The sequence below is a fragment of the Rhizobium sp. BK418 genome (assembly GCF_004341105.1).
Taxonomy (GTDB): Bacteria; Pseudomonadota; Alphaproteobacteria; order Rhizobiales; family Rhizobiaceae; genus Rhizobium.
On the sequence record NZ_SLZK01000001.1, the window covers coordinates 1,011,029 to 1,119,330 of the forward strand.

Sequence of the window (108,302 nt, forward strand, 5' to 3'; positions counted from 1 at the left end):
GCGTCAATGCCGCCCATGCCCGCAATCTGCAGATCCGCCGCCTGCTTCTGATAGGCCATCTCGATGCGGCCGAAAAGCTGCTTGCCGATCTCGACCCTTCGCCGCTGCCGCCGGCCGCCCGCGCCGGCCATGAGCTCGCCGTTGCCGGCGTCGCAATCCGCCGGCTGCGCACCGGACAGGCCCGCGAGGCTCTCGCAAGGGCGGCCGAAGCGGCGTCGAAGGCCGGTATACCCGCGCTTGCCATCGAAGTGCGCGATGCGGCAAAGGTTCTGGACGCGCCGGCCGCCCGGCTGATTGCCGACGGCGCCGAACGTCTGCTGCAGCTCGAAGAGGTCGAGGCGCTGCTCGCGTCCAGCGTGCTCGTCGTCGATGCCTGCCGCAACGTGGTGCGAGCCGGCGCCGAGATCGTGCCGCTCGCCAGCCGCCCGGTTCTCTTCGCATTGGCGCGCACGCTTGCCGAGGCCGCACCAGAAGATGTCTCCCGCTCCCAGCTCCTTGCCCGCGCCTTTCGCGCCCGCCACGCCGATGAATCTCATCGCGCGCGGCTGCGCGTCGAGATCGGCCGGCTGCGTACCGCCCTTGCAAGCCTTGCCGAGGTCAAGGCGACGAGCCTCGGCTTCGCGCTCACCCCGCTCGACGGTCGCAAGGTCGTCGTGCTCGCCCCGCCGGTCGAGGAGGAACATGCGTCGCTGCTCGCTCTTCTTGCCGACGGCGAATCCTGGTCCAGCACGGCGCTTTCGATCGCGCTTTCCACCAGCCCGCGCACGGTGCAGCGGGCGCTGGACGCCCTTGGCGAAGCCGGCAAGGTGCAGTTCTTCGGCAATGGTCGCGCGCGGCGCTGGATGATGCCGCCGGTCGTCGGCTTCCCGACAACATTGTTACTCCCCGGCCCGCTGCCGAGCGACTAACATCGGTCCGAAAGAGAGGATGAACCCATGAAGACGGCAAAGGCAGAGATCATCCGCGAATACGGCCCCTTTGAGGACACACCGCGTGTCAACGGCGTCAGCTATGATGGCCGGCATGTCTGGTTCGCCTCGGGCGACAAGCTGCATGCGCTCGACCCCGAGAGCGGGACAGAAACCCGCGCCATCGATGTCGCCGCCCATGCCGGTACCGCCTTCGACGGGCGCTATCTCTTTCAGATCGGTGAGGACAAGATCCGCAAGATCGACCCCGAAACCGGCACCGTCGTCGCCACCATCCCCGCCCCCGGCAATGGCGGCGATTCCGGCCTTGCCTGGTGCGAGGGCAGCCTCTGGGTCGGCCAGTACCGCGACCGCTGCATCCACGAGATCGACCCGGAGACGGGCAAGATCCTGCGCACGATCGAATCCAAACGGCACGTAACGGGTGTCACCTGGGTTGATGGCGAACTGTGGCACGCGACATGGGAGGACGACGCGAGCGACGTGCGCCGCATCGACCCTAAGACCGGCGAAGTGCTGGAGCGGCTGGACATGCCTGAAGGAGACGGTGTTTCGGGGCTGGAATCCGACGGCGGCGATCTGTTTTATGCCGGCACCGGGGGAGCCGCCACGGTGCGGGCGATCAGGCGGCCTCGGTGAGACAGGCGCTTCACCCGAGGCGCCTGCCGCACGGAGAGGTTTACTTGCCCTGCCTGCGCAGTGCGTCGATCAGAACGCGCGCTGCGGGGCCTGACGATGCGGGATTCTGGCCGGTGATCAGCTGGCCGTCAGTCACTGTGTGAACGCCCCAATCCTTGACCTTGGAGAAGATCGCGCCAAGGCTCAGCAACTCATCCTCGACGAGGAACGGAACGACCTTCGTCAGGCCGACGCCTTCCTCTTCGCCATTGGTAAAGCCGGTCACATGCCGGCCGGCGACAAATGGCGTGCCATCGGCATTCTTGACACGATGCAGCACACCCGGCGCATGGCAGACGAGAGCAATGGCCTTGCCGGCTGCAATGAAGGATTCGATCAATCTGATGGAATGCGGGTCTTCGGCCAGATCCCACATCGGGCCGTGGCCACCGGGATAGAAGATGGTGTCGTAGTCAGCCTGATTGACGCTGTCGAGCCGCACCGTATTGGCAAGCCGTGCCTTGGCCGCCTCGTCCGCATTGAAACGCCGGGTCAGCTCGGTTTGAAAGTCAGGCTCGTCGCTCTTGGGATCGAGCGGCGGCTGGCCGCCTTTCGGCGAAGCAAGCGTCATTTTGGCGCCGGCGTCCTGGAATGCATAGTAGGGAGCGGCGAGTTCCTCGAGCCAGAAGCCCGTCTTTTTGCCGGTATTGCCGAGCTGATCATGCGAGGTCAATACGATCAGAACTTTCATGATACTCTCCTTCCCTTGGGATTGGCTGAGTCTTGGGGATTGGCCGGGGCCGCATTGATGAGCACTGAAACCGATGATCCGCCGTCACGCACATGACGGCATCAATGATGCGCAATTGCCAGAAGTTTTAGGTCTGGAGCGGAAGTAGCGGAGAAGAGTGACAAGGGAATACCGCTATCGGGCGAAAGAGGGAGCCGCGCCCAGGGCGCCAAAGCCTGGGAAATCCGCACCGCCACCGACCTTGCCCTGCTTTGGGCCGGGCAGGATCGCAAGGCGGACACCGAGGCGCTGCTGCGGCCGGTCTTCGAGCGCTTCACGGAAGGGCGCGACACGCCGGATCTGAGAGCGGCGGCGAATGTGCTGGCGACGCTGGGATAAACGGCGGCGGGTCGGCCCCAATTTCCATTCATGAAGCACTAACCGTATCTGGATCCCGCTGAAACCGCTGCACGTGGTCGAGCGTTCCCTTCATTCAGCCAATCGGGTGACCGTCATGATCCAGTGGTTTGAGGAACGCTACATTTCACGCGAGGAGCATCAGCGCATCGTCGATTATTATCGCAAGCTGGTGGCGCAGCTCTATGGCACCGTGCGGGATCTGCGAACGGCTGGCGAGATGCAAAAGGCGCCAATTCCAGCGGCCGCCAAGGAGCCGGGAGACATTCCGCCGGCCGGTCAGGACCCCGCCGGCCTCAATGTCATTACCGTCGATTTCCGCCGCAAATCCGCGCACCGCCGCTAACCTGCGAAACAAGAGCTTTTGTCATGGAACCTTCGGGAATCGTGGCTGTTCTCACCTTATGAGCAGCCGGGCCCTCTCTCGACATGAGCCGGCCCTCGCGCGCATTCAGTGAAGCGAAGCCAAGGGAGTCATTCACATGGCCAATCTCCGCAACGAGAACATCCCGACCTCTGCCGCAGGCACGCAAGTGAGCACGCTTACTGCCCTTTTCGACCGCCGCGACGACGCCGAACAGGCCGTCGCACGGCTTGAGGATGCAGGTATCCCGGCGGATTCGATCCGTTTTCTGCCCGGCTATGAGGCCGATGCGAACGGCGCCGATGTCGCGAGCGACGACCGTCCCGGCTTCTGGTGGAAGCTGGAGGACTGGCTCTTTCCCGATGAAGACCGCGCCGCCTATGCCGAAGGCCTGCGCCGTGGCGGTTTCCTTGTCTCCGTGCAGGTTGACGATGCCAGCTACGAGACCGCACACGACATTCTGGACGATGAAGGCTCTATCGACATGGATGAGCGCGCCGACCATTGGCGGCGCGAAGGCTGGGAGGCAAGGTCCTCGCGGCAGACCGCTGCCAGTCCCACGCATGATCGCCGCCGCGCCGCCGCCGAGGACGATCTGACGGTAACGGAAGACGCCTTCGCCCCGGACAGGAGCGCTACGGAGCGCGCAATGGAATCCTCCACCGTATCGGACGAGACAGCCCCATCCGAGCCGCAGAAGCTCCGTGTCGGCAAGCGCGACCTCAACACCGGCTCGCCACGCGTACGCGCCTATACGACAGGACAGCCTGCGACCACCGATGAGCCCGAGGTCGGCGTCCCGAAAACGGCACCACACGGCAGCGAGACGATCGAAGGCAGCGCCCGCAGGATGATGGCGGAGCGTGACGGCGGCCAGTCGCAGTCGCAGAGCGGCGACGGCCAGAACCAGTCGCAGGGTTCTCGCCGGACTTGAGAGCCTCCAACCGGTGACGGCAGCCGGCTGCTGTCACCCTGCCAGATGCCGTCCCCAACCTCAGTCGGGCGCCCTGCCCCGGCAGGCCCAGGCGACCGAGGCGAAGGAGCGCGGACCGTCCGGCTCTCCCGCCTCATAGGCATCCCGCACCGCCGTATCGACCCTCGTGCGCGTATAGGCATCCAGCCCCGTCACATATTTGCCGAGCGGGCCTTCGCCGGCGGCGATCGGCGCCCAGTAATCGTCGAAGGAATCGTAATCCATGCGGATTGTCAGCGACGTCTCCTCGACATCGACAAGGCCGTTGCCGAGGAAGCTTGCCTTCATTTCCCCTGGCCGCATCATCGGCTGGAATGAATAGCGGTGGCGCATCGCCCGCGCATTGCTGTCGATCATGGCGACCGTATCCCACATCATGCGCATGCCGGACATGCCGCCATAATGATCCCAGGCGGCAGCGGCCACGGTGCCGCCCCGCCGCACGACGCGCCGCATCTCGGCCACCGCCCTGCCGGCCTCCGGCACGAAATGCAGGACGAGCAGCGAGAATGCCCGGTCGAAGCTCTCATCCTCGAATGGCAGCGCGCAGGCATCGGCCTCCTGAATCGTGATGCGCGGATCGGTGTTGCGCTGACTCGCCGCCTCCACGAAGACGGGCGAAAAATCGATGGCCGTGATCGATTTGAGACCAGGCCTTTCCGCGAGCGTGAAGGTGAGGCTTCCCGTGCCGCAGCCGACATCGAGTACGCTCTCGCCATCGGCAAGCCCGGCGAAATCGATGAAGCCAGGCGCGAGCCTCTTGCTCCAGCGCCCCATCAGCCGCTCGTAACCATCCGCATTTTCGACATTGAAACTCGACGCCATCGCAGCCTCCCCCAAAGAAGCGACATAAACAGGACAATGCCCCTTTATTTTTAGGGCTCGCGGACACTGCGGCAAGCCGTACGAGCCCCTAATTCATCGCGACAACAGCGGCGTTGAGCGCGGTGGCATAGGCGACCCAGAAGCCGTAGGGAATAAACAGCACCGATGCCAGCCGATCCCGCCGCCACGACAACCCGATAAAGACGAAGATCAGCACCAGCAGGGCGATGATGATGACGAGGCCGAGTGCGGGAAGCTGCAGGCCGAAGAAGGCCGGCGACCAGGCAAAGTTCAAGGCGAGCTGGACAATCCAGACCATCATGACAGGTGAATTCCTGCTGTGCTCGAAGGTCCGCGCGCCGGCAATGCCGATCAGGAAGTAGAGGATCGTCCAGGCCGGACCGAAGAGCCAGTTCGGCGGCGTGAACCAGGGTTTGGCGAGCGTGTCATACCATTCGCCCGACGGGCTCATAATGCCGATCAGAAGCCCGCCGCCGAGCGCCAGCAGGATGAAAACCAGATAATGATCGAACCGGTGCACCGGGACCCCCGCTTTCAGTGACGGTTGAAGTGGTGCTCGCCCGGCTGCCGTCAAGAGCGTCGCAGATCAGCCCGATGATGACGGACTGCGGCGGTCAGCACCGCAGCCCGTGAAACCTCATTCCTTGTCGAGAATGCTCCAGTCAACGCCCTTCGCCCAGTCGGCATAACTATGCCAGGCGACCTCGGGAAAATCCCGGCGCAGGGCCGCGATATCGGCGGAATACCCGACCTTGTCGAACCACTCATACATCAGCGCCATATCCTCGCTCTGCTGGCGCAACGCCGAGACCGGCAGCTCCTGGAAACGGATCGGTCGGCCGATGGCGTCCGAAAGGATCTTCGCCTGCTGCTCACCCGACAGCTCGTCGCCGGCAATATTGAAGCGCTTGCCGAAAACCTGCTCGCGACGCTCCGCAAGGGCGGCGACGAAATGGCCGATATCGTCTGTCGCGATCTGCTGCAATATGCGGGCGGGCGGCAGCGCTGCGGCATAGACGCCCTGTTTCAGGCCGCCGATTGCCCAAGGCGCTACCGTGTTCTCCATGAAGGCGACCGGGGCCGAGATCGTGTAGGGTATGCCGAGCCCGGCCACATGCTGTTCGACGAGATATTTGCTGTCGAAATGCGGGATTCCGGTCTTCCTGTCGGCATCCGATACCGAGGAATAGATCAGGTGGCCCACTCCGGCCTCCTTGGCCGCATCGGCAGCCGCAATGCCCTGGCGCGTTTCCGCTTCGACGCCCGCCTCATAGCTGTTGCCCATCAAAAACATGGTATCGACGCCACGAGCTGCCGCAACGACAGAGGCCTTGTCGTTGAGATCGCCCGCGACAATCTCGATGCCGGATGCGGCAAGCTGCCGCGCGGTGTCACTATCCGGCTTGCGGGTAAGCCCCTTGACGCGGTGGCCGCGCGAGGCGAGCGCCCGGGCGACGGCGCCGCCCTGATGGCCGGTTGCCCCGGTGACGAGAATGGTTCTGCTATTGCTCATCTCAAGCTCCTTGATCGCTTGGTGATCCCCTAAGGAAAACTGATCTCGGGGGATCGTTGCTAACGAAGCTGAATTGGGCATTGTTGCATTGAGCCATAATTGGCTACAAATGCAAAACATCGTCCCATTTGGAGCATCAATGATCGATCTGAACGACATCGCGATCTTCGCCCGTGTCATCGAAGCCGGCAGCTTCACGGCTGCAGCGCGACTCATGGCCATGCCGAAGACGACGGTCAGCCGCCGCGTTGCCGCTCTGGAGCGCGAACTCGGCGTGCGCCTCCTGCAGCGCACGACCCGCAGCCTCGGCCTGACCGATGCCGGGCGTCTCTATTACGAAGAGGCGAGCCAGGCACTGCGCCGCATCGAAGAAGCCAATATCCGCCTGGCCGAAGCCCGCGCCGAGCCTGCCGGCACGATCCGCATTTCCGCCCCGGTCGGCTTCGTCAGCCATTTCCTGGCCGATACGATCTTCGATTTCATGGCGACCTATGAGAAATCCAGGGTCGAACTGCGCCTGACCGACGAGAAACTGAACCTGATCGACAATGGCATCGACCTTGCCTTCCGCACCGGGACGCTCGAGGATTCCACCCTGATCGCCCGCAGGCTCGGCCCCACCTATCGCCTGCTCTGCGCCAGCCCGGCCTATCTCGCGCGTGCAGGCACACCCGCAACACCAACCGATCTCGCTACTCATCAATGCGTCATCGCCGGACCGTCCGCCGCCCAGGCGCTATGGGTGCTGCAGGGAGAAAAGGGCGGAGAGTCCGTCACCGTCTCGGGTCGCTTCGCCGCCAACGAAATGCAGGCCGTCATGGCCGCCACCCTTGCCGGCTATGGTATTGCCCAACTGCCCTATGGCATCGCCTTCGCCGGCATCGCCGATGGCAGGCTGCAACGCGTGCTGGAAAACTATACGACGCCGGCGGGCGGGCTGCATGTCGTCTATCCCAGCAGCAAACATCTCTCGCCGCTGGTGCGCGCCTTCATCGCGCTCGCCGAACAGCGCCTGCATGAGGCCGGTGCGCGCAACGTCCTGCCTACCGTCGCTTGAGCGGACGCATTCCCTGTTGCCAAATACGCCGGACTGGCGGAAGCTGCCATGTCAAGGGAATTGCGGCCATGACGACCACGACAGCGATCAGGCATCCGGCAAGACTAGGCACCGCAGGCATCTGCCGCGGCTGCTGGGACCAGATGCACATGCCGATCCCAATCGGGGGCCCGCTCTCCCTGCCGCTGCGCGCTTTCGGCATCACCAGAAGCAAAATGAACCCCGATATCTGCACGATCTGCGAACGCTCCTTCCAATACGTGAAGAAACAGCGCCACATTACTTCAGGCGCTACCATCCTCTTTGCCGACATCCGCAACTATACCGGACTGTCGGAACGCATCGGCGCCGTCGAACTGAGCCATATCGTCAGCCTGTTCCAGGACCGTTCGGCCGGCGCGATCTGGGCCAATGACGGTATCGTCAACAAGCAGATGGGCGACGGGCTGATGGCGATCTTTAATTTCCCGATCATCCGTAGGGACCATGCCGCAGCCGCCATCATGGCGGCCCGCGAAATCCAGCGCGCCTGCGCCGAAGCGCTCGCCGAGGTCGACGTAGGCGAGCCGCTCGGCGTCGGCGTCGGCATCCATACCGGCGATGTCCAGATCGGCGAATTCTCCAGCTTCCACAGCGATTTCACCGCGATCGGCGGCGTGGTGAACCAGGCCGCCAGACTGGAATCGCAGGCAGCACCGGGCGAAATCATGATTTCGGCCGAAACCGCGCTTCAGGCACCGGGGCTTGTGGGCGATGGCGAGGTGCGGATGCTGTCACTGAAGGGCATCGGGCAGCCGGTGGAAGCGCGGGTTTTGCGGGTGGGGTGAGCGCCTATTTGCAGGAAACGCACTGCCCATGTCTCGATGCATGTTCTAGGCCGGATAGGCGGACACGGGTAAATCGGATTTCCATTCCTCTGGCGTCCTCAGGGCGTTCTTGACCAAGCCCTCGTCGGACACATCGAGCCCCTGCTCCTTGATCCATTCGATAAACGGCTTTGCACGGCCCGGTTCACCAGACACCGCAGCCCGCGCGGCATCGGCGACAAAGCTGCTGACAGCGTCCAGATCATTGCTCAGGCGCACCGTCAGTGCTTCGAGTTCCACGGGCCAGCCCAGAACTTTGCAGGCACGATTGAACTCGTCGGCAAGGTAGAGAAAAACCCGGTGCCTCAATTCTATATACTCGACTGATCCGACATAGTTGGCGTCGCTCTGAGCCCTGCGGATCGCAACGAGACCCACGGTCAGCAGCCATGCCCTTTCCCTAAGGAACCAATAGTTCACAAAAGCTTCCCTGTTCGCCCACATGCCTCCTTCGGTCTCGCTCTCCGGCTTGGTAAAGAAGGGCTTCGGGATCAAAGACATGATCTCTTCTGCCCGCCACTGAATTTCTATCCCGAGAGCCTCGCCGTTCTGAAACAAAAGCCAATGCTCTTCGAGCGTCTTGGGTTTATTTGGAGCGGTGTTGAACAAGGCGTCCGAATGGCTTGTGCTGCTTTCGGCGACAGGCCTTTGAGCCACCGTGGTCCCAGATGTCGAGCTTTCGGGCCCCGACGCTCCCGTGATCCGCCGCGTACCCAACAATCCGAACACCGCAGCCACGATGAAGGAAAAGACCCAGTCGCTCCCATAAATGCCGCTCTGGGCAAATGACAACAGCTGAATAAGGACGATCACCCACGCCGTTCCGATGCAGGCATAGCGCTGAGCTTGGACTAGATTGATTCGCACATGTTCCCTCTGTGTTCACGGCCCGCGACCATAAAGAGCGGCACCGTGAAAAGCCATGCCCATCAGCGCTCCCACATTCAAAAACGAAACCGCTTGCATTTAAATCCGAACGTTCGTATTTTTATCCATGAAAACTGGAAGCCATACCCGTGACGCGAACGCGCAAGATCACCACTGACGATATTCTGGACGCTGCCGAGCGCGTCGTCGTACGATCAGGTGCGGCCGGGTTGTCGATCGATGCCGTCGCCAAGGAAGCCGGCGTCAGCAAGTCGCGCGTCGTCTATGACCACAAGACCAAGAGCGCGCTTCTGGAAGCGCTGGTCGACCGTCGCGTCGGGGCCGATATCGCCCATATGCAGGAATGCGTTGACGCGAATGCCGACACCCCTCACCCGGAGCTTTACGGCCGCATCGCTGCCGCCGACAAGGCGCTCGACGATACCGACCGCGCCGTGGCGATGGCGGTCAGCGCCTCCATGTCGAGCGAGGAAGGCCTGCAGCAGATCATACGCAAATGGGTGCTCGACGATCTGGCGGCGATGGCCGCCGGGCTGAAGCCGCGGGCAGCGCTGATGGCCTATCTGGCGCTGACCGGCTTTTACTGTACCGAACTCTTCGATTTCCACCGCTGGAGCGGCACGGAACGACAGGAACTGCTCGAGGATATCCGCAAGGTCTACACGACCTTTCCCGAGCCGCCCGAAACGAAGACCTGATCGGGAACCTGAACGATAAACCAAAGTAAGAACCTCAGAAAGCCGCGGGGGCGGCCAAAAAGGGATATATCATGTTGCGCAATACCAAACTGCCGCGCCTGAAGGCGATGATGGCAGCCACGACACTTCTGGCACTGACGGCCGGGCAGACCTTCGCTCAAGAAGGGGGAATGCAGATGCCGCCGGCTGCCGTCGGCGTGGTTGAGATGAAGGCTCATGCCGTGCCCGTGGTCAACGAACTGCCGGGCCGCATTGCCGCCACCCGTGTGTCGGAAGTGCGCGCCCGCGTTTCCGGCATCCTCCAGGAGCGCGTGTTCCAGCAGGGCACGCTGGTCAAGGAAGGCGACGTGCTCTACCGCATCGATCCGCGGCTCTTCCAGGTGCGCGTTGCAAGCGCCGAAGCCGCGCTGCAGCGGGCCAAAGCCACGCAGCAGAATGCCCGCCTGCAGCTGGAGCGGCAGCAGAGCCTGAAGGAGCGCAATATCGCGACCGGCGTCGATTACGATACGGCCGCCGTCAATCTTGCCCAGGCCGATGCCGATGTCGCGAGTGCGCAAGCCGGCCTCGACGAAGCCAAGATCAATCTCGATTACACCGAAGTCCGCGCGCCGATCACCGGCATCATCGGCGCGGCCCTGGTCACCGAAGGCGCGCTGGTCACCGCCGATGGCACCTCCAATCTGGCGCTGATCCAGCAGATCGATCCCGTCTATGCCGACTTCACCCAGTCCGCCCAGGATCTTCTCAATCTCAAGCGCGCCGTTGCCGAAGGCAAGCTCGCGAGTGCCGCGCCCGGCGAAGCGCGTGTCGAGCTCGTCTTCGACGATGGCAGCCTCTATGCCGAGCCCGGTCGGCTGCTCTTTGCCAGCGCCAATGTCGACCCCAATACCGGACAGGTGACGCTGCGCGCCGAATTCCCCAACAAGCACGGCGATCTGCTGCCCGGCATGTATGTGCGCGTGCGCATCGAACAGGCCGTGCGACAGGATGCGCTGACGGTGCCGCAGCGCGCCGTTATCAGAAACGAAGCCGGCCAGGCGCAGGTCTATGTGCTCTCGGAAGGCAACAAGGCGGAGCTGCGCTCCGTCACGCTCGGCCAGACACTCGACTCCGAATGGGTGGTGGAGCAAGGCCTGAAGGATGGCGAGAAAGTCATCGCCGATGGCGTGCAGAAGGTAAAGCCGGGCGCGACCGTTGCGCCCGAGCCCTGGAAGCCGGATGCCCCGGCGGACACTTCCGCCACACCGGACGCTTCCGCCCCCAAGAAGCCTGCGGAGTAAGAGCTCATGGCACAATTCTTCATTCGCAGGCCGATCCTGGCCTGGGTCTTCGCATTGTTCATTTCGATTGCCGGTATCCTGGCGATCCCCTTCCTGCCCGTCTCGCAATATCCGAAAGTCGCCCCGCCGCAGCTTTCGATCTCCACCTCCTATCCGGGCGCTTCGCCGCAGGAAATCTATCAGGGCGTCACCCGCCAGATCGAGGATGAGTTGAACGGCGTCGAGGGCCTGATGTATTTCGAGTCGACCTCGGATAATTCCGGCTCGGTCAGCATCAACGCCACCTTCCGCGCCGGCACCGATATCGACCAGGCCTCGGTCGACGTGCAGAACGCCATCCGCCGCGTCGAAGCCCGCCTGCCCGCCACCGTGCGCTCGCAGGGCATCAACGTGGAGGAAGCGAGCTCCGGCTTCCTGATGTTCATCGCGCTGACCTCGACAGACGGCACGCGCGATGAAGTGGCGCTCGGCGATTACATCACCCGCAACATCATCGGCGAACTGCGCCGCATCGATGGTGTCGGCCGCGCCCAGCTCTTTGCTGCCCAGCGGGCGCTGCGCGTCTGGATCGACCCGGACAAGATGGTCGGCCTCAATCTCACGACCGACGATATCAACGCCGCCATCACCGCACAGAATGCCCAGGTCGCAGCCGGCCAGATCGGCGCCAAGCCGAACCCGGTCACCCAGGATCTGACGGCGACCGTGCTCGTGCAGGGCCAGCTTTCGACGCCGCAGCAATTCGGCGAGATCATCCTGCGCGCCAATGCCGATGGCTCCACCGTGCGCCTGAAGGATGTCGCCCGCGTCGAGCAGGGCGCGGAATCCTATAATTTCACCAGCCGCCTCAACGGCCAGCCGAGTGCTGCGATCGCCATCCAGCTTTCGTCGACCGGTAACGCCGTTGCCGTCTCCAACGCCGTCAACGCGAAGATGAAGGAGCTTTCCCGCTTCTTCCCGTCCGGCATCGAATATTCCGTGCCCTACGATACCAGCCCCTTCGTTTCGGCTTCGATCGAGAAGGTCATTCACACGCTGGTCGAAGCCGTCGCCCTCGTCTTCGTGGTCATGTTCATCTTCCTGCAGAATTTCCGCTACACGGTGATCCCGACGCTCGTCGTGCCGGTGGCGCTGCTCGGCACCTGCGCGGTCATGTATGCGACCGGATTCTCCATCAACGTGCTCACCATGTTCGCCATGGTCTTGGCGATCGGCATCCTCGTCGATGACGCGATCGTCGTCGTCGAAAATGTCGAGCGCATCATGGCCGAGGAAGGGCTCTCGCCGAAGGCGGCCGCCCAGAAGGCGATGGGCCAGATCACCGGCGCCATTCTCGGCATCACGCTGGTTCTCTCCTGCGTCTTCATTCCCATGGCCTTCTTCCCCGGCTCGACCGGCATCATCTACCGCCAGTTCTCGCTGACCATGGTCGTCTCGATCCTCTTTTCGGCCTTCCTGGCGCTGTCGCTGACGCCGGCGCTCTGCGCCACCTTCCTGAAGCCGATCAAGCAGGGCCACCACCACAAGCGCGGCATCGGCGGCTGGTTCAACCGCAATTTCGAGCGCATCACATCCGGTTACTCGAAAACCGTCACCGGCATGGCGCGCCGCGCCGGACGCATGATGATCGTCTATCTCGCCCTCGTCGTCGGCCTCGGCTATCTCTTCATCAACCTGCCGACCGCGTTCGTGCCGGATGAAGACCAGGGCTTCCTGATCGTCGATATCCAGGGCCCGCCGGAAGCGAGCGCCAACCGCACGATCGAATCCATCAAGCAGGTGGAAAAGATCTTCCGCACAGAATCCGCCGTCGAGAATATCGTGGCGATCCAGGGCTTCTCCTTCTCGGGTAACGGCGCCAATGCCGCCCTCGCTTTCGTGACGCTGAAGGACTGGGCCGAGCGCGGCCCCGGCAATACCGTGCAGGAAATCGCCAACCGCGTGAACGGCCAGCTCTTTGCCCTGAAGGACGCCACCACGTTTGCGCTCTCGCCGCCGCCGATCGAAGGCTTCGGCGCCACCGGCGGCTTCTCCTTCCGCCTGCAGGACCGCGGCGGCAAGGGCCAGACGGCGCTCGTCGAGGCGGCCGGCCAGCTGATGCAGATGGCGGGCAAGAGCCCTGTCCTGACGGGCATGCGCATCGAAGGCATGCCGGATGCCGCCCAGGTTCTGATGGTGATCGACCGCGAAAAGGCCAACACCTTCGGCATCTCCTTCGCCGACATCAACAATGCCATCACCGCCAATCTCGGCTCGTCCTATATCAACGACTATCCGAATACCGGCCGCATGCAGCGCGTCATCGTCCAGGCCGATGACCGCGCCCGCCTGCAGATCGACGACGTGATGAAGATCAACGTGCGCAATGCGAGCGGCGGCATGGTGCCGCTCTCCTCCTTCGCCATTGCCCAATGGCAGAAGGGCGCGCCGCAGATCGTCGGCTATAACGGCTATCCGACCGTGCGCATCTCCGGCGCGCCGGCGCCTGGCCAATCATCAGGCGCGGCGATCGCCGAAATGGAGCGTCTGGCTTCGCAGCTGCCGGAAGGTTTCGGCTTCGAATGGTCCGGCCAGTCGGCGGAGGAAATCACCTCCGGCAGCCAGGCGCCCTTCCTCTTCGGCCTGTCGATTCTCTTCGTCTTCCTGCTTCTGGCCGGTCTCTACGAAAGCTGGTCAATCCCGCTCTCGGTCATGCTGGTGGTTCCGCTCGGCGTCATCGGCTCGATGCTGGCGGTGATGATCCGCGATATGCCCAACGACATCTATTTCAAGGTGGGCCTCATCGCCATCATCGGCCTCTCAGCCAAGAACGCCATCCTGATCGTGGAATTCGCCAAGGATTATTACGCCGAAGGCAGGTCGCTGCTCGATGCGGCGATCGAAGCCGCCCGCGTCCGCTTCCGCCCGATCATCATGACCTCGCTGGCGTTTACCCTCGGCGTCGTGCCGCTGGCGATCGCGACCGGCCCGAGTGCGGCAAGCCAGAACGCCATCGGCACCGGCGTCCTCGGCGGCATGATCTCGGCGACGGTGCTGGCGATCTTCTTCGTCCCGGCGTTCTTCGTCTTCGTGCTGAAGCTGATGAGGACGAAGCGGCCGGTCACTGAGGAGCAAATGCCAGCCGCACCCGAGACACCACCGACCGCCCCAGCCACCCACTCCTGACCTACGGCCGGTGTGTCATGCCTCCCGGGCTTCGAAAGGAGCTCGGGGGGCTTTGTTTTTGGAGTTATGCGAAGCCAATCGAAGCGCTGTGCCGTGGGACACCCCCTCTGCCCTGCCAGGCATCTCCCCCACAGGTGGGGAGATTCACAAGTGGCCTGACCTTCGCGTCTCACTAACGTTGCGCAGCTTGCAACGTCGATTGTTTGGGGAAACCCGTTCGCCCAGCCAATCTCCACCCTTGTGGGGGAGATGCGCGGCAGGGCAGAAGGGGGTGCCACGTAATTCAATGCCAACCGAACGCCCCCACGCAATAGACACCCCATCCATCCGCCCTATATCCGCCCGGCACAAGCACAACCGCCGAGGCTCCACATGCCATCCACCTTCATCGCCAGGGGCGCAGACGCCTATGAAGCCGCCATGGGTCGCTGGAGCCGCAAGCTCGCAGACCCGTTTCTCGCCTTCGCCGGCATACCCGCATATGGCCGCGTGCTGGACGCCGGCTGCGGCACCGGCAGCCTGACACTGGCGCTCTCAACCCAACCCGAACTCACCGCCATCGAAGCCCTGGATTTCGAGGAAAATTTCGTGGCGGCGCTGCGCGCCCGCACCGAAGACCCAAGGGTAAGCGCCCGCCAGGGCGACGTCTGCGCCCTTCCCTATGAAGACAAGAGCTTCGACGCAGCCTATTCCCTCCTCGTCCTCCACTTTGTCTCCGACGCCAACAAGGCCATCACCGAAATGCGCCGCGTCCTGAAACCGGGCGCCATCGCCGCCGCCGCCGTCTGGTCCCATGACGGCATGCCGAGCTGGCGCCTCTTCTGGAACACGATCCGCGCCGTCGAACCCGAAGCCGAAGGCAACGGCATCCCTTCCGGCCCGCGGCCGATGACATCAGAGGGCGAGTTGCGGGCGCAGTTTGCCGGCGCCGGCTTTGCCGATGTCACCGAGGCAACTCTGACGATCATGATGGACTACAGCGATTTCGACGATTTCTACCTGCCGAAGGTCTATGGGCAAGGACGCTTCTCGGCGTTTTTCGAGGGATTGCCGGAAGCGAGACAAGAGCGGCTGCGAGAGGCGTTGAAGGCGGCTTACCTGGATGGCAGGCGCGGAGATGGACCGCGCAGGTTTGAGAGTTTGGCCTGGGCGGTGCGAGGCAGCGCGTAGGACGGGTTTAGCGCCGCCTGCCCCTATTGATGACTGAACCCGGCTCCGTCAGGACTTCATGTTCAGCAACTCAGGAAAATCGTAGTAGCGCAGCCGCTTGTCGCGGCAGCGGTAGTCATTCTTTGAGACGCCCATGATCATATTCTGTTCTAAAGTAAGATCGATATAGGACCAGTTCGGGTTGGCCCGTTCCGTCGTCCGCGTGCAATAACCGTAGACCTGCTTTTCAGGATCAAGCAGCACCACGCTCGAAATCTCGGCCGTCACGAAATTCCCCGGTTTTATGGTGCCGCGCAAGGCGTCCACATACTCGCGTTTTACCGAGCTGGACGGAGGACGCTGCGAATCCATGACGGATTGCGGTGTCGGAGTCTGACAGCCGGCCAGTGTCATCGCGGCGGCACAGAGAAGTACAGTCGTCCTCATTCAGTTGAATCTCCCAAAGGCAAAGCATAAGGCGCACAATATTTCCTACAAATATTACGAGAATAATATCCGCAATACACGATCATCCACAGCCGATGCCGCGAACCGCGACACCGACTTTGTGCAAAGGTCAAGAATACGCCCGAACCTCACCACGCCTGTTGCGTCGGCATCACGAACACCTCGGCAATATCCATATGACCCGGTGACTGAACCGCGAACAGCACCGTTTCGGCAATATCCTCGGCCTTGAGGAATTCCATCTGCGTCTTCAGCTCCTCCATCTGCCGGCGCACGTCAGGATCGGAGATCTGCTCGTAAAGCTCGGTCTCGACCGCACCCGGCTGCACGCAGGTCACGCGGATATTGTGCTTCTTGCCGAGCTCCATGCGCATGCCATCCGACAGCGCCGTGATCGCATGTTTCGTCGCGCAATAGACCGTAAGCCCCGCAAAGACCTTGCGGCCGGCGATCGATGACGTGTTGACGATATGGCCGGATTTCTGCCGGATCATATGCGGCAGCACGGCGGCGGTGGTGTTCAGCACGCCCTTGATATTGACGTCCACCATCCGGTGCCACTCCTCCACCTTGAGCGCCTCCATATCCGATAGCGGCATCAGGCCGGCATTGTTAAAGAGGATATCGACACCGCCGAATGCCTGCGCGAGCCTGGAGACGCCGGCTTCGACGGAAGCGGCATCGACGACATCCATTTCCAATGCCATGCCCTGCCCGCCTGCCTTTTCGATCCGGGAGACGAGTTCTTCCAGCCGCTCGGTGCGGCGCGCGGCAAGCCCCACCTTTGCGCCATTGGCCGCAAGCTTCAGGGCCGTGGCCGCGCCGATCCCGCTCGACGCGCCGGTGACGAGGGCGATTTTTCCTTCGATAGACATGGTCTTTCCCTTTCGTTGCCGTCCTTGAGACGGTTGGTTTCGACGGGAACAGACTAGAAAAACGCCCGCGCGCCTTCGCTCGGCCGCTTGCTGAAACTGTCGCGGATTTGTTGTGAAAGAAAGCAATTCCAGCAAAACTGTGCAGCGGTTTTGCGTCAGAAATTGCGCAAAAGAGTCTACCCGCGATAGTCGCGCGGGCTGACGCCGACCTGCCGGCGGAACACCTGCGCGAAATGGCTGGGGCTGGAATAGCCGAGATCGAGCGCGATCCGGATGATGCTCCGATCCGTCTCGCGCAGCAGCCGGCGCGCCTCGGCCATCTTCAGCTGGATGAAATAGTCCGATGGCGAAGAACCGGTCGATTGCTTGAAGACGCGGGAAAAATGAAAGGCGCTGAGCTCGGCCTCGGCCGCAAGGCTTTCGAGATTGAAGGCCCGGTCGAGCCCCGCCTCCATCATCCGCACCACCTTCTGCAGCTTGAAGGCCGGCAGCGCCCCGCGCCGGGCGGATGCTACGCCACCCCGCCTGCCGTAATGCCGCACGAGATGGACGGCGAGCGCCTGCGCAATGCCCTGCACCGCCATTTCGCTGGGCTCGGCAGCCTCCGTCAACTCTTTCAGGATCATCCCCATCAACCCCGAAATCGCCTCGTCCCGCGCCCCGGAAACATCCGCCAGCCGAAACCGCTCCGCGCTGTCGGCGCTCCAAACCTCCGCTACCGCCCGCTGGTAGATCGGCAGCCCGAGATAGAGATGCATGACGCAAAGCGCCTCGCCGGCGCTCGTCTCCCACCTCAGCTCATAGGGCGTCTCACTCTGCGTCAGATAAAAATCCCCCGCCGAGACTTCCACCGGCATCCACTCCCCGCCGATATCCCGCTCCTCGATGCGAGCGGAACCGGAGACGATCCAAACCACGAGCGGTTCGGCGACAGCGGGCACGAGGAGATTGGTTTCCAGCGGCTGGTGGGAGAGAAGGTGGACGGAGATGGTGCTCCATGCCGGGCCTTGGCTGCGGGCGAGAAGGCGGGCGTGGATACGCTGGCTCAGGGCTTCGGGGGTGGATTTCGGGGGCATTGGAGGTTGTCTCGCATAGCCACTGCAAGAGCAGTGGCAGGTTATAAAACCCTCGCAACGATTGATGTCCATGCTCGGATTCGGGTGCAGCCGAAGATCAATGCTATGACAGCGCTTCGAATAGGAACGGGAGCTTATGACGTCTACCGTATGAAGAACTGGCTTTTCTTTTATCGCTTCACAGTTGAAAATGAGGACTAGGAATCGCCACGTTCAAGATGAGCGAAATTTGTAGGGAATGATTTTAGTTCAATCGAGGTCAACGTGGTTAGAGATATTTCACGCGAGAATATTCGATATAAGCTCGGCCTCATATCAATTTCTGTAGATGATCTAATAAAATTGCTTGAGTCCAAGGGAGTGAAAAACGCCACAGCCAAGACAGATACTGTAGAGTTTGATAGCCTCGATGATATAAAAACTAACAAAGCTCTTCTGGCCGGCCAACCCCGGATATACTTAGAAGAAGCGATTATTTCTTTTGAACGCGGTTGGGGTGCGGTCTCCCCAAGAGGAGACCAACCAAACGGTTCCAGTTTTGCGAAATCAGTTTTTGAAGAGTTGATTATGTATAAATCTCCTCTCGACAGGTTTTCGGAATCAAGAATATTCGGATGGACATATGTGTTAATATTTATCGCCTTCGGCTGGTTTTGGAAACCGATTGCAGCGAAGTTAGATATTGGAGATAACGTTAATTATACATTAGACATTATATTCATGGGTTATTTTGCCATGTTCGTGACGAAGCATTTGTGGGCAGGTTACTCCGCCTTCTTCAGAAAGGTTGTTTACTATCGACCTGTCGATGGTTTCTTTAGGAGGAACATCGAAACTATCGCCGTTTCAGCGATTACCGGGCTGGTTGGCTTGGCGGTCGGGGCCGTTGGGTCGGGCTTTATAGACAAGATCAAAGGTCTATTCTAAGGCAGCATTTCCTTGCAACGCGTGGAGAAGGCGTAGCACCTTTCATCGCTTGCGGCCACTTAACTGGCTCATTCTGCATTGAAACGATCTCAGCGTAGCTAGCTGTTGCTTATTCCCCCACCACCCCTCCGGCCTTCTTCCAGGCATCAATCCCACCCTCAATATGGCACGCCGTCCCCATCCCAACATCCTGCGCCGCCTGCACGGCCATCGCCGAGCGCTCCCCGAACGCGCAGTAAAACACCACCCTCTTGCCCGTCGCCACCGCCAGCTCATGCAGCATCCCGCCCTCTGACAGGTTCTCCTGCAGATCCGCATAGGGCGCATGCAGCGAGCCCGGGATCACGCCGTGCCGCTCCCGCTCGCTCCTCTCGCGCAGGTCGACGATGACGACATCGCTGCGTCCGCGCAGATCAAGCGCATCCTTCGCGCTCACCGCCCAGCCCTTCCGCGCAATCTCGTCCTGGTGAAGGCCGACATGGATGTTGGCGGGGACGGCGACGTCCATCATCTTGGGATTGGGCAGGTGCAGGTTGTTCATCAGCTCGACATATTCGTCGATCGATTTGACCTGCAGGCGCGGGTTGAAGCGTTTTTCCTCGCCAATGGTGGAGACCGTGTCGCCCTTGTAGTCGTGGGCGGGGAAGAGCAGCGTTTCCTCCGGCAGGCGGAGCAGCTTATTGAAGATCGAGTCATATTGGGCGCGCGGATCACCATTCTGGAAATCGGTGCGACCGGTGCCGCGGATGAGCAGCGTGTCGCCGGTGAAGATGCGGTCGCCCATCAGGTAGGAATAGGAATCGTCCGTATGGCCGGGCGTATAGAGCACGTCGAGGCTGAGCCCCTCGATGGTGACGCGGTCGCCTTCCGCAACGCGCATGGCCACGACATCGGCCTTGGTCTGCTCGCCCATCACGGTGATGCAATGCGTCTGGTCGCGCAGCGCCCCGAGGCCGGTAATGTGGTCGGCATGGAGATGCGTATCGACGGCCTTGACCAGCTTCAGGTCCAGCTCGCGCACGAGCTGCATGTAGCGATCCACCTTCTCCAGCACGGGATCGATGATCAGCGCCTCGCCGCCGCGCCTGGAGGCGATGAGATAGGTATAGGTGCCGGAAACACTGTCGAAAAGCTGGCGGAAAAGCATGATCCCCTCCATCGAGTTTCGGCTCGGGCGCCGGTGCCGCAAACCTCGGCTGCGCGCCGCCTCGGGTCTATCAGCCGATCATAATATTGCGCTGGAAAAAGCGGAAGAAGCGGTCGGCGGAAGATGGCGGAGCCGCCCTCATCCAATCTTGGTATCGCGGCCCCCAGCTCCGGCAGCCCGGACGCGTGGCGCGGAACGACAAGCCAGGCCGGCGCCGCCTTTGCAGGAGGCCGCCGCCTGCCATGAGGAACCCGGTCACCGCCGGATCGGGCGCGGTGATCGAACCGGATGAACGGAGCGCCGGCGGAACTCCCCGAAACTCGGCCAAGCCGGCATTTTTACTGTGCAAAAATTATGCAAATGCCCGGCCACAAAGCATGGCCGGGCACGTATTAAGCATTGCCTCAAATAATTCGCCGCGATTCAAAAAGTGAAATGGCGTTTACATTATTCCGGCCTACAATACTCCACGCTGGATGCTGCAAAACCAGTGGAGAAGGGCTGCCTGGACTCCTAAGCGGGCTGCCTTTCTCCTTCTTATCGCAAGCGCCGGCAAGTTTCTGTTACACGCGTAACATTGTGCATCTGCATGACGAAAATCTCCGGGCGAAACCGGGGCTGCACGATGACGTGATCTCCGTTTCATTGAAGAACGCAATCTGCGCCCTACAACGTTCGGGGGACGTTTGAGGGAATGTCGATGATCAGAGAGAAAATGTCGGCGAGTCAGACGCCGATGCAGGAAGAGGATGTCGCCGTTTGTCAGCGCGTCTATGACCGTATCTGCGAAGCAAGGCATATCGCAACCGATGGCGAACGCGAGGAACTGGCAATCCAGATTCTCCATTTCTACCAGCATGGCGTGAAGGATCAGGGGAGTCTGGAGCGGTTGTTGCTGTAGGTGCGCGGCTTTCCCTGGAAAAGCAGGCAGGTGCAATGCAGCGGCCCCGCCCTGTGAGGCCTGCTTTGGGTCGCGAGCCGTCCTCTTCTTCCGTCATTCCTGTGACAAGCTAGGAATGACGGAGGTTTGGATATGCCGCGACGGTAATCTCCACCGAACTGGATATAACAGCATTAATCCCCTCCCGCAGCTTGAGTTCCGTCTCGGTTGCAGAGTAAGCTGACGCCACCAGACCGAGCCGATTTCCAGAGCGCCAAAGCGCCGACCGCGCCGGGTCCGCCTTGCCCTGGCCCCTGCTCTGCCCTGGGCCAATGCCCGCAAGACCCTGCCGAAATGCCGCCATGTCACTCTAGTCCGACGATCTGATCCTGACCGGGAGGGAGAGTATTGGGTTACCTGACCGACGAAGAACTTGCCCGCCTGCGGGTGGAGCGGATGATCATCCATCTGGTCGGCAAGCCGGGCGAACCGTTTCAGCCACGCGGCGAGATCGATGTCCAGCAGGAGGAATTCTTCCGCGCTCGCATTCAGAACGAGGCCGGAGACGGCGTGCATTCCTTCGTTGCCGGCTCCGAGGTGCGCCAGCTGGTGGAGGCCATCGCCAGCGGCCGGATGAATTTCACCGAAGGTGGGCAGGCGCTGGCCCGCCGCTTCTTCGAGCTGCACGTCCGCCAGAGCGTCGCCGGCGCCTTCTTCGTGCTGCAGCTGGCTCCGGCCGTCGCGGATACCCTGCTCTACGCGCTGATCAAATACGATTACCGCGAGGCGGTGGAGCTTTCGGATGCGAATGGCCAGAGCATCCTGCGCGCCATCGTCCAGGCCTTTGTCAAGGAGCGGCAGGCAGTGCAGAAATTCTGCCTGATCCGCGTCAGAAACGGCGTGGCCGACGACATGGTCTGCGCCTCCGACCGCATGAAGGAATCGCCCGATCTGACCGATTATTTCGAGCGCTATCTCGGCGTGCGGCGCGCCAAGAGCAATGCGGAACTGTCGAGCCGGCTGAACGAGGCGCTGCGCGGCACGCTGCAGGAAGTCCAGGATATCCTGCCCGAGGCCGATATCGGCGCCGCCATGTCGAAGGCCAAGCTTGCCCTTCAGGGCCGCGCCACGGTCTCCAACGCCGATGTCGTCGATGCCGTCAGGCACGCCGCCGGCCGTCCCGCCGACGAGAACCTGCTCGCCCGGCTCGATACGGTGGCGCGCCGCAAGCTGAAAAACCAGCAGCTTCAGGATGTGGAATTCCGCCCCGACCGCGCCACGCTGGAAATGCAGCCGCGGCTGATCGTGCGCACCGCCGAGCGGGTGCGGCTGGAATTTCCCGGCGAGGAACTCGGCCGCAGCGTCACCCGCGAGACGGATGGCGATGAGACGATCTTTACCGTTCGCACGCGAAACCTGGTGGAAGATGGCACCCTCCCAGTCAAAACTCGCTGAAGCGCTGAACACCCTGATCGCCGGCAGGAACGCCGCCGTGACCGAAACCCCTGCCGGCATCGCCGTCAACGAACTCGACGGCCCCGATGCCGACAGGCTCTACACCCTGTTCGAAGAGGCTGGATGGACCGGGATCACGGCCGAAGATCAGGCCGGTTCGATCCCTCGCCATCTGATCGCCGGCAATGGCAAAGGCCTGACGATCACGGCCAGCAGACCTGCAATACCCGAAGGCATCGAAGCGATCCTGACGCGCAGCGGCTTCGAGGCCCTGCTGGACAGGCCGCCGGCATCGGCAATCGTCTGGATCGAAGGCCTGAGCGATGTCATCGATACAAGATCCGTCCGCTATTGCCCCTGGTGGCACCAGGGCGAGTTCCAACCCGAAGCCGGCGCCGAGAGCGTTGCCAAGGTCAACCGCCTGCTCGGCAGGAAGGGGCCGGGCGACCACCTCGGCCGCTGGCTCCTGAAAGCGGCCGCCACGCCGGTTCAGCAAGCGGCGATCGAGCCGTGGCGCCTGCGGGCGGCTTCGCGGCTGCTGCGCGCCATGGCGCAGGAAATCGAGCCGGATAACAGGCTGCTGTTCAAGGGGCCTCCGCCGACGCGCTTCACCGTCGGGGATGAGGAGGATCTGACCGCGGACCTCTTCGCCACCCTTCAGTCGGTGGCCGCATGGCTATTGGAAAACGAGCGCGAGCTGGAAAACCGCCACGGCCTGCTGGCCGCCGAAATCGCCCGAACCGCCACGCGCGGCGGCAGCGCCATGGATCTGGCAAGCACGCTGCGGCTGGCGCTCGAAGGCGCGCGCATCGCCTATAATTTCGGCGTCACCCAGCAGAACAAGGATACGCTGCGGGCGCTCGGCGACCTGCGCAAGGCAGTTTCCGAAGACACGGCGAAACTTTCCGAGATCATGCGAACGCTCGGCACCGCCGTCGCCGGCGCCGTCTTCGCCAATATCAGCCTCATCGTCGCCCGGATGACGCTGCAGACAAACGCCAAGTTCGTCGGCCCGGCGGCCATGCTCGTCGGCATCGTGCTCGCCATCTATGTCCTCTCGGTCATCGGCAGCGGCGTGCACTATATCTGGGTGCAGACCTATCTGCGCAACGAGTGGCGCGGCAGCCTCTACAAGTTCCTCTCCGACGACGATTACAAACGCCTCGTCGAAGTGCCCGTCCGCCGCGCCGAAACCGCCTTCTGGAGCGTGGCCGCGGCGGGGATATTGATGATGGTGGTTTCGCTGGTGGCTCTGTTCAAGATTGCGAGTGCTTGAGGTGCCGATGACGCTACGCTGGGCGCTTTGCGGAACAGAGATAACCCCTGGCTCAAACCTCGCTTGGGGCACCTACGCCTCCTCCTCACTCCGTCATCCCTGTGCTTGTCACAGGGATCCAGCCACCGCGCGTCCGTGCGGTGAATGGCTCATGTGCGGCGAAAGAAAAAGTCTCTCCTGCCCAAGGACTTGGGCAGGCTGGATCCCCGTGACAAGCACAGGAATGACGGGCGTTTGGTGGGCCGCGCCGACTACGGGCCGGTACGCCGTGCGTGCCTATGAAACAGACGTGCCCGGCCTCCCAGTGGCTGTTACCCGCTCCCGGCAATCTTGACCTCCGCATACGGCCTCTACCTTAAAAGCCCGGCTGCTATGCGAAGGAGGCTCCGGTGTCGGTATTGATCGAGGACTACGCGCTCATCGGCGATTGCGAAACCGCCGCCCTCGTCTCTAAAAACGGCTCCATCGACTGGCTCTGTTTTCCGCGCTTCGATTCCCCCGCATGTTTTGCCGCCCTGCTCGGCACGAAGGATAACGGCTTCTGGTCACTGTCACCGTCTGGTGAAAATGTGACCGCCACACGGCGCTACCGCGACGACACGCTCATCCTCGAAACCGAATTCCGGACCGAGACCGGCACCGCGGTTCTCATCGACTTCATGCCGCTGCGCGACAACACGAGCGATCTGATGCGCATCGTCGAGGGCAGGAGCGGCAGCGTCGCCTTCGACATGGAACTCAACCTTCGCTTCGATTACGGCCGGACCGTTCCCTGGGTCACGCATGGCGAAGACGGCGGCATCACCGCCATTGCCGGCCCGGACAGGCTGACGCTGAATTGCGCCGTGCCGCTCGAAGGCCGCGGCTTGAGCACGGTCGGCTCCTTCCAGGTTGCGGCCGGCGAAAGCCAGGTCTTCACCCTCACCTGGTCTCCCTCGCATCTGCCGAAGCCGGCCCAGCGGCAGGTGGAATATGCGCTGCCGGACACGGAGGAATTCTGGCTATCCTTTGCCAAATCCTGCCCGCCCGTCGGCCGCTGGACGCAGCAGGTGAAGCGCTCCCTCATCACCCTGAAGGCCCTCACCTACATGCCGACGGGCGGCATCGTCGCCGCCGCGACCACCTCCCTGCCGGAAAAGATCGGCGGGCCGCGCAACTGGGACTATCGCTATTGCTGGCTGCGGGATGCCACGCTGACCCTGCTCGCCCTGATGAAGCTCGGCTATTACGAGGAGGCCCATGCCTGGCGCAACTGGCTGCTGCGCGCGGTCGCCGGCTCGCCGGAGCAGATGCAGATCATGTATGGCGTGGCCGGCGAGCGCAATCTGCTGGAATGGCAGGTGCCCTGGCTGACGGGCTACGAAGGCTCGCGGCCCGTGCGCATCGGCAATGCCGCCGCCGAACAGGTGCAGCTCGATGTTTATGGCGAGGTGGCCGACGCCATGCTGCAGGCGCGCAAGGGCGGCCTGCCGCCGCATCATCGCACCCGCGAGCTCGCGACCGTCATCCTGCCCTTCCTCGCAAAAGCCTGGGGGCAGCCCGATGAGGGCATATGGGAGGTGCGCGGCGAGCGCCAGCATTTCACCTATTCCAAGGTCATGGCCTGGGTGGCCTTCGACCGCGCCGTCAAGATCGCCGAGGAGGACGGCGAGCCGGAGGCCGCCGCCCGCTGGCGCGCGCTCGCCGATCGCATCCATGCCGAAGTCTGCACAAAGGGCTTCGACGCCGAGCTCGGCTGCTTCACCCAGGCCTACGGCTCCAAGGCGATGGATGCCAGCCTGCTGCATCTCGGCATGGTCGGCTTCATCGCGCCGGACGATCCGCGCTATGTCGCGACCGTCGAGGCAATCGAGCGCAGGCTGATGCGCGACGGCCTGCTGCTGCGCTACGAGACCCGGGAGGTGGACGACGGACTGCCACCGGGCGAAGGCGCCTTCCTCGCCTGCAGCTTCTGGCTCGTCGACGCCCTCAACATGATCGGCCGCCGGGACGACGCGCTGCGCCTGTTCGAGCGGCTGCTGGCGATTTGCAACGATGTCGGGCTGCTGGCGGAGGAATACGATCCTGCCGCCGGCCGCATGCTGGGGAATTTCCCGCAGGCGTTCAGCCATGTCGGGTTGATCAACAGTGCCTTGAACTTTGCACGGGCGGAAGGGCCGGCGGATCAGCGCTCGGCGTGATGGAGTGGAGAAACCGCTGAAGGAAAACCCCTCCCCAACCCCTCCCCACAAGGGGGAGGGACTAACCAGGGGCATTCTCCCAGCTTCTTCCGAAACGTTGAAGATATGGAAAGCGGATGAGGCAGTTTAAGCCCCTCCCCCTTGTGGGGAGGGGTTTGGGGCGGGGTCTTTTGATCACGCGGCAGAGAAACTATTCAAAAATCCGAACGATTCATTCGTTTCCCTTTTGTACTCTCAACCCCTTCCATTTCCCTGTCACAACAGCCATATTCCGCCCATGGCAAAATCTCCGAAGAAATCCCCCGCCTCGACCGGTTTCGAGGAAGCTCCCCAATCGTCTTTTACCGGGACGCCCTTCGAGTGGAACGAGAAGGATAAGCGAGTCCCGGCAGAAGACTCCGCTCCCCTGTCCGGCAGCGTCGCCGACTGGGTGAAGCAGCTCGAGGCGGATGCGGAAGCCGCCGGCGTCGAAAGCCAGCGCGAAATCGCCTCCAAGGCGGGCAAGCATCGCAAGAAGGTGGAGAACGAGGCGCGCAAACACACCGAGGCCGTCAGCGTCAACAAGAAGGCGACGGTCAGCAAGACGGCGCGTGGCGTTTCCATCGGTGGCTCGACCGATCCCAAGACGCGCGCGGCTGCTGGCCTAAACCCGGTCGCCGGTCTCGATATCTCGCTGGAAGATGCCGACAAGATCTCGCCCGGCGGCGTTACCGCCACGGTGGAGGCGCTGTCGAAGCTGATCGAGAGCGGCAACCCGCTGCACAAGAACGGCAAGATCTGGACTCCGCACCGCCCTGCCCGGCCGGATAAATCCGAAGGCGGCATCACCATCCGCATGGCCTCGGAATACAAGCCCGCCGGCGACCAGCCAACGGCGATCCGCGATCTCGTCAGCGGGCTGGAGAGCGGCGAGCGCAGCCAGGTTCTGCTCGGCGTCACCGGCTCGGGCAAGACCTTCACCATGGCCAAGGTGATCGAGGAAACGCAGCGCCCGGCGCTCATTCTCGCGCCGAACAAGACGCTGGCCGCCCAGCTCTATTCCGAATTCAAGAATTTCTTCCCCGACAATGCGGTAGAATATTTCGTTTCCTACTACGATTATTATCAGCCGGAAGCCTATGTGCCGCGCTCCGACACCTATATCGAGAAGGAAAGCTCCATCAACGAGCAGATCGACCGCATGCGCCACTCGGCGACGCGCTCGCTGCTCGAACGCGACGATTGCATCATCGTCGCCTCCGTCTCCTGCATCTACGGTATCGGCTCGGTCGAAACCTATACGGCCATGACCTTCCAGATGAATGTCGGCGACCGGCTGGACCAGCGCCAGCTGCTGGCCGATCTCGTGGCCCAGCAATACAAGCGCCGCGACATGGACTTCCAGCGCGGTTCCTTCCGCGTGCGCGGCGATACGATCGAAATCTTCCCCGCCCACCTAGAAGATGCCGCCTGGCGCATCAGCATGTTCGGCGACGAGATCGACGCCATCACCGAATTCGACCCGCTGACCGGCCAGAAGACGGGCGACCTGAAATCGGTGAAGATCTACGCCAACTCGCACTATGTCACGCCGCGCCCGACGCTGAATGCCGCGATCAAATCCATCAAGGAAGAGCTGAAAGGCCGCCTGGTGGAGCTGGGAAAGGCCGGCCGCCTGCTGGAGGCCCAGCGCCTGGAACAGCGCACCCGCTACGACCTGGAAATGCTGGAGGCGACCGGCTCCTGCCAGGGCATCGAGAACTATTCGCGCTACCTCACCGGCCGCGACCCCGGCGACCCGCCGCCGACGCTGTTCGAATATGTGCCTGATAATGCCATCGTCTTCATCGACGAAAGCCATGTCACCATTCCGCAGATCGGCGGCATGTACCGGGGCGACTTCCGGCGCAAGGCGACACTGGCCGAATACGGCTTCCGCCTGCCCTCCTGCATGGACAACCGCCCGCTGCGCTTCGAGGAATGGGACGCCATGCGCCCGGACACGATCGCCGTCTCGGCAACCCCCGGCAGCTGGGAGCTGGAACAATCCGGCGGCGTTTTCGCCGAACAGGTCATCCGACCCACGGGCCTCATCGATCCGCCCGTCGAAGTGCGCTCCGCCCGCAGCCAGGTGGACGACGTGCTCGGCGAGATCCGCGAGACGGCCGCCAAGGGCTACCGCACCCTCTGCACCGTGCTGACCAAGCGCATGGCCGAAGACCTGACCGAATATCTGCATGAACAGGGCGTGCGCGTGCGCTACATGCACTCGGATATCGACACGCTGGAGCGTATCGAGATCATCCGCGACCTGCGCCTCGGCGCTTTCGACGTGCTCGTCGGCATCAACCTGCTGCGCGAGGGCCTGGATATTCCCGAATGCGGCTTCGTCGCCATTCTCGATGCCGACAAGGAAGGCTTCCTGCGCTCCGAGACCTCGCTGATCCAGACGATCGGTCGTGCCGCGCGTAACGTCGACGGCAAGGTCATCCTCTATGCCGACACCATCACCGGCTCCATGCAGCGCGCCATGGACGAGACGGCGCGGCGTCGCGAAAAGCAGATGGCCTATAACCAGGAGCACGGCATCACGCCCGAAAGCGTCAAGGCCAAGATCTCCGATATCCTCGACTCGGTCTACGAGCGGGACCACGTCCGCGCCGATATCTCCGGCGCCTCCGGCAAGGGTTTTGCCGATGGCGGCAACCTCGTCGGCAACAACCTGCAGGCCCATCTCAACGCGCTGGAAAAGAGCATGCGCGACGCCGCCGCCGACCTCGACTTCGAAAAGGCCGCCCGCCTGCGCGACGAAATCAAACGCCTCAAGGCCGTCGAACTCGCCGCCATGGACGACCCGCTGGCGCGCGAGGAAGCCAAGTCGATGGAAGGCAAAGGGCGCGGCAAATCGATTTCCCCCCTTGTGGGGGAGATGTCCGGCAGGACAGAGGGGGGTGCCACATCCACCTACTTCGCCAAACCCCACCTCGACGAAATGGGCCGCCACGTCGCCACCCCGGCGGACGGCAAGAGCCTCTTCCGCCGCAACACGCTGGACGAGATGACCGTGGGCCGGACGGAAAAGCCGGTGACCGGGCATGTGCCGGAAAAGCCGGAAGCGTCGATGGGCACGAAGCGGTTTTCGCCGTTGCTGGAGGGGCAGCCGGAGCGGGATGATGTGCGGCCGCTGGTGCGCGGCAAGGCGGGTGTCGGGAGTTATGAGGACGCCGGCGAGCAAAGGCGCAAGGGGCGGACGAAGAACAAGACCGGGCGGCCGGGGCGGTAATAAAGGCGTTTACTTTGTCGCCTACAAACGCCTGACCTGATCAGGCGTTTGTAGGCCCGAAGGAAGCCATCATATTCAATACTATCCTGCGCTACATCCTTGCGGATTCTTACTGGCAGTCACCTCGGAAGCTGCTTTCCTGCAGATGACAAACGCCTCCAGAGCGAACGAAGTGCGGTTGTGTTTTTTGATTCGGTTCTATCGTCCGACATTAAATTCAGCAGGTGTCGGCTAGTGACGGCTTTCGTCTGTCTAAGACGAAATTGTCTTCTTGTGCATATCATCCTTGCAACAGTTAGATTGCGTTTTCAAAGCACCTGCAACCGAATAGCTTAAATCGTAGCTTTACTAAAGCCGTGCAGCTGTTTGCATCGCGTTACCGGAGGCAGCGGCAATGTCGCTAAAAACGATCGAGAACGAAATTAATCGCTTTCTCGCAAATTCGGAACCCGAAGTTCTGTGCATTAAAGGAAAGTGGGGCGTCGGAAAGACATTTACGTGGGAACGGTTGTTAGCTGACGCGCATGCTCACTCCGGCAAATTGGCGCTGAAGAAGTACTCGTATGTAACGCTATTCGGACTCAACTCTCTTGAAGATCTGCGCTTCTCGATCTTTGAAAATACCGTCTCTGGGGCCGACCTTCCGAAAGGTGCTAGCCTAGAGTCCTTCTCCAATCTGGTTGCACGGAGCGGTGATTTCGCCCGCAAAAGTCGGCAAGCGATAGAGCTTTTTTCCGCCTTCTTTAATCGAAAGGCCGTAACGGACGTCTTGCTGAAAGCGGGGTTCTTGAGCGTCAGAGAGCAATTGATTTGTATTGATGATCTTGAACGAGCCGGAAAAGGTCTTGAGGTGCGGGACGTTCTGGGGCTCATCTCATTTCTAAAAACCAAACGCGCCTGCAAAGTTGCTTTTCTACTCAACGACGAGCAATTTGCAGACGAACACAAAGGTGAGTTCACCAAGCAACTGGAAAAAGTCGCCGATACAATACTCTCGTTTGATCTTTTGCCCGAGGAAGCAATGCAAATTGCATTTATCGGCGATGAAAGCGAAGTTCAGCGCACGATCAAGCCACTTGTAGGTATCCTGCGAATAACCAACATCCGCGTCATCAAAAAAATCGAGAAGGCAGCGGATCGCCTTGCAGAAATCCTCAAAGATCAAGACGAAACCATAGTCAAGCAGGCGATTACCGCACTTGTTCTCGGTATGTCGTCTCGGTTTGAACCGAATATGCCTCCGATAAGCTTTATCAGACAATACAACGGCTTATTCGACGCGATAACGGCGAAGGACGGAGAAAATGCTGCGGAGGTAAAGTGGGCTGATATGCTGAACCCCTACCCTTATTCATCAACTGACGAGTTGGATAATGCCATACTCGATGGAGTCGAAGCCGGATACTTCGATGACGCTCGATTGCTTGAGATAGCGGCCGTAGTTGCATCACGAAATAACAAAGCCGAAGGAGGCGAGCAGTTTAGCCGGGTCTGGGCCGAGATGTATCACCGGTCTTTGGCAGTAGATGACGATACATTCTTGAATGCCCTTTTCCAAAGCGCCATCCATGACGCAGCAGTTATAACACCTCTAAATATGAATAGCGCTATCAAGATGCTTCGAGAAAATGGACGTTCTGAACAAGCTGATCAGCTGATCGAAAAATATACCGACGCCCGCTCGGACGAGGCACTCGAGTTCTTCGACATTACGAATCACCATTTCACCGTACAAGATGGCGTCGACCCCCATCTTGAAGCCGCGTTCCAAAAGAAACTTGCCTCTTTCGTCGATAGCCGCGATCCTTTTGATGTCCTGAAGAAGGTGGGCTCGCAACGGGGTTGGTCGGCGGCGGACGTGACTGTGATCTCAAAACTTTCTGCGGAGGATTTCGAGACGATGTTTGAGAAGCTGGACGGAGATCTATTGCGCCCAACGATTGAGACGATCTCCTACCTTGGAAATAGTACGGCACTTGGATCGGGCTCGATTCGAGATGCGTTCAAAGAAGGGCTTCGCCGAATTGCTCGGAAATCGCCCCTCAGAGCTCAGAAGGTTGCGCGCTTTGGAGTCACCGTTGAGGATCCTCGGGAGGAGCAGGCAGCCGCAACAGCGTGAAGCGGGCATCAGCTTCGTCTGGAGGTTCGGGGGAATGGACGCCAGCAAAAACCGGAAACAACGATTCCTTGATGCGCATCCACTCTGCTTTTTTTGCGGTAGGCAGTCCGCAACGATCGACCACGTTCCATCCAGGGAATGTTTTAGGGATCGCGTGTGGCCGGAGGGATATGAGTTTCCCGCCTGTTATGCTTGCAACAACGGTGCTGGCCCAATGGAGCAGGTTGTCGCGCTCTATCTGCTTATGGGAAATCACGACGGCACGCGACCGACCTCGCAATTCGAGAAGCTTATCGCTGGCGTCCGGAACAATGCACCTCAATTTCTCCCGAAGGTGGATATGTCCGCGAACGCAAAGAAGCGAGCGCTATCACAATACAATTTTCCATTGCCTACTGATCAGCCGATAGCGAAAGCCCCTATCGTTGAACTCCCTGACAAGAACCGCGAAGCCTTCCGACTTTTCGAGCGCCGCTTGATATGCGCACTTTATTACCTGCATATGGATGAGGTCATGCCGCTCACGCATATGATCAGGACGCACAGATTGCAGGCAATCCAGAAAAGCGCGGACCAGCTAGTCCACGAAGTCATCCCCATGCTACCGAATGGGATCGTGACCAAGCGTCAGAACACAAACATAGGCGATCAGTTTTTCTACAATTGGCACGGCGACCACGAAACCAAGATGTTCGCCTTCCTGGCACAATTCTCGCTGTCATTCGTGTTCATCGGCGCTGCTTGCCGAGTTGAAGATATAGCAGGAGGAGAAGACTACCTACCTCACTCCACGGATGTCATCATCCGTGATGCTGCGGACGGAATTCGATAACGATCATGCTGTCTCCCCCCAACAACGCTTGCGGTAGCTACCGACCCCCACTCGGACCGCCGACGAGCCGGTGATCGGCGCAAACTTCGTGACCGATGCTCGGACGAACCCGACCTGATCTCTCGAATCTTGCCGCAGCTTGTCTTCTTGAACGCTGCGGCAACACAACAGGTGCAAAACTAGAACAAGAACACCCCTCCAGTGCAAGCGATTCATCGGATCGTATTTTGCAGAGCGCCCGCAGCGGCATTTCGGTCGCTTTGCATGGACAAAGACGCCCGACCACACCCCGGAAACAGCCCATGCCAGACATCCGCATCGACCCCTTCCCCTCGCACGCCGAATTCGCCACCCTCTGGACCGCCGCCTGGGGGCTCATCGCAGGCGCCCGATTTCGCCCGCATCTTGCCGCGCAGCCTTGCCCATCTCGGCGCCTATGCGGACGGGCGGCTGATCGGCTTCGTCAATGTCGCCTGGGATGGCGGCATCCATGCCTTCATTCTTGATACATCAGTGCATCCGGATCTGCGCCGGCAGGGCATTGCGACCGCCCTGGTCAAGGAGGCTGTGCGGGTGGCGCGCGAGCGCGGGGCCGAGTGGCTGCATGTCGATTTCGAGCCGCATCTGAGTGGTTTTTACCGCGCCTGCGGCTTCAGGCCGACCGAGGCTGGCCTGATCCGGCTTGCCTAGATGGGGAGAGCTTACGACAGCAGAGGCCGGTAGCCGCCACCGGCTTCGCGCCGCGTCAGGAAGAAGTGCAGGAGATTGGCATAGCCGCGGGCATCATCGATGGCGCGATGCGTGTGCTCGACATGGCCGAGCCATTCGCGCGGATAATGGGCGATATCGCATTCCCACGGCTTGCGTCCCGTCGCACCCGCCACCATCGACTGGAGGCAGAGCGGCGCATGCCGGAACAGGCGATCGGCGATCCACGGCCCTTCGAACAGCGGCCGGCCGGTAAAGCGCTTCAGGTAATGATCGATCCAGGGGCCATCGATCGCGAGCGGATGGGCGGCGAAGATCGGCTCGGCGCCGAAGGATTTCACCCAGGTGACGAAGCGGGCCATGACTTCGGCTGGCGGTTCAGGCCTGTCGGTCGCCGCCGCGAAGGCTTGCGGATGGGCCTGCCAGAAGGCCGAAGTCTGCGGGTCGCGCACCGCCTCCTCCAGCGGCTGCAGCACGGCTTCGAATTCGCCCGCGAGGAGGCCAGTCTCGGTGACGGCGACGGAGGCGAAGGAGAGCATCGAATGGGCGCCCGGAATGGGACCGTCGAATTCGCAATCGGTGACGATGTAGATATGCGGCACGCCTGTTCTGCTCCCCGGTGTTTTGGTATCGGGAGAGCATAGCGGGATATTTGCGGGTTGCCATGGGGGGTGCGTGGTTTGTGAAGGGGTACACGGCGTCGAGAGATGATGGGGCGGCACCACCCTTCTCTCCGTCATTCCTGTGCTTGTCACAGGAATCCAGCCGGCTTGCGTCGGCAAGCCGAAAAGACTCTTGAAAAACAGCGCCTGTTTACGCCACTCTTCAACTATGAAGGGTTATGTCTACATCCTCGCATCACAAAGAAACGGCACGCTCTACACTGGCGTGACGAGCGATTTGCCCGGCCGGCTGTTCGAGCACCAGAACGAGCTGACGCCTGGCTTCACCTCCCGCTACGGCGTCAAGACGCTCGTCTGGTTAGAGGAATATGATCTCGTCACGACAGCCATCACGCGGGAGAAGACAATCAAGAAATGGCCGCGACAGTGGAAGCTCACTCTCATCGAGGAGAATAATCCGAAATGGGAAGATATCTCCTGGCACTTGATGGGACTATGAGATTGCCGCACCCGATAAGAGTCTTCTCGGCTTGCAGACGCAAGCCGGCTGGTTTCCTGTGACAGGCACAGGAATGACGGAGGAGAGGGTTACGCCCGGCCACACAACGACCGGGCATCCTCTCGCCCCGCACTGCGATCAGTTATTATGCGCTGCGCAGGCTTCGTCCATCGGGGTGGCGTTGCTGGTGCCGCCCTGGGTCTGCAGCTTGCCGCGGCCGGTGCCGCTGCTGCTGGCGTGGTCGGGGCAGCGGAGCTTATGCGTCTTCGTGCTGGTCATCTTCTTCGTGCTGCCGGTCTTCATCTTGTCCGTCGCCATGGGCTTCTTGGCCTTGACGCCGGCGCCGCCGCCGGTATCGACGGTGTTCTTGTCCATGGTTGCGCCCGTCGGGGCCGGGTTGGACTGCGCAAAGGCGGATGTGGCCATGCCGAGGGCGAGAAGTGATGCTGCGACAATTTTCATACGCATGGGTTTCTCCCAGGTAGATCAGTTGATCGGTGCTTACGGAACCCCTGATGACGCTGATTGTTCCACTCGTATTTCCACAGCTTTTCCCCAGCTCAATGATCGGGGCGATCTGTGCTGCAGGTTTCAATCAAGCTATATTGCCGGAATTGCACGCGCCGGAGGAGGAGACGGCCGCGTAAGGAGGTGGGGCGGAAACGAGCCGCCATGCCCTTCATCGGATCTCGAGCCCGGAAACCCCACCGGGCTCTTTTCTTGGGGCCATGCTCTCTTTCAGCCGGTACGGGGACACGGGAAGATGTGACCGCCCTACTCCGCAGCCTCGCCGCGCTGCGGCTCAACCACGTCCATCATCTCCACCTCTTCCAGCGGCGCCGGAGCTTCCACCTCATACGAGTAGCCCTCGAGCATCGTATAGGTATGCTCGATCGTCTCGATCTGCTTTTCCGTCTTGCGGATGGCGTCGGCGATGGCTTCGCTGCGGGCGCGCATCATGGAGCCGAGCACGTCGGTTTCGGGGCGACGGCCGAGGCGGTCTATGTGTTTGCGCACGCGGGCACGGTGGCGTTCGAGCTCCAGGATATGGAAGCGGCTTTTCACGATATCGTCGGAGAGTTTGCGGCGCATGGCGGCGACGGGATCGAAGCTGCCGGGCTCGCGCTCGTCGAGGATCACCTCGTTGACGAGCGATTCCAGCATCAGCACGCCTTCGAGATCCTTGGGATCGGCGAGTTGCGGATCGTAGCCCGTATCGTCATAGACGCGCCGGCGCACCGGGTCCTGCAAGAGCTCGTAGGCGATCTGCAGCCGGTTGAAATGATCCGAATCGCCGCCGGCGTCCGGATGCGCGCCCTTGGCGGCCTTGCGCCAGGCAAGCTTGATCGCCTCGCCACTGGCGTCGCGCTCCAGTCCAAGCATGGCATAGGGATCGATCACGCCGGCACTTCCTTCATTCACTGCTTCGCCCCTCCGAGACCTAACCGCAGGCGGCCACCGCATCAAGCCCCGAATACCCTGCCATAATTGCGGCCGCTCGGGACGAAATTGTGGAGGCGGGCGGATTTTCCCACAGATGAAAGGTTAAGGTGCTGCGATTCCCGGTGCCGGGCGGATTTCTTTCCTCCCTCATTCCTGTCCTCGAGCTGACTTGCACGCCCCTAAGCTGGAAGTGGCGACCATCGCCTAAAAGTTGTAGTCCTCACCGGTCCCGCTTTGACACACGTCCATCATTCTATTCTAACGCTCCGGCAACCATTTGAATCATCACCATTTCCGGCGACGCAGAAAGCCATGCCACAATATTGCCGCTTGCTTTTTGCCCGAAATGCTGGCACGAACTGCAACACTCGGGCATTTCGCATGCCGGTGACTGGACTGAAGTGGTAATGCCCTGGCGGAGCGCCAATTCCGGTAGGGCGGTATGGGTGACACCCATGCGCGTAGATGTTCTTTCCCCGTACGTGACGTCTCGACTGACCCTTCGCGTCCGGCTCCAGGGCCGAAACGCGAAAGCTAAAGCCGTCCGCCTCCCCTCCGCCGGGGGTGCGGATAAACTAACTACCAATGGGAAAAGGACTATCCCCATGGCCACCAAGGGCACCGTAAAATTCTTCAACCAGGACAAGGGTTTTGGTTTCATCACGCCGGAAGGCGGCGCCAAGGACGTTTTCGTCCACATCTCCGCTCTCCAGGCTTCCGGCATCCAGTCGCTGCGCGAAGGCCAGCAGGTTTCTTTCGACACCGAGCCGGATCGCATGGGCAAGGGCCCGAAGGCTGTCAACATCCAGGCCTTCTGATCTGACTTCACTGCTTCAGGCAGGCGACGGCGCTCCGCAGGGGGGCGCCGTTTTTGTTTTTGGATGGTGCGGAAGATGCGGATCCGTCCATACGTCGAAAAAGACCCCTCCCCAACCCCTCCCCACAGGTGGGAGGGGCTTAACTTGCAGCGCCCGCCTTCCAAATCCCGTCCGTAACTGGAGGAGTGAGGCGGCGCCTTCGGGGTTAGTCCCTCCCCCTTGTGGGGAGGGGTTGGGGAGGGGTTTTCATCGCTCCGTCAGCCCTCGCCCGCATACCCCCGCGAAAACTCCCGCGCCGCCATCAGCACCGGCATCAGCGCCCGGCCCGCTTCCGTCAGCCGATACTCCACACGCGGCGGCTGCTCGCCGAAATCCCGCCTCGCGACGAGCCCGTCCTGTTCCAGTTCGCGCAGATGCTGTGTCAGCATCTTCTGCGAAATGCCCGGCATGTCCCGCTTCAATTGCAGGGTGCGCATCGAAGGCTCGGCAAACAGGCGAAAGAGGATCGGCAGCTTCCAGCGGCCGCTGATCATCCGCATGACCCGCGTCACATGCGCGACGGAGCCATCGGGGCCGAGGCAGGCGGTGCGGTCTTCCTGGTCTATAGGCACTTTTAAGTGCGTAATTGTGTCGAGCATCGTCCTGTTCTTTTGTGTCGCATCCGCTTCAAGATAGGGACACGGCGATGGATTTGAAACTCGACGGCAAGACGGCGCTCGTCACCGGCAGCAGCAAGGGTATCGGCGAAGCAATCGCCAGAGGGCTCGCCCGCGAAGGGGCCACCGTCATCGTTCACGGCCGCGACAGGGGCAAGACGCAGCGCGTGGCCCAGGAGATCGTCGCGGAAGGCGGCCGCGCCCATCCCGTGACCGGCGATCTCACCATCGACGACGAGGTGGAGCGCCTGATCGGTGAAGCGCAGGCGCTGGCAGGCCGGATCGATATCGTCGTCAACAATGCCGGCGGCTCGGGCGAGCCGGAGGACTGGACGAACAGCCGGCCCGCCACATGGGCGTCGGCTTATGACCGCAATGTCCTCGCTGCCGTCAGGGTCACCACGCGGCTGCTGCCGGCCATGCGCGAGGCAGGCTGGGGCCGCATCATCAACATTTCCAGCCTCGCCGGCCTGATGCCGCCGGCCGGACGTCCGGATTACGCCGCCTGCAAGGCCGCCATCAACGCCATGACCTCTTCCATGGCCAAGGCGGTGGCGGCCGAGGGCGTGACGGTCAATACGATTTCGCCGGGTACGATCCGCAGCGCCCGGCTGGACGCCCGCTTCCGAGAAGTTGCCGCCGAGCGCGGCATCGCCGAAGATGCGGCGTGGGAAACGATCGAACGCGCCGTGCTGCCGCTCTTTGCCGCGGTGCCGCTCGGTCGCGTCGGCACACTGGAGGAGATCGCCGACGCCGTCTCTTTCCTCGCCAGTCCGCGCGCCGGCTATATTACCGGTGTCAATCTGCGGATCGATGGCGGAATGCTTCCGGCAATCTAGCCAGATGCCGGCATGGTCATACGATTGTGCCGCGCACCGATTTCGTGCGGGCGGAAAACAACCCTGCACTTCTATGTCCGGCGACGATCGTCGCCCCGGCTGATCACAGGACCACGCCGAAATAAGCCGAGATATAATCGCCCTGTTTCCAGAGGCCGGCATGCTCCCGGGCCTCGATACCTTCCGATGTCACCGCATTGAGACACAGGATGCGATCGGCAATTTCTTCGCCCGGCTGCAGGATTGCCTCGATGGCAGCCGCTTCCTCGGCAATGGTTTGATAGTCGGGCAGCGATTTCAGGCGCTGGTGCGCAAGCCTTGCGGCCTCGTGCAGATCGCGGCTGAGCGCAACGAGCACGGCGTCATCTTCCAGCGCGGAGGCCGCTTGCTCGCGCATCAGCCTCGCCCCTCGATGCGGGCAAGCAAAAGGTCGATCGGGCCCGCGAATGCCTCGCCGAGTAAAAGCCCTGCCCGCCAATCTTCGACGGCCTGACGGCATCGCGCACGCTCCCGGCCGATCGCCGAGGCAATCGCCCGCTCCTGGCAAAAGCCGCCCGAAAGCTGCGCGGCCCGCACCAGCGGCAGCAGGTCTTCGGGAATATCGTTCAAGCGCGCCACCCCTTGCGCCCACATGGGGCGCTGCCGGCACGCGTCTGGATGAGGGTGGTGTCGCTCGGTTCGAGCGGGCAGGCATGCATGCAAAACTCTCCTGTTACAATCTCGCTGCCGTCATACGGTTGTACTCGTCATCATCGACAACAATCAAGGAAATTATTCCTATCCTCGGTAACAAACCACACAGAATAAGGTTTTCAGGGACTTGGCGGGTCTCGGAATCCAGGCTCAAGCCGCCTCGCTATGACGCTCGACGTGCTCGGCCCACTCCATCGCTGCGTGGCGCCCGAGCACCGTCTTGTCATTTTCGATGACGGCGGCGATGCGCCGGAAAAGCTCATCGGCAAAGGTCGACGGTCTGCCGAATTCGGCATTGCCGGCCGCACGCAGCACTGTGCCCTCGGCGAGATGGATGGCCTCGACGCTGAACCCTTCATGATCGCCCGAGAGCTCGGCTGCGCCGTAAAGCAGCAGGCCATTGTCATTCCGGCCGAGGATGGCGATGGTGAGTTCGTCGAAATCGAAGCGCAGGCTGAAGGCGCTCATCGGTCGGCGACCTCCTGGTGGATGCGCTCCGCACGGATGAGCTGCCCCTCATACCGGCCGGCAAGCGAGAGCACGAAGCCGGCGGCGAGGAGGAAAGCGGCAAGCGGCTGGACCATGCCGATAGCATCGGGGCGGCAGGCGCCGTGCCCCCGTGTGGGCGTGCGGAAGAGCGCGTAGTCCCCTCCTCCGGAATGGTTTGAGATCATGCGGCAGCTCCTGCATAGCCTTTGGGTTCAGCGATGCGGGAGGATGCGATGCCAATGGTTGAGCGATGAAATGGCCCGGCGGGCGAAGGTCGGAGGCGGCGCGCTAGGCCGCCAGCGATCGAATATCCTTGGCGATATCGGCGAGATCATTGTCGAGCTGGTGATCGCGCCCCGGCAGCGCGCAGACGACCGCCTCGGGGATTGCCATGGCGTAGAGCTCGATATGTGCAAAGGGCACGGTGTCATCATCGCTGCCGTGATAGATGAGCACCGGCAGCCCCTCCGGCAGGCTCTCGGAAAAGTCGTCGGCTGCGGTGATTTCATCGCTCTCCCACCCGCCCTCGCCGATATAGGGCGGCGCGATGAGAATGACGGCGCCGGGCTCGAATGCCGGCCATTCCTCGGCAAGCGTGTGGAGAAGGATCGTGCCGCCGAGCGAATGGCCGATCAGGATGGCGCCATCTTCGAGCGTTTCGAACTCCTTAAGCAATGCGGCCTTCCAGGCCTGATAATGCGGATCGGCCTCGTTGGGCATGCGCGGATACCGGATGGCATAATCCTCGCCGAGTTCGCGGGCGAGACTGTCGACGAGCTTGTTGTCCCATGCGTCATGCGCCGTTTCGCCGGCACCCTGAATGAAGAGGATTTGTCCTGGCATGTGTCGTCGTTTTCCGATTGAAGCCATCAGGGAGATGGGTCGCGGTGAGAGCGGGACAAGGGTGGTGGGCACTCCTCCTCCGTTGTTTCGCTGGATGGAAGCGGGGACGGTGTCCGATTGCACCGTCCCCTGCGATCATCACTCTGCCGCGACAACCTTCCCTCGCCGCAGCACGACAGCGATCATAAACCCGCAGACCGCCGTCGCCCCGCCGACGAGAAACACGCTGCCGTAGCCTGCCCGATCGGCGAGCATGCCCGCCAGCGGCCCGGTCAGCCCATAGGCCACATCCTGAAAGGCCGAAAATCCCCCGAGCGCCGTGCCGCGCAGATGGGGTGCGACGAGATGCACGACTTCACGCCCCATAGCCGGGAAGATCATCGAGCAGCCGAGCCCCGTCATGAAGGCGCCGATCAACGCAACGCTTGGATCGGCAGCGCTCCAGATCAGCACCTGGCCGATCGCTTCGACCGCGAGCGAGACGACGGCGACCGTCAGCCCGCCGTAGCGATCCGGCAGGTGGCCGCAGACGAGGCGCACCAGCACGAAGCCGCAGCCGAAGGCGGTCAGGCCGAGGCCGGCATGATCCCAGCCGAGATCGCGGAAATAGAGGGTGAAGAAGGAGCCGATCGCGGCAAAGCCCATGCCTTGCAGGCAGACGATCAGCCCATGCACCCAGATGCGGCCGATGACGGCAGCAAGCGGCGGCCGCTCCCTGTCCGGATGGGCAGCAACGGCGGGCACGCTGCGGATTGCGGCAAGCCCCAGCACGGGCAGCCCGGCGCTGACGGCCATCGTGCCGGCAAAACCGAAATTATCGAGCAGCAAGAGTCCGAGAGGCCCGCCGAGACCCAACGCGCCGTAGATCGCAGCGCCGATGAGCGCCAGCACCCGGCCGGAACGCTGCGGCCCGACGAACGCGATGCCCCAGGCAATGATGCCGACGGCAACGAGGCTTTCGCCAAGCCCGATCAGAAGCCGGCCGGCGACGAGAACGGCGAAAGCCGCTGCAGGCGCCTGCTGCAAGAGCCCCGCGGCAAGCGAGATCAGCGCGCCTGCCATGTACAAGACGAGGCCCCGCTGCGCGGCGAACCTGGCGCCCCTGCCATCGGCAAGCCCGCCGGCATAGCCGCGCGTGAGAATGGTGGCGAGAAAGGCGATGCCGACGCCGAGACCCGCCCAGCCATTGCTGAGACCAAGCGTGCCCGTCACGAACACCGGCACGACCGGAAGCGCAATTGCCACGCAGAGATAGGACATGAAAAGGATCGCGGTCAGCAGATAAAGCCGGGCTTGCTCGCGATCACCAGTAAGACGGAAAGCCATGAAAACCTCCTGGCTGTTCCCCCGCCGACGGGCACAAAAAAACGCACTCCGACCGGCGAGGATCGATAAGTGCGTTGCTTGACGTCAGACGCTTACGGCCAGAACACTGGCATGGGCCGGCAGATACGGGCTATGCGGGCGGGTGTCAACGGTGGGTGCTTCTAGATGCCCCGTCGATGAGATCCTTGACGCCCGCAAGGCGAATTGAAAAACAGATGTCGCCGAGAAAATCGTCACCTTCGGATACCTTGCGACATCGCGAACATGTGCTATTTATGTAGCACAAAACTGAAGGACGTCAGATGACCAATACCGTGAAAATTCGCCGTCAAGGCGGTGCAACAGTATTTAGTATTCCTCCCGCGCTGCTGAAGATGCTGGGCGCGGAAGTCGGAACGGAATTGACCTTGGTTGTAGACAACGGTTCGCTTATCGCAACACCTGCTCTGCCCCAAAAAAGGTATACGTTGGCGCAGCTTTTGGAAGGTGCCGATGAGATGGCCGCCTTGAACAAGCAGGCGAACGCGTGGCAGGGCGGCGCACGTGTCGGCTATGAATCATTCTGATGGTTCGAAGCAACGTTCCTAAACGCGGCGACGTCTTCATCGTCGATCTCAACCCGGTTGTGGGGAACGAGATGAAGGATGAACATCGTTGCGTTGTCATCACACCTCGCGAAATCAATGCAGTTGGCATCTGCCTCGTTGTGCCGATCACAACGGGAGGTGTATTTGCTCGAAAGGCTGGATTGGCCGTAAACATCTCGGGCGATAAGACAACAGGTGTTGCGCTCTGTAACCAGGTGAGAGGATTGGACATCGCCGAAAGGGTGAGAAATAAGACCGCCCGTTTCGTGGAGACCCTCGATACCTGTACGACAGATGAAATTGCAGCCAGAGTGGTAAGTATGATCGACCCCGCGTAATGCATCGATCGCGCGATGACATTACGCCGGCTTCGGCTCAGCTAAGCCGATTTCGCCACGCATGCTTGGAACCTGGAGCGATCGACGATGACATCTCGCTTCTGCCCCACGAAGAAGCCAAGAATGAGATTCCTCGCCTTGATGCTTTCGAGCTCCAGCCGGCGCGCGAGCTTGCGCAGCTTGCTGAGCGGCAGGAAGACCTGGTCCTTTTCCGGGCGCACGAAATCCGCGCTCTCGGTCTCACCTTCCAAAAATCGCTGCTGGATGACCGGCGCCGGCTCGATCTGATAGGCCGCGAGCCAGGAGCGGTGCCAGAAATGCGCATCGAGCAGCGAATAGCTTGTGGTGTCGGCCAGCGCGCGTTTTGCCGCCTCGGGGCCGATGACATAGCCCGCGGTCCCTACCCGGTTTTGATAGACGCGGGTCGCGCCGAAACGGCCGGCCGCGTCCTGCCAGGCGCGTTTGCGGTTCAGGATATGGCGGCGCGGGGCGAATTCGAGGTCGTAGACACTGTTCCAGGCATCCTTGCGGGCCTCGATAGCAGCGAGAACGGCCGCGATATCGTCTGACAGCACCGCATCGTCCTCGAGAATGAGTGTCTTTGCGCCATGCTCGATCACCGTCTGCCACGCCTTGCGGTGGGACAGGAAACAACCGATATCCTGCCGCCGCGTCGGGCTCGGCCAATTGCTGGCCGCCGTCTGGCACTCCTCGGCCGACAGGTCTGCGGCTTCGAATGCATCGAAAAATTCGAAGGTGAGGCCGAGTGCAGCCAGTTGCCGGGTCTGGAAGCTCCGCCGAACCTCGTCCGCCTTGCGGCTGATGATCAATATTCTCAAGTGAGCTCCCTTGCTCTCGATGCCTGGCATGTCAGCGCAGACATATAGCCGTGTTCCGACGCGAGCAAGAGCGCTCCGATGCAGGTCGGCCGCCGCTCACTGCGGATAAAGGGTCGAGACGCGCCCGGCGAAGTAATAGGCGACGATGCCGATCCATTCGCGCACGCCGGTGCTGAGCAGCCCGGCATTGATGAGCGGCAAGGCGACCGACAACCTCAGCCTCTCCTTGCCTGTCGTCCGGTAATCGGAAACCCAGGGGGTCACCTCCATGCCGAGATTGCGGAAGATCGCCACGGCACGCGGCATGTGGAAGCCCGACGTCACGAGCAGGCAATGGGAAAGGTTCAGCCGCTGCAGGATGAGCCTGACATTGATGGCGTTTTCATAGGTATCGCGCGACTCCGCGTCATATTCGATCCGGGCCGGGTCGATGTGGAAATCGTTGAACATCCGCCGGATCACATCCGCTTCCTTCATGGCAATGCCTTCGAGGCTGCCATCGCCGCCGGACATGATGATCTTGGCATCGGGATAGAGGCCCGCAAGCCGTACCGTCTCAATATAGCGGTCGCCGCCGTCATCGAGATCGTAGCCGCCGCGCGCGCCATCGACCAGCGTCGGGATGCCGCCGCCGAGCACGATGACGCAGGCGACGTCGGCGGGCGCGGCCGGCCGCGGAAAGCGATCTTCGAGCTCCTGCACGACCAGCGCACCCGCGGTCGTGTAGAAGATCAGGAAGAAGAGCGTGAGCGACACCAGCCCGGCGGCGATGGCGAGCCGCCGGAAGGAAAAGAGCATCAGGACCACGCTCGCCGCCATCAGAAGGAATGAGATCGCCACCGGCTGGGAAATGATCCAGAAAATCTTCGCAAAGAAAAACATGGGCACGCTGGGGTCCTGCTGAAACGCGGCCACGAAAGCCTATTCGCGGATTCGGGGCAAGTCTGGTTTTTAAGGCGACACAGGAGTGAAGGAGGAAATCACAACAGCAGCTTGTACCCTCCTCCTTCGATTTCGCCCCACGAATTTACCCCGGAGTTTACTGTAACGTACTTCCCCGCATGCGCGTAATGTGTTTAGCACTCAACCAGCTGGGGAGCGGAACCGGAGGAGTTTCTGTGAGACATCGCCAGGAAGACAATCCGCAACGGCACGGCGTTCACGCGCGCGCAATCTTTGCCGCGATGACCTTCATCGCCTCGGGCATCTTCACCGCATCGGTCACCGCTCAAAAAGCAGAGGCGGCCGATCTCGTCATCGCCGTGCCGAACTGGCCGTCGGGTCAGGCAACGGCCAATATCCTGAAGGTCGCGATCGGCAAGACATTCGGCCTCAAGGCCGATCTGCGCGAGATGGGAGAGCTCAACGCGTTCGCAGGGCTGGAAGCCGGCGAGGTCGATATCCATCCGGAAGTCTGGCGGCCGAACCTCGATGCAGCCGTTGCCAAATATGTGGATGAGAAAAAGGCCGTCGTTCTCGCCAAACGCGCCGTTGCCGCCTGGCAGGGCCTCTGCGCCACCGAAGAGGCGGAAAAGGCCGGCATCAAAGATATCAAGGATCTGTCGGACCCGAAGAAGGGCGCGCTTCTCGACACCGATGGCGATGGCCGCGGCGAGCTTTGGATCGGCGCCGAAACCTGGACCTCGACGGCAATCGAGCGGGTGCGGGCCAATAGCTTCGGTTATGCCGGCAATCTCGCGCTGGTCGAGGCGGAAGAGGATGTCGGCATGGCCGCCGTCGATGCCGCTGTCGCCACAGGCCGCCCGATGGTCTTTGCCTGCTACGCGCCGCACAATGTCTTCGAACTGCACAAGGTGACGCGGCTGGAGGAGCCGGCCTACGATCCGGCCAGATGGAAGATCGTCGCCGGCAGCGATCCTCTTTGGGTCGAGCATTCGAAGGCCGATGTCGCCTGGCCGCCCTCCTCGTTCAATATCGCATGGTCGGCCTCCTTCGGCGCCAAACATGCGGATGTCGCCGCCTTTCTCGACAAGGTGGATTTGACGCCGCAGGAGGTGACAAAGATGACCTATGCGCTGCAGGTGGAGAGAATACCGCCTGCCGATTATGCGGAAAAATGGGTGGCCGATCACGCCGCCCGCATCGATGGGTGGGCCAAGCCATGAACCGGACGTTCAAGATCTCAGCCCCCGCCTCGCTCGCAATCTCGCTCGCCGTCACGCTGTCCGCCTTCGTGGCGCTGGCAGCCCAGACGCAGATCTACGATCCGAAGACCCGGCAATGGGTCGATTACGACAAGAACACGGCCCGCAAATATTACGCCCGCAACAAACAGGTTCCGGATGCCTTCCGCCGCCAGGTCGTCACCTTCCGCACGGCGGAGGAGCCCGGCACGATCATCATCGACGGCAACCAGCATTTTCTCTACCTCGTACAGCCCGGCGGCCAGGCGATCCGCTATGGCATCGGGGTCGGCCGCGAAGGCTTCGGCTGGGCCGGCATCGTGCGCGTCGGCCGCACGGCCGAATGGCCGACCTGGACCCCGCCCGCCGAGATGGTGGCCCGAGATCCGAATGCCGCCAAATGGGCGGCCGGCCAGCCAGGCGGCCCCGACAATCCGCTCGGCGCCCGCGCGCTCTATCTTTATGCGGGTGATGCCGACACGATCTACCGCATCCACGGCACGCCGGAATCCTGGACCATCGGCCTCGACGTGTCCTCGGGCTGCATTCGCATGAACAATGACGACATCATTGACCTGCATTCGCGGGTGAAGATCGGCGCCAAGGTCATCGTCCTGATGCAGGGCGCGGCCCTCTATAAGGGCGTCTGAAACGGGGGAAAGACATGCGCATTTCACTGAAGAGCCGGCCGCTTCCGGCCCTGCTCCTTTCGTCGCTATCGGCACTTGCCGCCTGCCAGTCCTCGGCGCCGCCGACACCCGACCAGATGTCGCGCAACACGGTGGAGACCGCGCCCGCCGACCTGCAACTGCTCTGCGCCGATGCGGCCGCCAAACAGGCCGGCCTCGACCGGGCGAAAATCCTGCCGACAGGCTCGCGCCCGGTAGAGGCCGGCGGCTTCAGCGTCGATCTCGATGCCTCCGGCCGCAAATTCGCCTGCGTCATCGACAGGACGGGGGTGGTGCGGAGCGTTCTGCCCGCCTAACGCCGCTATTCTCCCGGCTGATGAACCAGGGAATGGACAAGCGAGGGATAGGCAGCGCCGTCCTCCCCGCCGAGCCGTTCCAACAGGATCTCGATCAGCGCCCGCACCTTGGCGGGCACATGCGGTCCGGGCGGGCGCACGACATAGATCGCGCCCTCATCCAGATAATAGTCCGTCAGCAGCGGTATGAGCGTGCCCTTGCGGATATCCTCGGCGACGATGAAGGACGGCAGTTCCGCCACGCCGAGCCCGGCGAGCGTCCAGCTCAGATGCACCTCGGCATTGTCGGTGAACAGCCGCCCGTTCGGTCGAATCGACACCATGCGTTTGCCGGCACGGAACGTCCACTCAGGAATGTGGCGTCCGGAATAGATGATGCAGTCATGCGACAGCAGGTCCTCGGGCCGCTCCGGACGGCCGTTGCGGGCGATATAATCGGGGCTGGCGATGATGAAGGGCCTGACCGGCGCAATACGCCGCGCAATCAGCGAGGGATCGCGCAGTTCGAAGAGCCGGATCGCCGCGTCATAATGCTCGCCAATGAGATCGACGGCCCGGTCGGAGAACGATACCTCCAGTTCTAGGCGCGGATGACGGCCGGCAAGCTCGGTCAGGATGGGCCCGAGATAGCGCTGGCCGAAAGCGAGCGGTGCGGCGAGCCTCAGACGGCCGGTGACATGGCCGCCGGCATAGGTGGCGACAGCATCGCGCGCGTCCTCGAGTTCGGCGAGAATGCGCCCGCAGCGTGCCTTGAATTCAAGGCCGGCCTCCGTTGCGCTGATGCCCCGTGTGCTGCGGTTGATCAGTCTCGCGCCGAGATCCGTTTCCATGCGCGCGATACGCCGGCTGACGATCGATTTCGAGACGCCGAGCAGTTGGGCTGCACGGTTGAAGCCGCCGCTATCGACCACCGCCACGAAGCTTCTGATGTCATCCAGGTCGATCATCTGCGTTCCACTGAGCGCAACACCCTGTTGTCGAAAGCGGGCATTGTGCTCACCTATCCACTGCCCTAGCTTTCAGTGACTCACAGAGCCTGATGGCTACTATCATGACGGACACGGTGTCGCCAGTGGCGGCCGCAAGGTGGGATGCGCGCCTGAAAACGCCGCGCGCCGCGACGAGGAGATATTGTGCCGGACAAGCGTTGCCTCCCTGTAACGGGGGAATGAAACCTGTGGCCTGAAACATATGGGCCGAACCATATCGGCTGCAGCATAGGAAGAGCAAATGGCCGATACGCCGATCGCGAGGAATTTTGCTGCTCGATGGAACGACGCCAGGCGGAACGAGCGCTCTGCCGGGCAGGCTCCGATCGTCGTCATCAAGGGCGGCGTCGAAGGCGAAGCACCGGCAAGACGCCCGCGTGGCGAGGCCCGCGATGAGGTCTCCATCCATCAGCTTCCGGTTCCGGTGCTACAGCTCAACGCGGCCAGGCTCAAGGCGCTCTTTGCCCTGTCGAAAGCCAGGGGCAATGCCGAGGACCTGCTGGCGAAAGCCATGTGGCACGGAGGGCTGCCGCAGGCCGGCCTTTTCGTCGCCGATGCCAACGAGTTGGCCGCCTCCCTTCTGCAGGCATCATCAAGCGACGACCTGACGGGGCCGGCGGGCTATCTCTTTGCAGCATCGCCGCAAACCGTCGCAAGGCTTATGCGCGCCTGGTTCGACGGAGAAAAAAACTTTTCGGAACCGATGACGATGCGCAGCGTCAAAGGCGCCCTCCTGGATGTCAAACTCTCGGTTACCTTCCCCCCGGCCGACAGTCTCGAACCATTGCTCGTCGTGCTGCAGGATATGACCGGGCAGCGCCAGCCTGACGAGCATGAGGTCGACCCGCTGCATGCGGCGCGGCTCTCCACTCTCGGCAGGCTTGCGACTTCGATCGCCCATGAGGTGAACCAGCCGCTGGCTGCGATCGTGACGGACTGCGAAACAACCATGCTGCATCTGTCGCGCGACGAGCCGAACCTCGCCAAACTCCGCGAGCTTGCCGCGCGCATGGCGGCGAGTGCCCATAGGGCGAGCGAAATCGTCAAGCGGGTGCGGGGCATGGCGAGCCAGTCAAACACGCGCGTGGCCCTCGATCTGAACGACATCGTCGTCGATGGGCTGTCCTTCGTCCGCAATGAGACCGATACGCACGCGATCTGTGTTTCGGTCGCCTGCGAGCCGGGCTTGCCCGCCTTTCTCGGAGACCGCATTCAGATGCAGCAGGTCGTCGTCAACCTGCTCGTCAATGCCATCGAGGCCGCCGTCTGCAGTGCGAAGCGACCGCGCCGCATCGAGATCGCCACCTGCCTGACCGGGCAGAGGATTCAATTCTCCATCCACGATAGCGGTGATGGCATTCCGACCGCCGATCTTGGCCGGATCTTCGATCGCTTCTACACGACGAAACCCGACGGCGTCGGCGTCGGCCTTTCCATCTGCCGGTCGATCATCCACGACCACGGCGGCGACATGAATGCCACCAATGCCGACGACGGCGGCGCCCTCTTCCGCTTCTCGCTGCTGGTGGCCGAGACTGAGCGCGATCGGTAAGGCGTCGTCGAAGGCGAACGCTATTCCCGCCGGAATTTCAGCCGGCGGCAGGGTATATACTTGGCTGTCAGGTGTTTGATACCATTGCCTAGCGTGCTGTGGCACCCTCCTCTGCCAACAACGATCATCGCCTACTTCCCGCCAAGCTCCTGCCCGACCAGCGACAGCCAATAGCGTACCCCATGCGCAATCGCCTTGTCGTTGAAATCATAGGCCGGGTGATGCAGGCCGGCGCTGTCTCCATTGCCGATGAGGATCATCGCGCCAGGCCGCTTTTCCAGCATATAGGAAAAATCCTCCGCGCCCATCGACGGCTCATAAGCCGCATCCACCTGGCCCTCGCCCGCCACGCGCCGAGCCGCAGCAACGACAGCTGACGTCCTGCCGGCGTCGTTGACCGTGACCGGATAGCCTGGCCGCCAGTCGATCTCGGCTTCGGTCTCGAAGAGCTTCGCAGTCCCATGCACGATGTCGCGGAACCGCTGCTCCACGGCCTTTCTCGTTTCCGTCTGCATGGTCCGGATCGTGCCGCCCAGGCGCACGGAGGCGGGAATGACGTTCAACGCCTTATCGTTGCCGGCTTCGCAGAAGGTGACGGAGACGACGACCGGATCGAACGGATCGGTGAAGCGCGAGGCGATCGATTGCAGCGCGGTTACCATATGGGCGCTGACGAGAACAGGATCGCGCGTCATGTTCGGCGAGGCCGCATGCCCGCCCTTGCCATTGATGGTGATGACGAAACGGTCGGCACCCGCCATGAACGGGCCCGCACGCGTGGCAAAGGAACCGATCTCCAGGCCCGGTTCGTTATGCATGCCGTAAACCTCGTCGATCCCGAAGCTTTCGAGCAGCCCCTCCTCGATCATCACCCGCGCACCGCCGCCGCCTTCTTCCGCCGGCTGGAAGATCAGCACGACCTTGCCGGCAAAATCCCTGTCTTCGATAAGGCATTTAGCGGTGGCAAGCAGCATGGCGGTGTGTCCGTCATGGCCGCAGGCATGCATGCGGTTGGCATTTCTGGAGGCATAAGGAAGATTGGTCTGCTCCGACATCGGCAGCGCATCCATGTCGCAGCGAAGCGCGATCGTCTTGCCGGGGCCCTTGGTGCCCTCGATGACGGCAACGACGCCGGTCTTCGCAAGTCCTGTCGTGACGTCATCGCAGCCGAATTCGGCAAGCTTGCCCGCCACGAAAGCCGCCGTCTCCGGCAGGTCGAAAAGCAGCTCCGGATTCTGGTGGATATGACGGCGCCAGCCCTTGGCCTCTTCGGCAACGGCTTCGATAGTGCTCATGATGGTATCCTCGTGATGGGTGGCCGGGCGCGGATGGTTGCGACGCGGCTGGGATGGAGTGGCGCGAGACTAGGCGCATGGCGGTGGTTTGCCAACGGGCAATGGTGGGTGGTGGGGCGAAGTGTCGGATGAGCCCAAGAGACCTCCACAAGGGGAGGAGCTAACCGGGCATCCGCCTCACTCCGTTCGAAACGTTGGGATTTTGAAAAGCTAGCGCGGAAGGTTAAGCCCCTCCCCCTTGTGGGGAGGGGTTTGGGGCGGGGTCTTTATTGACCAGCTCAGCAGCCTGCCCCTCAAATCCCCGAAATCGGCACCGGCTTCGGAATCCGCTTGAGAATATCCGCCAGCGCCGTCTTCGATAGCCGGCTAACCAGCAGTGCCTCTGCATCGTCGAGCGCCGCCTCCACGCTGCCGAGCAATGCGTGTTCGATGGCACAGCCTGGCGGGTTTTCCTCGCCCTCGATCTCCATGCGCAGGAACCGCTCGCCGAGCGCCGCATAGACATCGGCAAGCGTGATCTCTTCCGGCGGGCGCGCCAACAGCCAGCCGCCGGAATGGCCCTTTTCGGAGGACACGAGGCCGGCCTCCCGCAAGAGCCCGAGCGTCCGGCGCACGACCACGGGGTTGGTGCCGCTATGGTCGCCGATCTCGCCGGAGGTCAGCGGCCGCGCCGGGGTCAGTGCCGCCAGATGCGCCAGCGTGTGCAGCGCCAGGGAAAACCGGCTGTTTCGCTTCATGCAGGAAGATCCTCTAAATATGTAACTCTCAATGTTGCATGATTGACGCAACCTGTGTAGTTACATGATAACATCATCTGGAGGATTGTCATGGCCTCGATCGCAAACAGCCCGAAATCGCCGGCCGCAGTGCTGGCGGCACTCTTTTGCTTCAGCGCCGGCCCGGTCGGCTTCGCCATCCAGAAATACCTGACGGCCTGGTTCAGCCCGGCATCCATCATCGCTGTACAGATGACGATCGGCGCGGCCGCGCTCTGGGCGGTGATGCTGCTTCTGCCGTGGCAGCGCGTTTCGCTCTCCGACAGGCTGAAGCCCTTTGCCGTCGGCATCATCCATCCCGGTATCTTCATGATCACCTTCACCATGGCGAGCCGCAGCCTGGATGGCGTCACGCTGATCCTGCTCAGCGCCTTCATGCCTGCCGTCGTCGGCCTGGCAGCCCGGGTGTTCCTTGGGGAGCCGCTGAAGGCCACGACCTTTATCGGCATGGGCGTCGGTTTTGCCGGCCTGCTGCTCGTCATTTCCGAACGGCAGATGACGGGAGAAAGCTCGCTCGCAGGCTATGTCACGGCGCTGCTAGCGCTCTGCCTTGCTGCCTGCGGCCAGCTGCTGGGTCGGGCGCTGCACACCCGCTCGAGCGTGCCGTGGACTGTCGTGGCGACCATGCAGCTCACGGCAGCGGCTGTCGTCGCCTGGGTCGTTGCAATCGTGTCAGGCCTCGGGATCGGCGCCGATGATATCGGCGAGCACTGGATGGCGTTTTGCTATATCGGGCTTGTCGCCACTGCCGGCGGCTACTTCGCCTATAATTTCGCGCTGTCGAAGATGCCGGTGCTGCAGCTCGGGCTGATCTCCTCCATCGGCCCGGCAGCCGGCGCCGCGGCGGCGGCAGTGATCTTCGACAGTCCCTTCGGGGTGAGAACGGCGGGCGGCGTGGCGATGATCATCGCAGGAACCGCCCTTCCCGGCCTGCTTGCGCTGCTGCGGGCGCGATCTGCCGCCGGCTGAAAAGACGGGTGAAGCCCGAGCGCAGCCCGCGTCGGGCCCGCAGGCCCGGCCGGGTTTTATCGATCTCATGCAGCCCTTTGCGGACGCGGGCGTGCGGTTGCATGAGACGCAGCGGCAGACTAGCCGGTGCTTTTCACACCTGCCTTGCGATAGGCTGCAACCGTCATCCACACGGCCGACAGCAGGAAGTAGAAGGCACCGAACCCTGCGTAGGGCGCAATGTCGAGAATGCCGGGCGGCACGTCTGCGAACGAGCGGCTGATCATGAAAGCGCCGGCGAGCGTCGATTGTGCGCCGCTGAGGATCATCACCCATTGCGCACCATAGATGCGCCAGCGCCGTACGGCGGCGGAAAGCTGCAGCAGGCCGGAGAGAATGGCCCAGACGCCGAAGACGGCAAGCACCGCATAGGTGCTGTTGAGCGCGGCTAGGATGACCGCAAGCGTCGTGATCGTGCTGACGACGACGTTGAGCGACTGGGCGGGATTGGCCTTCAGGCCGCCATTGACCCTGGCATCGACGAGGTTCGCCACCGCATCCCAGGCCGGATAGATGACGAGCAGCACGGAGGCGAGTGCCGCCTGCCCGCTAACGAGAATGGCGGCGATGATCCAGCCGATCGAAAACAGCGCACGGACGAAATAATAGGATCGCAACCAGCTCGATTGCGGTGAGGTTTGACTTGCCATCATAGACTCCTTGGTTTGCCAACCTACTAGTAGGTAGACAAATTTAAAGAGTCAATCCGAGTGGGACTCCGACACCAACACAGGTTCGTGAAATCGGGCCAAATCCACGCGCTTGACAGCCTCCCTACCAGCAGGTAGGCCGGAGCTATGGAACAGACGACCTCGGAAAAAATCCTCGATGTGGCACAGTCTCTCGTCGTGGCGGGCGGTTATAACGGCTTCAGCTATGCCGATATTTCCGACGCGATCGGCATCCGCAAGGCGAGCATTCACCACCATTTCCCCACCAAGGCCGAACTGGTGCAGGTCCTTGTCGACCGGTATACGCAGCGCGCCGAGGCCGGCCTGAACGCGCTTCGCGAACACGTGCCAGACCCTGCCGAGCAACTGCAGGCCTATCTGGGCTACTGGCAGAAATGCATCCTCGATGCGACGGAGCCTTTCTGCGTCTGCGCCATGCTCGCCTGCGAAATGCAGATGCTGCCCGACACCGTGGCATCACACGTGCGACGGCATTTCGAGAACCTGACCGAGTGGCTGACATCGGTGCTGAAAGCCGGCGCCGAGCAGAAACTCTTCCGGTTGAACGGTTCGCCCGAGGGGGAAGCGCAGATCCTGATGGCGATCGTCCACGGCGCCATGCTATCGGCCCGCGCGCTTGGCGAGCCCGCCCTCTTTGCCGCAATCGTCGGCCCGCAGGTCGCCAGGCTCAAGGCCTAGAAGCACTCAAGGGATAGAAGCGACCGTTTCGCGGCCGCGGGGCAGTCGGCGTATCAGGGAAATTTGACCTGGAGCAATGACGACGGCGGAGATGATGCGACGATAGCCATATCAGGAGGTATAGGCATGACAATCGCTTCATCGCTGCGGCAATGCTCCGCCGACATCATCAACGGATTTCATACTCTGGCGGACAGGCACCGTCGTCGCAGCGAATTATGGGCGCTACCTCCGGAAGAACGCCAACGTGTCGCCGACGAGCTCCGCCTGACGGCAACCCAGCTGGAGAGGCTGGTTGCAGCCGGCCCGAAGGCATCCGTCGAAATGGAAAGGCTGATGGCCGCTCTCGGCATCGAGGTCCTGAAGGTGGAGGCTGGCTTCCCGCACCTGATGAACGACTTTCAAGCGACCTGCGCGCAATGCAATGCGAAAAGGGCCTGCCGCCGGGCGCTCGCCGACGGCAATGCACCGGAGCGGATGCAAGCCTTCTGTCCGAATGCCGACGAATTGTTCGCACTCTCGGAACGTCTGGCATAGAGCTCGAAACCAATGCGGATTCGCCAGAGAGTTCTCGGCCTGCGCCAGTAAAACCGAGGGAAACACCCGATCCGCTCCTGAGGAGTCGGCCCGGCCCGGGAGAGCTCTAGGAGAAATCCTGTGATTGTGCCAAATTCCTGCACGCATAGCGGGCGCCGGGCCACGAGTTCAAGCACCGGCGCGGAGCGCCCGACGGGAAATGGGAGGCGTGCGGCCATGAGCGTTCTGGACGAATCAAAGGTTCAGCCCCGAATTCGCAGTCTCGGTGAACCACGCGCATGGATGCCCGACATCGGCCTGCGCTCGACCGTCATGGCGGCGGCAGCAGTGCTGGGTCTGGCGGGCGCTTTCGTGCTTTTCCTCTTGGATTTGAGATCTGCGAGCCGGCTTGCGCTTGCGGCTAGCACCGGCGTTGCCCTTGCCTTCCTGTTGATCGACATCGTCGACAAGCTCAGGAACGGTGATTTTGGTCTCGATCTGATCGCCGCCCTCGCCATGGGCTCGACCCTCTGGTTCGGGGAATATCTGGCCGGGGCGATCGTTGCCCTCATGTATGCCGGCGGCCAGTTTCTGGAAGCCTATGCGCATCGGCGCGCCGACGAAGGCATGTCGGCCCTCCTGGCGCAGGTGCCGCGAACGGCCCTTCGCCTCCTGGAAGACGGGCTGGAGGAAGTCCCCATTCCCGATATCGCGATCGGCGATATGCTGATGATCCGCAGGGGCGATGTCGTGCCGGCGGATGGCACGCTGATCTCGGAGAATGCATCGATCGATCAATCCGTCCTGACCGGCGAAGCCTTTCCGGTGCACCTCGCCAAGGGCGCGCGGATCGAGAGCGGCGCGACGAACGCGGGAGACGCGATAGAGCTCCGGGTGGAAAGCCGTGCCGAAGACAGCACCTATTCCGGTATCGTCAAGCTGGTCGAGGCATCCCGGCAGTCCAAGGCGCGGATAGCGCGTCTTGCCGATCGATACGCAATCGCCTTTCTCCTCCTGACGCTGGCAATCGCGGCCGGCGCCGCCATCCTGTCTGGTGATATGGCCCGGATCGTCGCGGTTCTCGTCGTCGCAACCCCGTGCCCGCTCATCCTTGCCGTTCCCGTCGCCCTTGCGGCCGGAACCTCGAAGGCGGCAAAGGTTGGCGTACTGGTGAAAGGCGCAGGTCCGCTGGAAGTGCTGGCCGACGCCTCCGTCGCGGTCTTTGACAAGACCGGCACGCTGACGGCGGGCGATCCCGAAGTCGTCTCGATCGAAGCGCCTGTAGGCCAGGACAGGCTCCTGCGTCTCGCCGCCTCGCTCGATCAGGCCTCGTCGCATGTCGTCGGCCGCGCGATCGTCAAGGAGGCACAGAGGCGCGGACTGCTGCTGTCGCGGCCGACGGACGTATCGGAGCTTGCAGGCGCCGGCATTTCCGGACTTGTCGACGGCATCAGGGTGAGCGTCGGCGGCGACAATTACTTTACCCCGGATGGCAAGCCCTCTCGCCCTGCCGGAAAGAAAGGCAGGATGCAGGCAAAGGTCTTCTTCGACGGAGAGCTTGCCGGCGAAATCGGCTTCGAAGATCGCTTGCGCGACGATGCCATCGCGCTCGTCGGTAAACTGCGGAAGATCGGTTTCGGCCGCATCGTGCTTGCGAGCGGCGACGAACGCAGCGTCGCCGCCGCCATTGCCGGCTCGCTGTCGCTGGATGCGGTCGAGGCGCGGCTCTCGCCCGTCGAGAAAGTCCAGGTCATCACCAGGGAACGCGCCGCAGGAAGGGTCATGATGGTCGGCGACGGCGTCAACGACGCTCCGGCGCTCGCCGCCGCCGATGTTGGCATTGCCGTCGGTGCTACCAATCTCGCGGCTGCGGCAGAAGCGGCCGATATCGTCCTGATCCGCAATGATTTGAACAGGATCGCCGCCGCGATAGATATCGCGAGACGTTCGCGCGCCATCGCCGTCCAGAGTATTTTCGCCGGCATCGGCCTCTCGCTCGTCGCCATGATCTTTGCCGGCGCCGGCCTCCTGCCGCCGGTCACCGGCGCCATGCTGCAGGAAGTGATCGATGTGGCCGTGATCCTGAATGCGCTCAGGGCGCTGCGCTAGCCAACCGATATGTCTTAGACTCTAGGCCCTGCCCAAATGTTTCGGCCAGAATTCCTGGTGGACTGCGGCGGCCTCCTCTTCGAGGTTCGTCGGCCCGTCGACGGTGACGATGCGCGCGCCGGTTTGCAGCACCGCCCGGCTCGGTACGTTCAACCCGATCCCGGCGATCTCGCCAAGCCGCGTTTCGGAACATGCAAACACCATGCGCCCGATGCCCGACCAGTAAATCGCCCCGGAGCACATGGCGCACGGCTCCGTGCTGGTATAGAGCGTGCAGTCGGCCAGAAATACGGTGTCGTACTGCTGTGCCGCCAGTTTGATCAGATTCAGCTCGGCGTGGTTCGTCATATCGTGGCCGGTGAAGACGCTGTTTTCGGCGCGCAGGATGACCTCCCCGTCCCTCACCAGCAGCGCGCCAAACGGTTCGTCGCCGTGTTCCATCGCAGATTTCGAGAGCGCAATCGCCTCGCGTAAAAACGGCTCGTGATTGTCCATCAGCCTCTCTCCCCAAGAGCCAAAGCCGGATGATTTTGTCTTAGATCCGGCAGATTTCCAAGGGGCTGCAAATGAGGTCCAGGTCGGCTATCCATATCGCCGCTCGCCCGCCTTCCTCTTTTCCGTCCACCGTTCAGACCTTAGTCCGTATCAGGCAGGCGCGTTTGCGCGCATGATCCGCAGCTGGATCGCAACGCCGGGGAGGAAATTGTGATCTACGAAAGGCGTAGCGTAATCGACAGTCCGAAAGAACGGACGCGCTTCGAGAAGGATGCGGCCGACGCCCTGAACAGGCATTACCGGTGCCCGATCGCTATCTGGTTTTCCTGGCAGCCGGGTCGGAAGCCCAATACCATCGATCTGCGGGCCACTCCGCAGGTTCTGGGGCAATCCGAGGGTCAGGGGCCGAGGGGAATTCCGTAATTTGAAACGTGCTGGGGAATGGGCAGGCCGCGATCCACCCGATCGCGGCCTTTAGTCTCGACGGCCCCGCTCAATGGGCGAGGAACAGCGGCAGCTGGCACTCCTCGATCATCCTGCGGGTGACGCCGCCGAACAGACTCTGCTGCCATCTTGGATGATTGTAGGCCCCCATGACGATAAGGTCCGAGCCCATATCCACCGCGTGCCTGACGATGATCTGGTCGGGGCTCTTGCCTTCGCCCGAAAGACGATCGACCTGGACCTTGACGCCATGGCGGGCAAGGTAGGCTGCAATATCGGCTCCCGGCTCCTCGCCGTTGACCGCCATGCGCGCTTCCGGATCGACCATCGTCACATGCACGATCTCGGCCTTCTGCAGAAGATCGAGCGACTCGCGGGCAGCGCGCGCTGCCTCGTCGCTGGAATCCCAGGCCAGCACTATATTTTTCGGTGAGGTGACGCTTGCCTTTCGCCCGCGGTTGATCACGATCGGCGTCGGCGTCTGGAAAAGCGCGCCGTCGAAGATCCGCTTCTTAAGGCCTGTATCCTCGACCACGTCAGGGCCGAGCAGCACGATATCGGCATAAAGCGCACGCTCGGCAAAATCCTGATCGGCCCACGCATATTCCGTGTAGAGATCCTGCACCTCGAACGAGAGATCGCTCTGGGAAAGTGTCTCCTTGATTTTCGCGGCCGTCCCGATGAGATCCTCGATCTGCCGCTGCCGCTGATCGATCCAGACGGTCGAGAGCGCGGCGTCATATTCCCCCAGCATCGGCGGCGCGCCGATGGAAACGGCAAGCGCGGTCAGATGGGCTCCCTGGGCCGCGCACAAGTCTGCCGCGCCTTTCAGATCCTGCTCGAATTTGCTGCTCTTGAGGATGCTCAAAACTGTCTTGATGGCCATGATGGCTGCCTCCGTGATTGGATGTCGCAACATTAGCAATCCGGCCGGCTGCGGTCTTTGACCCGTATCAAGATCGTCCGTGCAGCACCAGGACCGTCAGAGCGGTCCCGGATCGGCCTCGAGCGCGAGCAGCTGCTCGATCGACTGACGCTTGCGGATGAGCGTGAGCTTGCCCGCATCCAGCATAACCTCCGGCGCCAGCGGCCGCGAGTTGTAATTTGAAGACATGGTCGCGCCATAGGCGCCGGTATCGCGCAGAATAGCGAAATCGCCGACCTTCGGCAGCGCAAGCTCGCGGAACTCGACAAAACCGCCATCCTGCTGGGTGAAGACATCGCCCGCTTCGCAGAGCGGCCCGGCAACGGCAATAGGCGAAAGCGGCCCGGCGACCGGCGCTCCCTCGGGCGTCACGAAGACGATGTCGTGATGGCTGCCATAGAGGATCGGCCGGGCGAGATCGTTGAAGCCCGCGTCGATCAGGACGAAATGCTTGTCGGCGACTGTCTTGACCGCACGAACCTCGGCGACGAGAACCCCGGCATTGCCGACGAGATAGCGGCCCGGCTCAAGTTCGAGCCGCAGAGGCCCGCCGGTGATCTTTTCGGCCTCCAGCCGCGTCCTGTTCCACGCGTCATAATATTCCGCGATATCGATCTCCGGCTCGCCCTGTCGATAGGGAAGCGAGAGCCCGCCGCCGGCCGAGATGGCCTTGAGCGGCCGGTTGGCGCGGCGCACGGCATCCAGCATGCTGTGGCAGACGCGATGCAGATGCCGGTAATCGACCCCCGAGCCGATATGCATGTGAAGGCCGATCAGGGTGAGCCCGTATTCATCGACGAGACGCAGGCTGTCCTCGAATTCCTCATGCCAGATGCCGTGCTTGCTCGATGGCCCGCCCGTATTGGTCTTCCGGTTATGGCCATGGCCGAAACCCGGATTGATGCGAAGCCAGACCGGATGGCCCCGCCCTGCCCGTCCGATCTGGCGGATCATGTCGGGCGAACCGCAATTGACTGGGATCTTCAGCGCGACGACGCGCGCCAGCGTCTCCTCGTCGATGATATCGGCGGTAAAGACGATCTCATGCGCATCCGTTCCCGGCACGTAGCCTGCCCGGAGCGCCCGTTCGATCTCGCCGAACGATACGGCGTCGACCGCGACGCCCATGGAGCGCAGGAGCCGCAGGATGTGCGTGTTGCTATTGGCCTTCTGGGCAAAACGTACGCACTCGAACATCGACAATTGCCGGACCCGCTCCCGGATCGACTCGGCCTCATAGAGCCAGAGCGGCGTGCCCACGGCCCGGACGGAGGTGAGCGCGGCATCGATCAGCTCGGATCGCAGAAATTCTGGTCTCATCGGAAAATTGTCTTCTGTCAGGAATGGAGGACCCCGTGTTTATGACATTCCCGGCTGTCGAGAAACCACAATTTCCTTTGCGAGGTCGTGCACCTCCGCTCACTCTTCCACCACCTCGATCTCCGGCCGCCCCGCGAGCGTCAGCCTTAACCGCCCCCGGTCGGCGCGTTCGAGCATGATCGGGCCTGCCTTTTCCTCCAGCCGCCGGCGCAGGAGGATCAGCCGGGTTTCCAGATTATCCTTGAAGTCGGGCAGCTGCAGGCGCCGGTCGCGGCGGATCTCGCGGTTCTGAAAATCCTGCTTGCCGGTGCGCACATAGTCTTCGAGGAAATGCAGCAGCAGCCGGCCCGGCACGCCGCGGATGAGATAGTCGTCATCGACGAAGAGCGAGCCGTCACGCGGATAGAAGCGCACGGCGATGCGCCGGCCGGCAGGCCCGCTTCCGGTCTGGCCGGCCGGCGCGTCGGCCTTTTCCCGCCCGTTCGTCTCCGCCCGCTCGCGTTCCTCGGACAGGAAGGAGAGCGCAGTGGCGAGATGCGCCGCGATCACGTTCAGCGCTTCCTCGTCCCGATGGCGGAAGGTGAACCGCTCGGTCGATTCCGAAAACAGCACGCCGACGAGCCTGCCCCGCGCCACGAGCGGCAGCGCGATCTGGCTGAGCGGCTTGTCGAGGGCCGGAAGCGGAATCGGCGCCGCGTCCTCGACACCCGCCATCGCCCGCACCGCCTGTACGTAGCGCTGGCCGCGGCTGAGATCGGTGATCCGCACATTGCGCCGCCGCTCGGCCGCAACGCCGATAATGCCGCGCCCGGCCGGAACCTCGGCGCCGAAGCCGAACTGGTCGTAGCCCCGGCTGGCGATCGTCGTCAGGCCGCCGCGTTCTCCGTCCGGCACCAGCACCATGGAATGGCTGTAGCCGAAAAGCTCGCCCAAGCCCTCGAGCGTGGCGTCGAGCAGCGTTTCAGGATCGCTGCAATCAGATATGCGTGCCGTCAGGCGCGCCACCTTGCCCATCAGATCGGGCAGAAAGAGCGGCTCCGGCTCGACCAGCGGATGGGCTGCCGGCACGGCCTGGCAGTCTTCGACCCGATAAATGTCGACGGCGCGCAGCTTCATGATCCCGCTCATCCGGCTTTCCAGGATCGCCAGATGGATCGCCACTCGCTCGAATGTCTCGCCCTCAGTCTCCGAGCGTTCGAAGGTCAGGTCGAGCACGTGCTGCTGGCCGCTATAGCCATCGACCACCATCACGGTCGCAAGCCCGTTGCGCGCCACATTGGCGGCGGTTTTCGAGAAGAACTGGTTGGAGAGCGCCACATGCGTCTCGTCGACGTAATGCACGTGCGAAAGGTAGGAAATATTCGGCATTCCGTCGGCATCGGTGGTGGCGATGACGGAAGGAATGACGCCCTCGAAACTGTCCCGCAGCCTTTCGAGCGGAATCATGCAGCAGCTTCCGGCGTCAGCCTACGTCCGGCGCCCGGCCCCGGCGTCTGCTCGAAGATCGCCTGCGGCTCGATCGTCAGGCAGACGAGGTCCTGGTCCGACAGCGTGCTGGAAAGCTGCATGCGGGTAACCCCGAGCGCCATCATCCGCGCCAACTGCTCTGCGACATAGGCCTCGCCCCGTGCCCGGTGGGCCTCATCAGCCGGCCCTGCCTCTAAGATCCGGCCCTTGATCTGGCAGGCCTTGTAATCGGTGGCCCGTACATAGGTCGTGGCAATCGGCCGGCCCACCAGCGCTTCGCCGACCGCTCTCGGCCATTGGCTGCGGGAGGCGAGAAAGTGGAGGTGCCCGCTCTGCCGGTCGACGCGCACCCCCGAGCCCCGGCCAATCATCGGCCGGCCGGCTTCGTCGCGCGTCGCAAACAGTATCATGACGGGACTTTCTATAAATTCCACCAGTTCCGGCCCGAGCAATGCTTCTCTCCACGATACCAGGCGATGATAGTTAGTTAGGATATTCTTAGCAATCGTTCCAATTGCTTAGGATGGTTTTAGGAAGCGCCTCGCAAAGGCCTCGGCTATCTCCCGCTCATCAGCCCGGCGCACGGAAAGAGACGCCGGCCAACGAGAGGAAAACCATTATGAGCCACGAATTCTCGCTTACCAGCATCCCCGATCTCAACGGCCGTTACGACATTTACGGCGCTGTTCATAAGGGCCTGCGCAAGGCCGGCTGCGACCTGCTCGGACGCCTCGGCACGGCCGATTTCCAGAACGTTGAGGAGACGGTCTTCCTGATCGGCGACCTGCGCCATTACCTGATGCTTGCCGCCTCCCACGTCACGCACGAAGACGACAACATCCATACGGCGCTGGCCGACAAGGGCGTCTCGACCGTCACGCTGGACGAGCAGCACGACGATCATCGCACCGCCTTCCGCGAACTGGAGGAATTGATCGTCGCCTGGGAAAACGCCTGGCCGCTGCACAAGGCGGCTTGCGGCCGCAAGCTTTATCTCGCCTTTGCAGCCTATATCGCCGATGACTTCGCGCATATGCATGAGGAAGAGGCGGTGACCGGCCCTCTCCTGTGGCGCAACTTCACCGACGACGAAATGCTCGGCATCGAGATGCGCATCATCGGCTCGCTGCCGCCGGAAAAAAGCATGGCCTTCATGCGCATCATGATCCCGGCGATCAATCCGGCGGAGCGCGCGGCGATGCTCGGCGCCATGAAGCGGAATGCGCCGCCGGAAATCTTCCAGGCCGTCATCGACTTCGCCGTCCGTCCGGGGCTTTCGGCCGGCGACTTCGCCAAGCTTGCCGACGCCCTGAAGCTGGCGGCCTGAACGGCAGCAAGTGTGCGCCGGTGAAGACGGCTACGGGCGGAGGATCGAGGCTCCGCCCGTAGCATCGCCGAAACTTCCGGAGAAGAACCATGTGCAAACCAAACGGCGAGGCCGGCATCCCGGCCGACTGTCCGCGCCGCGGCGATTGTCGCGGCTGTTCGCGTGCTGCTGATTTCTGGGATGGCCTGCTGGAGGATCGAAAGGCATCCGAGTCCCCGCCTTTTCCCTCGTCCCTGCGCCCGCGCCCGCAGCTGGCCACGGCGCCTTATAAGCGCGCCTTGCCGGCGGGATAAATCCAGCTGCACAACCTTGCTTAGGACACCGACATCCCCCGAACTTCCCTCATCCATGTGCTCGTCACAGGGATCCAGCCTGCCCAAGTCCTGGGCAGGAGAGACTATTTTGATTGCTGCTGGTGGTGCGTCATTGACCGCGCCGACGCGCGGTGGCTGGCTTCCTGTGACATCCCTCGCGCTCGCGCGAGGACACAGGATGACGGAGGTTGGGGCCTGCGCCACATTACTGGCACCCTGTTCTACATTCCTGCCAGCGCCCTCACCGCGCCAATCACCGCCAGCCCATGCAAACCACTCCAATCACGTTATCGCCACCCCGCCTGCTCCCCATTGACATCCCGAACGCGTTAGTCTAAACGAACGCGTTAATGATGACTTACCCGAACAACGGCTGGACAGCCCTGGCCGAGCCGATGAGGCGTGCGATCCTCGAACGGCTCGTCGAGCAGCCGTGTTCGGTCGGAGACATAGCAAGTGCGCTGCCGATCAGCCGGCCGGCGGTATCGCAGCACCTCAAGGTTCTGAAGCAGGTCGGGCTCGTGGTCGATACGCCCGCCGGCAAGCATCGCATCTACCGCATCGATCCCGCGGGATTGGAGGCGCTTCGCGCCGAACTCGACAGCTTCTGGAGCAAGACACTGGCGGCCTACAAGGCTGCCGTGGAAAAACCACCGGAGACGTGAAAATGAGTGCAGACCCGTCCGCAACATCCATCACCCATTCCGTCACTGTCGAAGCGCCGATCGAGCGTGCATTCAAGGTGTTCACCGAGAATTTCGGTGATTTCAAACCGAGAGAGCACAATCTGCTCGCCGTCGCCATCGCGGAGACGGTGTTCGAGCCCCGCGTCGGCGGCTTTCTTTATGATCGCGGCGTCGATGGCAGCGAGTGCCGCTGGGCGCGCGTGCTCGCCTACGAGCCGCCGCACCGCGTTGTGCTGAGCTGGGACATCAGCCCGCGATGGCAGCTCGAAACGGATCCGGAAAAGACCAGCGAATGGGAGGCGCGCTTCATCGCCGAGGCGGCCAATCGCACCAGGGTCGAAATCCAGCACCGCAAGCTCGATCGCCACGGCGACGGCTGGGAAGCCGTGCGCGGCGGCGTGGGTGGAGATCAGGGCTGGCCGCTCTACCTGCGGCGCTATGCCGAGCTCATATCGCGCCAAGCCTGAAGATCTGATTCAAAGGAGCTCGTCGATCTATACAGCTGCCGCCAGCCTGCTGGCGGTCGGCCTGCACATATCGACAGGCTGACGCCCGCGCTGCCGGTCGAAAACCGGCAAGCGCCCGCCTTGCCCGCGGCAGGGGCGGACACCGCCTCTGCCTCCCGTCGTATTCTACTTTCTGAGTTTACTGGCAGTTCGGCCGTATCTGTGCGGACGAATCCGATCCGGGAAGTCCCGCCGACGGGCCGGTGCCGGACATGCCGTTGCAATCGGGTGTTCCACGGCTCATCCCATTGCCGGTCCCGGACAGGCCGCGCACGTTAGGATTCGTGGTGTTCGGGTTGGGCACGATACTGTTGGTGGTGTTTGTGTCCGGCGCCATCGTATTGCCGATGCCCGTACCAGTTCCAGTTCCAGTTCCGGTTCCAGTGCCCGTGCCGTTCCCTGCCCCGACGCCACCGGAGGTCCCGGGCGCGATCACAGTGCCTCCGGAGGCGCCGCCTGTGCTGCTTCCCGCACCGCCCGCGCCACCGCCGACACCCGTCGACTGCGCCATCGCCGAAGTGGAAAGCCCGATAGAAAGGATGGATACCGTGATGAGCTTCTGAAGCATGAATACCTCCATGTGCTTCATTGGTTTCATCAGGGAAAACTTGAGGCACAGCGCGAGGTTCCGCTCATCACGAATAAGTTTCGACCTTGTCGATATGCCTGTTCTGATGCGTGGAAGACATTTCCTCAGACGTCCTTTGCGTGTAAAGAATTTTCGTTTTCCTAAGATTTCTAAAACCACTGCGAGCTTTTTTCATGGCAACGTCCCTGTCCCACCGTCCTGCGCCAACGTTTCGGGGATCGTTTGGGACGCCGAAAACCGGTGGAAGCCACTGGAGTCACAGGTTGTTTCCCGGCAGGACGTCCATGCGCCAGTTCATGTTCGGCCCGCTTTCCCTGATTCTTCTCTCTGTCGTCGCGCTGCTGGCCGCGGCGACCGCTTCGGCGCAAGCCGCCCCTGTCGTTGCCGCCGTTTCGGTCCCTGCGAATGGATATTACAGGGCTGGTGACAACCTGACCTTTATGGTCCATTTCAGCGAGAACGTAACGGTCACCGGCACACCGAGCCTTTCAGTGGTGATCGGCAGCTCGTCGCGTGCGGCAAACTATTTAGGAGGAAGCGGCACGAGTGCCCTTGCGTTCGGATACACAGTTCAGCCCGGCGACATGGACCTGGACGGCGTGTCGCTCGGGGCCATGATCAACCTGAACGGCGGCACGATCGAAAATGCCGGAGGTGAAGCGGCCGACACCACGCTTAATAACGTCGCTTCGACGAGCAATGTCTTCGTCAACACGCAGCAGCCCAGCGTCGCGGCCGCCGTCCTCGGCAATCCGCCCTCAAACGCGACGCAGGTGACGTTCCAAATCGTCTTTTCGGAGGCCGTGACCGGCTTCACATTGAGCGACATGGTCCTGACCGCGACAGGAACCGCAAGCGCCACACTGACCTCGCTCCAGACCTCCGACAACATCACGTATACGGTTCTCGCCCAGGCCATTTCCGGTTCAGGCACACTCCGTCTCGATGTCCCCGCAAATTCGGCTCAAAACAATGCGGGCAACGGCAACCTGGCAGCGGCCTCCGCGCCCTGGACCGTCGGCGCCTCATCCAATGCCGATCTGTCGCAGCTGCAGCCCAGCCAGGGCAGCCTCAGCCCGGCTTTCAGCGCGAATACGCTGTCCTATTCGATCTCGGTGCCCCACAACGTAACCGCCATCACCTTGACACCCGTCGTCTCCGAGCCGAACGCGACCGTCACGGTCAACGGTTCACCCGTCGCTTCCGGCAGTGCCAGCATGTCCGTTTCCCTTGCGGTGGGTTCCACGGCGATCCCTGTCGTCGTCACCGCACAGGATGGCACGATGAAGACCTATAATGTCGATGTCATCAGGTCCGCTCTGGGGGTCACGGCAGCGTCCCGCACGGTCACGGTGATGGCGGGAACGACGGTCGCAGTCGATCTGACGGCGGGCGCGACCGGGGCGCCCTTCACCGCAGCCGCGCTCACCTTCCTGCCGAACCCGGAAGCAGGAAAGCTGTATTTCGACGCGGCGCAGAAGCGGCTCTCCTTCACGGCGAGCCCTTCGTTCGCAGGCTCGACACAGGTCGGTTTTACGCTTTCGAATGCGTCCGGAACGTCGGCGCAGGCGACGATCACATTTGCCGTTGCCGCCCGTCCCGATCCGACTGAGGATTCCGATGTGATCGGCCTTCTCAATGCACAGGCGGATGCCGCCAGGGACTTTGCCCAATATCAGACGCGCAACTTCAACAACCGTTTGGAGCAGCTGCACGATGAAGGCGAGCGACAGCGCCGGTCATTCGATATCCGCCTCGGGCTTCGCCGCTCCGACAACGGCGGCTCCAGTGGCGGCCCCAATGGCGGCCCCAATGGCGGCATTGCCAATGCCGAGCGCCAGTTCGGCTGGCCGGGCGGCAGCGCCCCCGATCTTGTCAATCCCGCCCTATCCCGCCGGCAAGGCGACAGCACGGGGATACAGGGGATGGATCCCGGACCCTTTGCAGTCTGGTCCGGAGGCTTCGTCGATTTCGCGGATACCGGCAATAGCGGTCCGGATATCGGCTCGACCACGGTCGGCGTGAGCGCCGGCGTCGATTACCGATTCTCCGATCGCTTCGTCGCCGGCTTCGGCCTCGGCTACGGGCATGACAAGAGCGATGTCGGAGATGACGGCACGGAAAGCCGTGGCGCCGCTTATAGCGCTGCGATCTACGGCTCCTTCAAAGCCGCCGATAACCTGTTCCTCGACGGCCTGGTCGGCGCAAGCCGGCTTGATTTCGATTCAAGCCGCTACATCAGCTCATCAGGGGATTTTGCCGAGGCCACCAGGGACGGACGGCAGATGTTCGCCTCCCTCACAGCAGCTTACGAATTCCGTAACAGAACCTGGCTCGTCTCTCCCTATGGCCGATTCGAGCTGTCCAGATCATGGCTCGACGGGTTCACCGAGAGCGGCGGGGGCATCTACGACCTGACCTACGGCAATCAGACTGTCGATACGGCCGCGGGCGTCATTGGCCTGCGCCTGAGCTACACACTCATGACGGACTGGGGAATGCTGACGCCGGGCGCGCGGGCGGAATATACCCATGATTTCGCCGGTTCCAGCCGGATGCAGCTCGGATATGCCGATACCGGCACTCTTCCCTACGAATTCGAAGCGGAGGACTCGGGGGATGACTATGCGTCGCTCGGGCTCTCGCTCGATGCGGCCCTCCTGAACAATTGGGCAGTCGGCGTGGAATACCGCGCTTCCATCGGCAGCGGCAGGCAGGACCATGCCGTCGGCATCCGGGTCAGCAGCCAATTCTAGCGGATTCCTGCTGTGCAAAACCGTGGTCAATGGCAGAGCGCAGCCATGCGCGGGCGTCCTTGGATCGCCCGAGGGCGGCGATCTTCGATCGAGAGAATGTCGATCAGGTCAGCAAGTCTGAAACGGTGCTCGACGCCGCCGACATCGATATAGATTTCGCCGCCGCTGATGTGTAAGCCTACGGCAACGAAGTTTCTTTCTTCACCCTCATCCAATACAGATACTATAAACAGAGGTCCCTCCCTCTCTCGTGTATCTCCCTAGATAATGTAAATCGGTGAATGCTTTATTATTAGCAGTTAATAATGACTTATATTCAATATATTGCTATAATTCAATATGCAGCGGGACAGACACGCGCCTGGAACAGGCATTACAATACCGCTATTGACATCAAGGCGATGATGGAAAGTCCGCCAAGCGCGGCGGTGATGCCGAGCGACGACATGATGCCCAGATTCTCCATCGCAAAAGCCAGCACGAAGGGCGCAAGCGCCGACAGGATCAGTCGCGCCGCCATCATCTTGCCCTGCAGCTTGCCGTAACCTTCACTGCCGAAGAGATTGAGCGGCAGAGTACCGGTAACGATGCTGAGCAGACCGTTGCCCATGCCGAAAATGACAGCAAAGATCATCGCCCCCGGTACGGATGGGGCCGAGAAGAGAAGCACCAGCACGCCGCCCGGAATGAGCATCGCCGCGATGACGGCGAGATGGAGCGGCGGCAGGTTCTTGCCGAAGATCATGTTGATCAGGCGGCTGCTGACTTGTGAGGGCCCGAACAGCGTGCCGACGAGGGCGGCGGTCGCGCCAAGCCCGAGACCTGAGAGCAGCGGCACCAGATGCACCAGGACGGCGGAGCTCGAAAGCGACATGAGCGAAAAGCCGGTGACCATGATGGCAAAGCCCAGCCGGCGCCGCTGAGGCGGCAAACGTCCCTCCACGCGCGGGGCGGCGGTCGACGCGGCTGCTCGGCGCATGCTGCCGCCATGCGATAGCCAGGCATGGATCGGCAGGCAGATCGTAAGATTGAGAGCGGCGAAGACAAGATAGACGTTCTGCCAGTTCAGATGCGCATGCAGGGCCGTGGTGATCGGCCAGAAGATCGTCGAGGCGAAGCCGGCAATCAGCGTCAGATAGGTGATGCTGCGCGAAGCGACCTGTGGGCGGATTTGCACAAGCAGGGCGAAGGCCGCACCATACTGGACGAGATTGGCAGCGACTTCGACAGCGATCAATGCGACGACGTAAGCTGCCCTGTTGGGGGCGAAGGCACAGGCAGTCAGAGCGGCCGCCGCCGCAAAGGAGCCTGAAGTCATCACCCTGCCCGCCCCGATCCTGTCGAACAGCACACCCAGCCAGGGCGCCGTGAGGCCGCCGATGAGAAGTGCGGCAGACAGCGCGCCGAAGACCCATTCGCTCGACCACGCAAATTGCGCGGCCATGTCGGGGGCTAGGATGCTGAAGCTGTAATAGAGGGTGCCGTAGCCGATGATCTGCGTGATGCCGAGCGCAAGCACGGCAAGAAGCGGCACCCGTTCAGACAAGGCGTTTGCCTTCGGCGTCCAGAACCTGCTCGCCGTCTTCTTTGGCAAACGGACCTTTATGCGTATCAGGCAGGATATCCAGAACAAGCTCCGAAGGCCGGGCCAGCCGGGTGCCGAGCGGCGAGATGACGAAGGGCCGGTTGATCAGGATCGGTTCTTTCAACATCGCGTCCAGCAGCTGATCGTCGCTCAGGTCCGGATTGTCGAGCCCGCGTTCGGCATAAGGTGTCCCCTTCTCGCGGATTGCCTCGCGAACGCTCAAACCGGCATCGGCGATCATTTTCATCAGCTCGTCGCGCGATGGCGGGTTTTTCAGATATTCGATGATTTCGGGCTCAATGCCGGCATTGCGGATCATCGCAAGCGTATTGCGCGACGTGCCGCAGTCCGGGTTGTGATAGATAGTGACGTTCATGCTCATGGGGTGGGTTCCGTCTCAGCGAGAGTTTGAGGATTTCGTTCTTCCATCAGCAGCCATCCGGCAAGCATCAGCGCCAGCAATGCGCCGACGAGTTCCGCGACGATGAAGCCCGGCAGGTCGACCGGGCGGATGCCGGAAAACGTATCCGTCAGCGAACGTGCAATCGCGACGGCCGGATTGGCGAATGAGGTAGAAGCGGTAAACCAGTAGGCAGCGGTGATATAGAGTGCCACCAGCCACGGCACGGCATCCTGCCGGAAACGAATGCCGGCGAGAATGGTGAAGACGAGGCCGAAACTTGCTGTCGCTTCGGCCAGCCACTGACCGCCGCCGGTACGCACGGTGGACGATACCTGAAACAGCGTCAAATCGAACATCGCATGGGCGAGAAGCGTGCCGATGATGCCGCCGACAATCTGCGCGATCCCATAGGCCACGGCGTCGCCGGCAAGGAGCGAGCGGCGCAGGGCGAATATGAGTGTCACGACCGGATTGAAATGCGCGCCGGAAATCGGCCCGAGCAGCGTGATCAGGACGACAAGGATCGCGCCTGTCGGGATAGTGTTGCCGAGCAATGCCATCGCCGTGTCATCCGTAAGCTTGTCGCTCATGATGCCCGACCCGACGACCGTTGCGACCAGCAACAGAGTGCCGAGGGCCTCGGCGGCCAGTCGCCGCGATAGAGGAAATAAGTCGCTCATGCCGCCAGGCTCCGCATCATCAGGGCGGCCGATGCTGGGCACAGGCTTGCGGCTTGCCGCGTCGTCAGAATGGCGGCCGGGGCTTCATCGCGGGCGATCGCCCGGAAGCCGAGCGACTGGAAGAAGGGAGCGGCCGACTCCGTCAGCAGATAGGCGGCGCCAGCGCCCTTCCCGCGGGCTTCATCGAGCAGGCCAAGGGTGATGGCATGGCCGAAGCCGAAACCTTGCCGATCAGGCAGGACGACGATGGAACGCAGCAATGCTGCCTCGCCACAAAGTTCCAGTCCGCCGAAGCCGACCGTCTCGCCCTCGCGCGAAAACCGGAAGAAGCTTCGGCCGGCATCCGAGAGATCATCGACCGGAAGCCCGGCGCCGGCGAGCGCCGCGCGCAGGCCGGCGTCATGGCCTTCCACAGCCTGTTGGTGAAGGGCGACGTCCATCAGCTTGCCTTTGGCTGAATCACGCTGGCGCCGTCCATCATGCCTATCTGGCGCAGATGCGATTCCAGCGCCAGCTTGTCGATAGACGCAATCGGCAGGCTGAGAAAGGCCATGATGCGGTTCTTGAGGAAGCGGGCTGCCTGGGCGAAGGCGCGCCCCTTCTCCAATTCGCTGCCCTCGACGGCGGCGGGGTCTTCGATGCCCCAATGGGCCGTCACCGGATGGCCGATCCAGACGGGACAGGCCTCGCCTGCGGCGCTATCACAGACAGTGAAGATGAAGTCCATTTCCGGCGCGCCCGGTACGGCGAACTCGTCCCAGCTTTTCGAGCGGAAGCCCTCTGTCGGATAGCCGAGCAATGCGAGTTCCTTCAGCGCCAGCAGATTGACCTCGCCCTTCGGCTGGCTGCCGGCGGAATAGGCCTTGAACCAGCCCTTGCCCTCCGCATTGAGAATGGATTCAGCCAGAATCGAGCGGGCCGAATTGCCGGTGCAGAGAAAGAGCACGTTATAGATGCGATCGGTGGTCATTGCAGTTTCTCCTCCATTTTGGGGGCGCAGCAGGCCGCAACCTCCGCGGCAGGCGCACAGATTTCCGGATGGCCCACGCAGCAGTCTTCCATCAGGAAGCGCACGAGACCGCCGAGCGCTTCGTAATTCGCCGTGTAGATGATCGACCGGGATTCCCGCTGCTGGGCGATCAGCCCGGAGCGCTCGAGTTCCTTCAGATGGAAGGAGACGTTTGACGGGGACACCTCGGCCTTTTCGGCAATCGCGCCTGCGGCCAGGCCGTCAGGCCCGGCGACGACCAGCATACGGATAATGTGCAATCGGGTTTCCTGGGAGAGCGCACCGAATGCGATGAGGGCTTGACGCTGGTCCATATTTCAACAATCCTTGAATCGTTGAAATGAGGAATAACGCAGATGAACGCGATCGACAACAGCAAAATGCAGAAGGAAGACATCGCCCTCGGCGAGCTCATGACCATTCTCGCCGGCTTTAGGATTCGCCGCTGATCTTTTATTGTGATGGCCGCCCGGTGAAGCCGGGCTATCACGTCACCGAAGTCAAGGCCGGACAGTTCCGGGCGCTCGATTGCGGCGCCAATCCGGAAGCCTGGAGCGAGATCTTCATTCAGCTTTGGGATATCGAAGAGGATGACCGCACCCATATGTCGTCAGGCAAATTCCACGCGATCATTCGCAAGGTCACCGAGCATGTGAAACTCGACGATACGGCCAAGCTCACATTTGAAGTCAGCGACGGCGCGCGGCCGATGCAGCTGTATTGCGCGGCAATGCCGGTACTGCGCGCCGGCGCCGTGCATGTCGAACTTTCCCCGCGTGCCGCAAGCTGCAAGCCGCGTGACCGGTGGCTTGCCGAGCAGGCACAGGCTGCCGCCTGCTGCGGGCCTGCGACTTCCGCCAGGTGCTGTGGCTAGACGCAGAGCCTTCCCTCCGGCCGGAAGGCGAGCCCTATCCTTCCGCCATTTCGCTGAACAGCCAATCGCGGAATGCCCTGACTTTCCTCTGCCTCAGGGCGCCCTCAGGATAGACGACGTAATATTTCCATCTGGACTTCAGGCCGAGATCAAAGGGGCGTATGAGGCGCCCTGCCGCAAGGTCGGCGGAGACGAGCGCGCTTCTGCCGAGCAGCACGCCCTCGCCGTGCACGGCAGCCTCGACGGCGTAAGCGGCGGAATCGAACCTCAAGCCGCCGCTGGGATCGACATCATCAAGGCCGGCGGCCTGGAGCCAGGTCGCCCAGTCGATGCGGAAATTATCATGGATGAGCCGGTGAAACTTCAGATCCGCCGGCGACCGCAGAGGATGCTCGCCCTCAGCCAGTTCCGGGCTGCAGACAGGAAAGACCTCTTCATCGGCAAGGAACTCCGACACGACGCCTTCATAGTCGCCTGCGCCGAAGCGGATCGCGATATCGATCCCGTCCCGCAGGAAATCCGCAAACAGGCCTGATGTCGAGAGCCGCACGTCGATGTCGCGGTGCGAGCGGTGGAACCGATTGAGCCGCGGCACGAGCCAGCGGCCGGCAAAACCATCCGATGTGCTGACGTTAAGGATACCGGACGAGCGCGGCGCCGCGGCGGCGACCGTCGCAGCGCCGATCCGATCGAGCGCAGCACCGATGTCGGCGGCATAGGCGGCCCCGGCCGGCGTAAGCTGAACGGACCGGGTTCCTCTCTCGAAGAGCCGCGTGCCGAGCTGCTCTTCGAGATTGCGGATGGCGCGGCTGACGGCCCCATGCGTCACATGGAGTTCGGCTGCGGCCTTCGTAAAGCTCAGATGGCGGGCCGCGGCGTCGAAAGCGGGGAGCGTGGTGAGCGGGGGAAGTCGGCGTGCCATCGTCTTACCTGTGAGTGTTACTCATAAATACTGCAGGAATATTCGGTTGTCGTCCAGCCCTGATCAGCGCAACTTCACCTTATAGACGAGGCCATCAAGCCCCCGAAAGAAGGACACGAAGCAACTGGAGGTTCCTGTGACTATCTCTCATACTTATGACGGACCATGCATCGCCCCGGCACCCCTGCGTCGGCCCGCCGCGAACATGACAGGGCTCATCGCCGCGATCCGCGAGCGAGCCGCACACCTGTTTGCAGCCCTGCAACAGCAGTGGACGATGCAGCGAATTGCCCGTTTTTCCGATCATCGGCTGCACGACATCGGCTTCGAGCGCGATTGGGACGGGTCCGTCAATTGGACCCAGGGCCGATCGATAGCGGCTCGCTGCGGTCGCTGAAGGAGAAGCGGAATGAAAGTCTATCCCCATCTCTGGTTCGCATCCGAGGCCGAGGAAGCGATGAAGTTTTACACGTCCGTCTTCAAGGACTCGAAGGTCGTCGGCCATATCGATCTTCCCGATCCCGAGTTATCGGTCGTCCGTTTCGAGTTGGCCGGCCTGCCTGTGGCCGCCCTCAACGCCCACTCGCGCGTGCCCTATAACGAGGCCTTTTCCTTCCTCATCGAGACCGGCGACCAGCCTGAAACCGACTATTACTGGAATGCCCTGACATCAGGTGGCGGCAAGGAGCAGCCATGCGGATGGCTGACGGACAAGTTCGGTGTCTACTGGCAGGTCACGCCGACGGCCTTGCTGCAGATGATCGCTGATCCGGACAAGGAGAAGGCGGGCCGCGTGCTGCAGGCAATGTACAAGATGAAGAAGATCGTCATCGCCGACCTCGAGCGCGCCTACCGCGGCTAGCTGCCGCGTGATCCATATTCCGGATTGGCGGCGGAGCCTTGCGGTCATGTGCCGATCAAAGACTGGCGAGCCGCCGATTGCAGCGATTGCAGCATGCGAGCATCGGATCGCTGTTCAAATGGCGGCCCGTGCCCTAACTAAAGGCGGTCACCATTGTCCGGAATATCGAGCCCATGACGATACCCACGACACTTGCAGACTGGCTTTCTCCTGATCGTACCGCCCTGCTGGTCTACGACATGCAGGTCGGCATTGCCCGACAGGTTCCGGGAGCGGAGGAAACGAGCCGTCGCATCGCCGACATCATCGCCGCCGCCAGAGGTGCGGGAATGCGGATTGCCTTCTGCCGCCATCTTTCGCTGCCGAAATCCTGGATGGGGCTCTTTGCAACCCGCATGGCCATGGCATGGCAGCGCACCGATGATCCCGATGATGTAAAGCCCTGGTTCCTGCGCGGCAGTGATGCCGTTCAAATCATTCCGGAGCTCCAGCCCCAAGAGCAGGATTTCGTCTTTGATAAGCTCGGCATGTCGGCTTTCGAGGGAACGCCGCTGGAACTCGCCGTGCGGGATGCCGGCCTTTCGGCGCTCGCCATCTGCGGCATTGCGATGGAGATCGGCATAGAGCCGACCTGCCGCCACGCCGCCGATCTCGGCATCGTGCCGATCCTGATCGAAGATGCCTGCGGCTATGGAGATGCGGACGCCGCCAGACGCTCCGTCGACTCCCTTCGCTTCATGGGCGACACGATCCTGTCGAACACGCAGGAATTCCTGTCGGCGGTCGCTCGCCCAAAGTAGGGCCAGCCCAACGCGGAGTTCCAGCAACCTGCTTCGAAGGTTGCGTGTAAAGGTCCCACCGGGCGCTCTTCAGGTTTTCTTCCGCGCCGCCGCCTTGTTCGAACGTCTGCTGTTCGTCGGCCGCGAATCCAGGAGGCGCGATAGCATGTTCCCTTTCCTCCTGCGCGGAATGAGATCGATGTCGCTCACAAGCTTTGCGCCCCCCTCGCGCCGCTCCAGGGTGATCTTGCGGCTATGGTAAGCTTCGAGCTCGGCGCGGTGCGCGACGCTGACGATCGTGACCTTGGGCAATTCCTCGATCACCATCTCCATCATCCTGTCCTGGCTCTTCTCATCGAGCGCCGAGGTGGCCTCGTCGAGCACGATGATATCGGGCTGGTGCAGGAGCAGGCGCGCAAAGGCAAGCCGCTGCTTTTCGCCGCCCGACAGGATCTGGTCCCAGGGCGCCTCTTCCTCGAGCTTCTCCTGGAGATAATCGAGCCCGACCTTCTTGAGGGCGGCCTTGATCTCATCCGACGGCCAGCCGTCCGCGGCATTGGGATAGGCGACGGCACGCCGCAGCGTGCCCGAGGGTATGTAGGGCCGCTGCGGCAGCATGAACAATCGTCTGCCGGGGTGGAAATCGACGCTGCCGTGGCCCCAGGGCCAGAGACCTGAAATGGCGCGCACCAGCGTGCTCTTGCCCGAGCCGGATTCTCCGGCCACGAGCACCCGCTCGCCCGCATCGATCTCGACCTGCGTTTCCTTGACGACGGCCGTACCGTCATCCAGCGACACTGAGAGATCGTTGAGGCTCAGCATCGCCTCGCTCTTCGTTTCACCATGCTGGATGCGCCCCAGAGCATCGCTCTGTTCGGCGCGCTCCAGCCCGTCGAGCGACATCATAAGCGAGGCGACGCGCCGTGCGCAGGCATTCCAGTCGGCAAGGCGCGGATAGTTATCGACCAGCCATCCGAAGGCAGTCTGAACGATGGCGAAGGCCGACGCCGCCTGCATCACCTCCCCCAGAGTCATGTTGCCTGCCAGGAATTTCGGCGCGCAGAGCAGCACCGGCACGACAGGGGCAAACAGCATCGACCCGTGGGATACGAAGGTCGTGCGCATATACTGGTGCGCGAGCAGCGCCCATTGCCTCAGCACATTGCCGAAGGTCTTGTCGAGGTCGCTGCGCTCCTCCTCTTCGCCGCCGAGCAACGCGATGCTCTCGCCGTTTTCGCGCACATGCGTCAGCGTATAGCGAAACTCGGCTTCTACCTGGTTCTTGACCTCCGAAACCTGCACGAAATGCCGGCCGATGACGGCGATCGTGGTCGATGTGATGACGGCGTAGAGCACCGCGGTGACAACGAGGAAACCGGGAATGGTGATGGTCATCTCGCCGATCGGCAGGCTGAGCGCCCCGCCGATCGTCCACAGCACGACGATAAAGGTCGAGGCCGACACGAAGGCCGAGATGACGCCGGCGACGAAATCGACGGGCGATTCCGTGGCGATCCGCATATCCTCCGAAATACGCGCCTCGGGGTTCTTGTGGTCGCCGCCGATGAGGTTCAGCTGGTAGTAACGCCCGTTTGCCAGCCAGCGGGCGATCAGCGCCGTCGTCAGCCACTTGCGCCAGCGCCGCTGGATCATCATGCGGACATAGACCTGCGTGGTGACGAGCGCCACACTGCCGAGCACGAGCGGCGGGAAGACCGCAGTCAGATAATAGACGACGCCGGCATCATGCCGCTCTATCGCGTCGAAAATCTTGCGGTTCCAGATATTGATCCCGTACTGGAAGCCGACATTGGCGCCGATGAGAATGAGGAGCCCGATGGTGCAGGGCCAGGCAAAACCATCGCCGCGGCGCGACCAATAACCCCGCGCGCTGATCCAGAAACGCTTCAGCAAATATTTCTTGCGTACCCGCTCCGCCTCCTCAGGCGTCAGGGCCGGATCGGGTTCGGCAACCTCTGGCGGCGGCGCGACCTGACCAGTCGATGCCTTCCCCTGGCGCCTCTCCTCGGCACCACCGGCTCTGGCGCCGTCGACCGATTTCGGACGGATTTTAGCGTCGGTCATGCCACCGAAAACGGATCAGAAATCGAAAGGTTTCACGATCGCGGCAAGCTTGGTCCTTGGCGGAAGGAGCGGAGATCGAAGCTGAATGCTTCCTGATCAATGCCTGTCACCGTGGCGCGGCCGGCGCGACATCAGCACCATCAATGACATAGGTCGCGTAACGATGGTCGCGGATCAGGCTGATCTTCTGCCCCCGCCATTCGAGCAGCATGAAATAGGAAGGAGCGCCCAACGGCTCGGTCGATACCAGCAATATTTCTCGGCCTTCCAGCCAGGCAGGTTCCAGCCTGACCGGCGGATATTCGGCATAATAAGTGAAAAATCTGCCGACATCGGCAGCACCCGAGATTTCCGGTCGCCGCGCCTGACGAAGCCGGACGTCATCGGCAAGCAGGCTGCGCAAGGCGTCCCAGTCCCGGGCGTTGAAGAGAGCTGCGAAATTCAGGACCTCGGGAGTGGGCGACGGCGCAACCTCGGACCGCACGTCGGAGATGGTGCGCAATCGCGCCCGGCCGCGCGCAAGATGCGCCTTGACGGCGTCGACGCTCAGCTCCAGCAGCGCTGCAATATCGGCAAGCGACTCTCCCAGTACATCCTTGAGGATGACGGCGCTGCGCTGCGGCACCGGCAATTCCGCAAAATGGCTGAGCGCAAGCCGCACCGTATCCTGCCGGATCAGCGCGTCCTCCGGCCCGACGGCGCTGGCATCGGCCAGATCGAAGGCCGCCTCGATGGGCTCCGACCGGCGCGTACTGCGCTGGCGCAGGGCATCGATGGCTCTGTTATGCACGATGCGAAACAGCCAGGGTCTGAGCGGCGTGCCAGCCGGGATCGAGCCAACTGTCGCAAACACCCTGGCAAAGGCATCCTGAATCACGTCCTCGCCGTCGATCACCGACCCCACGAGACGAGCGGCATAGCGATGCAGTTCGGGGCGAAGCGCATCCGCTTCGCCCGCCAGGGCTGCGAGCAGATTTTTCCTCTCTTCAGCTTCGAGAGCAGCGTCTTGCGTCATTCGATGACCGTCACACCCGTATCTCCGCGCACGGCATAGACCATGGCCTCGGCGAGATCAGTCTTGCCGATCAGGTCGGCGACTGTATCGCCAAAAGCCCGCGGCGTCATGTCCGGCCATGTGGCGGCCTGTTCGGCATATGTCCGGCCCGCGGCCGCGGCATAGGCGGTAATGCCAGTATCGCCCACACCGGTTCCGGCAAACATCTGCCGGGGAACGATGACCCGGAACCGCAGCCCCAGGCCGAGTTTCTGCGACAAGGCCTCGGCATATTTCGCGATGAACCACTGCGCCCGCTTGGCGCCCGCATAACCTCCCGATAGCAGCGACCCCTGCACGGCTGCGCCGCTGGAGACGAGGACGACAATTCCACCCGGCGTCATCGGCAATGTCAGGGCAGCCTGCACCCAGTGCAGCGCGGCCTTGACGTCCACATTCCAGTTGGTCGTGAACGCCTCCCAACCGATCCGGTCGATCCGTTCCATCGGCGGTTCGGCACCGGCATTCATGATGACGATATCGGGTCGCGTCTGATCCATGATCCGCCATGCGGCGTCGGCATCCGTTGCATCGGCCGATATGGCGGTGACAGCCGTTTGCTCGCCCGCTTCCTGCACGGCATCAGCGTTTCGGGCAACCACGGTGACGTCGGCCGCGCGCGCCACAAAGGCCTCGACCAGCCCCTTCCCCAGGCCGCGGCTGCCGCCGACAACAACGATACGCTTTCCTTCCAGATCCATCTCTCAGTCCTCATTCGCATCGGTTTCGACCGCTCGACGACGGCCGCAACTACGACGTTCCAGCGAGGTGAAAAGAGTCACGGCATCTGCGATTTTCAGAGGCGAGTCTAAAAGTCTTCGGCGGGTGACATTTGACGATGGCGGCCATTGCTGCCGGATTGTGCAAAGATCGCGGCCGATCGGCCCGCGGAGGATGACATGACACAGTTCTCGGCTATTCTCCGCCGGGAAATATCCGCAACGTCAGGGAGGCGGCATGGCGAAGCATCGTATCTATTCGATCAGCCTGGCAAGCGTTTACCCGCACTATATCGCCAAGGCCGAGAAGAAGGGGCGCAGCAAGGCGGAGGTCGACGAGATCATTTGCTGGCTGACGGGCCACAGCCCTGAGAGCCTGGACGATCAGCTGACGCAGAAAACCAGCCTTGAGGATTTCTTTGCGCAGGCACCGGCGATGAACCCTTCCCGGTCGCTGATAACGGGCGTCGTCTGCGGCGTGCGCGTCGAAGAGATCGAGGAGCCGACCATGCGGGAGATCCGCTATCTGGACAAGCTGATCGACGAACTCGCCAAGGGAAAGGCGATGGAGAAAATCCTGCGAGCGTAGCGGGGTGGGCAAAAGGCCGGATCAAGCGGAGCCCGCAGAACGCGCGACATCGCATGCGGACAAAAGCATCTGGAACAGCCAGCTCAGGCCGGCATCCATCATCGCGGCGCGCGGGGCAACGGCATTCAACCGGAAACGCGGCAGCGGCAAAGGCGCATCCACCGTCACCAGGCCGAAGCGCGAGGCGTAAAGTGCGGCGAAACGACGGGGGACAGCGACGAGCATGTCGCTCTCGCCGGCGATGGCGAGCGCGAACATGAAGTTCGGCACTGTCAGCGCAATCCGCCTGCTCAAGCCCATCTGTTCAAGCGCCGTGTCGACGAAGCCGTGCGGATCACCACCAAGCGAAACGACGAGGTGGTGCATCCCGATATAGCGATCAAGTGTCGCCTCCCGCGCGAAGGGGTGGCCGGCGCGCATGGCAATGACGAAATCTTCTTCGTAAAGCGTCAGGCTGTGAAAGCGCGCCGGAATGTCGTCGGCGGGCACCACGGCAATATCCATGGCGCGGGTTTCCAGATCGGCAAACGCACCGCGCCAGGCCCGCGCAGGCGCGCTTTCGCCCTGCTCCGGCAGCAGCTGGCGCATGCTGATCTCGACCTGCGGCGCCGACTTTTTCAGTCCGGCAAGCAGCGAAGACAGGAAAACCGCGGAAACGCCATCCGGCGCCCCGAGCGTGAACCGGCGGCGCGACCTTGCCGGATCGAAGGGGTCGGCGGTCGCAATCACGCTTCGCACCCGGGCGAGGATATCGGCGACAGGCATAGCGAGCTCCATCGCACGCGCCGTCGCCACCACGCCTTTGGGCGTTCTCACGAAAAGCGGATCGTTGAGCATTCGCCGCAGGCGTCCGAGTCCGTGGCTGACGGCCGACGGCGAGATGTTCAGCCGGTCGGCAGCGCGGCCGACATGGCCCTCCTCAATGACGGCTTCGAAAAGCACGAGAAGATTGAGATCGGCACGAGAGAGATCAGTTTCGTTCAGCATATCGCTGAAATCATATCATTGGCTTCATCATCGGAAAACTGGCATTTCCTGGACATTCAGGCTGCGAAGCCGCAACCCAGACACTTGAGAGGAAATGCCATGTCACCTTCAAGACGATCCGTTCTTGTTGCCGGTACGGCCGGCCTCGTTTCCCTTGCAAAAACCGCGCAAAGCGGCGGGGCGGATGCGGCGGCAGCCGATCTCGTCCGGATATCGGAAAAGGCCAATGCCGCGCTGATGCGCGGCGATGTCGATACCTATCGGGCGCTGGTGCCGCGCACGCAGGATTTCACGCTGATGTCGCCCTTCGGCGGCACCCCGTCCCGCGAGGCCGGCTTCACCGAAAAGACCTGGGATGGCATGCGGCAGTTCTTCAAGAACGGCACGCTGACCCAGGAAGTCGTCGAGACCTATGCCAGCGCCGACATGGTCGTACTCGCCGTCATCGAGCGCGCCCGTGTGGAAGTCGGTGGCCTGCCCGCGCAGGACTGGGCGCTGCGTGTCACGCTCGTCTACCGGCGCGAGGGCGAAGAGTGGCGGCTCGCCCATCGCCACGCCGATCCACTCGGCCATGCCATCACGCTGGAGCAATCGGCGGCGCTGGGGCGTGGCGCTGCATCCTGATGGATGCTTTGCACCGGGAGCGGCCATGAGATCATCTGCTGGCTGACGGTGCATGGCCGGGAGGCTGGCAGCCTGCCCTGATACGTCGATTGCGTGATCTTCAAGGATCTCGCAAACGGCAAAGGCTGCTGCTGACGGCCTCCTAGCCGACCGCTCCGCATCTCCAAAGGACATCGTCGACGACAGCGGCTAGCGGCCGTGTGGCGTCAATGCTCGTCGCGTTTGCGGGAATATCTTCCCTCGTCGCATGGAGGCGCAGCACCAGGGCCAGCTCGGCCGGTTTGCCGCCAAACTCGTCGTCAGCCCTGCCGGCAAGCCGCCCCTTCAGCGTCTCCAAATCGATCTCCAGAACGAAAACCGCATCGAACAGATCGATGAAGTGACGGAAATTCCGCGAACCGCCGCAGAAGAAGGTGATCGGATGGCTGCGGTCGGCACAGGCCGACCTGACCCTGCCGACATTCCAGATATGATGCCTGTGCCTGAAATTGACATCCTGACCATTCTGCCGAAGCGCGGCCTCGTCCAGCCGCTCACCCGTCAGCGGATCGCCCTGATAGGCCAGTTCGCGGTCGCCATGAATGACGTGATAGCCGCGCCGCTGCAATTCCGTGGCGACCGAGGTCTTGCCCGTGCCGGAAACCCCTTCGATCAAATAATTCCTGATGCCCATGTCGCTCCCGTCGGATGCACCGCACAGTCTTCAGTCATCGAGCTGGTGATATCAACTCGATGGTCGGGAAGTAGGAGCGATACCGGCCGACATCGCGCGTCAGGACCGGCAGCGTCTGAACCGCGGCATGCGCGCCGATCAGAAAATCCGGCAGAACACCGGTACGGGACCCTCCGGCGCGGCGATACTGCGTAAATGCTTTTCCTGCCAGAAATAGCGCAGCCCTCGGAAAGGGCGCCAGGATCAGCTCCGCTTCATCGATGAACCCGTCGAGTTCCTCAATGCGTTCATAGCGGACGGCGAGCTCCGCATAGATGATATCGTTGATGAGCAATGGTCCCGTGAGACTGGCCGCTTCGAGTTGGGCTATCGACCAGTCGGCCCAGACCGGGTCGTTCGTTACGAGGTCGAGCAAGACATTGGTATCGATGAGCGTCACGCATCACCACGGGTGAGCGCCATGATCGCATCCGTGGTGAGGCCCTTTCCGGCATGTCCCCGAAGCTGCTCAAAGCGGCTGGCTGGCTTTTTCTCGTCAGCCCGCGTCAGCACCACGCTGCCATCTGCAGCCCGATGAAAATCGACCTTGCTTCCAGGCGCGATGCCCAAGAACTCGCGAACCGCTTTCGGGATCGTCACCTGCCCCTTTGCCGTCACCGTTGTCGTCATGATCGCAATCCTGTAATACCGATCTGCAATCAGGTATTACCTTTTGTCCGAGGTTTCAAGCTCGGGTCGTCGAAGGGCCATCTGCAGGAGTCGCCCGGCTCTACCCGCCAACAAATTCCCCACCCTCGAATACCTCCGCAAGCACCCGCGTCCCCATATCCGCCTCGGCCTCCGAGAGCCCGGAAAACCCGAGCAACAGCCGAGAGCGATCGGTGGAAACCACGTTCATCCGCGACAGCGGCATCACCACCACGCCCTTCCTCAGCGCTGCGGCGGAAACGGCGGTATCGTCGTTCCAGCCGCCCCGGCTGCGAACCGTCAGATTGATGCCCTGATCCGGCAGCACCACCTCCATATGGTCGCTGAGGCGTTCCATCAGATAGCCGGCCAGCATGTTGCGCGAGGCCCGAAGCCTTTCCCTTAGCCGCCGCAGATGCGCCGGAAAATAGCCCTCTTCCAGAAAATCGGCGATGACGCGCTGCTGGAAGCTCGGCGGGCAGCGGTCGACGGCCGGGCGCACGGCGCGGAAGGCGGGCACGAGATCGGCGGGCACCACGAGATAACCGATGCGCAGGCTCGGCAACAGCGCCTTGCTGAACGTGCCGGTGTAGAGAACGCGGCTCGCCTTATCCAGCCCATGCAGCGAGGCGATCGGATGGCCATGGTAGCGGAATTCGCTGTCGTAGTCGTCCTCGATGATCCAGCAATTGTTTTCCTCGGCATAGGAAAGCAGCCCGAGCCGGCGCGGGAGCGACAGCACGGAACCAACAGGATACTGGTTGGAGGGCGTGACGTAGAAGGCAGCCGGCGGCGCGATCTTGCCATCGAGCAGCTTGGCAATATCGATCCCATCGCGATCGACCGGAAGGCCGATCACCTCGATACCGTTCAGGGCAAGGCACTGCCGGGCCGGCGGATAGCACGGGTCCTCGACGACGGCTCTGTCGCCCGGCGTCATCAGTACGCGAAAGGCAAGGTCGAGCGCCTGCTGCGTTCCCGCCGTGATGAAGATCTGGTCGGACGCGCAGCGCACCCCGCGCGAGACGGCGAGATGGGCGCTGATCGCGGCCCTGAGCCGCAAGTCGCCCTGGATATCGCCATAACCTTCGAAGGCATAGTTCATGTGGCGGATGGCGATGCGGTTCAAAAGCCTGGCCGTCCGCTCGTCATGGGCGATGCGGCCGGTGACGAACGGCAGGGTCTTCTGCGGCTCGAGGCTAGGTCCGCGCGTGAGGATCGCAGTGGCGGCGGCCGACACGCCGCGGCGGACGGGCGGCACACCTTTCCCGTTGATGTCACTGACGCGGGACACGCCTTCGGGGATCGCCGAGGCGATATAGGTGCCCGAGCCATGCCGGGCGACCGCAAAACCCTCGGACATCAGGATCTCATAGGCCTCTGCGATGACGCCGCGTGAAATGCCCCATTCCGTTGCGGCAAGCCGTGTCGAGAGCAGCCGCTGCCCGCTCGAAAGCCGCCCTTCCGCTACGGCATTCCGTAGCGAGAGGTAAAGCTGTCGCGGCAACGGTGCCGATGATGCCGGATCGATCTCGGGCCGGAATGCTGCCGATGGCCCCTCGCGTCTTCTCATAGAAGTCATCAGCTCTCCCGCAGCCATTCCAGCGATTCATTCGCGTGTTTCGTCTCACTGTACGCGATCCAAGTGGCCCACAGAATCACGGTCAAGTGGCTCTGTCAAATGGATCATAATCGAATCTAATGTGAGCCACTTTCTAACAGGATTCGCATTGCATTGCCTGACGGAGGCGACATGGATCATCGAGCGCTCGACGTGCCCTATTTCAGCCAGTGGGAAACGCCCGAGATGACGCTGCCGGTGCTGGCGGAGGGGGCAGTCGCCCTGCACCGCGACGTCAACTGGAAGAATTCCGGCGCCGAGACGGTCGAGGAATATGCGCGCTGGGCGGTGAATATCTGCGGCATGGCCTGCCTGAAGATGATCCTGGCCGCCCGCGGCGAGGCACATCCGATCATCTCGCTGGCGCGCGCCTGCACCAGCTATGGCGGCTATGTCGTCAACGAGGCCGATGCCTCGATCAAGGGGCTGATCTATGCGCCCTTCGTCACCTTCGTGCGCGAGCGCTTCGGCCTTGCCGCCGATGTGCGTACCGGGCTTTCGACAGAAGCCATACCCGGAATCCTCGCGACCCATCGCTTCTTCATGGCCTCGGTCAGCAGCGCGATCCGCTGGCCGGAGCGCGAGCCGCCCGGTAAGGGCGGCCATCTGGTGCTGGTAACTGCCGCCGATGAGGAGAGCGTACGCTTCCACAATCCCTCCGGCCATGAGCGCGCCACCCAGGCCGATGTCATCCTGCCGCTTGCCACGTTCGACCGCTTCTTCGCCAACCGAGGCATCGCGGTCAACTTCTGAAAATAGGAGAACTCCAATGAGCCCTTCCCAGACCAGGCTGCGCATCGCCGTGCTTTTCGGCGGCCGCTCCAGCGAGCACGACGTTTCCATCATGTCGGCCACCAACGTCATGCGCGCCCTCGATCCGGAGCGGTACGATGCCCTGCCCGTCTTCGTCACGAAGGATGGACGCTGGCTGCAAAGCCGCTTTGCCGATGGCGAACTCGACACCCCCTCCTCCGGCACCGAACTCTGCCTCGTGCCCGGCGGGCACGGTCGCTTGCTGGCGATCGCGCCGGATGGAAAGGCGACCGAAGGGGGCAAGGTCGATATCGTCTTTCCGGTCCTGCATGGCCTGCATGGCGAGGATGGCGCGGTTCAGGGGCTTTGCCAGGTGGCGCGCGTGCCGCTTGCCGGCTGCGGCATCCTCGGCTCGGCAACGGCTCTGGACAAGGATATCGCCAAGCAGCTCCTGAAGGCTGCCGGCCTGCCGGTGGCCCGCTCGGTCACGCTCGATCAGGAGACACTCCCGGCGCTCGAAACGCTGGAAGCCGCGCTCGGCCTGCCGCTCTTCATCAAGCCCGCCCGCCAGGGCTCCTCCGTCGGCGTGCGAAAAGTCTCCGGCAGCCAGGAGTTCGCGCCTGCCCTCGCCGAGGGCTTCAGCCATGACCGCAAGCTGCTCGCGGAAGAATTCATCGCCGGCCGCGAGATCGAATGCAGCGTGCTGGAGGATGTCAGCGGCGGCCTTTTCGTCTCCCGCCCCGGCGAGATCGCGCCCGCCGAAAGCCACGGCTTCTACAGCTACACCGCCAAATATCTCGATGAGAACGGCGCCGCCCTTAAGGTGCCCGCCGAGCTTCCCGCCGAAGTCGAAAGCAAGATCCGCGACATGGCCGCCCGCGCCTTCCGCGCGCTCGGCTGCGACGGCATGGCCCGTGTCGATTTCTTCCTGACGGAAGACATGCGCTTCGTCGTCAACGAGGTGAACACCATTCCGGGCTTCACCGATATCAGCATGTATTCCAAGGCGATGGCCGCAAGCGGTGTGGCCTATGCCGAGGTCATCGACAGGCTGGTGGAGCATGGGCTGGCCAGAGGAGCGTGAAAACCGTCCTTCCCCCTTCTCCGCATCGAAGGGGAAGCAGACCCATTCACCCCAAAGCCAGCATCTCCAGCGCCGCCCGCATCCCGCCATGGGCCGCGCCATTGCGCTGCAACATCAGCGCCCTCGCCGCCTCGCCCGCCTTGTCGGGATCGCCGCCATCGAAGGGTGGCGCGGGATCATATTCGATACCGAGCTGGATTGCCTGGGCGACATCGACGCCGGCAAGTTCGGCGATGATGGTAAAGGCGAAATCGATGCCGGCGGTTACCCCGCCGGAGGTGATGACATTGCCGTCGCGCACGGTGCGCGCCTTCTCATATGTCGCGCCGACAAGCGGCAGCAGATCGGTATAGGCCCAATGCGTCGTCGCCCGCCGCCCCCTGAGCAGGCCGGCCGCCCCGAGCAGGAGGGCCCCGGTGCACACGGATGTCGCATATTGCGCCTGTCGCCCCTGATGGCCGATGAAATCCACTGTCTCGGCATCGCCAAGCGCATCGACGACACCGGCGCCGCCAGGAACGCAGATCAGGTCGAGCGCCGGGCAGGTCTCGAAACTCTGCCCCGGAAGGAAGCTCAAACCCCGATCGCTTGCCACCGGCTGCAGGCTTTTGGCGATGACATGGATTTTGACATCCGGAAAGCGCGATGGAGCCGAAAGCGACGGCGGCGTTGAAAGTCGGCTCAGCACCTCGTACGGCCCGGTGAAATCGAGCTGGGTGATGCCTGGAAAGATCACGAAACCAAGGTTGAAATCAGCCATGCCACTCCCCCAGAAATGATGCATGTGATTGCCTGGCGATCATCGCATTTGCGGCCGGTGGCTGCAATGGTGAGCTGCTGCGGGCGGCCCTGCGCGATCCAGTTCTCGAGCATAAGCTCGAGGGGTATCAGAGGAGGTCACCAGAAGTGTCGAGGATCTGGGAAGCGCGCGGTCTGCGCGCTACCGATCCGATTTACGTCAGCATTTACCGTTGCGTACTTCCGCCGGCGGTTTCAGCCGTGACACCTTTTCGGCCTTGGAGCTCTGGGCTGGAGGTGATGCATGTTGCGCCTGGTATTCGCGTCGACGATCGGCCTGCTGTCGGCGACTGCGGCTGCCGCGCTTCTGAAGGTGCCGGTCGCGCCAGCCGCGCCTCCAACGCAGCCGAGGTCAAGAAAAATGCCGACGGATCGGTGGACATCTATTTCGGACCGAAGGCATGGAAACGAACTGGGTGCCGACCATTCCCGGCCGCCGGTTCGAGCTTATGTTCCGCCTTTATGCACCGACCCAGCGCCTCTTCGACAAGGCTTGGATGCTGGCGGATGTCGAACCGTTGTGAGGAGATCAGATTATGACCGCGAAGAAGACAATTCTCACCACTGCGTCGGTGGCTCTGCTCCTCATGTCGGGCGCAGCATCCGGCTCTGACGCCATCAAGGTCACGCCGGATAATTTCGCGCGCGCCGAAACCGACATGTACATGACGGTCTCGGCCGGGGAAGCCGGGCTCGGAAAGCTTTTCCATTACCGAGAGCCTTTCGACGTGAAACACCAGACGGTCATCCGCGGCAATCGCGATACGCTCTATTCCAGCGCCGTCTTCGATCTGGATGCCGGGCCGGTGACGATCACGATGCCGGATGCCGGCAAACGCTTCATGTCGCTGATGGTCATCAACGAGGATCACTATGTTATCGATGTCTTCCACGGCGCCGGCAGCCACACGCTGACCAAGGATGGCATCGGCACGCGCTATGTCTTCGTCGGGGTTCGCACGTTGATCGATCCGACCAAAGCAGGCGATGCCGACGAGGTGCACAGGCTGCAGGATGCGATCAAGGTCGATCAGCCCGACGGGCCGGGTACGCTGGACATGCCCGTCTGGGACAAGACGAGCCAGGATACCGTGCGTAATGCGCTGCTGGCGCTCAATGCGACCATGGGAAGTTTCAACAAGGCCTTCGGCAGGAAGGGCGAGGTCGACCCCGTTCACCACCTGATCGGCACGGCCGCAGGCTGGGGCGGCAATCCGGACAGCGAAGCCACCTATCTGAGCGTCACGCCGCAGCGGAACGACGGCAAGACGGTCTACAAGCTGCATGTTCCCGGCGACGTGCCGGTGGACGGCTTCTGGTCGATCAGCCGCTATGACGCGTCAGGCTATTTCGTCGAGAACCCGTTCAACGCCTATTCGGTCAACAATATCACCGCCGACAAGGGCAAGGACGACTCCGTCGACATCCAGTTCGGCGGCTGCGACGGCAAGATTGCGAACTGCCTGCCGATCGAGGCCGGCTGGAACTACACCGTTCGCCTTTACCGGCCGCACCAGAACATTCTGGACGGAAGCTGGACATTCCCCGCGCCGCAGCCGGTGGATTGAACGGCAGCGATGCCGCCGCATCCAAGCGGCAGCGACACGGGCGGAGTCGTTACGCACCCCGGCACCGCCCTGCACTCGCCCTCTACTTCCACGCCGGCTCGTTTTTCTTCTCATAGTCGCCAAACGCCTTCTGCAGTCCGCCCAGCACTTCGGCTGCGGTCTCGAACATGGCCTTCAGTTGCGGCTCGTCGACCATCTCGATGTCTGACCGCAAATGGTCCATCATGTCCTGGAGGCGCATCTGCATTTTCTGCGTATGGTGACGCGGATCACTATCGGTTTCACTGACCATCGGTATTCTCCTCATGGTTCGTGTTTCGATAACCGCCAATCCGTATGGCGATTGCAGGCCGAACTCCTCACCTCCAATCGCGGTTCCCGATAAGAAAAGAGGCATATCACCGCGCCACCGGACGCGGCTGAAGACGTTGCCGGCGCAAGCAATTCATGAATAAGCAGTCGAGCAGCGGCATTGCTCACCTGCCGAGGTCTTTGCAGCAGCCACTGCCACCCTACCTTACCTGCCTAATCCGGAGGAGGAATTGTTATGGCTACTGTCAGCGTCCGCTATATCGTCGAAGACGTCGATGCAGCGATTGCCTTCTATACGCAGTCGCTCGGTTTCACTCTCACCATGCATCCGGCGCCGAGCTTCGCCATGCTCACCAGAGGGGATCTTCGCCTGCTGGTGAACGCAACGACTGGGCCAGGCGGCGCGTCCCAGCCCATGCCGGACGGACGCCGGCCCGAGCCCGGCGGATGGAACCGCATCCAGCTGGAGGTCGATGATATCGAAGCCGAGGTCGCACGCCTGCGCACGTCAGGCGCCAGATTTCGCAACGACATCGTGGCCGGAATTGGCGGCAAGCAGGTTCTCGTCGAGGACCCCTCAGGCAATGCCATCGAATTGTTCGAACCGCCCAAGAAGTAGCCGAAGCAATTCCAGCAAAAGTGCATAGCGGTTTTGCGTCCGGAATTGCGTCAAACAAGAGAGCAATTCCAGCAAAAGTGCATAGCGGTTTTTGCGCCGGGAATTGCGTCAAACAAGAAAGCAATTCCAGCAAAAGTGCATAGCGGTTTTTGCGTCCGGAATTGCGTCAAACAAGAGAGCAATTCCAGCAAAAGTGCGTAGCGGTTTTTACGTCCGGCTCAGGCGGCACGGCTTGCGGTAACGCCAGGACGCACCGCGGCGATCCGGAAGCGCGAAACAATCTCCTCCAGCGCCAGGACCTGCTCGTTGAGCCCTTTGCAGGCCGAACTGGTTTCTGTCGCCATGGCGGAATTACGCTGGGTCACTTCGTCCATCGCGTGAATAGAGCCGTTGATTTCGCCGATCGCCGAGGACTGCGCGTTCAAGGACGTGACCACCGCGTCGATCAGGCGCCCGACATGCTGCACCCCGGTTTCGATGTCCGAGAGCGCTTCGCCGGTGCGATTGACGAGCGCCACGCCCGCGCCGACCTGATCCGAAGATGTCGAGACCAGAACCTTGATCTCCTTGGCGGCATTGGCCGAGCGGGAGGCAAGTTCGCGCACTTCCTGCGCCACGACGGCAAAACCCTTGCCGGCCTCGCCCGCCCGAGCCGCCTCGACACCGGCATTGAGCGCCAGAAGGTTGGTCTGGAAGGCGATGTCGTCGATGACGTTGATGATCGAGCCGATCTGGTCCGACGACCCCTCGATCCGCTGCATCGCCGCGATGGCTTCGCGCATCAGCTCGGCGCATTGCAGCGCGGCCTTGCTGGTCTCGCCCGTCATCCGGCTTGCCTCGGCCGATTGTGACGAGGAATTGCCGACGGCCGACGTGATTTCAGTCAGTGCGGCCGATGTTTCTTCGATGGTCGCCGCCTGCTGCTCGGTCCGCTTCGCCAGCGCTTCCATGGCGCCGGCGATATCCTGTGACGAATGGCGCAGCGTGCTGGTGGCGCCGGAAACGGCGTCGATCGAGCTGGACAACGTGTCGACGCTGGAATTGAAGGCGGCGCGGAGCTCCTCGTAGGCGGATGGGAACCTGGTATCGATGCGAAAACCGAGATTGCCGCGCGACAGTTCATCGAGCCCCTGGGTGAGTGACTGGATCACCGCGTCACGCGCGGCTTCTTCGGAAGCGCGCTCGGAGGCCAGCTGGCGTTCCCTAGCAATTTCTGCTTCCTTGGCCCCCGCCTCGCGCAGGTGCGCTTCGCGGCGTTCGAGCGAATTGGTGCGGAAGACGACGACGGCCTGCGCCATCTGGCCAATCTCGTCGCTGCGCTCGGCAAAGGGCACGTCCTCGGAAAAGTCGCCATTGGCAAGGCCGCTCATATAGCGCTTCATGCCATCGATCGGCAGGATGGCGCGGCGGCGGAAGAAATAGAGGCCGCCAAGCAGCAGCAGGAAGGAAGCGAGCGCCGCCGCTGCGGCAGCCGAGGTCCATGTCATGATCTCATCGGCAGCATTCTTCTCCTGCCCCTTGAGATAGGTATCGGAATTGACCACGAGCTTTTCGACCGCATCCTGATGTTCGTGGAAAGCGGTCCTCAGCTTCACCATCGATCCGCTCGCGGCGCCATCCTTCCTGGCCTTGAGCGCCGGGATGACATCCTCCTCCATCACCTTCCAGAAGATGTCGCCCTTGGCCAGCACATCCTTGTCGAGTTCGTCCTTGAGCGACTGCGGCAGGCGGGTCGTCCGCCAATAGGCGCGGCGATCGTCATAGGCCGCCTTCAGCGTCGCGATCTTGGCAAGGTTGGCATCGATCAGATCGGGAAAGTCGTTGGCCTCATGCGACAGCATATAGGATTCGACCACGAAGAGCGGCGGCGGGAGAATATCGGCAATCAGGTCCTTGCCATAGACGATCTGCTCGTAGATCGGTCCGTTGACCTTGAGCCGTTCGAGCGCGGCCTGCTGCAGCCCGAAGGAAGCGAACATGCCGACGGAAACGGCAATGCCCACGACGGCGAGATTTCTGGCAATGGTGAGCTTCATTATCGATCCCCGAGATGCGGCAAGTCGCCGTTTGCGCGCTCGATGCACCTCCCGAGCGAACACCTCCGCGGACTTTAATATTGTATGGTAAATAAATGCTCTATAACCCGCCTTTATCTTTAGCACCGGGAGTACCAAAAATATTATTCGTCAGTTCCGGAGCAGATACAGGCGCTCTTTCTTCGATCAAGGCAAATCATACTTGATGCGCCCGCGAAAGCGGGCCGGAGACGGAACTCGCCCGCGCCGTGCTCAATGAGCTTGCGCTCGAGATTGCCTGGGTCGATGAGCATGGGAAGGCGCCGGTGAGAGGTCCCGGCCGGTCAGTCCGCGTCCGACTGGTCCGGCGACCGTCCGTAAGCATTCAGGATGGCCGCGATCAGACCGGGGAAGCGGCTATCCACTTCCTGGCAACGCGAATGGTTGCGCATCTCCACGCCGTGACGCTCGCCCCTGATTAGCCCGGCCTCACGCAGCACCTTCATATGCTGCGACAGCGACGACTTGGGAATGACACGCCCGCCGAGATTGGAAAGCGCGGCGCATGTGCCGCTGGAACCGAGGCCCGCGATCTGCGCGAAGATCGCCACGCGCTCCGGATCGGAGAGCGCATAGAGGATCGCCTCTGGCTTCAAATCTTCGACGGCTGGGTGAAAGAGCGGTCTCATGAATTTTTATATAGGGCTACTTGATATCTCGATCAACAGTTCCGAATTTCTGAACTACGGAACAAAGCCGCTACTCCCGGCGGCACTCCGAGTCGAAAGGAACTGATATGTCTAAGCTTGCTGGAAAAGTCGCTCTCGTGACGGGAGCCTCCAAGGGCATCGGCGCTGCCATTGCCAAGGCGCTCGCCACCGAAGGTGCAAAAGTGGTGGTCAACTACGCTTCGAGCAGGGCCGGCGCGGACGCCGTCGTCGAAGCGATCACCGCCGCCGGCGGCAAGGCGATTGCGGTCCAGAGCGATGTTTCGAAGGCGGATCAGGCGCAGGGCCTGGTCGACGCCGCGATCAGGGAATTCGGCCGTCTCGACGTGCTGGTCAACAATTCCGGCGTCTATGAATTCGCTGCGATCGGCGAGATCACCGAGGAACATTATCACCGCCAGTTCAACGTCAACGTTCTGGGCCTCCTGCTGACCACCCAGGCCGCCGTCAAGCATATTGGCGAGGGCGGCAGCGTCATCAACATTTCCTCCGTGGTGACCAGCCTCGCCCCGCCCGCCACCGCCGTCTATACCGGGACCAAGGGAGCGGTGGACGGCATCACCGGCGTGCTTGCCAAGGAGCTCGGTCCGCGCAAAATCCGCGTCAACGCCATCCTCCCTGGCATTGTCGAGACCGAAGGCGCGCACACGATAGGCGTCATCGGCTCCGATTTCGAGCGCACGGCCGTGGCTCAGACCCCGCTTGGGCGTATCGGCCAACCCGATGATATCGCCAAGATCGCAGTCTTCCTCGCTTCCGACGACGCCGGCTGGCTGACCGGCGAGCGAGTGACTGCCGCCGGCGGTTTCCACTGATTGCCGATTGATATCGTGCGTGCTCTTTCACTGGGCACGCACGCTGCCCCGGTTGCCCTTCACGCCCCAAGCGTAACGAGAAGCTCGTCCAGTTGCTCGAACTGCTCGGGCATCCCGCCCTCCGCACCGGAATTGGCGTCGAACGCTTCCTTCGAGGGATAGAGTTCGTGCAGCGTGAGCAGCGTCTTGCCGTCCTTTTCCTCGAAAGTGACAGTGGTGACGGCACCGTCTTCACTTTCCTCGTTGGTCCAGACGAGCCGCGCGTTCGGTATCACTTCGAGATACTTGCCGAAGAATGCCATGGAGTTCGACGCATCCTGTCCGAACTCGAGACGGTATGTGCCGCCGGTGCGAACATCCATGTCACAGGAAAGCAGGGGCACTCCTATCGACTTCGGTGCCCACCACCGCATGAACAGTTCGGGCGTCGTCCACGCCTTGAACACGATGCGCGCAGGAGCATTGAAGGTTCGTGTAACGACCAGCTCGCGCTCGGACTTGCGCTCCACGGTCGTGGGGTTCTTCATCGGGGCAGGCTTACTCTCCATCGTCCTTCTCCTTCCGTTTCAGTTCCTCGACAAGATTGTCCAGCGCGTCGAAGCGGGCGTCCCAGAGTTGGCGGTAGCGCTCGATCCAGGCCGCCTCCTCCTCCAGCCGGCGCAGGCCGAGCCTGCAGGTGCGCACGCGCCCAACCTTCTCAGTGGTGACGAACCCCGCCTGCTCCAAAATGCCGACATGCTTCTTCATGCCCGTCAGGGTCATGTGGAATTTTTCCGCAAGGTCCGTGATCGAAGCATCCGCGCGCCCGAGCTGCTCCAGAACACCGCGCCGGGTGGCGTCCGAGAGCGCGGCGAACGAGGCATCGAGACGGGCTGTCGAATACTGAACCATGTGGTTCAGTATATAAAGCTGAAATGAGCGATACGCAAGGGAACCGAACGCTGCCTTGTGACTTCGGCCGAACGCCCTTTCCCTTGGCGTCGGCCTCACACAGCCATTTTATCCAGCCGGGTTTGGGCTATTTCGGAGCATTCGGCCAATTCGAGGGAGCCGGGCCAGGATGGTCCTGACCCGGTGATCGAGCTGTAATCCTCTCCGATGTGAGGATTATGCAGAAGCGCGCAGCCTTATTGCTGCTGCTGCGCCGGCGGCGGGGTGCCGATCTTTTCCAGAACCTTCTTGGCGAGAGCCGGGTCGCTCTGTGCGGCTGTCAGGATCGAAGAGTATTCCTCGACAGAGATGCCGTTGGAGGCTTCGACGGTGTCGACCATCTGCTTCTTGGCTTCTTCCTGCAGCTTTTGCTTCGCAGCCTCGTCCTTCGTCGCGCTGATTTTGGCCGAATATTCCTGCCTGACCTTGTCGACCTGCTTATAGGCAACGGCAAAGGCCTCGATTTTCTGATCGCTGACAGGGGCGGCTGCACCATTGCCGCCAGTCTGCCCCTGCATCGGCGCCTGGCCCTGCGCCGGCGGCTGCTGTTGGGCCTGGGCCAAGTCCACGGCGAATGCCGGGCTGAGAGCAAATAGGCTGAAGACCGCAGCGGTCATCGTTGCGACGGGTGTGTAACGAGTGATCATAGTCATTCCTTTTCACGTGCATGATTTGATCGGCAGCAGGACCGCCTCGGTCGATCGCTCAACCACTGCAGGCTGGCGAGGTCGCAACGATGGACCGTCAAGAGGGCACGGTGCGGCGGTGGCGGGGCAATTTGCTGACGATTGAGCGGCAGCTTTGTGACCGCCGCCTGCGCAAGATGTCGAGGGCGGGCTTTCGAGCAGAGATGTACGGAGCGATAAGTTTCAGGGCGCGCGGATAAAGACTATCGCGTCCCATAGCTGTATTTAAACAGGCAAGGTCAATTCCCGAATGAGGGCGGAATAGACCAGAATACTGGCGGGGCAACGCCATATGCCTCATCGTCACAGCCCCAGCCACGGCACTCTATCGCGATCATCGCGAAATCAGCCCTTCATCATGAGCTCGCGGCCGATCTGTTTGGAGGCTGGGACCAACCGGATCTTTCCGACTGGATTGCGGCACTGGAAGAGGCCGTGCGTGCGGCGCGAACGCCACCCGTTCTCGTGGCTCATAGCCTAGCCTGCCTGCTCGTCGCACATTGGCATCAGGTTTCCGATCTTCCGGTAAAGGGGGCAATGCTGGTGGCCGTGCCGGACCCGGCCTCTCCGGCCTTTCCTTCACAGGCGTCAGGCTTTGCGGACGTGCCTCGGAAGCGATTTCGATTTCCGTCTCTCATCGTGGCAAGCATCGATGATCCCTATGGTTCGTTGCCCTATGTCGAGACACGGGCCGAGCAATGGGGAAGCGAGTTGAAGGTAATCGGCGCGGCTGGCCCCATCAACGGCCAAAGCGAACTGGGCGATTGGCCAGAAGGTCTGGCGCTATTGAGAAACTTCCTCAACCGTCTGTAGCCCGCGTTGCCGGCGAAAAGCCCCTCCCCAACCCCTCCCCACAGGTGGGAGGGGCTAACCCGGAGGCACCGCCTCGCACCTTCCGCGCCGTCGAATGTGGGGAAGCGGGCGCCGCAGGTTAAGCCCCTCCCCCTTGTGGGGAGGGTTGGGGAGGGTTTTTTTTATCGCCTCGGCGCCAAGATCCGTTGCGATGCCTCGGGGCTGACCGGCGCGATTCAGAGAATCAGAGGAGCGCAGCAGCGTTAGTGCGGCAGAAAGAACTTGCGAACTTTTCGGCGTCGCAGGCGTTCGGGTGTAGTCCGGTCGGGGAACCGCTTTGGGTTTAGAGCGCAAGAGCTGTCAGTGAAAACCCGACAATACCGAGGCTCGGAACTCTCATCAGCCCGCGAGACAGCCGCAGACCATTTCCGGCGCATGCGCAGTCGCTTCGTTTTCAACAAAGGAGAACGCAATGGCTTCAGCACAACAGGACGTCAGAGCGCTCTTGGACCATCGGACAGAGGCATGTCGGGCAAAGGACATCGATCGGCTCATGTCGCTTTATTCACCCGATATCGTCTACTTCGATGTCGTACCCCCTCTCCGCTTCATCGGAACCGATGCGGTCCGGGCAATTTCGTGCGGTGGTTCAAGGAATATGAAGGGCCAATCGGCCTGGAAACCCGCGAATTGGATATTGCGATGAACGGCGACGTTGCGTTCGCGCATATGCTCCACCTGGACAAAGGAAATGCCAATTTACCCGAGGAGCAGCGCGAGCGCGGGTTCTGGCTGCGTTCAACCGTCTGCTGCCAACGGTCCAACGACAAATGGCTGATCACACACGAACATATTTCCCTGCCTGTCGATTTCAGGAGCGGGAGTGTGCTGATGGGCCTTGTCCCCTGACGCTCTGGTATTGGGCGAGGCTCGGCCTGCACCCATGATCCGATACGGCGTCGCCTGAAGCCGCCCTTCCTAAAAGTCCGACTATCGATCGAGCATCTGCTCTCTCTGTCACCAATCACGGCACGAGCAATATGCTGCCGGCCGCCCGCCCCGACTCCATATCCTCATGCGCCTTCGCCACCTCCGCCAGCCTGTATTCCGCAGCAATCTCGCAAACGATACCCCTTTCCATGGCGCTGATGGCCGTCTCGGCAGCCTCGCGGTAGCGCCCGAGATCGGCGCACCAGGCCATGATGCTCGGATACGTGAGCGATTTGCCCGGCCGAAGCTCTTCCACGTCAACGGGCGGAATGGGTCCCGCGGCCTGGCCGATGCTGACGGCGGTGCCGAAGGGGCGCACGGCGCGGATGCTCTTCAACAGCATGTCGCCGCCGATCCCGTCATAAGCGACATCGACGCCCTTCCCGCCCGTTATCCGTTGCACTTCGGCGACGATATCGGCCTTTCGCCCGACGATCAGGTGATCGGCGCCATAGGAGGTGGCAAGATCAGCCTTTTCCGGCGAACTCACCGTGCCGATCACGGTGGCATTAAGCGATTTGGCCCAGCGCACGAGGATGCTGCCGAGCCCGCCCGCGGCCGCATGAATCAGCACGGTGCTGCCGTCGGCGACATTGGTCACCTTCTTCAGAAGCATATAGGCCGTCATACCCTTGAGCAGCGAACTTGCGGCCACCTTCGCGGAGACTCCATCGGGAAGCCGGATCACCCTGTCGGCCGCGACGATCCGGGTCGTGGAATAGGCGCCGGCCGGCGGCCCGCCATAAGCGACGCGGTCGCCAGGCTTGAAGCCGGAGACATCGGCGCCGACCTCTTCCACGACACCCGCCGCCTCCACGCCGATGACGGCGGGATAGGATGGCAGCGCGTAGAGACCCTTGCGGTGATAGACATCGAGGAAATTGGTACCGACGGCCTGATGGCGGATCTTGATCTCGTCCGCACCAGGGGATTGGCAGGGCTGATCCCGCAGCCGGAACTGGGAGACATCGCCGGGGGCATTCAGCAGGACGATCTTGTCGGTCATCTCGATTTCCTTTGTGGAAGCTTCTTGATGGGGAGAGACTAGCCCGCTGGTCCTATGTGTGAAAATTCCCTATAGTCGCACAATGGTTGGGAAAGAATTCACACAGATCGACTGGGACGATATCAGGCATTTCCTGGCGCTGGTACAGGCAGGCACCTTTCTCGGTGCGGCAAGACAGATCGGCGTCGAACACGCGACGGTCAGCCGGCGCATAACCGCACTTGAGAAAACCCTCGGGCGCAAGCTCGTCGACCGCCGCGGGCGGCGCGTCATCCTGACCGCTGATGGCGAAGAAGTGGCGAGACACGCAGCCTCCATCGCCCAGCAGACGGCTGTTATCGAGCAGCTTGGCCGCACGAGCGCCACCGACATGCGCGGCCATGTGCGGATCAGCGCCCCGCCAGCACTCTCGAGCGTGCTCCTTGCAGAACCCGTCACCGCGATCCGGCGGCAGCATCCGGGCATCGAGATCACGCTGGCGGGCGAAAAGCGGCTCGCCTCGCTGAACCGACGGGAGGCGGATATCGCCGTGCGGCTGTCGCGCCCCGACGATGGCGATTATGCCATCGCCAAGATCGGACAGATCGCCTTCCACCTCTATGCATCGAAGGCCTATCTCGACAGCGTGCCAGAGGCGCAATGGACCTTCATCGGCTATGACGAGGGCATGAACGCCTCGCCGCAGCAACTGCGCCTCTTCGAGCTCGCCGCCGGCCGGCCGATCGCTATCCGCTCCTCCGTTCTGGAGTTCCAGGCGGCCGCTGCAAGGCTCGGCGGCGGTGTCGTCATGCTGCCCGATTTCGCGGCGTCGGAGGGCCTGGAGCGTATCGAGGATGAAACGCCTCTGACGCGGGACGTGTGGCTGGTCGTCCATGCGGAGATCCGGGATGTGCCGGCCATCAGGGTGGTGATGGAGGCGCTGAAAGCCGCCTTTTGAGATGAGACAGTATGGAAGCACGCCTCGCCCCGGGGGAAGCTAGCCGGACTCATCGTGACCGGCGCGACCGGCATGGCCAGGCGCACTGGCGATCAATCTCATCGCCCCGGCCAATAGCAGGATCGAGACGGGCAGGACCAGCGCGTTCCACTGCAGCATCTCATCCGTCTCGGCGACGAGCGTGGCAAAATGCACCACCAGGTAAAGGATGATCATCTGGATGAAGAGATTTTTGAGTTCGGCGACGCTGTCGATGATCATCCAGTCAGGCAGCGCGGCGCGTTGCTCGGGCGACAGATCGACGAGGAAACCAAGGGTGATGGCGCAGCCGAAGATGACGAGGACGATGGCGAACAGCAGCTTGTCGGTCGCCCGCATGACGGCGGCAATGACGGCAAGGTCCGGATCGGTTCTCACATAGGCGAAGGCATCCCACAATGTCAGCAGGCCTTCCCAGAACATCAGGCCCGCGGCGGCGATGACGCCTATGGATGCAAGCGCCACGACGAAACGCAGCTTCAGCAGGATATTTATCATCGTCTCTCCGATCGGGCTCAAGGCTTCCGGATCAAGTCAAAACAGATTGAGGGTGCTGATTGCTTTCCGCACAAGGCTGATGCGACTTGCCGCAGAGGTCCCATTCGTTTTCCGAGTGGTAGCACAAATTGCACCCACAAGTTAGGGGAGACTACCACAGACCGTTCATCCAACGCTGTACCTCGTGCGCTTTCTGAGATTGCAGCCAGGAACGGCATCTCCTTTTGAAGGGCTGAAACGAGCTATCCACGCCAAATCAGCTGCGCCAAGCTCAACGATGTGCCGACATCGGGTGGTGCTAGAGGCACTGAAAGACGACTCTTGAAATGCAGCGATTTCGCAACAGGAACATCCTCACGTCCACCCGGCCTGCGTCGTGTCAACGCCCCTCCCCAACCCCTCCCCACAAGGGGGAGGGGCTTGATCTGCCGCCAGCGCTTTCCAAGCCTCCGACGTCTCAGGAGGGGGAAGGTCGTGCCGCGGCTAGTCCCTCCCCCTTGTGGGGAGGGGTTGGGGAGGGGTCTTTCCTCGACGCCGGAAGACCAATCCCACCACCCGGTTTGCCCATCGTCTCTGAGCGTATCTATTTCATTGCCGGCCCCGCAAATGCGCCCCCCGGCCATTCGGTCGAATGCCGGATTACTGCACGTGGCAGCTGGTCGACCGGCCCGGCGCTTCCAGCTGCGCATCGTTGCCCTTGATCCAGAACACCACCATGCCATCGGTATAACGCGCGCCTGAACCGGACATGCCCTGCGGCAGGCGGAAGCTCTGACCGTCCGTCGTGATCAGCGCCTCGTTGCTTGCGGACAGGAAGCTGGCGGTGACCCCCTTGCCGTCGTCACAGCGATAGATAATCCCCGTTTTGTCCTCAGCCCGGAGAGGGGCAAGCCCCATTAGCAGCGCCGCACCCGCCAATCCAAACACACCCGCCTTCATCCTGCTCACGCCTGTCTCCCTCTGTTGGAAAATGCCACGCTAACAGCCGATGAGATCAACGGCCTTGCCGATCTCCGCGGTGAGTCGAACCCTCATCCGCCCACGAACCTTCATCCGGCAGCATATCACGCGTTGCGCTCTGCGCGCAGCACCGGCAGCTGCGGTATGGCCCCGGCCAGAGCCATGGCGGGCTGCGACCCGGCTCGGCGCCTAGGGGCTGACGGTTGTTTTGCTGCGTGAGCGATAGCGAAAAATGGCACCTGATGTCGAATTCTCGCCCGCTCGCGCGTCTTCTTGACAGAGAGGTCAAGGAGAACAGCCATGACGATTTCCATTGCCGCCTTCGAACGCTCGCGGCCCTTGCCTTGCTTTCGTCACCACCCTGACATGTATTCTTTACAAATGACGCCTACCATAGGTTCGGACATGGAGGACCTGCTATGAATGAGATGACCGCATCGGACATGCTGAAGGATCCGCTGATCCGCCAGATGCTGCGCGCCGACAGGATCAGCCTTGCCTCTTTCGCCGCGCTCCTCGATTCCGCAAGCCGGCGTCAAGCCCGGCGCGACCCCGAAAGCGCTCCTGCACGACCCGCAGCTCCGCAGGCCTTTGACGGCGAGGCTCTCTCCGCCCTTTGACATCCTGACGCCCGACACAGGCAGGCACTCCCGGCCCGCCTCGCGGCGGGTCTTTTTTGCACCCTGCCTTTTGGCCTAAACGACTACATTGACAGACAGGACGCCCTCGCCTGTTTCGGCCGGCGCCCTGCCTGCGAGATCACCCAGCATCGTCAACGCCAGATCGCGCGAGACATGGTGCGGCATATGGCCGACACCATCGAGCAGTTCGATCTTTGCCGCGGGATGCCTCTCGCGGAGCCAGTCGAGATGCCAGCGGGGCTCGATGACCCGGTCTTCGCGTCCGAAGAGGATGGAGAGCGGCAGATCGGCCGGCAGGTTTTCAAGCGGCTCCATGTCGCCGTTGAAGGCCCAGAGCTCCTCGGCCATGGTGGCGACCGAGGCGGCATTGACCATATGCATGGCCGGCAGGGAAGAAAGCTCCGATGTCACCGGATTGGGACAGGAAGAGGCGCGCAGGCCGCGCTCGAGGAAATAGGACGACCAGCGGGCGATCACATGCTGGCGGATGACCGAGCCGACGAATGGCGCCATGGCACTGCGCAGCACGATGAACGGCTTGAAGGGAACCGGCCGGCAGCACGGCGAAATCAGCAACAGCCCTTTCACGAGATCCGGCCTGCGGACCGAAAGATGCAGCGCCGGCGCGCAGCCGATCGAATGGGCGGCGAGCACGACCTTTTCATGATCCAGCGCCTCCAGGAAGCGTTGGAGCCAGAAGGACTGGCCAAGCGGACCGCGCTCGCCGGCCGGCAATGACTGGCTAAAACCGTAACCCGGCCTGTCGGGCGCGATGATATTGAAGCCGCTCTCGGCAAACGGCATCATCACCTCCTCGGCGATACTGCCGCAGCCGTGCAGCAGCACGACGGGATTTCCATCTGCGCTTCCGCTTTCGAGCATATGGATCTGCTCGCGACCGGTTTCGATGATTTTGCCGACCTGCGGGGAAACGGCCGGCGGAGGGAGAGGCTGCCCGTACTTCATGGCGCCGAAACGCAGGTGCGGGGCAAAACGTTCCGCTCACCAGCAGAAATTCGTCCGCTTTCAGACGGTTAGGGCATGACGCATGCCCTGCCCTCCCCGGGAATTTCCGGCAAAGGCGGCAGCCCTCAGTCGTTGACGGCCACCGCATCGGCTGTGCCGAGATAGGCCGCGAGCTTGGCCCGGTCATGCCATCCAAGATCGGCCGTCTTGCCCATCAGTTCCGCCGGCACCTTCCAGCCCGGATCGACGCCTTCCATGTTCGGTAGCTCATGGGCGATGCCCTTGTGGCAATCGATGCAGGTCGCCTTGCCCGGCAGCAGGTAACGCGTGTGGATCTCGGCCGCGCGCACCGTTTGTTTCGTCAGGTCCATGGCGCCCATCGAGTGGCAGTTGCGGCATTCCAGGCTGTCATTGGCCTTCAGCCGCGCCCATTCGTGCTCGGCGAGTTCCAGCCGCTTGTCGAGGAATTTCTCGCGCGTGTTGATCGTCCCGAATATCTTGCCCCAGACTTCCTTCGACGCCTGCATCTTGCGGGCGATCTTATTGGTCCATTGGTGCGGCACATGGCAGTCGGGGCACGTGGCGCGAACGCCCGAGCGGTTGGAGAAGTGAACCGTGCGGCTCAGCTCCTCGTAGACGTTCGTCCGCATTTCATGGCAGCTGGTGCAGAAGGCTTCGGTATTGGTCATCTCGAGCGCGGTATTGAATGCGCCCCAGAACATGACGCCGCCGACGAAGCCGCCGAGCGTCAGGAAAGCCAGGCTGAGTGTCGCCGCCGGCGTACGCAGCAAGCGCCAGCACCAGAGGACTATCGCCTTGATCCTGCCGGTCATTGCTCGCTTCCCGCAGGCTTGAAGCCCAGCTCGCTCATGTCCTTGAAGGTGTTCGGCACCAGCGGCTTCGCATCCGCCTGGGGCACGTGGCAGGCGGTGCAGAAATACCGCCTGGGCGAGACGTCGGCCAGCATCTGCCCTTCGCGGGTCATGTAATGGGTGACGCTGATCATCGGCGCGCCCGAGCCTTCGGTCAGCTCGCGGCGATGGCAGGACAGGCAGCGATTGGCATTCACCGTCAGCTGATAGCCCTCGATCGAATGGGGGATGATCGGCGGCTGGTCCGGATAGTTCCGCATCTTCCTGACGTCATCGACGACCCATTTGGGAACCGGCTTCGCCTCCTTGTTCTCCATCGGGTTCTCGCTGCCCGACAGGGAGGGCACCATCTGCGCCAGCGTGACGGTGCCGGTGAGCATGAGAAGGGCGACGGCTGCGATTGCCCAGACGCGCCTCGTGATCAGGCGCGCCATGATCAAGCGGCGACGGGTCAGACAACGGGAAGAAGCTTGACTGCGCATTTTTTGAAATCCGTCTGCTTGGAGATGGGGTCGGTCGCGTCGAGCGTGACCTTATTGATCAGCTGGCTGGCGTCGAACCACGGGACGAAGATCACGCCATGCGGCATCCGGTTGCGCCCGCGGATTTCCACGCGGCTGATGATCTCGCCGCGCCGGGACTGGATGCGCACCTCCGCCCCCTGATTGAAGCCCATCTTCCGGGCGTCATCACCATTCATGAAACAGCGCGCGCCGGGAAACGCCCTGTAGAGCTCGGGAACGCGCATCGTCATCGAACCCGAATGCCAGTGTTCGAGGACGCGGCCGGTCACGAGCCAGAAATTAAACTCGTCATCGGGCGACTCCGCAGGCGGCTCGTAGGGCACCGCCAGGATGACCGCGCGGCCGTCCTTCTGCCCGTAGAATTTCAGCCCCTCGCCTGGCTTGACATAGGGATCGTAGCCTTCGCGATAGCGCCACCGCGTCTCCTTGCCGTCGACCACCGGCCAGCGCAGGCCGCGCACCTGATGGTACATATCGTAAGGCGCCAGATCATGCCCATGCCCGCGGCCGAACTCGGCATATTCCTCGAACAGCCCCTTCTGGATGTAGAAACCGAAGGCCTTGGCCTCCCGGTTCTCATAGTCCGGCGAGACGTCCGACAAGGGGAATTCGTCCACCTTCCCGTTCTGGAAGAGCACCTGGTAGAGCGTCTTGCCCTTGTAGTCCGGGTTCTTATCGAGGATGTCGGCGGGCCAGACCTCATCGGTGGTGAAGCGCTTGGAAAACTCCACCAGCTGCCAGAGGTCCGAGCGGGCCTCGCCCGGCGCGTTGACCAGCTGGTGCCAGACATGCGTGCGCCGTTCGGCATTGCCGTAGGCGCCCTCCTTCTCCACCCACATGGCCGCCGGCAGAACCAGATCGGCGCTCATGGCGGTCACGGTCGGATAGGCGTCCGAGACGACGATGAAATTGTCGGGATTGCGATATCCCTTATAGGTCTCATTGCTGGTGTTCGGCGCGGCCTGGACGTTGTTGTTGACCTGCACCCAGTAGAAATTCAGCTTGCCGTCATGCAGCATGCGATCCTGCTCGACGGCATGATAACCGGGCTTGTCCGGCAGCAGCCCGTCCGGCAGCTTCCATATTTCCTCGGCGTGCTTGCGATGCTCCGGATTGGTGACGACCATGTCGGCCGGCAGCCGGTGGGCAAAGGTACCGACCTCGCGGGCCGTGCCGCAGGCCGACGGCTGTCCCGTCAGCGAAAACGGGCTGTTGCCGGGCTCCGAAATCTTGCCCGTGAGCAGGTGCAGATTATAGACCATCTGGTTCGCCCACACGCCGCGCACATGCTGGTTGAAGCCCATGGTCCAGAGCGACATGACCTTGGTTTTGGGATCGGCGTAGAGTTCCGCGAGCTGTTCCAGGAAGGCGCTGTCGACGCCCGAAAGCTCGACCGCCTTTTCGAGCGTATATTCGGAGACCATGGCCTTGAAGGCCTCGAAATCGATCGGCTCCATCTTGGCGGCGTCGGCGACACCCTTGGCCTTCATTTCCAGCGGGTTGTCGGGACGCAGGCCATAGCCGATATCGGTCGTGCCTTTCATGAACTTCGCATGCTTGTCCACGAAATCCTGGTTGACGCGGCCGGTCTGGATGATGTGGTTGGCGATGTAGTTCAGGATCGCGAGGTCCGTCCCCGGCTTGAAGATCAGGGGAATGTCGGCGAGATCCATGCTGCGATGCGTGAAGGTGGAGAGCACCGCGACCTTGACATGCTCGTGCCCCAGCCGCCGGTCGGCGACGCGCGTCCAGAGGATCGGATGCATCTCCGCCATGTTCGAGCCCCAGAGCACGAAGGCGTCGGCGTTTTCGAAATCGTCGTAGCATCCCATCGGCTCGTCCATGCCGAAGGTGCGCATGAAGGCGACCGCCGCCGAAGCCATGCAGTGGCGCGCGTTGGGATCGAGATTGTTGGAGCGGAAGCCAGCCCGCATCAGTTTTGTGGCGGCATAGCCTTCGAAAATCGTCCACTGGCCGGAGCCGAACATGCCGAGCGCCGTCGGCCCCTTTTCCTTCAGCACGCGCTTGGCCTGCGCCGCCATCACGTCGAAGGCTTCTTCCCAGGTGACGGGTTCGAACTCGCCGTCCTTGGCATAGATGCCGTCCCGCTTGCGCAGCAGCGGGCTCGTCAGCCGGTCCTTGCCGTACATAATCTTGGAGAGGAAATAGCCCTTGACGCAGTTGAGGCCCCTGTTGACCTCCGCCTCCATGTCGCCATGGGTCGCGACGACCTGGTTCTCCTTCACGCCCACCATGACGCCGCAGCCGGTGCCGCAGAAGCGGCAAGGCGCCTTGGACCATTTGATCTCCAGCGCCGCCACCCCGCCGGGCACCGACTGGGCCGAAGCGGGCGCGGCGATACCGGCGGTCGCAGCCGCGATCGCCGCGGCCTGCGCCTTCAGGAGATCACGCCGCGTGAGTTCGGTCGTCATCGATCGTCTCCTTCATTTCCAATGCCTGTTCGAAAACCATATGGGCGGCGAGCACGCCGTCCATTGCCGAGATGCCGATGAGCGTTTCCCCGAGCACGCTGGAATGCGGCCCTTCGATCACAATGACGATCTTGCCCGCTCCCGTAGCGTGAACCTCCACCCCCTCGATTGCCGCCAGACGCGCTGCGACATCTTCGGTCAGTTCCGGACGGGTGACGACGACGGCGCTGGAGACGTGATGGCGGCTGTCAGACATGGGTTGCCTCCCGATGGCGGGGTTTCATCGCGATTGCATCGGCCGGACAGACCGAAATGCAGGCGCCGCATCCCGTACAGGCATGCGCATCGAGCTCGGGAACGAACGGCCCGCCGAGCCGCGGCCAGAACCGGATGGCGCCGACCGGACAGCTGTCGCGGCAGGCCTGACAGTCGACATAATTATTGGCGAGGCACCCGTCATCGATAACAGCATGATGGGCAAAGCTGTCGGCGGTACCGGCCGGAAAGACATCCTCGGGACATCGTTCCGCGCACTGGCCGCAAAAGGTGCATTCCCCAAGCCGGAAATCCACGGTGGGAGCGCCCGACCGGATCGAAATGATCTTCGTGGGGCAGGCTTCGACGCAGGCGCCGCAGCCCGAACAGCTTCGAACGGATGTTTCAGTCGCTCCGGGAGGAAGCATCCTCTCGGGAGGGAAGATCGCGGCCGGATCGTCCGAGGAACTGCCTGTGAGAAAACCGCGCCGAGTGCGAGTCGAGAGAACCATTGGAGATCCTCACTCTGCCGAGCCTGGAGGCGCGGCCTTGACGTCATGAGGTCCTGGCGGCCCGTACACGATCTGGTACATCCAGACCGCAAAACCGTAACCGCCGACGACCCCGACGGCGACCACCGGCCAGATTCCGAAAGCGAGCACGGCGAAGGTCAGCAGCTCGCGCCTGCGCTTCCTCCTGAACTCTGCGACAGAATCCGTGATTTGAGCCAAAAGTCCTCCTAGAGTTGCGGATCAGATTGCCACAACCCCTCATGTGTGTCCATCCGCCATCGCGACCGCATGGCGGAGTCGGTTGGAGAATATGTATCGCACGCTCGCCCGGTGGTCCTTGACACAGATCAAAGCAGGTAGCCGAAGATACTGAATCCACTGCCGCAGCAGTGCCCCTTCCGGCAACCGTCGCAAGGGTGACCGGGGCCGCTCCGCTTGAACCCGGGCGGGGATTATTTCGGGCATCGGCTGTCGGATTCCGGCCCACCCGCCCGTCTAGGAGACAGACAGGCCGAGGAGAACGATCATGACGATTACCATTACCGCATTCGAAAACTCGCCCGACCGCGGCAGAGGTCTGGCGCGCGACATGCGCGTTCGCTGGGCGCTCGAAGAAGTGGGGCTGCCTTATGAGGTCCGCCTCGTCTCTTTCAAGGAGATGAAGCAGCCCGCTCATCTGGCGCTTCAGCCTTTCGGGCAGATCCCGACCTATGAGGAAGGCGGTCTTGCCCTCTTCGAATCCGGCGCAATCATCCTGCACATCGCCGAGCGCCATCCGGGCCTGTTGCCCGACGATGCCAACGCCCGCGCCCGCGCCATCGCCTGGATCTTCGCCGCCGTCTCCACGATGGAACCCGTCATCGTCGACCGTGAAACCGCCAGATTCGAAGAGGGCACGGAGAGCTGGTACGACGAGCGCCTGGCCCATGTCGAAAGGCGCATCCGCAAGCGGCTCGGCGAACTCTCCAGGCGGCTTGGCGATGCCGACTGGCTGGACGGAACATTCAGCGCCGGCGACCTGCTGATGATCTCGGTGCTCTTGAGGATGGAAGGATCGGCCCTGCTGGCGGAATATCCAAACCTCTGCGGCTATATCGCACGCGGGCAAGCGCGCCCGGCTTACCAGCGCGCCTTCGAGGCGCAGAGGGCGGTGTTTCTGGCCGTATCTGCCGGCGGGCAATAGTCCTGACAGGGTTGATATCCGCGGGCGCGGCGAAATCTACAGGAAAAATTTCCCCTCGGCTTCATAGCCTTCCGGTTTCGGAACGGGAAGAGCATGAAGTTTTTCCTTCATGTCAGCCCGAAGATAGGTGTCGAATACAAAGCGTCTTCCATGACCCATAAGATGCTTGGCGGTTTGCCGCTCGAGCCAGGCGCTAGCGGTCGCGCCTACAAATTTCCGGTACCGGACTCTGTTGGCTAAAGGCATAGTGAGCGTGAACCGCTCGCGTTGGTTCCCTGAGGCTTCGGCCTGAGGGTGTTTCGAATGGTCGTAGTTCCACCAGACCGAAACGCGCAGCTCGCCGTAGCTGATGCTTTGCCAGAGTACCACCGACGGATATCCGGCAATATCGGCAAACAGGTGGCCATCCTCGTCGGTTGGACCATTACCGGGCGGGGCAGCAAGGGATATCCTGCCCTGCTTGATCGCATCGTTCATCCCTAAAACGAGCAATTTCCGGTAGCTGTCCATGAGGCCCTCCCCGATTGTCTGACATACAAGGCGAGCGTTTCACCTTTGTCGTTTTCACTTTCCGGCCGCTTTTCACAAAGCGCACGGCAGTACCTTGTGCATAGACTCAGTTGAGGTGGTGGCAGACGAACGACGGATCTGGAGGCGCGCCGGAAGCGACATAGTCATGGGTTACGGCCAGTGGGCAACGCGCGCTGATGTGAGTGGAGATGATGAGACCCTTGGGTGAAGCGATCTGAAAGTTCACCGCTTATCTCGGCTCGTCATGCCCATTGATTGGACAGGAGGTTCGATATCTCCTTCGGGCGGCCGATAACCGCCCCACGCCGCCGATCGCTCTGGCGTCATTCAATGCGATCAGAGTTGGAGGCCGAGGTTCAATCACGCCCCCTCACCGCCGCCCCCTTGACCATCCATGAGGTGGTGTCGTGATCGGGGTGCTGGTTGCTGCTCTCCTTGATCGCCGCGGCCCAGTCAGCGCCGTTGTCTTCGGTCCGGCCGGTATTTTCTATCCCCGTGATCGTATCGAACCATGCCACCATGTTTTCGGTGCAGGTATTGGCGAGCGGCGGAAAGGCGTGCGGATTGTCGAGCGAACCGATCATCAGGTTGGTGCGGCCGTTTTCGAGGTGGTGGAAGAACAATGGTGTGCCGCAATTGGCGCAGAAGCCGCGCTCGACAAGCTCTGAGCTCTTCCAGACATCCGGTTTGCCGCGTGTCCAGGTGAGCGCGTCATCGGGCGCGGCGACGAGCGCGGCAAAGATGTTGCCCGAGGCTTTCTGGCACATGCGGCAATGGCAGAGATGCGAATTGTCGAGCATGGCGGTTGCGTGGTAGCGCACCGCGCCGCACTGGCAGCCGCCGCTGACCTCCATCTCGATACGTTTCATTTTTCTCCTCCGTGGAAAGGCAGGTTTGGGTCACCTCTTTTAGGTTCTCGTCTTTTGATCGTCCAGCGCCGCCGGTATCTCCAGCCACCGGTCTGCCTGGACCAGCCAGTCCGGCTTGCGCGCCACCAGCGGCTGCTCTGGGCGGGCGGCGAGGTCGTCGAGCCATGCCAGCTCATCCTGCGGTACCTGCCGGCTTGCCTGGGGCGCCTCGCGCCAGCGATCCCAGTCGGATGTCACGCGGCCGTTCAGGACGTGGTGGTCGCGCAGGACGTTGACCTTCAGGAACCACAGGCCCGTCGTGCTGCCATGCCCGAAGCTTGCAGGCTCCGCCTCCCCGCGCCGGCACTTCAGCCAGGCCTCCCCCGCCATAAGAAAAACGTCGCGCGGCATGTCGGCAGCGTCGAATTCGATGTGTCTTTTGTCTCTCAGCATCGCGTCTATCTGTGCGTCGGCGAGCTTCCAGGCACCGGATCTGCCGTCGCGATATTCGCAGATCCAGTGATCCTCCCATCCGATCGAAAAATAGGATGCGAAACCGCAGCGCACGCGGGCGGGAACGTCCTTGCCCCGCAGGAAGGCGCAGAGCAGGAGCGCGAAATCCCGGCATGTTCCGACGGAACGCCTGTCGGCCGGTCGCGCCTGTGCAAGGGGCCGGTCGTCACGCTGCAGGATGTCGGCAAGCCGTTCGGCGATCGGCAGGGTCTGCCGCGCGGACGGCCCGAGCTTCGACGCGTCGAGACCATAATCCGCGAGCCAGCTGGAATGCACCAGGAGGCCCTGTACGATGCCGGCGAGATGCCCGACCTCGTCGGGAAAAGAGGCGATGATATCAGCGTGATGGCCGGGGTCGGACATCGGCGTATGAGCAATCCATCGGTCAAGGCTGGTCATGCTGGCGCTCCGGTTGATGGATACGGCACCAGCCAAATCCATCAGGAGGCCGCCGGCAAGGCCGGGAAACGGGCAATTCGGCCACATTGCCGCATGTTATTGTTTATCGTCGGCGACCGCATATCGCGCAAACGTGAGCAGCGGTTCTGCGATGATAAACGCAAAGAGACAATGGCTTAAAGCGTAGAGCGGATATGAAGAACCGCGACGCGCTTTAATGCGCGAACGGTCCCTTATCCTCGTGCTCGGCCGCCGGCACGACAATGCCGGAATAGAGCACGGGTGATCCGCTCTGATCGCGAAAGGCCCGGCCGAAAGCCGCTACCATCCGGTACCGACCGTCCCTGCCCAGGACGCGATAGGTGCTCTGCTGCGCGATATCGGCGACGAGCACCTCCGAAATCTTCTTTGCCAATCCCGGCCGGTCGTCGGGGTGCACACGCGCAAGATAGTCTTCCAGCGGCAGGCCGCGCACCGTGGCGTTGGGATCGAGGCCGAAAAGCTCGGCGAGCGCGCTGTCTGCGAAGACGAGGTTCCTGACAATATCCCAGGTATAAATCCCCGCATCGCTGGCAACGTCTTCGAAGGTCTCGAACGAAGAAACGGCGTCGCCAATCATTATCTGCGTGTCTCCGCTTTTATTTCAGCGAAGCCTAAAGATTTGCCGGGTAACTTCAAC

At 62.1% G+C, this 108,302-nt stretch carries 119 protein-coding genes and 4 pseudogenes (1 of these 123 cut by a window edge); 55 read left to right on the top strand and 68 right to left on the bottom strand.

Annotated elements, in window-relative coordinates; all coding sequences use genetic code 11:
* Together EV281_RS05045 and EV281_RS05050 are read left to right on the top strand one after the other, a co-directional pair.
* Positions 1-908, top strand: the 3' portion of a protein-coding gene (locus EV281_RS05045; protein WP_132651805.1) for a helix-turn-helix domain-containing protein. It extends 313 nt beyond the left edge of the window; the window shows 908 of its 1,221 coding nt (coding positions 314-1,221); its start codon lies off the left edge, out of view; its stop codon occupies positions 906-908.
* Positions 909-935: 27 nt separating this feature from the next.
* Positions 936-1,568 carry a PQQ-binding-like beta-propeller repeat protein gene (locus EV281_RS05050; RefSeq protein WP_132651806.1) on the top strand — a complete coding sequence of 211 codons (633 nt, stop codon included), beginning with the start codon at positions 936-938 and terminating at the stop codon, positions 1,566-1,568.
* Positions 1,569-1,608: 40 nt separating this feature from the next.
* Here EV281_RS05050 and EV281_RS05055 read toward each other — a convergent pair whose 3' ends face one another.
* Entirely contained in the window at positions 1,609-2,298 is a 690-nt protein-coding gene (locus EV281_RS05055; RefSeq protein WP_132651807.1) for a type 1 glutamine amidotransferase domain-containing protein, read from the bottom strand.
* Between the two features lie 174 nt (positions 2,299-2,472).
* Complete coding sequence (locus EV281_RS05060; RefSeq protein WP_132651808.1) at positions 2,473-2,697, bottom strand: hypothetical protein; 225 nt, start codon at positions 2,695-2,697, stop codon at positions 2,473-2,475.
* A gap of 94 nt (positions 2,698-2,791) precedes the next feature.
* On the opposite strand from EV281_RS05060, the gene EV281_RS05065 reads away from it, so the two are divergent.
* Positions 2,792-3,040: a hypothetical protein gene (locus EV281_RS05065; protein WP_132651809.1), complete on the top strand. Its 249-nt coding sequence runs from the start codon at positions 2,792-2,794 to the stop codon at positions 3,038-3,040.
* A 136-nt stretch (positions 3,041-3,176) separates the two neighbouring features.
* Complete coding sequence (locus EV281_RS05070) at positions 3,177-3,992, top strand: hypothetical protein (RefSeq protein WP_132651810.1); 816 nt, start codon at positions 3,177-3,179, stop codon at positions 3,990-3,992.
* Positions 3,993-4,052: 60 nt separating this feature from the next.
* Here the strand turns inward: EV281_RS05070 and EV281_RS05075 are convergent, their stop codons facing one another.
* The 3 genes from EV281_RS05075 to EV281_RS05085 all read right to left on the bottom strand — a co-directional run bounded on the left by EV281_RS05075 (position 4,053) and on the right by EV281_RS05085 (position 6,390).
* Complete coding sequence (locus EV281_RS05075; protein WP_132651811.1) at positions 4,053-4,856, bottom strand: class I SAM-dependent methyltransferase; 804 nt, start codon at positions 4,854-4,856, stop codon at positions 4,053-4,055.
* An 88-nt stretch (positions 4,857-4,944) separates the two neighbouring features.
* On the bottom strand, positions 4,945-5,397 hold the full coding sequence (locus tag EV281_RS05080; protein ID WP_245508217.1) for a TspO/MBR family protein: 453 nt from the start codon (positions 5,395-5,397) through the stop codon (positions 4,945-4,947).
* 117 nt (positions 5,398-5,514) lie between these two features.
* On the bottom strand, positions 5,515-6,390 hold the full coding sequence (locus tag EV281_RS05085) for an NmrA/HSCARG family protein (protein ID WP_132651812.1): 876 nt from the start codon (positions 6,388-6,390) through the stop codon (positions 5,515-5,517).
* A 139-nt stretch (positions 6,391-6,529) separates the two neighbouring features.
* On the opposite strand from EV281_RS05085, the gene EV281_RS05090 reads away from it, so the two are divergent.
* Together EV281_RS05090 and EV281_RS05095 are read left to right on the top strand one after the other, a co-directional pair.
* Complete coding sequence (locus EV281_RS05090) at positions 6,530-7,447, top strand: LysR family transcriptional regulator (protein WP_132651813.1); 918 nt, start codon at positions 6,530-6,532, stop codon at positions 7,445-7,447.
* Between the two features lie 68 nt (positions 7,448-7,515).
* The gene (locus EV281_RS05095) at positions 7,516-8,274 is read left to right on the top strand and encodes an adenylate/guanylate cyclase domain-containing protein (RefSeq protein ID WP_132651814.1); all 759 of its coding nucleotides are present in this window, start codon (positions 7,516-7,518) and stop codon (positions 8,272-8,274) included.
* A 45-nt stretch (positions 8,275-8,319) separates the two neighbouring features.
* Here EV281_RS05095 and EV281_RS05100 read toward each other — a convergent pair whose 3' ends face one another.
* The gene (locus EV281_RS05100) at positions 8,320-9,126 is read right to left on the bottom strand and encodes a hypothetical protein (protein ID WP_132651815.1); all 807 of its coding nucleotides are present in this window, start codon (positions 9,124-9,126) and stop codon (positions 8,320-8,322) included.
* Positions 9,127-9,329: 203 nt separating this feature from the next.
* On the opposite strand from EV281_RS05100, the gene EV281_RS05105 reads away from it, so the two are divergent.
* From EV281_RS05105 to EV281_RS05125, 4 genes are all read left to right on the top strand, one after another.
* Positions 9,330-9,899 (top strand): TetR/AcrR family transcriptional regulator, encoded by a 570-nt coding sequence (locus EV281_RS05105; protein WP_132651816.1) that lies wholly within the window; start codon positions 9,330-9,332, stop codon positions 9,897-9,899.
* 71 nt (positions 9,900-9,970) lie between these two features.
* Positions 9,971-11,179: an efflux RND transporter periplasmic adaptor subunit gene (locus EV281_RS05110; protein WP_132651817.1), complete on the top strand. Its 1,209-nt coding sequence runs from the start codon at positions 9,971-9,973 to the stop codon at positions 11,177-11,179.
* Positions 11,180-11,185: 6 nt separating this feature from the next.
* Positions 11,186-14,344 carry an efflux RND transporter permease subunit gene (locus tag EV281_RS05115; RefSeq protein ID WP_132651818.1) on the top strand — a complete coding sequence of 1,053 codons (3,159 nt, stop codon included), beginning with the start codon at positions 11,186-11,188 and terminating at the stop codon, positions 14,342-14,344.
* A 372-nt stretch (positions 14,345-14,716) separates the two neighbouring features.
* On the top strand, positions 14,717-15,514 hold the full coding sequence (locus EV281_RS05125) for a class I SAM-dependent methyltransferase (protein WP_132651820.1): 798 nt from the start codon (positions 14,717-14,719) through the stop codon (positions 15,512-15,514).
* A 48-nt stretch (positions 15,515-15,562) separates the two neighbouring features.
* Here the strand turns inward: EV281_RS05125 and EV281_RS05130 are convergent, their stop codons facing one another.
* The 3 genes from EV281_RS05130 to EV281_RS05140 all read right to left on the bottom strand — a co-directional run bounded on the left by EV281_RS05130 (position 15,563) and on the right by EV281_RS05140 (position 17,912).
* Positions 15,563-15,940, bottom strand: a complete 378-nt coding sequence (locus tag EV281_RS05130; RefSeq protein ID WP_132651821.1) for a hypothetical protein — start codon at positions 15,938-15,940, stop codon at positions 15,563-15,565.
* Between the two features lie 149 nt (positions 15,941-16,089).
* Positions 16,090-16,836 (bottom strand): SDR family oxidoreductase, encoded by a 747-nt coding sequence (locus EV281_RS05135; protein WP_132651822.1) that lies wholly within the window; start codon positions 16,834-16,836, stop codon positions 16,090-16,092.
* Positions 16,837-17,012: 176 nt separating this feature from the next.
* Positions 17,013-17,912, bottom strand: a complete 900-nt coding sequence (locus EV281_RS05140; RefSeq protein ID WP_132651823.1) for a helix-turn-helix domain-containing protein — start codon at positions 17,910-17,912, stop codon at positions 17,013-17,015.
* 264 nt (positions 17,913-18,176) lie between these two features.
* On the opposite strand from EV281_RS05140, the gene EV281_RS05145 reads away from it, so the two are divergent.
* Positions 18,177-18,839 carry a hypothetical protein gene (locus tag EV281_RS05145; RefSeq protein WP_132651824.1) on the top strand — a complete coding sequence of 221 codons (663 nt, stop codon included), beginning with the start codon at positions 18,177-18,179 and terminating at the stop codon, positions 18,837-18,839.
* A 109-nt stretch (positions 18,840-18,948) separates the two neighbouring features.
* Here EV281_RS05145 and EV281_RS05150 read toward each other — a convergent pair whose 3' ends face one another.
* Positions 18,949-19,986: an MBL fold metallo-hydrolase gene (locus EV281_RS05150; RefSeq protein WP_132651825.1), complete on the bottom strand. Its 1,038-nt coding sequence runs from the start codon at positions 19,984-19,986 to the stop codon at positions 18,949-18,951.
* Between the two features lie 700 nt (positions 19,987-20,686).
* On the opposite strand from EV281_RS05150, the gene EV281_RS05155 reads away from it, so the two are divergent.
* The 8 genes and pseudogenes from EV281_RS05155 (at position 20,687) to EV281_RS05190 (ending at position 32,680) form a co-directional block, all read left to right on the top strand.
* On the top strand, positions 20,687-20,887 hold the full coding sequence (locus EV281_RS05155; protein WP_132651826.1) for a hypothetical protein: 201 nt from the start codon (positions 20,687-20,689) through the stop codon (positions 20,885-20,887).
* Positions 20,888-21,274: 387 nt separating this feature from the next.
* Positions 21,275-22,321: a nucleoid-associated protein gene (locus EV281_RS05160; protein WP_132651827.1), complete on the top strand. Its 1,047-nt coding sequence runs from the start codon at positions 21,275-21,277 to the stop codon at positions 22,319-22,321.
* Complete coding sequence (locus tag EV281_RS05165; protein WP_132651828.1) at positions 22,293-23,597, top strand: hypothetical protein; 1,305 nt, start codon at positions 22,293-22,295, stop codon at positions 23,595-23,597. Before EV281_RS05160 ends, EV281_RS05165 begins: the two co-directional genes overlap by 29 nt.
* Positions 23,598-23,986: 389 nt before the next feature.
* Positions 23,987-25,777, top strand: a complete 1,791-nt coding sequence (locus EV281_RS05170) for a glycoside hydrolase family 15 protein (RefSeq protein ID WP_132651829.1) — start codon at positions 23,987-23,989, stop codon at positions 25,775-25,777.
* Between the two features lie 277 nt (positions 25,778-26,054).
* Entirely contained in the window at positions 26,055-29,039 is a 2,985-nt protein-coding gene (gene uvrB / locus EV281_RS05175; RefSeq protein WP_132651830.1) for an excinuclease ABC subunit UvrB, read from the top strand.
* Positions 29,040-29,433: 394 nt separating this feature from the next.
* Positions 29,434-31,158: a hypothetical protein gene (locus tag EV281_RS05180; protein WP_132651831.1), complete on the top strand. Its 1,725-nt coding sequence runs from the start codon at positions 29,434-29,436 to the stop codon at positions 31,156-31,158.
* A 34-nt stretch (positions 31,159-31,192) separates the two neighbouring features.
* On the top strand, positions 31,193-31,990 hold the full coding sequence (locus EV281_RS05185; RefSeq protein ID WP_132651832.1) for a hypothetical protein: 798 nt from the start codon (positions 31,193-31,195) through the stop codon (positions 31,988-31,990).
* A 302-nt stretch (positions 31,991-32,292) separates the two neighbouring features.
* Positions 32,293-32,680: pseudogene (locus tag EV281_RS05190) on the top strand (GNAT family N-acetyltransferase).
* An 11-nt stretch (positions 32,681-32,691) separates the two neighbouring features.
* Here the strand turns inward: EV281_RS05190 and EV281_RS05195 are convergent.
* A complete protein-coding gene (locus EV281_RS05195; protein ID WP_132651833.1) occupies positions 32,692-33,300 on the bottom strand; it encodes a DNA polymerase III subunit epsilon in 609 nt (202 codons plus the stop codon).
* A gap of 229 nt (positions 33,301-33,529) precedes the next feature.
* On the opposite strand from EV281_RS05195, the gene EV281_RS05200 reads away from it, so the two are divergent.
* Positions 33,530-33,820: a GIY-YIG nuclease family protein gene (locus EV281_RS05200; RefSeq protein ID WP_132652016.1), complete on the top strand. Its 291-nt coding sequence runs from the start codon at positions 33,530-33,532 to the stop codon at positions 33,818-33,820.
* 138 nt (positions 33,821-33,958) lie between these two features.
* On the opposite strand, the gene EV281_RS05205 is transcribed toward EV281_RS05200, so the two are convergent.
* Positions 33,959-34,288, bottom strand: a complete 330-nt coding sequence (locus tag EV281_RS05205) for a hypothetical protein (protein ID WP_132651834.1) — start codon at positions 34,286-34,288, stop codon at positions 33,959-33,961.
* A 306-nt stretch (positions 34,289-34,594) separates the two neighbouring features.
* Positions 34,595-35,203: a J domain-containing protein gene (locus EV281_RS05210; RefSeq protein WP_132652017.1), complete on the bottom strand. Its 609-nt coding sequence runs from the start codon at positions 35,201-35,203 to the stop codon at positions 34,595-34,597.
* Between the two features lie 665 nt (positions 35,204-35,868).
* Here EV281_RS05210 and EV281_RS05215 point away from each other — a divergent pair.
* The gene (locus EV281_RS05215; RefSeq protein WP_007818490.1) at positions 35,869-36,081 is read left to right on the top strand and encodes a cold-shock protein; all 213 of its coding nucleotides are present in this window, start codon (positions 35,869-35,871) and stop codon (positions 36,079-36,081) included.
* Positions 36,082-36,338: 257 nt separating this feature from the next.
* Here EV281_RS05215 and EV281_RS05220 read toward each other — a convergent pair whose 3' ends face one another.
* Positions 36,339-36,719, bottom strand: coding sequence for a helix-turn-helix domain-containing protein (locus EV281_RS05220; protein ID WP_132651835.1), 381 nt, complete (start codon positions 36,717-36,719; stop codon positions 36,339-36,341).
* A 47-nt stretch (positions 36,720-36,766) separates the two neighbouring features.
* On the opposite strand from EV281_RS05220, the gene EV281_RS05225 reads away from it, so the two are divergent.
* Positions 36,767-37,576 carry an SDR family NAD(P)-dependent oxidoreductase gene (locus EV281_RS05225; protein WP_132651836.1) on the top strand — a complete coding sequence of 270 codons (810 nt, stop codon included), beginning with the start codon at positions 36,767-36,769 and terminating at the stop codon, positions 37,574-37,576.
* 103 nt (positions 37,577-37,679) lie between these two features.
* Here the strand turns inward: EV281_RS05225 and EV281_RS05230 are convergent, their stop codons facing one another.
* From EV281_RS05230 to EV281_RS05255, 6 genes are all read right to left on the bottom strand, one after another.
* A complete protein-coding gene (locus tag EV281_RS05230) occupies positions 37,680-37,973 on the bottom strand; it encodes a hypothetical protein (RefSeq protein WP_132651837.1) in 294 nt (97 codons plus the stop codon).
* On the bottom strand, positions 37,973-38,185 hold the full coding sequence (locus EV281_RS05235; RefSeq protein WP_132651838.1) for a hypothetical protein: 213 nt from the start codon (positions 38,183-38,185) through the stop codon (positions 37,973-37,975). The genes EV281_RS05230 and EV281_RS05235 overlap by 1 nt, the downstream gene beginning before the upstream one ends.
* A 234-nt stretch (positions 38,186-38,419) precedes the next feature.
* Positions 38,420-38,737: a hypothetical protein gene (locus tag EV281_RS05240; RefSeq protein ID WP_132651839.1), complete on the bottom strand. Its 318-nt coding sequence runs from the start codon at positions 38,735-38,737 to the stop codon at positions 38,420-38,422.
* Entirely contained in the window at positions 38,734-38,943 is a 210-nt protein-coding gene (locus EV281_RS05245; protein ID WP_132651840.1) for a hypothetical protein, read from the bottom strand. The genes EV281_RS05240 and EV281_RS05245 overlap by 4 nt, the downstream gene beginning before the upstream one ends.
* A 103-nt stretch (positions 38,944-39,046) precedes the next feature.
* Positions 39,047-39,601, bottom strand: a complete 555-nt coding sequence (locus EV281_RS05250) for an alpha/beta fold hydrolase (protein WP_132651841.1) — start codon at positions 39,599-39,601, stop codon at positions 39,047-39,049.
* A 138-nt stretch (positions 39,602-39,739) separates the two neighbouring features.
* On the bottom strand, positions 39,740-40,927 hold the full coding sequence (locus EV281_RS05255) for an arabinose transporter (RefSeq protein WP_132651842.1): 1,188 nt from the start codon (positions 40,925-40,927) through the stop codon (positions 39,740-39,742).
* A gap of 302 nt (positions 40,928-41,229) precedes the next feature.
* Between EV281_RS05255 and EV281_RS05260 the strand changes: the two genes are divergently transcribed.
* Together EV281_RS05260 and EV281_RS05265 are read left to right on the top strand one after the other, a co-directional pair.
* Positions 41,230-41,493, top strand: coding sequence for a PbsX family transcriptional regulator (locus EV281_RS05260; protein WP_132651843.1), 264 nt, complete (start codon positions 41,230-41,232; stop codon positions 41,491-41,493).
* On the top strand, positions 41,493-41,852 hold the full coding sequence (locus EV281_RS05265) for a type II toxin-antitoxin system PemK/MazF family toxin (RefSeq protein WP_132651844.1): 360 nt from the start codon (positions 41,493-41,495) through the stop codon (positions 41,850-41,852). The genes EV281_RS05260 and EV281_RS05265 overlap by 1 nt, the downstream gene beginning before the upstream one ends.
* Positions 41,853-41,893: 41 nt before the next feature.
* Here the strand turns inward: EV281_RS05265 and EV281_RS05270 are convergent, their stop codons facing one another.
* Together EV281_RS05270 and EV281_RS05275 are read right to left on the bottom strand one after the other, a co-directional pair.
* On the bottom strand, positions 41,894-42,691 hold the full coding sequence (locus EV281_RS05270; RefSeq protein WP_132651845.1) for a glycosyltransferase family 25 protein: 798 nt from the start codon (positions 42,689-42,691) through the stop codon (positions 41,894-41,896).
* Positions 42,692-42,787: 96 nt separating this feature from the next.
* Positions 42,788-43,573 (bottom strand): YdcF family protein, encoded by a 786-nt coding sequence (locus EV281_RS05275; protein WP_132652018.1) that lies wholly within the window; start codon positions 43,571-43,573, stop codon positions 42,788-42,790.
* A gap of 302 nt (positions 43,574-43,875) precedes the next feature.
* On the opposite strand from EV281_RS05275, the gene EV281_RS05280 reads away from it, so the two are divergent.
* The 3 genes from EV281_RS05280 to EV281_RS05290 are packed head-to-tail and all read left to right on the top strand — an operon-like array spanning position 43,876 to position 45,820.
* A complete protein-coding gene (locus EV281_RS05280) occupies positions 43,876-44,817 on the top strand; it encodes a glycine betaine ABC transporter substrate-binding protein (RefSeq protein ID WP_165911850.1) in 942 nt (313 codons plus the stop codon).
* Entirely contained in the window at positions 44,814-45,485 is a 672-nt protein-coding gene (locus tag EV281_RS05285; RefSeq protein WP_132651847.1) for a L,D-transpeptidase, read from the top strand. Before EV281_RS05280 ends, EV281_RS05285 begins: the two co-directional genes overlap by 4 nt.
* Before the next feature lie 14 nt (positions 45,486-45,499).
* Positions 45,500-45,820: a hypothetical protein gene (locus EV281_RS05290; protein ID WP_132651848.1), complete on the top strand. Its 321-nt coding sequence runs from the start codon at positions 45,500-45,502 to the stop codon at positions 45,818-45,820.
* A gap of 5 nt (positions 45,821-45,825) precedes the next feature.
* Here EV281_RS05290 and EV281_RS05295 read toward each other — a convergent pair whose 3' ends face one another.
* On the bottom strand, positions 45,826-46,767 hold the full coding sequence (locus EV281_RS05295; RefSeq protein ID WP_132651849.1) for a LysR family transcriptional regulator: 942 nt from the start codon (positions 46,765-46,767) through the stop codon (positions 45,826-45,828).
* A gap of 283 nt (positions 46,768-47,050) precedes the next feature.
* Between EV281_RS05295 and EV281_RS05300 the strand changes: the two genes are divergently transcribed.
* The gene (locus tag EV281_RS05300; protein ID WP_132651850.1) at positions 47,051-48,361 is read left to right on the top strand and encodes an ATP-binding protein; all 1,311 of its coding nucleotides are present in this window, start codon (positions 47,051-47,053) and stop codon (positions 48,359-48,361) included.
* Between the two features lie 131 nt (positions 48,362-48,492).
* Here EV281_RS05300 and EV281_RS05305 read toward each other — a convergent pair whose 3' ends face one another.
* Complete coding sequence (locus EV281_RS05305) at positions 48,493-49,656, bottom strand: M20 aminoacylase family protein (RefSeq protein WP_165911837.1); 1,164 nt, start codon at positions 49,654-49,656, stop codon at positions 48,493-48,495.
* Between the two features lie 293 nt (positions 49,657-49,949).
* Positions 49,950-50,393 carry an Rrf2 family transcriptional regulator gene (locus EV281_RS05310; RefSeq protein ID WP_132651852.1) on the bottom strand — a complete coding sequence of 148 codons (444 nt, stop codon included), beginning with the start codon at positions 50,391-50,393 and terminating at the stop codon, positions 49,950-49,952.
* A 90-nt stretch (positions 50,394-50,483) separates the two neighbouring features.
* Between EV281_RS05310 and EV281_RS05315 the strand changes: the two genes are divergently transcribed.
* Positions 50,484-51,401: a DMT family transporter gene (locus tag EV281_RS05315; protein ID WP_132651853.1), complete on the top strand. Its 918-nt coding sequence runs from the start codon at positions 50,484-50,486 to the stop codon at positions 51,399-51,401.
* Between the two features lie 119 nt (positions 51,402-51,520).
* Here the strand turns inward: EV281_RS05315 and EV281_RS05320 are convergent, their stop codons facing one another.
* Complete coding sequence (locus tag EV281_RS05320) at positions 51,521-52,090, bottom strand: DUF308 domain-containing protein (protein WP_132652019.1); 570 nt, start codon at positions 52,088-52,090, stop codon at positions 51,521-51,523.
* A gap of 147 nt (positions 52,091-52,237) precedes the next feature.
* Here EV281_RS05320 and EV281_RS05325 point away from each other — a divergent pair, with 147 nt between their 5' ends.
* From EV281_RS05325 to EV281_RS05335, 3 genes are all read left to right on the top strand, one after another.
* Entirely contained in the window at positions 52,238-52,810 is a 573-nt protein-coding gene (locus EV281_RS05325; protein ID WP_132651854.1) for a TetR/AcrR family transcriptional regulator, read from the top strand.
* A gap of 126 nt (positions 52,811-52,936) precedes the next feature.
* Positions 52,937-53,347, top strand: a complete 411-nt coding sequence (locus EV281_RS05330; protein WP_132651855.1) for a hypothetical protein — start codon at positions 52,937-52,939, stop codon at positions 53,345-53,347.
* Positions 53,348-53,629: 282 nt separating this feature from the next.
* On the top strand, positions 53,630-55,435 hold the full coding sequence (locus EV281_RS05335) for a heavy metal translocating P-type ATPase (RefSeq protein WP_245508231.1): 1,806 nt from the start codon (positions 53,630-53,632) through the stop codon (positions 55,433-55,435).
* Between the two features lie 21 nt (positions 55,436-55,456).
* Here EV281_RS05335 and EV281_RS05340 read toward each other — a convergent pair whose 3' ends face one another.
* The 5 genes from EV281_RS05340 to EV281_RS05360 all read right to left on the bottom strand — a co-directional run bounded on the left by EV281_RS05340 (position 55,457) and on the right by EV281_RS05360 (position 60,496).
* Positions 55,457-55,930 carry a nucleoside deaminase gene (locus EV281_RS05340; RefSeq protein WP_132651857.1) on the bottom strand — a complete coding sequence of 158 codons (474 nt, stop codon included), beginning with the start codon at positions 55,928-55,930 and terminating at the stop codon, positions 55,457-55,459.
* A 493-nt stretch (positions 55,931-56,423) separates the two neighbouring features.
* On the bottom strand, positions 56,424-57,260 hold the full coding sequence (locus tag EV281_RS05345; protein WP_132651858.1) for a universal stress protein: 837 nt from the start codon (positions 57,258-57,260) through the stop codon (positions 56,424-56,426).
* Between the two features lie 96 nt (positions 57,261-57,356).
* Entirely contained in the window at positions 57,357-58,619 is a 1,263-nt protein-coding gene (gene lysA / locus EV281_RS05350) for a diaminopimelate decarboxylase (protein WP_132651859.1), read from the bottom strand.
* Between the two features lie 99 nt (positions 58,620-58,718).
* A complete protein-coding gene (locus EV281_RS05355; protein ID WP_132651860.1) occupies positions 58,719-60,065 on the bottom strand; it encodes a GAF domain-containing protein in 1,347 nt (448 codons plus the stop codon).
* The gene (locus tag EV281_RS05360) at positions 60,062-60,496 is read right to left on the bottom strand and encodes a hypothetical protein (protein WP_245508218.1); all 435 of its coding nucleotides are present in this window, start codon (positions 60,494-60,496) and stop codon (positions 60,062-60,064) included. Before EV281_RS05360 ends, EV281_RS05355 begins: the two co-directional genes overlap by 4 nt.
* A gap of 209 nt (positions 60,497-60,705) precedes the next feature.
* Here EV281_RS05360 and EV281_RS05365 point away from each other — a divergent pair, with 209 nt between their 5' ends.
* From EV281_RS05365 to EV281_RS05380, 3 genes are all read left to right on the top strand, one after another.
* Positions 60,706-61,413, top strand: coding sequence for a hypothetical protein (locus EV281_RS05365; protein ID WP_132651862.1), 708 nt, complete (start codon positions 60,706-60,708; stop codon positions 61,411-61,413).
* 667 nt (positions 61,414-62,080) lie between these two features.
* Positions 62,081-62,392 (top strand): metalloregulator ArsR/SmtB family transcription factor, encoded by a 312-nt coding sequence (locus EV281_RS05375; RefSeq protein ID WP_207896868.1) that lies wholly within the window; start codon positions 62,081-62,083, stop codon positions 62,390-62,392.
* A gap of 2 nt (positions 62,393-62,394) precedes the next feature.
* Entirely contained in the window at positions 62,395-62,880 is a 486-nt protein-coding gene (locus EV281_RS05380; RefSeq protein WP_132651865.1) for an SRPBCC family protein, read from the top strand.
* Between the two features lie 178 nt (positions 62,881-63,058).
* On the opposite strand, the gene EV281_RS31405 is transcribed toward EV281_RS05380, so the two are convergent.
* On the bottom strand, positions 63,059-63,487 hold the full coding sequence (locus EV281_RS31405; RefSeq protein ID WP_132651866.1) for a hypothetical protein: 429 nt from the start codon (positions 63,485-63,487) through the stop codon (positions 63,059-63,061).
* 305 nt (positions 63,488-63,792) lie between these two features.
* Between EV281_RS31405 and EV281_RS05390 the strand changes: the two genes are divergently transcribed.
* Entirely contained in the window at positions 63,793-66,264 is a 2,472-nt protein-coding gene (locus EV281_RS05390; RefSeq protein ID WP_165911838.1) for an autotransporter domain-containing protein, read from the top strand.
* 29 nt (positions 66,265-66,293) lie between these two features.
* Entirely contained in the window at positions 66,294-66,440 is a 147-nt protein-coding gene (locus EV281_RS31045; protein WP_165911839.1) for a hypothetical protein, read from the top strand.
* Between the two features lie 197 nt (positions 66,441-66,637).
* On the opposite strand, the gene arsK is transcribed toward EV281_RS31045, so the two are convergent.
* The 6 genes from arsK to EV281_RS05420 are packed head-to-tail and all read right to left on the bottom strand — an operon-like array spanning position 66,638 to position 70,255.
* Positions 66,638-67,810, bottom strand: a complete 1,173-nt coding sequence (gene arsK / locus EV281_RS05395) for an arsenite efflux MFS transporter ArsK (RefSeq protein ID WP_132651868.1) — start codon at positions 67,808-67,810, stop codon at positions 66,638-66,640.
* Positions 67,803-68,231: an arsenate reductase (glutaredoxin) gene (arsC, locus tag EV281_RS05400; protein ID WP_132651869.1), complete on the bottom strand. Its 429-nt coding sequence runs from the start codon at positions 68,229-68,231 to the stop codon at positions 67,803-67,805. The genes arsK and arsC overlap by 8 nt, the downstream gene beginning before the upstream one ends.
* A complete protein-coding gene (locus EV281_RS05405; protein WP_132651870.1) occupies positions 68,228-68,932 on the bottom strand; it encodes an MIP/aquaporin family protein in 705 nt (234 codons plus the stop codon). The genes arsC and EV281_RS05405 overlap by 4 nt, the downstream gene beginning before the upstream one ends.
* Positions 68,929-69,372: an arsenic resistance N-acetyltransferase ArsN2 gene (arsN2, locus tag EV281_RS05410; RefSeq protein WP_132651871.1), complete on the bottom strand. Its 444-nt coding sequence runs from the start codon at positions 69,370-69,372 to the stop codon at positions 68,929-68,931. The genes EV281_RS05405 and arsN2 overlap by 4 nt, the downstream gene beginning before the upstream one ends.
* Entirely contained in the window at positions 69,372-69,902 is a 531-nt protein-coding gene (locus tag EV281_RS05415) for an arsenate reductase ArsC (RefSeq protein ID WP_132651872.1), read from the bottom strand. The genes arsN2 and EV281_RS05415 overlap by 1 nt, the downstream gene beginning before the upstream one ends.
* Complete coding sequence (locus EV281_RS05420; protein ID WP_132651873.1) at positions 69,899-70,255, bottom strand: metalloregulator ArsR/SmtB family transcription factor; 357 nt, start codon at positions 70,253-70,255, stop codon at positions 69,899-69,901. Before EV281_RS05420 ends, EV281_RS05415 begins: the two co-directional genes overlap by 4 nt.
* A gap of 42 nt (positions 70,256-70,297) precedes the next feature.
* On the opposite strand from EV281_RS05420, the pseudogene EV281_RS05425 reads away from it, so the two are divergent.
* Positions 70,298-70,815: pseudogene (locus tag EV281_RS05425) on the top strand (DUF6428 family protein).
* Positions 70,816-70,849: 34 nt separating this feature from the next.
* Here EV281_RS05425 and gcvA read toward each other — a convergent pair.
* Complete coding sequence (gene gcvA / locus EV281_RS05430; RefSeq protein ID WP_132651874.1) at positions 70,850-71,737, bottom strand: transcriptional regulator GcvA; 888 nt, start codon at positions 71,735-71,737, stop codon at positions 70,850-70,852.
* A 136-nt stretch (positions 71,738-71,873) separates the two neighbouring features.
* On the opposite strand from gcvA, the gene EV281_RS05435 reads away from it, so the two are divergent.
* The 3 genes from EV281_RS05435 to EV281_RS05445 all read left to right on the top strand — a co-directional run bounded on the left by EV281_RS05435 (position 71,874) and on the right by EV281_RS05445 (position 73,399).
* Positions 71,874-72,134, top strand: a complete 261-nt coding sequence (locus EV281_RS05435) for a hypothetical protein (protein ID WP_245508219.1) — start codon at positions 71,874-71,876, stop codon at positions 72,132-72,134.
* 12 nt (positions 72,135-72,146) lie between these two features.
* Positions 72,147-72,599 (top strand): VOC family protein, encoded by a 453-nt coding sequence (locus EV281_RS05440; protein WP_132651875.1) that lies wholly within the window; start codon positions 72,147-72,149, stop codon positions 72,597-72,599.
* A gap of 173 nt (positions 72,600-72,772) precedes the next feature.
* Entirely contained in the window at positions 72,773-73,399 is a 627-nt protein-coding gene (locus EV281_RS05445; RefSeq protein ID WP_132651876.1) for a cysteine hydrolase, read from the top strand.
* A gap of 69 nt (positions 73,400-73,468) precedes the next feature.
* Here the strand turns inward: EV281_RS05445 and EV281_RS05450 are convergent, their stop codons facing one another.
* From EV281_RS05450 to EV281_RS05460, 3 genes are all read right to left on the bottom strand, one after another.
* Positions 73,469-75,463 (bottom strand): ABC transporter ATP-binding protein/permease, encoded by a 1,995-nt coding sequence (locus tag EV281_RS05450; protein ID WP_132651877.1) that lies wholly within the window; start codon positions 75,461-75,463, stop codon positions 73,469-73,471.
* 106 nt (positions 75,464-75,569) lie between these two features.
* A complete protein-coding gene (locus EV281_RS05455) occupies positions 75,570-76,478 on the bottom strand; it encodes a sigma-70 family RNA polymerase sigma factor (RefSeq protein WP_132651878.1) in 909 nt (302 codons plus the stop codon).
* On the bottom strand, positions 76,475-77,218 hold the full coding sequence (locus EV281_RS05460) for an SDR family NAD(P)-dependent oxidoreductase (protein WP_132651879.1): 744 nt from the start codon (positions 77,216-77,218) through the stop codon (positions 76,475-76,477). The genes EV281_RS05455 and EV281_RS05460 overlap by 4 nt, the downstream gene beginning before the upstream one ends.
* A gap of 256 nt (positions 77,219-77,474) precedes the next feature.
* Here EV281_RS05460 and EV281_RS05465 point away from each other — a divergent pair, with 256 nt between their 5' ends.
* Positions 77,475-77,825 carry a DUF2200 domain-containing protein gene (locus EV281_RS05465; RefSeq protein WP_132651880.1) on the top strand — a complete coding sequence of 117 codons (351 nt, stop codon included), beginning with the start codon at positions 77,475-77,477 and terminating at the stop codon, positions 77,823-77,825.
* Between the two features lie 21 nt (positions 77,826-77,846).
* On the opposite strand, the gene EV281_RS05470 is transcribed toward EV281_RS05465, so the two are convergent.
* Positions 77,847-78,812: a LysR family transcriptional regulator gene (locus EV281_RS05470; RefSeq protein ID WP_132651881.1), complete on the bottom strand. Its 966-nt coding sequence runs from the start codon at positions 78,810-78,812 to the stop codon at positions 77,847-77,849.
* A gap of 99 nt (positions 78,813-78,911) precedes the next feature.
* Here EV281_RS05470 and EV281_RS05475 point away from each other — a divergent pair, with 99 nt between their 5' ends.
* Entirely contained in the window at positions 78,912-79,436 is a 525-nt protein-coding gene (locus EV281_RS05475) for a DUF4440 domain-containing protein (protein ID WP_132651882.1), read from the top strand.
* Between the two features lie 142 nt (positions 79,437-79,578).
* Here EV281_RS05475 and EV281_RS05480 read toward each other — a convergent pair whose 3' ends face one another.
* The 4 genes from EV281_RS05480 to EV281_RS05495 all read right to left on the bottom strand — a co-directional run bounded on the left by EV281_RS05480 (position 79,579) and on the right by EV281_RS05495 (position 82,378).
* The gene (locus tag EV281_RS05480) at positions 79,579-80,109 is read right to left on the bottom strand and encodes an AAA family ATPase (RefSeq protein ID WP_132651883.1); all 531 of its coding nucleotides are present in this window, start codon (positions 80,107-80,109) and stop codon (positions 79,579-79,581) included.
* Positions 80,110-80,143: 34 nt separating this feature from the next.
* Positions 80,144-80,548 (bottom strand): type II toxin-antitoxin system VapC family toxin, encoded by a 405-nt coding sequence (locus EV281_RS05485; protein WP_132651884.1) that lies wholly within the window; start codon positions 80,546-80,548, stop codon positions 80,144-80,146.
* Entirely contained in the window at positions 80,545-80,778 is a 234-nt protein-coding gene (locus EV281_RS05490; protein ID WP_132651885.1) for an AbrB/MazE/SpoVT family DNA-binding domain-containing protein, read from the bottom strand. The genes EV281_RS05485 and EV281_RS05490 overlap by 4 nt, the downstream gene beginning before the upstream one ends.
* Before the next feature lie 100 nt (positions 80,779-80,878).
* Positions 80,879-82,378 carry a PLP-dependent aminotransferase family protein gene (locus tag EV281_RS05495; RefSeq protein ID WP_165911840.1) on the bottom strand — a complete coding sequence of 500 codons (1,500 nt, stop codon included), beginning with the start codon at positions 82,376-82,378 and terminating at the stop codon, positions 80,879-80,881.
* Positions 82,379-82,549: 171 nt separating this feature from the next.
* Between EV281_RS05495 and EV281_RS05500 the strand changes: the two genes are divergently transcribed.
* Together EV281_RS05500 and EV281_RS05505 are read left to right on the top strand one after the other, a co-directional pair.
* Positions 82,550-83,170, top strand: a complete 621-nt coding sequence (locus EV281_RS05500) for a C39 family peptidase (protein ID WP_132651887.1) — start codon at positions 82,550-82,552, stop codon at positions 83,168-83,170.
* A 16-nt stretch (positions 83,171-83,186) separates the two neighbouring features.
* The gene (locus tag EV281_RS05505) at positions 83,187-84,254 is read left to right on the top strand and encodes a D-alanine--D-alanine ligase family protein (RefSeq protein WP_132651888.1); all 1,068 of its coding nucleotides are present in this window, start codon (positions 83,187-83,189) and stop codon (positions 84,252-84,254) included.
* Between the two features lie 46 nt (positions 84,255-84,300).
* Here the strand turns inward: EV281_RS05505 and EV281_RS05510 are convergent, their stop codons facing one another.
* Positions 84,301-85,014: a DJ-1/PfpI family protein gene (locus tag EV281_RS05510; RefSeq protein ID WP_132651889.1), complete on the bottom strand. Its 714-nt coding sequence runs from the start codon at positions 85,012-85,014 to the stop codon at positions 84,301-84,303.
* Positions 85,015-85,373: 359 nt separating this feature from the next.
* Here EV281_RS05510 and EV281_RS05515 point away from each other — a divergent pair.
* Both EV281_RS05515 and EV281_RS05520 read left to right on the top strand, forming a co-directional pair.
* Positions 85,374-85,576 (top strand): annotated as a pseudogene (locus EV281_RS05515) (DUF1214 domain-containing protein); the annotation flags it as partial.
* 12 nt (positions 85,577-85,588) lie between these two features.
* Positions 85,589-86,620, top strand: a complete 1,032-nt coding sequence (locus EV281_RS05520) for a DUF1214 domain-containing protein (protein WP_132651890.1) — start codon at positions 85,589-85,591, stop codon at positions 86,618-86,620.
* Positions 86,621-86,702: 82 nt separating this feature from the next.
* On the opposite strand, the gene EV281_RS05525 is transcribed toward EV281_RS05520, so the two are convergent.
* Complete coding sequence (locus tag EV281_RS05525; RefSeq protein WP_132651891.1) at positions 86,703-86,912, bottom strand: hypothetical protein; 210 nt, start codon at positions 86,910-86,912, stop codon at positions 86,703-86,705.
* A 255-nt stretch (positions 86,913-87,167) separates the two neighbouring features.
* On the opposite strand from EV281_RS05525, the gene EV281_RS05530 reads away from it, so the two are divergent.
* A complete protein-coding gene (locus EV281_RS05530; protein WP_132651892.1) occupies positions 87,168-87,551 on the top strand; it encodes a VOC family protein in 384 nt (127 codons plus the stop codon).
* A 218-nt stretch (positions 87,552-87,769) separates the two neighbouring features.
* Here the strand turns inward: EV281_RS05530 and EV281_RS05540 are convergent, their stop codons facing one another.
* Complete coding sequence (locus EV281_RS05540) at positions 87,770-89,587, bottom strand: HAMP domain-containing methyl-accepting chemotaxis protein (RefSeq protein WP_132651893.1); 1,818 nt, start codon at positions 89,585-89,587, stop codon at positions 87,770-87,772.
* Between the two features lie 323 nt (positions 89,588-89,910).
* A complete protein-coding gene (locus tag EV281_RS05545) occupies positions 89,911-90,255 on the bottom strand; it encodes a helix-turn-helix domain-containing protein (protein ID WP_132651894.1) in 345 nt (114 codons plus the stop codon).
* Between the two features lie 107 nt (positions 90,256-90,362).
* On the opposite strand from EV281_RS05545, the gene EV281_RS05550 reads away from it, so the two are divergent.
* A complete protein-coding gene (locus EV281_RS05550) occupies positions 90,363-91,109 on the top strand; it encodes a glucose 1-dehydrogenase (protein ID WP_132651895.1) in 747 nt (248 codons plus the stop codon).
* A 59-nt stretch (positions 91,110-91,168) separates the two neighbouring features.
* On the opposite strand, the gene EV281_RS05555 is transcribed toward EV281_RS05550, so the two are convergent.
* From EV281_RS05555 to EV281_RS05565, 3 genes are all read right to left on the bottom strand, one after another.
* A complete protein-coding gene (locus EV281_RS05555) occupies positions 91,169-91,657 on the bottom strand; it encodes an SRPBCC family protein (RefSeq protein ID WP_132651896.1) in 489 nt (162 codons plus the stop codon).
* Positions 91,647-92,000 carry a metalloregulator ArsR/SmtB family transcription factor gene (locus tag EV281_RS05560; protein WP_132651897.1) on the bottom strand — a complete coding sequence of 118 codons (354 nt, stop codon included), beginning with the start codon at positions 91,998-92,000 and terminating at the stop codon, positions 91,647-91,649. Before EV281_RS05560 ends, EV281_RS05555 begins: the two co-directional genes overlap by 11 nt.
* A 236-nt stretch (positions 92,001-92,236) precedes the next feature.
* Complete coding sequence (locus EV281_RS05565) at positions 92,237-92,686, bottom strand: DUF4168 domain-containing protein (protein ID WP_132652021.1); 450 nt, start codon at positions 92,684-92,686, stop codon at positions 92,237-92,239.
* Positions 92,687-93,112: 426 nt separating this feature from the next.
* Between EV281_RS05565 and EV281_RS05570 the strand changes: the two are divergent.
* The 3 genes and pseudogenes from EV281_RS05570 to EV281_RS05575 form a co-directional block, all read left to right on the top strand.
* A pseudogene (locus EV281_RS05570) lies at positions 93,113-93,538 on the top strand (alpha/beta fold hydrolase); the annotation flags it as partial.
* Between the two features lie 532 nt (positions 93,539-94,070).
* A complete protein-coding gene (locus tag EV281_RS31990) occupies positions 94,071-94,223 on the top strand; it encodes a hypothetical protein (RefSeq protein ID WP_281026255.1) in 153 nt (50 codons plus the stop codon).
* On the top strand, positions 94,157-94,426 hold the full coding sequence (locus tag EV281_RS05575; protein ID WP_281026253.1) for a nuclear transport factor 2 family protein: 270 nt from the start codon (positions 94,157-94,159) through the stop codon (positions 94,424-94,426). The genes EV281_RS31990 and EV281_RS05575 overlap by 67 nt, the downstream gene beginning before the upstream one ends.
* A 115-nt stretch (positions 94,427-94,541) precedes the next feature.
* Here EV281_RS05575 and EV281_RS05580 read toward each other — a convergent pair whose 3' ends face one another.
* On the bottom strand, positions 94,542-95,513 hold the full coding sequence (locus EV281_RS05580; RefSeq protein WP_132651899.1) for a quinone oxidoreductase: 972 nt from the start codon (positions 95,511-95,513) through the stop codon (positions 94,542-94,544).
* Between the two features lie 82 nt (positions 95,514-95,595).
* Between EV281_RS05580 and EV281_RS05585 the strand changes: the two genes are divergently transcribed.
* Entirely contained in the window at positions 95,596-96,450 is an 855-nt protein-coding gene (locus EV281_RS05585; protein ID WP_184326958.1) for a LysR family transcriptional regulator, read from the top strand.
* A 39-nt stretch (positions 96,451-96,489) separates the two neighbouring features.
* Here EV281_RS05585 and EV281_RS05590 read toward each other — a convergent pair whose 3' ends face one another.
* On the bottom strand, positions 96,490-96,987 hold the full coding sequence (locus EV281_RS05590) for a YqhA family protein (protein WP_132651901.1): 498 nt from the start codon (positions 96,985-96,987) through the stop codon (positions 96,490-96,492).
* Between the two features lie 639 nt (positions 96,988-97,626).
* A complete protein-coding gene (locus EV281_RS05595; protein ID WP_245508232.1) occupies positions 97,627-97,926 on the bottom strand; it encodes an MliC family protein in 300 nt (99 codons plus the stop codon).
* Between the two features lie 440 nt (positions 97,927-98,366).
* Here EV281_RS05595 and EV281_RS05600 point away from each other — a divergent pair, with 440 nt between their 5' ends.
* Positions 98,367-98,567 (top strand): hypothetical protein, encoded by a 201-nt coding sequence (locus tag EV281_RS05600; protein ID WP_132651903.1) that lies wholly within the window; start codon positions 98,367-98,369, stop codon positions 98,565-98,567.
* A gap of 75 nt (positions 98,568-98,642) precedes the next feature.
* Here EV281_RS05600 and EV281_RS05605 read toward each other — a convergent pair whose 3' ends face one another.
* The 7 genes from EV281_RS05605 to napE form a co-directional block, all read right to left on the bottom strand.
* On the bottom strand, positions 98,643-99,470 hold the full coding sequence (locus EV281_RS05605; protein ID WP_245508220.1) for an alpha/beta hydrolase: 828 nt from the start codon (positions 99,468-99,470) through the stop codon (positions 98,643-98,645).
* A gap of 209 nt (positions 99,471-99,679) precedes the next feature.
* A complete protein-coding gene (locus EV281_RS05610; protein WP_132651905.1) occupies positions 99,680-100,387 on the bottom strand; it encodes a NapC/NirT family cytochrome c in 708 nt (235 codons plus the stop codon).
* A complete protein-coding gene (locus EV281_RS05615) occupies positions 100,384-100,776 on the bottom strand; it encodes a nitrate reductase cytochrome c-type subunit (RefSeq protein WP_245508233.1) in 393 nt (130 codons plus the stop codon). The genes EV281_RS05610 and EV281_RS05615 overlap by 4 nt, the downstream gene beginning before the upstream one ends.
* Positions 100,777-100,877: 101 nt before the next feature.
* A complete protein-coding gene (gene napA, locus EV281_RS05620; RefSeq protein ID WP_132651906.1) occupies positions 100,878-103,382 on the bottom strand; it encodes a periplasmic nitrate reductase subunit alpha in 2,505 nt (834 codons plus the stop codon).
* Positions 103,357-103,638 (bottom strand): chaperone NapD, encoded by a 282-nt coding sequence (locus tag EV281_RS05625; protein WP_132651907.1) that lies wholly within the window; start codon positions 103,636-103,638, stop codon positions 103,357-103,359. The genes napA and EV281_RS05625 overlap by 26 nt, the downstream gene beginning before the upstream one ends.
* Positions 103,631-104,149, bottom strand: a complete 519-nt coding sequence (locus tag EV281_RS05630) for a ferredoxin-type protein NapF (protein ID WP_132651908.1) — start codon at positions 104,147-104,149, stop codon at positions 103,631-103,633. The genes EV281_RS05625 and EV281_RS05630 overlap by 8 nt, the downstream gene beginning before the upstream one ends.
* Before the next feature lie 9 nt (positions 104,150-104,158).
* A complete protein-coding gene (gene napE, locus EV281_RS05635; protein WP_132651909.1) occupies positions 104,159-104,368 on the bottom strand; it encodes a periplasmic nitrate reductase, NapE protein in 210 nt (69 codons plus the stop codon).
* A gap of 307 nt (positions 104,369-104,675) precedes the next feature.
* Here napE and EV281_RS05640 point away from each other — a divergent pair, with 307 nt between their 5' ends.
* Complete coding sequence (locus tag EV281_RS05640; RefSeq protein WP_132651910.1) at positions 104,676-105,332, top strand: glutathione S-transferase family protein; 657 nt, start codon at positions 104,676-104,678, stop codon at positions 105,330-105,332.
* A 36-nt stretch (positions 105,333-105,368) separates the two neighbouring features.
* Here EV281_RS05640 and EV281_RS05645 read toward each other — a convergent pair whose 3' ends face one another.
* From EV281_RS05645 to EV281_RS05660, 4 genes are all read right to left on the bottom strand, one after another.
* A complete protein-coding gene (locus tag EV281_RS05645; RefSeq protein ID WP_132651911.1) occupies positions 105,369-105,842 on the bottom strand; it encodes a hypothetical protein in 474 nt (157 codons plus the stop codon).
* A 377-nt stretch (positions 105,843-106,219) separates the two neighbouring features.
* Complete coding sequence (locus EV281_RS05650) at positions 106,220-106,732, bottom strand: GFA family protein (RefSeq protein ID WP_132651912.1); 513 nt, start codon at positions 106,730-106,732, stop codon at positions 106,220-106,222.
* Positions 106,733-106,771: 39 nt separating this feature from the next.
* Entirely contained in the window at positions 106,772-107,623 is an 852-nt protein-coding gene (locus EV281_RS05655; protein ID WP_132651913.1) for a transglutaminase domain-containing protein, read from the bottom strand.
* A 214-nt stretch (positions 107,624-107,837) separates the two neighbouring features.
* Positions 107,838-108,242, bottom strand: a complete 405-nt coding sequence (locus EV281_RS05660) for a PAS domain-containing protein (protein ID WP_132651914.1) — start codon at positions 108,240-108,242, stop codon at positions 107,838-107,840.
* Positions 108,243-108,302: the final 60 nt, after the last annotated feature.

Excerpts from the sequence above, each read along its gene's own strand:
- EV281_RS05355 (WP_132651860.1), bottom strand. The coding sequence starts at position 60,065 with ATGATTCCGCTCGAAAGGCTGCGGGACAGTTTCGAGGGCGTCATTCCT.
- EV281_RS05420 (WP_132651873.1), bottom strand. The coding sequence starts at position 70,255 with ATGGACCAGCGTCAAGCCCTCATCGCATTCGGTGCGCTCTCCCAGGAA.
- EV281_RS05465 (WP_132651880.1), top strand. The coding sequence starts at position 77,475 with ATGGCGAAGCATCGTATCTATTCGATCAGCCTGGCAAGCGTTTACCCG.
- EV281_RS05130 (WP_132651821.1), bottom strand. The coding sequence starts at position 15,940 with ATGAGGACGACTGTACTTCTCTGTGCCGCCGCGATGACACTGGCCGGC.
- EV281_RS05510 (WP_132651889.1), bottom strand. The coding sequence starts at position 85,014 with ATGGCTGATTTCAACCTTGGTTTCGTGATCTTTCCAGGCATCACCCAG.
- EV281_RS05125 (WP_132651820.1), top strand. The coding sequence starts at position 14,717 with ATGCCATCCACCTTCATCGCCAGGGGCGCAGACGCCTATGAAGCCGCC.
- EV281_RS05590 (WP_132651901.1), bottom strand. The coding sequence starts at position 96,987 with ATGATAAATATCCTGCTGAAGCTGCGTTTCGTCGTGGCGCTTGCATCC.
- EV281_RS05655 (WP_132651913.1), bottom strand. The coding sequence starts at position 107,623 with ATGACCAGCCTTGACCGATGGATTGCTCATACGCCGATGTCCGACCCC.
- EV281_RS05110 (WP_132651817.1), top strand. The coding sequence starts at position 9,971 with ATGTTGCGCAATACCAAACTGCCGCGCCTGAAGGCGATGATGGCAGCC.
- EV281_RS05495 (WP_165911840.1), bottom strand. The coding sequence starts at position 82,378 with ATGACTTCTATGAGAAGACGCGAGGGGCCATCGGCAGCATTCCGGCCC.
- EV281_RS05550 (WP_132651895.1), top strand. The coding sequence starts at position 90,363 with ATGTCTAAGCTTGCTGGAAAAGTCGCTCTCGTGACGGGAGCCTCCAAG.
- EV281_RS05115 (WP_132651818.1), top strand. The coding sequence starts at position 11,186 with ATGGCACAATTCTTCATTCGCAGGCCGATCCTGGCCTGGGTCTTCGCA.
- EV281_RS05335 (WP_245508231.1), top strand. The coding sequence starts at position 53,630 with ATGCCCGACATCGGCCTGCGCTCGACCGTCATGGCGGCGGCAGCAGTG.
- EV281_RS05065 (WP_132651809.1), top strand. The coding sequence starts at position 2,792 with ATGATCCAGTGGTTTGAGGAACGCTACATTTCACGCGAGGAGCATCAG.
- EV281_RS05340 (WP_132651857.1), bottom strand. The coding sequence starts at position 55,930 with ATGGACAATCACGAGCCGTTTTTACGCGAGGCGATTGCGCTCTCGAAA.
- EV281_RS05475 (WP_132651882.1), top strand. The coding sequence starts at position 78,912 with ATGTCACCTTCAAGACGATCCGTTCTTGTTGCCGGTACGGCCGGCCTC.
- EV281_RS05180 (WP_132651831.1), top strand. The coding sequence starts at position 29,434 with ATGTCGCTAAAAACGATCGAGAACGAAATTAATCGCTTTCTCGCAAAT.
- EV281_RS05200 (WP_132652016.1), top strand. The coding sequence starts at position 33,530 with ATGAAGGGTTATGTCTACATCCTCGCATCACAAAGAAACGGCACGCTC.
- EV281_RS05095 (WP_132651814.1), top strand. The coding sequence starts at position 7,516 with ATGACGACCACGACAGCGATCAGGCATCCGGCAAGACTAGGCACCGCA.
- EV281_RS05275 (WP_132652018.1), bottom strand. The coding sequence starts at position 43,573 with ATGTTTTTCTTTGCGAAGATTTTCTGGATCATTTCCCAGCCGGTGGCG.
- EV281_RS05075 (WP_132651811.1), bottom strand. The coding sequence starts at position 4,856 with ATGGCGTCGAGTTTCAATGTCGAAAATGCGGATGGTTACGAGCGGCTG.
- EV281_RS05660 (WP_132651914.1), bottom strand. The coding sequence starts at position 108,242 with ATGATTGGCGACGCCGTTTCTTCGTTCGAGACCTTCGAAGACGTTGCC.
- EV281_RS05265 (WP_132651844.1), top strand. The coding sequence starts at position 41,493 with ATGGTTCGAAGCAACGTTCCTAAACGCGGCGACGTCTTCATCGTCGAT.
- EV281_RS05360 (WP_245508218.1), bottom strand. The coding sequence starts at position 60,496 with ATGATACTGTTTGCGACGCGCGACGAAGCCGGCCGGCCGATGATTGGC.
- EV281_RS05585 (WP_184326958.1), top strand. The coding sequence starts at position 95,596 with ATGGTTGGGAAAGAATTCACACAGATCGACTGGGACGATATCAGGCAT.
- EV281_RS05375 (WP_207896868.1), top strand. The coding sequence starts at position 62,081 with ATGACTTACCCGAACAACGGCTGGACAGCCCTGGCCGAGCCGATGAGG.
- EV281_RS05625 (WP_132651907.1), bottom strand. The coding sequence starts at position 103,638 with ATGTCTGACAGCCGCCATCACGTCTCCAGCGCCGTCGTCGTCACCCGT.
- EV281_RS05135 (WP_132651822.1), bottom strand. The coding sequence starts at position 16,836 with ATGTCTATCGAAGGAAAAATCGCCCTCGTCACCGGCGCGTCGAGCGGG.
- EV281_RS05540 (WP_132651893.1), bottom strand. The coding sequence starts at position 89,587 with ATGAAGCTCACCATTGCCAGAAATCTCGCCGTCGTGGGCATTGCCGTT.
- EV281_RS05320 (WP_132652019.1), bottom strand. The coding sequence starts at position 52,090 with ATGGCAAGTCAAACCTCACCGCAATCGAGCTGGTTGCGATCCTATTAT.
- EV281_RS05605 (WP_245508220.1), bottom strand. The coding sequence starts at position 99,470 with ATGCTCGAAAGCGGAAGCGCAGATGGAAATCCCGTCGTGCTGCTGCAC.
- EV281_RS05455 (WP_132651878.1), bottom strand. The coding sequence starts at position 76,478 with ATGACGCAAGACGCTGCTCTCGAAGCTGAAGAGAGGAAAAATCTGCTC.
- EV281_RS05090 (WP_132651813.1), top strand. The coding sequence starts at position 6,530 with ATGATCGATCTGAACGACATCGCGATCTTCGCCCGTGTCATCGAAGCC.
- EV281_RS05290 (WP_132651848.1), top strand. The coding sequence starts at position 45,500 with ATGCGCATTTCACTGAAGAGCCGGCCGCTTCCGGCCCTGCTCCTTTCG.
- EV281_RS05150 (WP_132651825.1), bottom strand. The coding sequence starts at position 19,986 with ATGCTTTTCCGCCAGCTTTTCGACAGTGTTTCCGGCACCTATACCTAT.
- EV281_RS05560 (WP_132651897.1), bottom strand. The coding sequence starts at position 92,000 with ATGGTTCAGTATTCGACAGCCCGTCTCGATGCCTCGTTCGCCGCGCTC.
- gcvA (WP_132651874.1), bottom strand. The coding sequence starts at position 71,737 with ATGGCACGCCGACTTCCCCCGCTCACCACGCTCCCCGCTTTCGACGCC.
- EV281_RS05310 (WP_132651852.1), bottom strand. The coding sequence starts at position 50,393 with ATGAAGCGAAACAGCCGGTTTTCCCTGGCGCTGCACACGCTGGCGCAT.
- EV281_RS05225 (WP_132651836.1), top strand. The coding sequence starts at position 36,767 with ATGGATTTGAAACTCGACGGCAAGACGGCGCTCGTCACCGGCAGCAGC.
- EV281_RS05415 (WP_132651872.1), bottom strand. The coding sequence starts at position 69,902 with ATGACCACCGATCGCATCTATAACGTGCTCTTTCTCTGCACCGGCAAT.
- EV281_RS31990 (WP_281026255.1), top strand. The coding sequence starts at position 94,071 with ATGTCGCTTTATTCACCCGATATCGTCTACTTCGATGTCGTACCCCCT.
- EV281_RS05450 (WP_132651877.1), bottom strand. The coding sequence starts at position 75,463 with ATGACCGACGCTAAAATCCGTCCGAAATCGGTCGACGGCGCCAGAGCC.
- EV281_RS05390 (WP_165911838.1), top strand. The coding sequence starts at position 63,793 with ATGCGCCAGTTCATGTTCGGCCCGCTTTCCCTGATTCTTCTCTCTGTC.
- EV281_RS05325 (WP_132651854.1), top strand. The coding sequence starts at position 52,238 with ATGGAACAGACGACCTCGGAAAAAATCCTCGATGTGGCACAGTCTCTC.
- EV281_RS05530 (WP_132651892.1), top strand. The coding sequence starts at position 87,168 with ATGGCTACTGTCAGCGTCCGCTATATCGTCGAAGACGTCGATGCAGCG.
- EV281_RS05140 (WP_132651823.1), bottom strand. The coding sequence starts at position 17,912 with ATGCCCCCGAAATCCACCCCCGAAGCCCTGAGCCAGCGTATCCACGCC.
- EV281_RS05640 (WP_132651910.1), top strand. The coding sequence starts at position 104,676 with ATGACGATTACCATTACCGCATTCGAAAACTCGCCCGACCGCGGCAGA.
- EV281_RS05580 (WP_132651899.1), bottom strand. The coding sequence starts at position 95,513 with ATGACCGACAAGATCGTCCTGCTGAATGCCCCCGGCGATGTCTCCCAG.
- EV281_RS31405 (WP_132651866.1), bottom strand. The coding sequence starts at position 63,487 with ATGCTTCAGAAGCTCATCACGGTATCCATCCTTTCTATCGGGCTTTCC.
- EV281_RS05300 (WP_132651850.1), top strand. The coding sequence starts at position 47,051 with ATGGCCGATACGCCGATCGCGAGGAATTTTGCTGCTCGATGGAACGAC.
- EV281_RS05215 (WP_007818490.1), top strand. The coding sequence starts at position 35,869 with ATGGCCACCAAGGGCACCGTAAAATTCTTCAACCAGGACAAGGGTTTT.
- EV281_RS05520 (WP_132651890.1), top strand. The coding sequence starts at position 85,589 with ATGACCGCGAAGAAGACAATTCTCACCACTGCGTCGGTGGCTCTGCTC.
- EV281_RS05405 (WP_132651870.1), bottom strand. The coding sequence starts at position 68,932 with ATGAGCGACTTATTTCCTCTATCGCGGCGACTGGCCGCCGAGGCCCTC.
- EV281_RS05260 (WP_132651843.1), top strand. The coding sequence starts at position 41,230 with ATGACCAATACCGTGAAAATTCGCCGTCAAGGCGGTGCAACAGTATTT.
- EV281_RS05505 (WP_132651888.1), top strand. The coding sequence starts at position 83,187 with ATGAGCCCTTCCCAGACCAGGCTGCGCATCGCCGTGCTTTTCGGCGGC.
- EV281_RS05380 (WP_132651865.1), top strand. The coding sequence starts at position 62,395 with ATGAGTGCAGACCCGTCCGCAACATCCATCACCCATTCCGTCACTGTC.
- EV281_RS05230 (WP_132651837.1), bottom strand. The coding sequence starts at position 37,973 with ATGCGCGAGCAAGCGGCCTCCGCGCTGGAAGATGACGCCGTGCTCGTT.
- EV281_RS05610 (WP_132651905.1), bottom strand. The coding sequence starts at position 100,387 with ATGACCGGCAGGATCAAGGCGATAGTCCTCTGGTGCTGGCGCTTGCTG.
- EV281_RS05615 (WP_245508233.1), bottom strand. The coding sequence starts at position 100,776 with ATGGTGCCCTCCCTGTCGGGCAGCGAGAACCCGATGGAGAACAAGGAG.
- EV281_RS05305 (WP_165911837.1), bottom strand. The coding sequence starts at position 49,656 with ATGAGCACTATCGAAGCCGTTGCCGAAGAGGCCAAGGGCTGGCGCCGT.
- arsC (WP_132651869.1), bottom strand. The coding sequence starts at position 68,231 with ATGAGCATGAACGTCACTATCTATCACAACCCGGACTGCGGCACGTCG.
- EV281_RS05595 (WP_245508232.1), bottom strand. The coding sequence starts at position 97,926 with ATGAAGGCGGGTGTGTTTGGATTGGCGGGTGCGGCGCTGCTAATGGGG.
- EV281_RS05165 (WP_132651828.1), top strand. The coding sequence starts at position 22,293 with ATGGCACCCTCCCAGTCAAAACTCGCTGAAGCGCTGAACACCCTGATC.
- napA (WP_132651906.1), bottom strand. The coding sequence starts at position 103,382 with ATGACGACCGAACTCACGCGGCGTGATCTCCTGAAGGCGCAGGCCGCG.
- EV281_RS05470 (WP_132651881.1), bottom strand. The coding sequence starts at position 78,812 with ATGCTGAACGAAACTGATCTCTCTCGTGCCGATCTCAATCTTCTCGTG.
- EV281_RS05365 (WP_132651862.1), top strand. The coding sequence starts at position 60,706 with ATGAGCCACGAATTCTCGCTTACCAGCATCCCCGATCTCAACGGCCGT.
- arsN2 (WP_132651871.1), bottom strand. The coding sequence starts at position 69,372 with ATGGACGTCGCCCTTCACCAACAGGCTGTGGAAGGCCATGACGCCGGC.
- EV281_RS05330 (WP_132651855.1), top strand. The coding sequence starts at position 52,937 with ATGACAATCGCTTCATCGCTGCGGCAATGCTCCGCCGACATCATCAAC.
- EV281_RS05460 (WP_132651879.1), bottom strand. The coding sequence starts at position 77,218 with ATGGATCTGGAAGGAAAGCGTATCGTTGTTGTCGGCGGCAGCCGCGGC.
- EV281_RS05050 (WP_132651806.1), top strand. The coding sequence starts at position 936 with ATGAAGACGGCAAAGGCAGAGATCATCCGCGAATACGGCCCCTTTGAG.
- EV281_RS05280 (WP_165911850.1), top strand. The coding sequence starts at position 43,876 with ATGACCTTCATCGCCTCGGGCATCTTCACCGCATCGGTCACCGCTCAA.
- EV281_RS05565 (WP_132652021.1), bottom strand. The coding sequence starts at position 92,686 with ATGATCACTCGTTACACACCCGTCGCAACGATGACCGCTGCGGTCTTC.
- EV281_RS05295 (WP_132651849.1), bottom strand. The coding sequence starts at position 46,767 with ATGATCGACCTGGATGACATCAGAAGCTTCGTGGCGGTGGTCGATAGC.
- lysA (WP_132651859.1), bottom strand. The coding sequence starts at position 58,619 with ATGAGACCAGAATTTCTGCGATCCGAGCTGATCGATGCCGCGCTCACC.
- EV281_RS05440 (WP_132651875.1), top strand. The coding sequence starts at position 72,147 with ATGAAAGTCTATCCCCATCTCTGGTTCGCATCCGAGGCCGAGGAAGCG.
- EV281_RS05315 (WP_132651853.1), top strand. The coding sequence starts at position 50,484 with ATGGCCTCGATCGCAAACAGCCCGAAATCGCCGGCCGCAGTGCTGGCG.
- EV281_RS31045 (WP_165911839.1), top strand. The coding sequence starts at position 66,294 with ATGGCAGAGCGCAGCCATGCGCGGGCGTCCTTGGATCGCCCGAGGGCG.
- EV281_RS05245 (WP_132651840.1), bottom strand. The coding sequence starts at position 38,943 with ATGATCTCAAACCATTCCGGAGGAGGGGACTACGCGCTCTTCCGCACG.
- EV281_RS05055 (WP_132651807.1), bottom strand. The coding sequence starts at position 2,298 with ATGAAAGTTCTGATCGTATTGACCTCGCATGATCAGCTCGGCAATACC.
- EV281_RS05500 (WP_132651887.1), top strand. The coding sequence starts at position 82,550 with ATGGATCATCGAGCGCTCGACGTGCCCTATTTCAGCCAGTGGGAAACG.
- EV281_RS05250 (WP_132651841.1), bottom strand. The coding sequence starts at position 39,601 with ATGCCAGGACAAATCCTCTTCATTCAGGGTGCCGGCGAAACGGCGCAT.
- EV281_RS05525 (WP_132651891.1), bottom strand. The coding sequence starts at position 86,912 with ATGGTCAGTGAAACCGATAGTGATCCGCGTCACCATACGCAGAAAATG.
- EV281_RS05545 (WP_132651894.1), bottom strand. The coding sequence starts at position 90,255 with ATGAGACCGCTCTTTCACCCAGCCGTCGAAGATTTGAAGCCAGAGGCG.
- EV281_RS05085 (WP_132651812.1), bottom strand. The coding sequence starts at position 6,390 with ATGAGCAATAGCAGAACCATTCTCGTCACCGGGGCAACCGGCCATCAG.
- uvrB (WP_132651830.1), top strand. The coding sequence starts at position 26,055 with ATGGCAAAATCTCCGAAGAAATCCCCCGCCTCGACCGGTTTCGAGGAA.
- EV281_RS05630 (WP_132651908.1), bottom strand. The coding sequence starts at position 104,149 with ATGGTTCTCTCGACTCGCACTCGGCGCGGTTTTCTCACAGGCAGTTCC.
- EV281_RS05070 (WP_132651810.1), top strand. The coding sequence starts at position 3,177 with ATGGCCAATCTCCGCAACGAGAACATCCCGACCTCTGCCGCAGGCACG.
- EV281_RS05480 (WP_132651883.1), bottom strand. The coding sequence starts at position 80,109 with ATGGGCATCAGGAATTATTTGATCGAAGGGGTTTCCGGCACGGGCAAG.
- EV281_RS05155 (WP_132651826.1), top strand. The coding sequence starts at position 20,687 with ATGATCAGAGAGAAAATGTCGGCGAGTCAGACGCCGATGCAGGAAGAG.
- EV281_RS05650 (WP_132651912.1), bottom strand. The coding sequence starts at position 106,732 with ATGAAACGTATCGAGATGGAGGTCAGCGGCGGCTGCCAGTGCGGCGCG.
- EV281_RS05240 (WP_132651839.1), bottom strand. The coding sequence starts at position 38,737 with ATGAGCGCCTTCAGCCTGCGCTTCGATTTCGACGAACTCACCATCGCC.
- EV281_RS05210 (WP_132652017.1), bottom strand. The coding sequence starts at position 35,203 with ATGCTTGGACTGGAGCGCGACGCCAGTGGCGAGGCGATCAAGCTTGCC.
- EV281_RS05490 (WP_132651885.1), bottom strand. The coding sequence starts at position 80,778 with ATGACGACAACGGTGACGGCAAAGGGGCAGGTGACGATCCCGAAAGCG.
- EV281_RS05285 (WP_132651847.1), top strand. The coding sequence starts at position 44,814 with ATGAACCGGACGTTCAAGATCTCAGCCCCCGCCTCGCTCGCAATCTCG.
- EV281_RS05645 (WP_132651911.1), bottom strand. The coding sequence starts at position 105,842 with ATGGACAGCTACCGGAAATTGCTCGTTTTAGGGATGAACGATGCGATC.
- EV281_RS05205 (WP_132651834.1), bottom strand. The coding sequence starts at position 34,288 with ATGCGTATGAAAATTGTCGCAGCATCACTTCTCGCCCTCGGCATGGCC.
- EV281_RS05220 (WP_132651835.1), bottom strand. The coding sequence starts at position 36,719 with ATGCTCGACACAATTACGCACTTAAAAGTGCCTATAGACCAGGAAGAC.
- EV281_RS05600 (WP_132651903.1), top strand. The coding sequence starts at position 98,367 with ATGAATGAGATGACCGCATCGGACATGCTGAAGGATCCGCTGATCCGC.
- EV281_RS05345 (WP_132651858.1), bottom strand. The coding sequence starts at position 57,260 with ATGGCCATCAAGACAGTTTTGAGCATCCTCAAGAGCAGCAAATTCGAG.
- EV281_RS05445 (WP_132651876.1), top strand. The coding sequence starts at position 72,773 with ATGACGATACCCACGACACTTGCAGACTGGCTTTCTCCTGATCGTACC.
- EV281_RS05185 (WP_132651832.1), top strand. The coding sequence starts at position 31,193 with ATGGACGCCAGCAAAAACCGGAAACAACGATTCCTTGATGCGCATCCA.
- EV281_RS05255 (WP_132651842.1), bottom strand. The coding sequence starts at position 40,927 with ATGGCTTTCCGTCTTACTGGTGATCGCGAGCAAGCCCGGCTTTATCTG.
- EV281_RS05555 (WP_132651896.1), bottom strand. The coding sequence starts at position 91,657 with ATGGAGAGTAAGCCTGCCCCGATGAAGAACCCCACGACCGTGGAGCGC.